This window comes from Mycolicibacterium canariasense, from assembly GCF_002101555.1.
In the GTDB taxonomy this organism is placed as follows: Bacteria; Actinomycetota; Actinomycetes; order Mycobacteriales; family Mycobacteriaceae; genus Mycobacterium; species Mycobacterium canariasense.
This window is the reverse complement of the sequence record NZ_LQOL01000045.1, coordinates 1-113,068: the sequence shown is the minus strand read 5'-3', so window position 1 is coordinate 113,068 and position 113,068 is coordinate 1. Positions and strand designations below refer to the sequence as shown.

Annotated in this window: 112 protein-coding genes and 1 pseudogene (1 of these 113 cut by a window edge); 43 read left to right on the top strand and 70 right to left on the bottom strand. The window is 65.7% G+C overall.

The genetic code is table 11. The features are described from left to right. The 3 genes from AWB94_RS11685 to AWB94_RS11675 form a co-directional block, all read right to left on the bottom strand. Positions 1-548, bottom strand: partial view of an MBL fold metallo-hydrolase gene (locus AWB94_RS11685; RefSeq protein WP_062659065.1) — the 5' portion only. It extends 361 nt beyond the left edge of the window; 548 of the gene's 909 nt are visible here — the first part of the coding sequence; its start codon is at positions 546-548; the stop codon falls past the left edge of the window. Positions 549-665: 117 nt separating this feature from the next. Further along, positions 666-1,271 (bottom strand): class I SAM-dependent DNA methyltransferase, encoded by a 606-nt coding sequence (locus AWB94_RS11680; protein ID WP_062659066.1) that lies wholly within the window; start codon positions 1,269-1,271, stop codon positions 666-668. Positions 1,272-1,366: 95 nt separating this feature from the next. Continuing rightward, on the bottom strand, positions 1,367-1,987 hold the full coding sequence (locus tag AWB94_RS11675) for a carbonic anhydrase (protein WP_062659160.1): 621 nt from the start codon (positions 1,985-1,987) through the stop codon (positions 1,367-1,369). A 250-nt stretch (positions 1,988-2,237) separates the two neighbouring features. Here AWB94_RS11675 and AWB94_RS36270 point away from each other — a divergent pair, with 250 nt between their 5' ends. The 5 genes from AWB94_RS36270 (at position 2,238) to AWB94_RS11650 (ending at position 5,651) form a co-directional block, all read left to right on the top strand. Beyond that, positions 2,238-2,708 carry a nitroreductase family deazaflavin-dependent oxidoreductase gene (locus tag AWB94_RS36270; RefSeq protein WP_084395429.1) on the top strand — a complete coding sequence of 157 codons (471 nt, stop codon included), beginning with the start codon at positions 2,238-2,240 and terminating at the stop codon, positions 2,706-2,708. A 63-nt stretch (positions 2,709-2,771) separates the two neighbouring features. After that, positions 2,772-3,731, top strand: a complete 960-nt coding sequence (gene pip, locus AWB94_RS11665) for a prolyl aminopeptidase (protein WP_062659067.1) — start codon at positions 2,772-2,774, stop codon at positions 3,729-3,731. A gap of 36 nt (positions 3,732-3,767) precedes the next feature. Further along, positions 3,768-3,968 (top strand): DUF1737 domain-containing protein, encoded by a 201-nt coding sequence (locus AWB94_RS11660; protein WP_084395438.1) that lies wholly within the window; start codon positions 3,768-3,770, stop codon positions 3,966-3,968. A 108-nt stretch (positions 3,969-4,076) separates the two neighbouring features. Next, complete coding sequence (gene mraY, locus AWB94_RS11655) at positions 4,077-5,156, top strand: phospho-N-acetylmuramoyl-pentapeptide-transferase (RefSeq protein WP_062659069.1); 1,080 nt, start codon at positions 4,077-4,079, stop codon at positions 5,154-5,156. Positions 5,157-5,264: 108 nt separating this feature from the next. Continuing rightward, positions 5,265-5,651 carry a hypothetical protein gene (locus AWB94_RS11650; RefSeq protein WP_062659070.1) on the top strand — a complete coding sequence of 129 codons (387 nt, stop codon included), beginning with the start codon at positions 5,265-5,267 and terminating at the stop codon, positions 5,649-5,651. Here the strand turns inward: AWB94_RS11650 and AWB94_RS11645 are convergent. Beyond that, entirely contained in the window at positions 5,620-5,886 is a 267-nt protein-coding gene (locus AWB94_RS11645; RefSeq protein ID WP_131805390.1) for a protein kinase family protein, read from the bottom strand. The genes AWB94_RS11650 and AWB94_RS11645 overlap by 32 nt on opposite strands. 235 nt (positions 5,887-6,121) lie before the next feature. On the opposite strand from AWB94_RS11645, the gene AWB94_RS11640 reads away from it, so the two are divergent. The 4 genes from AWB94_RS11640 to AWB94_RS11625 all read left to right on the top strand — a co-directional run bounded on the left by AWB94_RS11640 (position 6,122) and on the right by AWB94_RS11625 (position 10,627). After that, the gene (locus AWB94_RS11640; RefSeq protein WP_062659161.1) at positions 6,122-6,988 is read left to right on the top strand and encodes an alpha/beta fold hydrolase; all 867 of its coding nucleotides are present in this window, start codon (positions 6,122-6,124) and stop codon (positions 6,986-6,988) included. A gap of 42 nt (positions 6,989-7,030) precedes the next feature. Further along, positions 7,031-7,666, top strand: coding sequence for a pyridoxamine 5'-phosphate oxidase family protein (locus tag AWB94_RS11635; RefSeq protein ID WP_062659072.1), 636 nt, complete (start codon positions 7,031-7,033; stop codon positions 7,664-7,666). A 148-nt stretch (positions 7,667-7,814) separates the two neighbouring features. Then, positions 7,815-9,581 (top strand): MOSC domain-containing protein, encoded by a 1,767-nt coding sequence (locus AWB94_RS11630; protein WP_062659162.1) that lies wholly within the window; start codon positions 7,815-7,817, stop codon positions 9,579-9,581. A gap of 107 nt (positions 9,582-9,688) precedes the next feature. Further along, positions 9,689-10,627: a LysR family transcriptional regulator gene (locus AWB94_RS11625; protein WP_131805391.1), complete on the top strand. Its 939-nt coding sequence runs from the start codon at positions 9,689-9,691 to the stop codon at positions 10,625-10,627. Positions 10,628-10,636: 9 nt separating this feature from the next. Here the strand turns inward: AWB94_RS11625 and AWB94_RS11620 are convergent, their stop codons facing one another. From AWB94_RS11620 to AWB94_RS11610, 3 genes are all read right to left on the bottom strand, one after another. Next, a complete protein-coding gene (locus AWB94_RS11620) occupies positions 10,637-11,098 on the bottom strand; it encodes a nuclear transport factor 2 family protein (protein WP_062659074.1) in 462 nt (153 codons plus the stop codon). Between the two features lie 110 nt (positions 11,099-11,208). After that, positions 11,209-11,925, bottom strand: coding sequence for a type II toxin-antitoxin system VapC family toxin (locus AWB94_RS11615; RefSeq protein WP_062659075.1), 717 nt, complete (start codon positions 11,923-11,925; stop codon positions 11,209-11,211). A 58-nt stretch (positions 11,926-11,983) separates the two neighbouring features. Further along, positions 11,984-13,816: an acyl-CoA dehydrogenase gene (locus AWB94_RS11610; protein ID WP_062659163.1), complete on the bottom strand. Its 1,833-nt coding sequence runs from the start codon at positions 13,814-13,816 to the stop codon at positions 11,984-11,986. A 179-nt stretch (positions 13,817-13,995) separates the two neighbouring features. Here AWB94_RS11610 and AWB94_RS11605 point away from each other — a divergent pair. Further along, positions 13,996-14,277: pseudogene (locus AWB94_RS11605) on the top strand (dihydrofolate reductase family protein); the annotation flags it as partial. Positions 14,278-14,300: 23 nt separating this feature from the next. Here the strand turns inward: AWB94_RS11605 and AWB94_RS11600 are convergent. Together AWB94_RS11600 and AWB94_RS11595 are read right to left on the bottom strand one after the other, a co-directional pair. Beyond that, complete coding sequence (locus tag AWB94_RS11600; RefSeq protein WP_062659076.1) at positions 14,301-14,600, bottom strand: thiamine-binding protein; 300 nt, start codon at positions 14,598-14,600, stop codon at positions 14,301-14,303. A gap of 5 nt (positions 14,601-14,605) precedes the next feature. Next, positions 14,606-14,995 (bottom strand): PPOX class F420-dependent oxidoreductase, encoded by a 390-nt coding sequence (locus AWB94_RS11595; RefSeq protein WP_062659077.1) that lies wholly within the window; start codon positions 14,993-14,995, stop codon positions 14,606-14,608. Positions 14,996-15,220: 225 nt separating this feature from the next. Between AWB94_RS11595 and AWB94_RS11590 the strand changes: the two genes are divergently transcribed. From AWB94_RS11590 to AWB94_RS11580, 3 genes are all read left to right on the top strand, one after another. Continuing rightward, positions 15,221-16,054, top strand: coding sequence for a class I SAM-dependent methyltransferase (locus AWB94_RS11590; protein WP_062659078.1), 834 nt, complete (start codon positions 15,221-15,223; stop codon positions 16,052-16,054). 155 nt (positions 16,055-16,209) lie between these two features. Beyond that, positions 16,210-16,614 (top strand): nuclear transport factor 2 family protein, encoded by a 405-nt coding sequence (locus AWB94_RS11585; RefSeq protein WP_062659079.1) that lies wholly within the window; start codon positions 16,210-16,212, stop codon positions 16,612-16,614. Positions 16,615-16,636: 22 nt separating this feature from the next. Then, complete coding sequence (locus tag AWB94_RS11580) at positions 16,637-17,329, top strand: helix-turn-helix transcriptional regulator (protein ID WP_062659080.1); 693 nt, start codon at positions 16,637-16,639, stop codon at positions 17,327-17,329. A 176-nt stretch (positions 17,330-17,505) separates the two neighbouring features. On the opposite strand, the gene AWB94_RS11570 is transcribed toward AWB94_RS11580, so the two are convergent. The 4 genes from AWB94_RS11570 to AWB94_RS11555 all read right to left on the bottom strand — a co-directional run bounded on the left by AWB94_RS11570 (position 17,506) and on the right by AWB94_RS11555 (position 21,188). Beyond that, entirely contained in the window at positions 17,506-18,087 is a 582-nt protein-coding gene (locus AWB94_RS11570) for a sigma-70 family RNA polymerase sigma factor (protein ID WP_064961375.1), read from the bottom strand. Between the two features lie 361 nt (positions 18,088-18,448). Continuing rightward, positions 18,449-18,808: a hypothetical protein gene (locus tag AWB94_RS11565; RefSeq protein ID WP_131805392.1), complete on the bottom strand. Its 360-nt coding sequence runs from the start codon at positions 18,806-18,808 to the stop codon at positions 18,449-18,451. Positions 18,809-18,948: 140 nt separating this feature from the next. Further along, on the bottom strand, positions 18,949-20,496 hold the full coding sequence (locus AWB94_RS11560; protein WP_062659082.1) for an acyl--CoA ligase family protein: 1,548 nt from the start codon (positions 20,494-20,496) through the stop codon (positions 18,949-18,951). A 203-nt stretch (positions 20,497-20,699) separates the two neighbouring features. Beyond that, positions 20,700-21,188, bottom strand: coding sequence for an Lrp/AsnC family transcriptional regulator (locus AWB94_RS11555; RefSeq protein WP_062659165.1), 489 nt, complete (start codon positions 21,186-21,188; stop codon positions 20,700-20,702). Between the two features lie 252 nt (positions 21,189-21,440). Here AWB94_RS11555 and AWB94_RS11550 point away from each other — a divergent pair, with 252 nt between their 5' ends. After that, on the top strand, positions 21,441-23,780 hold the full coding sequence (locus AWB94_RS11550; protein WP_062659083.1) for a thiamine pyrophosphate-binding protein: 2,340 nt from the start codon (positions 21,441-21,443) through the stop codon (positions 23,778-23,780). 1 nt (position 23,781) lies between these two features. Further along, complete coding sequence (locus AWB94_RS11545) at positions 23,782-24,906, top strand: 2-oxo acid dehydrogenase subunit E2 (protein WP_062659084.1); 1,125 nt, start codon at positions 23,782-23,784, stop codon at positions 24,904-24,906. 7 nt (positions 24,907-24,913) lie between these two features. Here the strand turns inward: AWB94_RS11545 and AWB94_RS11540 are convergent, their stop codons facing one another. Next, a complete protein-coding gene (locus tag AWB94_RS11540; protein WP_062659166.1) occupies positions 24,914-25,507 on the bottom strand; it encodes a TetR/AcrR family transcriptional regulator in 594 nt (197 codons plus the stop codon). Positions 25,508-25,799: 292 nt separating this feature from the next. Here AWB94_RS11540 and AWB94_RS11535 point away from each other — a divergent pair, with 292 nt between their 5' ends. After that, positions 25,800-27,689, top strand: coding sequence for an AMP-dependent synthetase/ligase (locus AWB94_RS11535; RefSeq protein WP_062659085.1), 1,890 nt, complete (start codon positions 25,800-25,802; stop codon positions 27,687-27,689). 13 nt (positions 27,690-27,702) lie between these two features. Here AWB94_RS11535 and AWB94_RS11530 read toward each other — a convergent pair whose 3' ends face one another. The 7 genes from AWB94_RS11530 to AWB94_RS11500 are packed head-to-tail and all read right to left on the bottom strand — an operon-like array spanning position 27,703 to position 35,255. Beyond that, entirely contained in the window at positions 27,703-29,118 is a 1,416-nt protein-coding gene (locus AWB94_RS11530) for an MmgE/PrpD family protein (RefSeq protein ID WP_062659086.1), read from the bottom strand. Beyond that, positions 29,102-29,626, bottom strand: coding sequence for a flavin reductase family protein (locus tag AWB94_RS11525; RefSeq protein WP_062659087.1), 525 nt, complete (start codon positions 29,624-29,626; stop codon positions 29,102-29,104). The genes AWB94_RS11530 and AWB94_RS11525 overlap by 17 nt, the downstream gene beginning before the upstream one ends. Beyond that, entirely contained in the window at positions 29,623-30,417 is a 795-nt protein-coding gene (locus AWB94_RS11520) for a creatininase family protein (protein WP_234811712.1), read from the bottom strand. The genes AWB94_RS11525 and AWB94_RS11520 overlap by 4 nt, the downstream gene beginning before the upstream one ends. A 46-nt stretch (positions 30,418-30,463) precedes the next feature. Next, positions 30,464-32,374 carry an AMP-dependent synthetase/ligase gene (locus AWB94_RS11515; protein ID WP_062659088.1) on the bottom strand — a complete coding sequence of 637 codons (1,911 nt, stop codon included), beginning with the start codon at positions 32,372-32,374 and terminating at the stop codon, positions 30,464-30,466. Between the two features lie 33 nt (positions 32,375-32,407). Further along, positions 32,408-33,214, bottom strand: coding sequence for an enoyl-CoA hydratase/isomerase family protein (locus tag AWB94_RS11510; RefSeq protein WP_062659089.1), 807 nt, complete (start codon positions 33,212-33,214; stop codon positions 32,408-32,410). After that, entirely contained in the window at positions 33,211-34,068 is an 858-nt protein-coding gene (locus AWB94_RS11505) for an enoyl-CoA hydratase-related protein (RefSeq protein WP_062659090.1), read from the bottom strand. The genes AWB94_RS11510 and AWB94_RS11505 overlap by 4 nt, the downstream gene beginning before the upstream one ends. Next, positions 34,068-35,255 carry an LLM class flavin-dependent oxidoreductase gene (locus AWB94_RS11500; protein WP_234811711.1) on the bottom strand — a complete coding sequence of 396 codons (1,188 nt, stop codon included), beginning with the start codon at positions 35,253-35,255 and terminating at the stop codon, positions 34,068-34,070. The genes AWB94_RS11505 and AWB94_RS11500 overlap by 1 nt, the downstream gene beginning before the upstream one ends. A gap of 217 nt (positions 35,256-35,472) precedes the next feature. Here AWB94_RS11500 and AWB94_RS36190 point away from each other — a divergent pair, with 217 nt between their 5' ends. The 3 genes from AWB94_RS36190 to AWB94_RS11490 are packed head-to-tail and all read left to right on the top strand — an operon-like array spanning position 35,473 to position 36,993. Beyond that, entirely contained in the window at positions 35,473-35,964 is a 492-nt protein-coding gene (locus AWB94_RS36190; RefSeq protein ID WP_337349930.1) for a TetR/AcrR family transcriptional regulator, read from the top strand. Beyond that, complete coding sequence (locus tag AWB94_RS35785; protein ID WP_234811710.1) at positions 35,879-36,235, top strand: hypothetical protein; 357 nt, start codon at positions 35,879-35,881, stop codon at positions 36,233-36,235. The genes AWB94_RS36190 and AWB94_RS35785 overlap by 86 nt, the downstream gene beginning before the upstream one ends. Continuing rightward, positions 36,232-36,993, top strand: a complete 762-nt coding sequence (locus tag AWB94_RS11490; protein WP_062659091.1) for an SDR family NAD(P)-dependent oxidoreductase — start codon at positions 36,232-36,234, stop codon at positions 36,991-36,993. The genes AWB94_RS35785 and AWB94_RS11490 overlap by 4 nt, the downstream gene beginning before the upstream one ends. 59 nt (positions 36,994-37,052) lie before the next feature. Here the strand turns inward: AWB94_RS11490 and AWB94_RS11485 are convergent, their stop codons facing one another. After that, the gene (locus AWB94_RS11485) at positions 37,053-38,411 is read right to left on the bottom strand and encodes an MFS transporter (RefSeq protein WP_234811709.1); all 1,359 of its coding nucleotides are present in this window, start codon (positions 38,409-38,411) and stop codon (positions 37,053-37,055) included. 661 nt (positions 38,412-39,072) lie between these two features. On the opposite strand from AWB94_RS11485, the gene AWB94_RS11480 reads away from it, so the two are divergent. Continuing rightward, positions 39,073-39,468 carry a darcynin family protein gene (locus AWB94_RS11480; RefSeq protein WP_234811708.1) on the top strand — a complete coding sequence of 132 codons (396 nt, stop codon included), beginning with the start codon at positions 39,073-39,075 and terminating at the stop codon, positions 39,466-39,468. A gap of 74 nt (positions 39,469-39,542) precedes the next feature. Here the strand turns inward: AWB94_RS11480 and AWB94_RS11475 are convergent, their stop codons facing one another. The 4 genes from AWB94_RS11475 to AWB94_RS11460 all read right to left on the bottom strand — a co-directional run bounded on the left by AWB94_RS11475 (position 39,543) and on the right by AWB94_RS11460 (position 43,828). Continuing rightward, entirely contained in the window at positions 39,543-40,352 is an 810-nt protein-coding gene (locus AWB94_RS11475; RefSeq protein WP_062659093.1) for an LLM class F420-dependent oxidoreductase, read from the bottom strand. An 84-nt stretch (positions 40,353-40,436) separates the two neighbouring features. Then, positions 40,437-42,122, bottom strand: a complete 1,686-nt coding sequence (locus AWB94_RS11470) for a GMC family oxidoreductase (protein ID WP_062659094.1) — start codon at positions 42,120-42,122, stop codon at positions 40,437-40,439. Continuing rightward, positions 42,119-42,967 carry a bifunctional hydroxymethylpyrimidine kinase/phosphomethylpyrimidine kinase gene (gene thiD, locus AWB94_RS11465; protein WP_062659095.1) on the bottom strand — a complete coding sequence of 283 codons (849 nt, stop codon included), beginning with the start codon at positions 42,965-42,967 and terminating at the stop codon, positions 42,119-42,121. Before thiD ends, AWB94_RS11470 begins: the two co-directional genes overlap by 4 nt. Before the next feature lie 45 nt (positions 42,968-43,012). Continuing rightward, positions 43,013-43,828 (bottom strand): helix-turn-helix transcriptional regulator, encoded by an 816-nt coding sequence (locus AWB94_RS11460; protein WP_062659170.1) that lies wholly within the window; start codon positions 43,826-43,828, stop codon positions 43,013-43,015. Positions 43,829-44,004: 176 nt separating this feature from the next. On the opposite strand from AWB94_RS11460, the gene AWB94_RS11455 reads away from it, so the two are divergent. Continuing rightward, positions 44,005-45,123 (top strand): aldo/keto reductase, encoded by a 1,119-nt coding sequence (locus AWB94_RS11455; protein WP_064961372.1) that lies wholly within the window; start codon positions 44,005-44,007, stop codon positions 45,121-45,123. A gap of 36 nt (positions 45,124-45,159) precedes the next feature. Here the strand turns inward: AWB94_RS11455 and AWB94_RS11450 are convergent, their stop codons facing one another. Further along, positions 45,160-45,762, bottom strand: coding sequence for a TetR/AcrR family transcriptional regulator (locus AWB94_RS11450; RefSeq protein WP_062659171.1), 603 nt, complete (start codon positions 45,760-45,762; stop codon positions 45,160-45,162). 110 nt (positions 45,763-45,872) lie between these two features. Here AWB94_RS11450 and AWB94_RS11445 point away from each other — a divergent pair, with 110 nt between their 5' ends. The 4 genes from AWB94_RS11445 to AWB94_RS11430 all read left to right on the top strand — a co-directional run bounded on the left by AWB94_RS11445 (position 45,873) and on the right by AWB94_RS11430 (position 49,576). After that, positions 45,873-46,586 (top strand): SDR family NAD(P)-dependent oxidoreductase, encoded by a 714-nt coding sequence (locus AWB94_RS11445; RefSeq protein ID WP_062659096.1) that lies wholly within the window; start codon positions 45,873-45,875, stop codon positions 46,584-46,586. A gap of 137 nt (positions 46,587-46,723) precedes the next feature. Next, a complete protein-coding gene (locus tag AWB94_RS11440) occupies positions 46,724-47,326 on the top strand; it encodes a hypothetical protein (RefSeq protein WP_131805393.1) in 603 nt (200 codons plus the stop codon). A gap of 362 nt (positions 47,327-47,688) precedes the next feature. Next, complete coding sequence (locus AWB94_RS11435; protein ID WP_062659098.1) at positions 47,689-48,216, top strand: nuclear transport factor 2 family protein; 528 nt, start codon at positions 47,689-47,691, stop codon at positions 48,214-48,216. Between the two features lie 88 nt (positions 48,217-48,304). After that, positions 48,305-49,576: a threonine/serine exporter family protein gene (locus AWB94_RS11430; protein WP_234811705.1), complete on the top strand. Its 1,272-nt coding sequence runs from the start codon at positions 48,305-48,307 to the stop codon at positions 49,574-49,576. Positions 49,577-49,663: 87 nt separating this feature from the next. Here AWB94_RS11430 and AWB94_RS11425 read toward each other — a convergent pair whose 3' ends face one another. The 9 genes from AWB94_RS11425 to AWB94_RS11385 form a co-directional block, all read right to left on the bottom strand. Next, complete coding sequence (locus AWB94_RS11425) at positions 49,664-51,211, bottom strand: arylsulfotransferase family protein (protein ID WP_064961373.1); 1,548 nt, start codon at positions 51,209-51,211, stop codon at positions 49,664-49,666. Between the two features lie 182 nt (positions 51,212-51,393). Next, complete coding sequence (locus AWB94_RS11420; RefSeq protein WP_062659172.1) at positions 51,394-52,683, bottom strand: M20 family metallo-hydrolase; 1,290 nt, start codon at positions 52,681-52,683, stop codon at positions 51,394-51,396. 23 nt (positions 52,684-52,706) lie between these two features. Beyond that, positions 52,707-53,726 carry a TIGR03842 family LLM class F420-dependent oxidoreductase gene (locus tag AWB94_RS11415; RefSeq protein ID WP_062659101.1) on the bottom strand — a complete coding sequence of 340 codons (1,020 nt, stop codon included), beginning with the start codon at positions 53,724-53,726 and terminating at the stop codon, positions 52,707-52,709. Between the two features lie 11 nt (positions 53,727-53,737). Next, the gene (gene hydA, locus AWB94_RS11410) at positions 53,738-55,159 is read right to left on the bottom strand and encodes a dihydropyrimidinase (RefSeq protein WP_062659102.1); all 1,422 of its coding nucleotides are present in this window, start codon (positions 55,157-55,159) and stop codon (positions 53,738-53,740) included. 38 nt (positions 55,160-55,197) lie between these two features. After that, on the bottom strand, positions 55,198-56,496 hold the full coding sequence (locus AWB94_RS11405) for a uracil-xanthine permease family protein (protein ID WP_062659103.1): 1,299 nt from the start codon (positions 56,494-56,496) through the stop codon (positions 55,198-55,200). 55 nt (positions 56,497-56,551) lie between these two features. After that, positions 56,552-56,950, bottom strand: coding sequence for a VOC family protein (locus tag AWB94_RS11400; RefSeq protein ID WP_062659104.1), 399 nt, complete (start codon positions 56,948-56,950; stop codon positions 56,552-56,554). A 23-nt stretch (positions 56,951-56,973) separates the two neighbouring features. Further along, on the bottom strand, positions 56,974-57,246 hold the full coding sequence (locus AWB94_RS11395; RefSeq protein ID WP_062659105.1) for a 2Fe-2S iron-sulfur cluster-binding protein: 273 nt from the start codon (positions 57,244-57,246) through the stop codon (positions 56,974-56,976). Next, positions 57,246-58,241 carry an isopenicillin N synthase family dioxygenase gene (locus tag AWB94_RS11390; protein WP_062659106.1) on the bottom strand — a complete coding sequence of 332 codons (996 nt, stop codon included), beginning with the start codon at positions 58,239-58,241 and terminating at the stop codon, positions 57,246-57,248. The genes AWB94_RS11395 and AWB94_RS11390 overlap by 1 nt, the downstream gene beginning before the upstream one ends. A gap of 189 nt (positions 58,242-58,430) precedes the next feature. Then, entirely contained in the window at positions 58,431-59,423 is a 993-nt protein-coding gene (locus AWB94_RS11385) for an isopenicillin N synthase family dioxygenase (protein WP_062659107.1), read from the bottom strand. Positions 59,424-59,475: 52 nt separating this feature from the next. Here AWB94_RS11385 and AWB94_RS11380 point away from each other — a divergent pair, with 52 nt between their 5' ends. Beyond that, positions 59,476-60,915, top strand: coding sequence for a PucR family transcriptional regulator (locus tag AWB94_RS11380; RefSeq protein ID WP_062659108.1), 1,440 nt, complete (start codon positions 59,476-59,478; stop codon positions 60,913-60,915). 55 nt (positions 60,916-60,970) lie between these two features. On the opposite strand, the gene AWB94_RS11375 is transcribed toward AWB94_RS11380, so the two are convergent. After that, on the bottom strand, positions 60,971-61,678 hold the full coding sequence (locus AWB94_RS11375) for a TSUP family transporter (RefSeq protein WP_165605387.1): 708 nt from the start codon (positions 61,676-61,678) through the stop codon (positions 60,971-60,973). Positions 61,679-61,758: 80 nt separating this feature from the next. On the opposite strand from AWB94_RS11375, the gene pdxR reads away from it, so the two are divergent. Continuing rightward, positions 61,759-63,249 (top strand): MocR-like pyridoxine biosynthesis transcription factor PdxR, encoded by a 1,491-nt coding sequence (pdxR, locus tag AWB94_RS11370; RefSeq protein ID WP_062659110.1) that lies wholly within the window; start codon positions 61,759-61,761, stop codon positions 63,247-63,249. Here pdxR and AWB94_RS11365 read toward each other — a convergent pair whose 3' ends face one another. Beyond that, entirely contained in the window at positions 63,250-64,578 is a 1,329-nt protein-coding gene (locus AWB94_RS11365; RefSeq protein WP_084395432.1) for an aspartate aminotransferase family protein, read from the bottom strand. 244 nt (positions 64,579-64,822) lie between these two features. Between AWB94_RS11365 and AWB94_RS11360 the strand changes: the two genes are divergently transcribed. From AWB94_RS11360 to AWB94_RS11335, 6 genes are all read left to right on the top strand, one after another. Beyond that, positions 64,823-65,596 (top strand): SDR family NAD(P)-dependent oxidoreductase, encoded by a 774-nt coding sequence (locus AWB94_RS11360; protein ID WP_062659111.1) that lies wholly within the window; start codon positions 64,823-64,825, stop codon positions 65,594-65,596. After that, a complete protein-coding gene (locus tag AWB94_RS11355) occupies positions 65,593-66,498 on the top strand; it encodes an ABC transporter permease (RefSeq protein ID WP_062659112.1) in 906 nt (301 codons plus the stop codon). The genes AWB94_RS11360 and AWB94_RS11355 overlap by 4 nt, the downstream gene beginning before the upstream one ends. After that, positions 66,495-67,556 carry a taurine ABC transporter substrate-binding protein gene (locus AWB94_RS11350; protein ID WP_062659113.1) on the top strand — a complete coding sequence of 354 codons (1,062 nt, stop codon included), beginning with the start codon at positions 66,495-66,497 and terminating at the stop codon, positions 67,554-67,556. Before AWB94_RS11355 ends, AWB94_RS11350 begins: the two co-directional genes overlap by 4 nt. Next, positions 67,553-68,350 (top strand): ABC transporter ATP-binding protein, encoded by a 798-nt coding sequence (locus AWB94_RS11345; protein WP_062659114.1) that lies wholly within the window; start codon positions 67,553-67,555, stop codon positions 68,348-68,350. Before AWB94_RS11350 ends, AWB94_RS11345 begins: the two co-directional genes overlap by 4 nt. A gap of 287 nt (positions 68,351-68,637) precedes the next feature. After that, positions 68,638-69,546, top strand: a complete 909-nt coding sequence (locus tag AWB94_RS11340; protein ID WP_062659115.1) for an alpha/beta fold hydrolase — start codon at positions 68,638-68,640, stop codon at positions 69,544-69,546. Between the two features lie 191 nt (positions 69,547-69,737). Further along, the gene (locus tag AWB94_RS11335) at positions 69,738-70,646 is read left to right on the top strand and encodes an aldo/keto reductase (RefSeq protein ID WP_062659116.1); all 909 of its coding nucleotides are present in this window, start codon (positions 69,738-69,740) and stop codon (positions 70,644-70,646) included. Here AWB94_RS11335 and AWB94_RS11330 read toward each other — a convergent pair. The 14 genes from AWB94_RS11330 to AWB94_RS11265 form a co-directional block, all read right to left on the bottom strand. Beyond that, entirely contained in the window at positions 70,621-71,451 is an 831-nt protein-coding gene (locus AWB94_RS11330) for a helix-turn-helix domain-containing protein (RefSeq protein WP_062659117.1), read from the bottom strand. The two genes, AWB94_RS11335 and AWB94_RS11330, sit on opposite strands and share 26 nt — an antisense overlap. A 303-nt stretch (positions 71,452-71,754) precedes the next feature. Next, complete coding sequence (locus tag AWB94_RS11325; protein ID WP_062659118.1) at positions 71,755-72,345, bottom strand: ATPase; 591 nt, start codon at positions 72,343-72,345, stop codon at positions 71,755-71,757. A gap of 37 nt (positions 72,346-72,382) precedes the next feature. Continuing rightward, positions 72,383-72,769 carry a TA system antitoxin ParD family protein gene (locus AWB94_RS11320; protein ID WP_062659119.1) on the bottom strand — a complete coding sequence of 129 codons (387 nt, stop codon included), beginning with the start codon at positions 72,767-72,769 and terminating at the stop codon, positions 72,383-72,385. A gap of 89 nt (positions 72,770-72,858) precedes the next feature. After that, the gene (locus tag AWB94_RS11315; protein WP_201029608.1) at positions 72,859-73,875 is read right to left on the bottom strand and encodes a sugar phosphate isomerase/epimerase family protein; all 1,017 of its coding nucleotides are present in this window, start codon (positions 73,873-73,875) and stop codon (positions 72,859-72,861) included. 52 nt (positions 73,876-73,927) lie between these two features. Next, complete coding sequence (locus tag AWB94_RS11310) at positions 73,928-75,445, bottom strand: GMC oxidoreductase (protein WP_062659121.1); 1,518 nt, start codon at positions 75,443-75,445, stop codon at positions 73,928-73,930. A gap of 26 nt (positions 75,446-75,471) precedes the next feature. Further along, positions 75,472-76,341, bottom strand: a complete 870-nt coding sequence (locus tag AWB94_RS11305; protein ID WP_062659122.1) for a sugar phosphate isomerase/epimerase family protein — start codon at positions 76,339-76,341, stop codon at positions 75,472-75,474. A 32-nt stretch (positions 76,342-76,373) separates the two neighbouring features. Beyond that, complete coding sequence (locus AWB94_RS11300) at positions 76,374-78,362, bottom strand: GMC family oxidoreductase (protein ID WP_062659123.1); 1,989 nt, start codon at positions 78,360-78,362, stop codon at positions 76,374-76,376. Continuing rightward, positions 78,326-79,141: a sugar phosphate isomerase/epimerase family protein gene (locus tag AWB94_RS11295; RefSeq protein ID WP_062659124.1), complete on the bottom strand. Its 816-nt coding sequence runs from the start codon at positions 79,139-79,141 to the stop codon at positions 78,326-78,328. Before AWB94_RS11295 ends, AWB94_RS11300 begins: the two co-directional genes overlap by 37 nt. 3 nt (positions 79,142-79,144) lie before the next feature. Further along, positions 79,145-79,930, bottom strand: a complete 786-nt coding sequence (locus tag AWB94_RS11290; RefSeq protein WP_064961374.1) for a sugar phosphate isomerase/epimerase family protein — start codon at positions 79,928-79,930, stop codon at positions 79,145-79,147. Positions 79,931-79,939: 9 nt separating this feature from the next. Then, entirely contained in the window at positions 79,940-80,920 is a 981-nt protein-coding gene (locus AWB94_RS11285; protein WP_062659126.1) for an ABC transporter permease, read from the bottom strand. Next, entirely contained in the window at positions 80,910-81,947 is a 1,038-nt protein-coding gene (locus AWB94_RS11280) for an ABC transporter permease (protein WP_062659127.1), read from the bottom strand. The genes AWB94_RS11285 and AWB94_RS11280 overlap by 11 nt, the downstream gene beginning before the upstream one ends. After that, complete coding sequence (locus tag AWB94_RS11275) at positions 81,944-83,119, bottom strand: ABC transporter substrate-binding protein (protein WP_062659128.1); 1,176 nt, start codon at positions 83,117-83,119, stop codon at positions 81,944-81,946. The genes AWB94_RS11280 and AWB94_RS11275 overlap by 4 nt, the downstream gene beginning before the upstream one ends. Next, a complete protein-coding gene (locus AWB94_RS11270; protein WP_109762546.1) occupies positions 83,112-84,284 on the bottom strand; it encodes an ABC transporter ATP-binding protein in 1,173 nt (390 codons plus the stop codon). The genes AWB94_RS11275 and AWB94_RS11270 overlap by 8 nt, the downstream gene beginning before the upstream one ends. Continuing rightward, positions 84,281-85,438 (bottom strand): Gfo/Idh/MocA family protein, encoded by a 1,158-nt coding sequence (locus AWB94_RS11265; RefSeq protein ID WP_234811704.1) that lies wholly within the window; start codon positions 85,436-85,438, stop codon positions 84,281-84,283. The genes AWB94_RS11270 and AWB94_RS11265 overlap by 4 nt, the downstream gene beginning before the upstream one ends. A 221-nt stretch (positions 85,439-85,659) precedes the next feature. Here AWB94_RS11265 and AWB94_RS11260 point away from each other — a divergent pair, with 221 nt between their 5' ends. Further along, positions 85,660-86,844, top strand: a complete 1,185-nt coding sequence (locus tag AWB94_RS11260; protein WP_062659130.1) for an ROK family transcriptional regulator — start codon at positions 85,660-85,662, stop codon at positions 86,842-86,844. A gap of 188 nt (positions 86,845-87,032) precedes the next feature. Here the strand turns inward: AWB94_RS11260 and AWB94_RS11255 are convergent, their stop codons facing one another. The 5 genes from AWB94_RS11255 to AWB94_RS11235 are packed head-to-tail and all read right to left on the bottom strand — an operon-like array spanning position 87,033 to position 91,288. Then, positions 87,033-87,392: a chorismate mutase gene (locus tag AWB94_RS11255; RefSeq protein WP_234811703.1), complete on the bottom strand. Its 360-nt coding sequence runs from the start codon at positions 87,390-87,392 to the stop codon at positions 87,033-87,035. Then, positions 87,389-88,387, bottom strand: coding sequence for a class I SAM-dependent methyltransferase (locus AWB94_RS11250; RefSeq protein ID WP_062659131.1), 999 nt, complete (start codon positions 88,385-88,387; stop codon positions 87,389-87,391). Before AWB94_RS11250 ends, AWB94_RS11255 begins: the two co-directional genes overlap by 4 nt. 23 nt (positions 88,388-88,410) lie before the next feature. Beyond that, complete coding sequence (locus AWB94_RS11245) at positions 88,411-88,758, bottom strand: RidA family protein (protein ID WP_062659132.1); 348 nt, start codon at positions 88,756-88,758, stop codon at positions 88,411-88,413. Beyond that, positions 88,755-89,846 carry an alpha-hydroxy acid oxidase gene (locus AWB94_RS11240; RefSeq protein ID WP_062659133.1) on the bottom strand — a complete coding sequence of 364 codons (1,092 nt, stop codon included), beginning with the start codon at positions 89,844-89,846 and terminating at the stop codon, positions 88,755-88,757. Before AWB94_RS11240 ends, AWB94_RS11245 begins: the two co-directional genes overlap by 4 nt. After that, positions 89,843-91,288, bottom strand: a complete 1,446-nt coding sequence (locus tag AWB94_RS11235; protein WP_264021689.1) for an amino acid permease — start codon at positions 91,286-91,288, stop codon at positions 89,843-89,845. The genes AWB94_RS11240 and AWB94_RS11235 overlap by 4 nt, the downstream gene beginning before the upstream one ends. 160 nt (positions 91,289-91,448) lie before the next feature. Between AWB94_RS11235 and AWB94_RS11230 the strand changes: the two genes are divergently transcribed. Then, positions 91,449-92,021: a TetR/AcrR family transcriptional regulator gene (locus AWB94_RS11230; protein WP_201029609.1), complete on the top strand. Its 573-nt coding sequence runs from the start codon at positions 91,449-91,451 to the stop codon at positions 92,019-92,021. Here the strand turns inward: AWB94_RS11230 and AWB94_RS11225 are convergent. After that, the gene (locus AWB94_RS11225) at positions 91,989-93,191 is read right to left on the bottom strand and encodes an MFS transporter (RefSeq protein ID WP_062659135.1); all 1,203 of its coding nucleotides are present in this window, start codon (positions 93,189-93,191) and stop codon (positions 91,989-91,991) included. The genes AWB94_RS11230 and AWB94_RS11225 overlap by 33 nt on opposite strands. A gap of 374 nt (positions 93,192-93,565) precedes the next feature. Between AWB94_RS11225 and AWB94_RS11220 the strand changes: the two genes are divergently transcribed. Together AWB94_RS11220 and AWB94_RS11215 are read left to right on the top strand one after the other, a co-directional pair. Then, positions 93,566-94,609, top strand: a complete 1,044-nt coding sequence (locus AWB94_RS11220) for an S-methyl thiohydantoin desulfurase family protein (protein WP_062659136.1) — start codon at positions 93,566-93,568, stop codon at positions 94,607-94,609. Between the two features lie 10 nt (positions 94,610-94,619). Next, on the top strand, positions 94,620-96,044 hold the full coding sequence (locus AWB94_RS11215) for a helix-turn-helix domain-containing protein (protein WP_165605388.1): 1,425 nt from the start codon (positions 94,620-94,622) through the stop codon (positions 96,042-96,044). A 129-nt stretch (positions 96,045-96,173) separates the two neighbouring features. Here AWB94_RS11215 and AWB94_RS11210 read toward each other — a convergent pair whose 3' ends face one another. The 6 genes from AWB94_RS11210 to AWB94_RS11185 all read right to left on the bottom strand — a co-directional run bounded on the left by AWB94_RS11210 (position 96,174) and on the right by AWB94_RS11185 (position 101,382). Then, positions 96,174-97,079: an alpha/beta fold hydrolase gene (locus AWB94_RS11210; RefSeq protein ID WP_062659138.1), complete on the bottom strand. Its 906-nt coding sequence runs from the start codon at positions 97,077-97,079 to the stop codon at positions 96,174-96,176. A gap of 36 nt (positions 97,080-97,115) precedes the next feature. Beyond that, on the bottom strand, positions 97,116-98,516 hold the full coding sequence (locus AWB94_RS11205) for an amidohydrolase family protein (RefSeq protein ID WP_131805394.1): 1,401 nt from the start codon (positions 98,514-98,516) through the stop codon (positions 97,116-97,118). A gap of 83 nt (positions 98,517-98,599) precedes the next feature. After that, the gene (locus tag AWB94_RS11200; RefSeq protein ID WP_201029610.1) at positions 98,600-99,172 is read right to left on the bottom strand and encodes an NADPH-dependent FMN reductase; all 573 of its coding nucleotides are present in this window, start codon (positions 99,170-99,172) and stop codon (positions 98,600-98,602) included. A gap of 3 nt (positions 99,173-99,175) precedes the next feature. Next, positions 99,176-99,580 (bottom strand): cupin domain-containing protein, encoded by a 405-nt coding sequence (locus AWB94_RS11195; protein ID WP_062659140.1) that lies wholly within the window; start codon positions 99,578-99,580, stop codon positions 99,176-99,178. 18 nt (positions 99,581-99,598) lie between these two features. After that, complete coding sequence (locus AWB94_RS11190; protein ID WP_062659141.1) at positions 99,599-100,516, bottom strand: VOC family protein; 918 nt, start codon at positions 100,514-100,516, stop codon at positions 99,599-99,601. Beyond that, on the bottom strand, positions 100,513-101,382 hold the full coding sequence (locus tag AWB94_RS11185) for a fumarylacetoacetate hydrolase family protein (protein WP_062659142.1): 870 nt from the start codon (positions 101,380-101,382) through the stop codon (positions 100,513-100,515). The genes AWB94_RS11190 and AWB94_RS11185 overlap by 4 nt, the downstream gene beginning before the upstream one ends. 176 nt (positions 101,383-101,558) lie before the next feature. On the opposite strand from AWB94_RS11185, the gene AWB94_RS11180 reads away from it, so the two are divergent. Further along, entirely contained in the window at positions 101,559-102,260 is a 702-nt protein-coding gene (locus AWB94_RS11180; RefSeq protein ID WP_062659143.1) for a GntR family transcriptional regulator, read from the top strand. Positions 102,261-102,284: 24 nt separating this feature from the next. Here AWB94_RS11180 and AWB94_RS11175 read toward each other — a convergent pair whose 3' ends face one another. From AWB94_RS11175 to AWB94_RS11160, 4 genes are read right to left on the bottom strand one after another with little or no spacing between them, the layout of a single operon-like run. Beyond that, positions 102,285-103,679, bottom strand: coding sequence for an amidohydrolase family protein (locus tag AWB94_RS11175; RefSeq protein ID WP_062659144.1), 1,395 nt, complete (start codon positions 103,677-103,679; stop codon positions 102,285-102,287). A 16-nt stretch (positions 103,680-103,695) separates the two neighbouring features. Further along, a complete protein-coding gene (locus AWB94_RS11170) occupies positions 103,696-104,730 on the bottom strand; it encodes an ABC transporter permease (RefSeq protein WP_062659145.1) in 1,035 nt (344 codons plus the stop codon). Further along, the gene (locus AWB94_RS11165) at positions 104,727-106,289 is read right to left on the bottom strand and encodes a sugar ABC transporter ATP-binding protein (protein WP_201029611.1); all 1,563 of its coding nucleotides are present in this window, start codon (positions 106,287-106,289) and stop codon (positions 104,727-104,729) included. Before AWB94_RS11165 ends, AWB94_RS11170 begins: the two co-directional genes overlap by 4 nt. After that, entirely contained in the window at positions 106,286-106,750 is a 465-nt protein-coding gene (locus AWB94_RS11160; protein WP_084395435.1) for a cupin domain-containing protein, read from the bottom strand. Before AWB94_RS11160 ends, AWB94_RS11165 begins: the two co-directional genes overlap by 4 nt. A gap of 194 nt (positions 106,751-106,944) precedes the next feature. On the opposite strand from AWB94_RS11160, the gene AWB94_RS11155 reads away from it, so the two are divergent. The 3 genes from AWB94_RS11155 to AWB94_RS11145 all read left to right on the top strand — a co-directional run bounded on the left by AWB94_RS11155 (position 106,945) and on the right by AWB94_RS11145 (position 109,601). Then, positions 106,945-107,586 carry a substrate-binding domain-containing protein gene (locus AWB94_RS11155; protein WP_062659147.1) on the top strand — a complete coding sequence of 214 codons (642 nt, stop codon included), beginning with the start codon at positions 106,945-106,947 and terminating at the stop codon, positions 107,584-107,586. A 927-nt stretch (positions 107,587-108,513) separates the two neighbouring features. Then, positions 108,514-109,035, top strand: coding sequence for a helix-turn-helix domain-containing protein (locus AWB94_RS11150; RefSeq protein WP_234811701.1), 522 nt, complete (start codon positions 108,514-108,516; stop codon positions 109,033-109,035). Beyond that, on the top strand, positions 109,032-109,601 hold the full coding sequence (locus tag AWB94_RS11145) for a DUF6036 family nucleotidyltransferase (protein ID WP_062659149.1): 570 nt from the start codon (positions 109,032-109,034) through the stop codon (positions 109,599-109,601). The genes AWB94_RS11150 and AWB94_RS11145 overlap by 4 nt, the downstream gene beginning before the upstream one ends. A gap of 563 nt (positions 109,602-110,164) precedes the next feature. Here AWB94_RS11145 and AWB94_RS11135 read toward each other — a convergent pair. Next, complete coding sequence (locus AWB94_RS11135; protein WP_084395436.1) at positions 110,165-110,692, bottom strand: GNAT family N-acetyltransferase; 528 nt, start codon at positions 110,690-110,692, stop codon at positions 110,165-110,167. A gap of 411 nt (positions 110,693-111,103) precedes the next feature. Continuing rightward, on the bottom strand, positions 111,104-111,889 hold the full coding sequence (locus tag AWB94_RS11130) for an alpha/beta fold hydrolase (RefSeq protein ID WP_062659150.1): 786 nt from the start codon (positions 111,887-111,889) through the stop codon (positions 111,104-111,106). 163 nt (positions 111,890-112,052) lie between these two features. On the opposite strand from AWB94_RS11130, the gene AWB94_RS11125 reads away from it, so the two are divergent. Beyond that, complete coding sequence (locus AWB94_RS11125; protein WP_062659178.1) at positions 112,053-112,463, top strand: MarR family winged helix-turn-helix transcriptional regulator; 411 nt, start codon at positions 112,053-112,055, stop codon at positions 112,461-112,463. Between the two features lie 79 nt (positions 112,464-112,542). After that, positions 112,543-112,974, top strand: coding sequence for a hypothetical protein (locus AWB94_RS11120; protein ID WP_062659151.1), 432 nt, complete (start codon positions 112,543-112,545; stop codon positions 112,972-112,974). Positions 112,975-113,068 lie beyond the last annotated feature (94 nt).

Genomic DNA, 113,068 nt, shown 5'->3' with positions numbered 1-113,068 from the left:
AGGAATCGCGTGGCGATGGACCGCAGCGCAGCGGGTACCGGTGCCGGCATGGTGGTATGCGAGAAGTCGGGCGCGGCCCAGAACTCGGCTTCCCGCGCCGCGACGTGGATGCGCAGGTCAGGCCGGAGCCGGTCTTTCAACCCCTCGGTCAGCAGACCGCCCACGTGGTCCATGTGCAGGTGGGTGAGCACCACGTCGGTCACCGATCCGGGATCGATGCCGGCTGCCTCTAGACGCTGGACCGTGTGGCCGGCGCGCGGAAAGTCGGGGAACTCCACACCCAGGCCGGCATCGACCAGGATGGTCTTGCCGGCGGTGCGCACGACCACCACATTCAGCGGCCAATCGATGATCTCGGGCGGCAGGAAATTGTCGCCGAGCCAGCCCGCCAGCGCGGCCGGTGCGGCGTTGGTGGCCAGCGTCGAGGCGGTGATGGGTAGGACGCCGTCGCTGATCACCGTCACGTCGATTTCGCCCACCTTGACCGCGTACCGGGACGGGACGAGCTCGTCGAGCCCGTCGTGTCGGGTGATGTTGTCCAGGCTCATGTTCTCTTCTCCTGCGTGCGCTCTCGGGAAGACCGCGTCGAGTGACGTGTCCTCCGCTAGATCGCCCGCCGTCGCCGCGATTCATCCCGCGCCGGTCGCGCCACGCATCCGTGCACGCTAGGACCGGCGGTGCGCGAGCATGTGAACGCCTGGAAAGCGGTGAACGTCGTCGGGACGGTTGACGAGTCGCCAGTCCTCGTCGAAACCCGCAGCGGAAAGCGCCCGGCTCAACTCGTCGGCATGCCAGCGCCAGGCCGGTGCCACGGCATGGTCGAAAGGTGTTGCCGGGCCCGGTGTATCGGATGACTGCACGGCGATCAACACCGGCGTGTCCGGGAGCAGTCGGGACGCCCACGATCGGAAGACCGCGGCCACGCGTTCGGGCGGAAGGTGAATCAGGCTGAAGCGGGCGATGATTGCCGCGATGTCATCGTCGATGTGGGTGAGTGTGGCGTCGTCGTCGATGAACCGCAGATGAGGGTAAGCGTTGCGCGCCAAGGCCAGCATGGCGGCGCTGGGGTCGCATCCGATGACGTCGAGTCCCCGGCTGGCGAGGTCGTGGGTGACATGCCCCGGACCGCAACCCACATCCACAACGTGGCCGGGCATCCGGATGACCTCGACAAAGGCTTCGACCGCGTGCCGTTCGAAGGGGGTCTGGTAGGGCTCGGGAAACATGGCGGCGTACTGGTCGGCAAGCGCGTCGTATCCCGGTTGTGTCATGTGGTCACTATGGCATTTCGGCGGTTCGGCGACGCCTCGATACCCGGGCGTGCCGTGGCGGTGTGGGGCGACGTCGACGTCGGCGTGCAGGGCGGTCAGAATTCGCCGATGTCGCCCAAGTGGGCCCGCAACACCATTCGGCCGTCGGCCAGATGGTAGGTCGCGGCAGCGATGGCGACGGTTCCTGCCAGGATCCGCTGCGCCACCGCCACGGAGCGGATGCGCAACTGCGTGGCGGTTTCGACGGCATGCCGCGCACCGAGCGCGTCGGGCTGGGTCAACCCGGAGTGATACGCCGGCAGGATGGATGGCGTGACGCGGTCGACGATCTCGCGGACGTAGCCACTCGGCATCACGCCGCCCTCGATCGCCGAGAGTGCGGCTCTGACCGCGCCGCAGTTGTCATGCCCGAGAACCACGATCAGTGGCACGTCGAGCACGGTGAGGGCGTACTCGATGGAACCCAGTACCGCGGCATCGATGACATGTCCGGCGGTCCGTACCACGAACATGTCGCCGAGTCCCTGGTCGAAGATGATCTCGGCGGCCACCCGACTGTCGGCGCAACCGAACAGCACCACATGGGGCTTCTGCGTGTGGGTCAGCCGCGCGCGGTCCGCGCTGCTCTGTCCGGGATGTGCGGGCTTGCCCTGGACGAACCGCTCGTTGCCCGCCTTGAGAGCTCTCCACGTGGCTGCTGGACTGGGCGACGGCATGGTGCACATTGTGCCCGACGCGCGGGAATCCACCGTGGACGCCGTTCGGCCCGTGCCTGGACCCGCTGCGTTCGTCTCCAAAAATTCTGGTGCATAAGGGGATTAGATGGCGTCGGCTGGTGTCGGTCACAGTGCCGTCCTCGCGTCGAATACAGACATGCGACCGCCGAAACTCGTGGCCGCCATCTTGTCCGTGTTGGTTCGATCGACCTACATTGGCGGGTAGGTTCGAGGTGAACAGGAGCGTGCCATGTCCGTCTCGCCCGTCGAAGTGCTGATGCGAATCATCGATCGCTCCTGGCCAATCATCGGGCCATTGGCCCGCGGACACGCGGCGATTTATCGCATGACGGGCGGACGCCTCGGTGAGCGATTCCCCGGGGTTCCACCCATCCTGCTGCTCGACCACGTTGGAGCTCGAAGCGGACGACTACGCACCACTCCGCTCGTGTACATGCGAGATGGTGACCGCTACGTCTTGGTCGCAGCGAAAGGCGGCCACCCGACAAACCCCGCTTGGTTTTACAACCTCCGTGCACACCCGCACGCCACAATTCAGATCGGTGCACGGCGCGTGCAGGTGGCGGCCAGTGAAGTCATTGGTGAGGAACGCCAAGCTCTGTGGCCGCGAGCACTGGCGTATACCAGCCATTGGCGCCGCTACGCGAAACGCGTCCCGCCATCGAGGACGATTCCACTGGTCCTACTTCAGCCACGTTGACGGGAACTTTCGGGCAGGCCAGGACGATCGATCTACTGTTGCCCGTCGACTACCGTGTGACCCGTGGGGGATGACGAACGCCGCGACGGCTTACTCGACGTCGGCGATGGCAATCGGATGTTCTGGGAAGCCGCCGGGAATCCGGCCGGACGCACGGTGTTGATCGTGCACGGCGGCCCGGGTGGTGGCCGCTCACTGACCGCGCAGAAGGCGTTCGACCACAACATTTTCCAGGTCGTCTCATTCGACCAGCGCGGGTGCGGGGACAGTCTGCCCAGTGCCGCAGATCCGGCAACCGAGATGAGCGTCAACACCACCGAGCATCTGCTCTCCGATATGGAGAAACTACGACAGCACCTGGGCGTCGAGCGATGGCTGCTCTTCGGTGGATCGTGGGCCTGCACGCTGATCCTGGCCTACGCGCAGCGATATCCGCAGCGGGTGGCGGGCATCATCATCATCGGGGTCACCTTGACGAGGCCCGATGAGATCGACTGGCTGTATCACGGGCTGCGGCGGCTGCTGCCCGAGCAGTGGGAACGGTTCCGCGCCGCGGTGCCGGCACACCTCCGTCACGGCAGCCTTGTCGAGGCCTACCGCCAATTGATGGAGCATCCCGAGTCGGACGTGCGACTACACGCCGCCCGTGAGTGGTGCCGCTGGGAGGACGCCGCAATCGCCCACGAGGTGCACGGCAACCCGGGGCAGTACAGCGCCCGACCCGACGCTGCGAAGCTCGCCTTCGTGCGAATCTGTACGCATTACTTCGCCCATTCCGGATGGCTCGACGACGGACAGCTCTTACGCGACGCTGACAGGCTTGCCGGCATCCCCGGCGTACTCATCCACGGTCGGTTGGACCTGTCGGCACCGGTGCTGTCCGCGTGGGAGCTCGCCCGCGCGTGGCCGGATGCCGAGCTCACCGTGATCGACGACTCGGGGCACACGGGTACGCTGGCGATGGCAGTCGCTGTCCGGCAGGCGATCTCACGATTCACCGACGGTGACCTTGCGTTCCGGTGACTCGGCACCGCCTGGCGCTGTGCGAGGATGGCCGGCATGGGCGATCGGTTACCACGGTATCGGGTGCTGACAGGGCCGGATGATGCGGCGTTCTGTGTTCGGGTCAGCGAGGCGTTGGACCTGGGTTACGTGCTGCATGGCGGCCCCGCGGTGACATTCGGTGATGGTCGCGTGCTGGTGGCACAGGCGGTGGTGTGGCCCGGCCCGGACCAGCCTCCGATGGTTCCGGCCGCCTGACCGCGGCCGGGTGTCGCCGCGGTAGGTTGCGCCGGCGGTCGGTCATACTGGCCCCATGGGGGTCGGGGAGCCAGTACATGCCTGCGCTGTGAACTTCGGTACCGGTCGATGACGCAGATTCTCATGGCCGCCGGCGTCGCCCTGGCCGCAGCCATCCTGCTGACACCCGTGCTCATCCGGGTATTCGTCCGCTTGGGTCTCGGCCAGCAGATCCGCGACGACGCCCCGCGGACGCACCAACGCAAGCGTGGCACACCCACGATGGGTGGCCTGGCCATCCTGGCCGCGATCTGGGCAAGCTACCTGAGCACGAACCTGATCGGACTCGGTTTCGGCATGCGGGGCCCGTCAGCGTCCGGTCTGCTGGTCCTCGGGCTGGCCACCGCGCTCGGCGTGGTCGGATTCACCGACGATTACGTCAAACTGCGCCGCGGTCGCAATCTGGGTTTGAACAAGAGGGCCAAGTCCGCGGGTCAGATCGTGACGGGAGTCCTGTTCGGTGTGCTCGCGTTGCACTTCCACAACCCCGACGGCCTCACCCCGGGCAGCACCCAGTTGTCCCACGTCCGCGACATGGCCGTGTGGACGATGGTGCCCGTCGTCTTCGTGCTCTTCTGTGTATTCGTTGTCACGGCGTGGTCGAATGCCGTCAACCTCACCGACGGCCTGGATGGTCTGGCAGCCGGCGCCATGGCGATGGTGAGCGCGGCCTACGTGCTGATCACCTTCTGGCAGTTCCGGAATGCGTGCGCGGTCACCGCGGCGGCCGGTTGTTATCACGTCCGCGACCCGCGCGACCTGGCCGTCGTCGCCGCGGCGACCGCCGGCGCCTGTATCGGGTTCCTGTGGTGGAACGCCGCACCGGCCCGGATCATCATGGGGGACACGGGTTCGCTCGCGCTGGGCGGCATCATCGCCGGGCTGTCGGTGACCAGTCGCACCGAGATCCTGGCCGTCATCGTGGGCGCATTGTTCGTGGCCGAGGTGACCTCGGTCGTCATCCAGGTTGCGTCCTTCCGCACCACCGGCCGTCGGGTCTTTCGCATGACACCGCTGCACCACCACTTCGAGCTGATGGGCTGGCCGGAGACCACCCTGACCATCCGGCTCTGGCTGGCGACCGCTATTGCCTGCGGCCTGGGCATCGCGCTGTTCTACGGCGAGTGGTTGGCGGCCGTGGGCGCCTGACGGCCGCCAGTCCCTTTCGACACCAAGAATCTGCCAAGCCACCCGGCGCACGGTATCGGGCATCGGTCAATCAGCGCCGCCCCGCGCGGCGTCGTCGAAAGGGCGCCCATGAAGAGAGCGTTTGTCGCCGCGGCCGCGGCCGCGACCCTGCTGTCCGGTGGTCTCACCGCCGCGGCCGTCGGGCTGTCCGCGAGTCCGGCCTACGCCGTCCCGCAGTGTTCACCGTCGAACGCGAATGTCCCGCCGTGCATGCCGCCGGAGGGGCTGCCCGCCTGTAACGCCAACGGCGATTGCGGTCAGCTGTGGTGCCCCGGTTCGGGGATGAAAGCCATACCAGGCTGGGACATGAATGTCTGCCACACGTTCCATTTCGATCCGGCCGCCCCGTCGACCAAACCCGTCATGCTCAACGGCAACCCGCCGGGACCACCGGCGCCCCCGCCGCCGCCGTGCATCTTGTTCGTCAACTGCTTGCCGGGGCTGACACATCCCTGATCATCGGCCGGTGATCGCATCCCGCCCGAGCGGATCGTGACGCGGAGAGTAGCTCGCGTATCGGCGCTGATGGCCAATCCAGCACGGCGCCAACGGGAATGCCGGCGTCACCGAGCCAGGTGATGTGATCGCGCTCGTCGGCCAGATCGGTGGCGTGCTCGTGCGAGACCACCTTCGCGTAGCGCGACCTGTCGGCATCGCGGAGCACGAAAGCTGCGGATTCGCCGGTGGTCACCGGCGACCACCGCGCGCGATCGGCGGGTAGCAGCCCGGCCGTGATTCCGGGGTTCACCGACACGCGCCCAGTATGCAGGGCACGGTGGGCCGCGCACCGCGACGTGCTGACTCGGGGAGAGATCAGATCGATTCATCGCGATCGACGATCGCTGAGTTCGGAAATCACCCCTTTTTCCAGCCGCATCAGCCATGCAAGGTGGACCCGAGTCACTGTCATGCAACGAAAGGTCACGATGTCCGTCTTCGGCACGCGCTACCACACCGCAAAGATCGACGGACTGGACGTCTTCTACCGCGAAGCCGGCGACAGGTCCAACCCCACCCTGCTGCTGCTGCACGGCTTTCCGTCGAGCTCGCACATGTTCCGGAACTTGATCGATTCGCTTTCGGACAGCTTCTACCTCGTCGCACCCGACCACATCGGGTTCGGGCGGTCGTCGATGCCGTCGGTCAACCAATTCACCTACAGCTTCGACCGATTGACCGAGGTCACCGAGAAGCTCATCACGCACCTGGGCCTGGACAGGTTCGCGCTCTACATTCACGACTACGGTGCGCCGATCGGGCTGCGGATCGCCAGTACCCGCCCCGACCGGATCACCGCCATCATCACGCAAAGCGGCAACGCCTATATGGAGGGTTTCACCCCGTTCTGGGACGTCCTGTTCGCCCACGCCAAGGACCGGGCGGCCAACGAAGACGCCGTGCGCGAATACTTCACCGCCGAGAGGACCTACTGGCAGTACACCCACGGTGTGCCCGCCGACCGCTTGGACCGCATCGCCCCCGAAGCGTGGCTGCTCGATCAGGCCGGGCTGGACCGTAAGGGCAACGATGCCATCCAACTCCAGTTGTTCTGGGACTACCAGTTCAACCTGGACGGCTACCCCAAGTTCCAGGAGTACTTCCGCACCCATCAGCCGCCGCTGCTGGTGACATGGGGGAAGAACGACGAGATCTTCGGGGCCCCGGGCGCCGAGGCCTTCAAGCGCGACCTGCCCAACGGTGAGTTCCACCTGCTCGACGCGGGCCATTTCGCTTTGGAGACCCATGGCGATGAAATCAGCGGCTACATTCGCGACTTCATGGGCAGGTTGTAACCCGTAAGGTGAGTGACCTGCAGCCACGCCGAGGAGTGGGTCATGAGCAAACACTATCCGGCCATCGCCTTCACCGATGATGTCCAGCACGCTCAAAGCGAACACGGCAGCGACACCTTCTACCGGCGCAAGGCGGTCGCCGGCAGCGCGTCCGCCGGGCCGGACCCACTGACCGACGACGAGCAGGTCTTCCTGCGTGAGCGGGATGGTTTCTACCTGGCGACGGTCAGCCAGACCGGGTGGCCGTATGTGCAATTCCGCGGAGGTCCACCAGGATTCGTGCACACACTCGACGAGCACACGATCGCGTGGGCCGATTTCCGGGGCAACCTGCAGTACATCAGCACGGGCAACCTCAGCGGCGACGACAGGGTGGCCATCATCGCCATGGACTATGCGCGGCGCACGCGTCTGAAGATCTTCGGGCGTGCGCGCATCGTCTCCGCGGAGGCCGACGCCGAGTTGGCGCACTCCTTGGCCGATCCGGCCTATGAGGCGGTGGTCGAACGCTCCGTTGTGGTGTCCGTCGATGCGTTCGACTGGAACTGCCCGCAACACATCACCCCGCGCTTCAGCGTCGCCGAGCTGGAGCCCGGCCTCTCCCGCCTGCAGGGTCGGATCGAGACGTTGGAAGCCGAGAACGCCGAGCTGCGTCACCGCCTCACCGGTGCGAGCTGAACGGGGCCGGCCGTGACCACCGTGCAACCCACCTCCGACGCAAATGTGCAGTTTCATCCGCGACGCGCGCGACGAGGCGTATGAAACTGCACAGGTCATGGTGACGGACTCGACCCAGTCCGGTGATCCGGTGAGCAGGAGGGTGCAGATGGCCACACTGGTGTCGGTGAACGTCGGTATGCCCAAGGACGTTCCGTGGAAGGGACGCACAGTGCACACCGGAGCGTGGAAAGCGCCGGTTACCGGTCCACGCATGCTGCGCCGGCTCAACATCGACGGCGACGGGCAAGGCGACACGGCCGGCCACGGTGGCGAGAACCGTGCCGTTCTGGTGTACCAGGTGGCGTCATATCAGCACTGGGCCCGCGAGTTCGGGCGAGACGATCTGGTTCCCGGCGTGCTGGGGGAGAACCTCACCGTCGACGGATTGCCCGACGACGAGGTGTGTATCGGTGACCGGTACCGCATCGGCGATGCAGTCGTCGAAGTCACCCAACCGCGCGTGACGTGTTATCGCGCTGGACTGCGCATCGGTGAGCCGAGAATGGCCGCGTTACTCGTGGCGCACCGCCGCACCGGCTTCTATTGCCGGGTGCTCACCGAAGGCGAGATCGAAGCCGGCCAGGACATCGTCAAGATCGATGACGGACCCGAACGCGTCACCGTCGCCGAGATGGATGCGTTGTTGTATCTGCCGGGGCACTCCCGAGATGATCTGGAACGGGGTCTTCGGATCCCGGCCTTGAGCCCCGGTTGGCGACAATCCCTGCAAAGCCTGCTCGATCAGGCCGCCGGGACGACGGAGGCGCTGGGCAACAGTGGGCTGACCGGCGTGACGGTGCCGCCACCCGCTTGGCCCGGATTCCGGCCCATGCGCGTCGCCGCAACCCATGTCGAGAGTCAGCACGTGCGCTCGCTGCTCCTGGCGAATGCCGACGGCACACCGTCACCGGAATGGATCGCCGGCCAGTCCATCACGCTACGGCTGCCGGCCGGGCCGAACCGAATGCCTCTGGTGCGCAATTATTCGTTGTCCAACGCGCCCGGGACGAGCGGTTACCGCATCACCGTCAAGCAGGAACCGGTGGGTACCGTGAGCACCTACATCCACGAGCATCTCGACGTGGGTGATGTCGTCGACGTGGCCGCCCCGCGTGGCTCCTTCTGCGTGACGGCCGGCACCGAACCGATCCTGCTGGTGTCTGCCGGCGTCGGTGTGACACCGGTTCTTTCCATGCTGCATCACCTGCAAGCGACACAACCGACCCGACCCGTGTGGTGGCTGCACGGCGCACGCAACGGCGACGAACATCCCTTCGCAGCGGAGACCCGAGCACTGCTGGGCGCGCTGCCCAACGGTCGGGCACGGGTGTTCTACAGCCGGCCGTCGGCCACCGACCGGATCGGCGTCGATTACGACCAGCAGGGCCACCTGGACGCGGAGGCAGTGGCCACACTGAGCTTGCCTCGTGATGGGTCCGCGTATCTCTGCGGGCCGGCGTCGTTCATGGATCAACTGGGCGCTGCGCTGAAAAGCTACGGGCTGGACGCGGCCAATATTCACGCCGAGACGTTCGGCGCCCGCTCGGCGATCACGCCCGGCATTGCCGGAGAAGGGGAATCCGGGCCACCGCACCTGCCCGACGGTCCGGCCGGGCCGGGGCCGACCATCGCGTTCGCACGCAGCGCCCTGTCCGCGCCGTGGGGTGCCGCTTACGGCAGCATCCTGGAGTTCGCCGAAGCGTGCGGCGTACCGACGCGCTGGTCGTGCCGCACCGGGGTGTGTCACACCTGCGAGACGGGGTTGCTCGCCGGGCGGGTCAGCTACGACCTCGACCCCCTGGACCCGCCCGCACCAGGCAATGTGCTGCTGTGCATCGCGAAACCCGCTGAGCCGATTGTGCTGGACCTGTGACGACCGCTGGACGCAAAATGACTGTGGCAGAGGGGATCCCGGGAATCCACTGTGCCGCGGGATAAGGGATCGCCGATCGCGTGTTCGCCGAATCGTATGATCAGTCGGTGGAGTTACGTCAGTTGGAGGCGTTCGTCGCCGTCGGAACCGAACTGCACTTCGGCCGTGCCGCGGAGAAGTTGCACATCGGGCAACCGACGCTCAGCGACTTGGTCCGACGGCTGGAACGCGAGCTGGGCGCCGCGCTGCTGACCAGAACCACACGGCGGGTGGCGCTGACCCAAGCCGGGAGCGAACTGCTGGGCCGCGCCAAGCTCATCATCGACTCGGTGGAGGGAGCAACCGCTGCGGTACGCCGGATCGCCGAGGGCGGCGCGGGGCGAGTCCGGATCGGCGTCACACCGCCCGTCGCTCCCATCCTGGCGCCACATCTCGCCGCGGCGTTCAAAGAGCTCGCCCCCGATGTCGAACTGACGATTCGGCGGATGTGGCTACCCGACCTCGAGCGGACCGTCGCCGAAATCGACGGTGAACTGGACCTCGCCATCACCTGTGCAGAGGTTCCGGACCCGCCGGGGATCATCAGCGAAATATTCTGCGCGGAACCACTTTTCGTGTCGCTGCGGCCCGACCATCGGCTCGCCGGGCGACACGGGATCGATCTGGATGAGTTGGTCGGCGAAACCTTGGGTTTGCACAGCGAGGCGTTGTTCCCCGCCTGGACATTGGCGCAACGCCAGGTGCTGGAGGCCGCCGGCGTGTCCCCGCCGACGGTGGAGCTGACCGACACCGACCTGTCGGCCTGCCGCTGGGCGGCCCAAGCCGAAGTCGACTGGATCCTGACAACCAAATCCGTTGCCGGAAAACACATGTCGACTCCGCTCATCCCGCTCGCACCGGAACTGCATGTGCCGTACACCCTGCAGTGGTGTCCGATCCGGGCGGCGAGTGCGGCGGTGGGCCGGTTCGTCGACCTGGCTCTGTCGGTCGACGTGCCGTCGGGTTGGGTTACCCAACCCGACCATCTCCGCCATGACGAGGCCTGATCCGCTGCGTCAGTGCAGGGGAAAGTCCTGGCCATGCTGGTGGATCGGCCGTGGGCCGAAGTAGCGCCGCTGCGACTCTTCGATGCCGACATCGTTGATGCTGGCCTCGCGGCGGCGCATGAGTCCGTTCTCGTCGAACTCCCACAGCTCGTTGCCGTAGCTGCGCCACCACCGCCCCGAGGCGTCCCGGCATTCGTACTGGAAGCGCACCGCGATCCGGTTGTCGTGAAAATCCCACAGGCTCTTGCGCAGCGCGTAGTCCAGTTCACGCTCCCACTTGGCGGTGAGGAAGGCGACGATCTCGTCACGGCCGGTGAGGAACTGGTCACGATTGCGCCACACGCTGTCCGCGGTGTACGCCAGGCTGACGCGATGCGGGTCGTGGGTGTTCCAAACATCTTCGGCGGCCTGAACCTTCTGTGTGGCGCTCGCCAGATCGAAGGGTGGCGTAGGTGGGCGCGACTCGCTCATCGTTGTCTCCTCGTGATCGTCGCTAGACAGGATCACATCGTGGCGCGATCCGAAAAATAGGCAGAACCGGATGGCTGCGATCGGCAGATCCGAACAATGACGCCGCTGGACTACCCCCGCAGGATATCGGTGACGGATGCGGTTTTGACGAGGGAACCTGCGACTGCGGCCAGATCGTCGTCCGCCGTCACCAACGCGTCGGCTTGCAGTTGGGTCAGTGCGATGTAGTGGGCTTGATGTATGTCGGGCCAGTTCAATTCGGTGGCCAGGCGCCACGCGTGATCTTCCAGTGATCGATCGCCGAGAAACCGGATCCCGAGGCGACGGACACCGTCGAGTACCCGCCGGCCGTCCGTTTCGTCGATCTGCCCGCGGCGCACGGAGTCGTACACGAGGGCCAGCACCTGCGAGCGCAGCAGCGTGGGAGCGGTCAGGCTGCGCTCGGGCGGAATGGTGACTCCGTCCGCGGCAAGGGCGATCGCCACCGGTGCATCGATGACGAACGTGTTCATCCGCGTCGACTCGGGTTCACCGACGTCTTGCCGGCCGACCCCCAGCCGGACTCGCACGTGATCGCCGTCGTCGATGCCTTCCGGACGGCGGAGCGCGATCTTCAGCGGCACCAGATGCCCGCCGTCCTTCGGGATCAGCGATGTGGTCACCTCGGTCTCTCCGATGCGCACGTGCGCCGGCACCACGCCCCAGCCGTACGTCAGCTCGCCGTGATGGGCGCGCAAGAAGTCGTCGACGCGGGCTGGTGTGGCGACGAAGAAGTACGGTGCGGGGCCGCGCCACTGGAAGACCTCGGCCTCGAACTCCCACTCCACGGGTCCACCTTAAGGAAAGTGTGGTGCGCGCGGGAAACGTTTGGATGCGTTCGCTCGCTCAGAAAGCTCCCGGCTCGAGTTTCATGATGTCGGTGTTGACCGACTCGATCACCGAACGCACCGAGGTCAGCAACGGCAGCATGTTCTCGGCGAAGAACTTCGCCACCGCGACCTTGCCGGTGTAGAACGGCCGGTCCCGTTCGGCGGAGCCCTCGTCGAGCGCTTGCAGTGCTTTGTCCGCCGACACCAGCAACCGCCAGCCGATCAGTAGGTCCCCGACCGCCATCAGGAAGCGCACCGAGCTCAGGCCCACCTTGTACAGCTGCTCGGGCTTGTCCTGGGCCGCCATCAGGTAGCCGGTCAGTGCGGCGGCCATGGCCTGCACATCGGCCAATGCCGCTGCCAGACAACCGATCTGGGCCGCCAACCGAACGTCGGCGGCGTCGATCGTGGCCGAGATCTGGTTGGCGACGTGCGCCAGGGCCGACCCCTGGTCCTTGATGATCTTGCGGAAGAAGAAGTCCAGGGACTGGATGGCCGTCGTGCCCTCGTAGAGGGCGTCGATGCGGGCGTCCCGGACGTACTGCTCGATGGGGTAGTCCTGCAGAAATCCGGAGCCGCCGAGCGTTTGCAGGGACTCGGAGAGCATCTCGTAGGCCCGTTCGGAGCCCACCCCTTTGACGATGGGTAGCAGCAGGTCCTCGACGCGGTGCGCCATGACGGGGTCGGCACCCGAAACCAGCTGCGCCACATCGGGATCCTGATATGCGGCCGTGTAAAGGTACAGCGAGCGCAGCCCCTCGGCGTAGGCCTTCTGCGTCATCAGGCTGCGCCGGACGTCGGGGTGCTCGATGATGGCGACCCGCGGGGCGGTCTTGTCGGCCATCTGGGTGAGGTCGGGCCCCTGGATTCGCTCCTTGGCGTAGGCCAGCGCGTTGAGATATCCGGTCGACAGGGTTCCGGCGGCCTTCACCCCGACCGTCATGCGGGCGTTCTCGATCACCTTGAACATCTGGGCGATACCGTTGTGCACATCGCCGACCAGGTAACCGACCGCCGGGGTGCCGTGCACGCCGAAGCTGACCTCACAGGTGGGTGAGGACTTGATGCCCATCTTGTGTTCCACGCCTGTGACGAATACACCGTTGCGCTCGCCCAGCTCGAGGCTGTCGGAGTCGAACAGGTAATTGGGCACGAAGAACAGGCTCAGGCCCTTGGTGCCGGGTCCGGCGCCTTCGGGACGGGCCAAGACGAGATGGAAGACGTTCTCGGCGGTGTCGCCGACGTCGCCGCCGGAGATGAACCGTTTGACGCCTTCGATATGCCAGGTGCCGTCGTCTTGCGCGATCGCCTTGGTCCGGCCGGCCCCCACATCGGATCCGGCGTCGGCCTCGGTCAGCACCATCGTGGCCGACCAGCCCTTGTCCATCGCCGTGCGCGCCCAATGCCGTTGCTCGTCGGTTCCGACCTCGGCGAGCGTGTGCGCCATCGCCGGGCCCAGGCCGTAGAAGAACATGGCGGAGGGGTTGGCGCAGATGACCATCTCCTGGATCGCCCAGACCAGCGCCGCCGGTGCCGGCGTGCCCCCGGCCCGCTCGTCGAGCCCGACCCGCCACCATTGGGCGTCCTTCACGATCTGCACCGTCTTGGCCAGCGGGTCGGGAACGGTGATCCGGTGTTCGTCGGGCAGGAACACCGGGGGATTGCGATCGCCGTCGACGAAGGAATCGGCGATGACTTCTTCGGCCAGGCGTGCGACCTCGTCGAGCATGGCGCGGACGGTGTCGACATCGAGATCGCCGTACCCGCCGCCGGCGAGGACGTCGGCGATTGGCAGTAACTCGAACAGATTGAAGGTCACGTCGCGAACATTGGCGATGTAGTGGCTCACCCGCGACACGATCCGCCGCGTCCCAGAGGGTACGCAACCGTAGGTCGCCGAACCTACGGTTACGGAACCGGAGGATTCCAGGTCGTTTCGGTTGTGATTTTGGTCATGGCTACCGGTGGCATCGGGGCCGTCGGTAGCCATGGGCGCTGAGTTTTGGCTGCCGCCGCGGTCTGATCGTCATGGGCAAGCTCATCTATGGGTTCAACGTATCGGTGGACGGGTACATCGCCGACGCGCAGGGCAATATCGACTGGTCCGAGCCGAGCGACGAACTTCACCAGTACTGGAACGACTTCGCGCGGGAGACGGCACTGTCGTTCTACGGCAGGCGGCTCTACGACCTGATGTCGGCCTACTGGCCGACGGCCGAGCAGGCCCCGGACGCCACCCCGTTGATCGTCGACTTCGCCCGCATCTGGTGCGCGATGCCCAAAGTCGTGTTCTCGCGCTCCCTGGAGAGCGGTGCGGTGGGTCCCCGCGTCGCTCAGTCCCGCAGGGCGTCCTCGATGCGTTGCACCTTCGCCGTCAGTTGTCCGCGGTAGCCCGGTCGGATATCCGCCTTGAGCACCAGACTGACTCTCGGGGAAGCGGCCGCGACGGCCTCCACGGCCTGTTTGACCACCGCCATGACCTCATCCCACTCACCTTCGATGTTGGTGAACATCGCATTGGTCTCATTGGGCAGGCCCGAGGCTCGAACCACTCTGACCGCTTCGGCGACGGCCGCGCCGACGCTGCCATCCTGGTCTGCGCCCGATGGGCTGACGCTGAAAGCCACCAGCATGGCGTCTACTGCTTGCTGAAGGCGGTCGGACGTACCACCAGGATCACCCGGTCGGCCTTGTCTGCGGGTGGCTCGGTGAGCGGTCCGTCATACCGATCGTTGAGTTGCAGATAGAACGCCCCGGTGGGGTCGGGGACGATCTCCTCCACGACGCCGCGGACCTCCAAGAAGCGGTATGGGTTGTCGGGATCGATGACCGACATCGCCACCGCCGGGTTGGCGGTCACGTTGCGGTATTTCTGCCGCTTGGTGGTGTGCGTGAAGCGCAGCAACTCGCCGTCCCACAGGAACCACATCGCATTGACCTGGGGGGTGCCATCGGGACGCACGGTGGCGAGGTGGCCGTACAACGGGCGAACGAGCAGCGCTTCATAACCCTCGGGAACGGTGGCCATGCTGATCCTCTCGATGCGGTCGGTGATGTCTGCACGCAGTTCTACCGCGCTTCCGCCCTATCGCGCACTCGGCCGCCCACGGTATCGCGGACCCGCGTCGATCCGCTCAGGTATCCGACCGGGGAAACTCGCCACGTATCGTGCGCTGCTGAACGCGTAATCGCAAGGGCCTGAACGTTTTGGCTGAATCGTTCAATCCGAGATCGGGTGTAATGTTCGCGGTCGTTGGGGGTTGACACCGCCGAACTGAGTGCCGTCGAACAGACGGCCCTGCTCACCGTGTACGCCAGGGCGCTCGACAGTCGTTGGCAGCAGCCAATCCTGGGTGACACGCTCGCCGACGACGTGGTGGGCAAAATCGACTACGACTTCGCGGGCCTCGGGGTGCAGACGAGCGTGGTCTGCCAGGCTGCGCTGCGCGCGAAGATGCTCGACGACCGGATACGCGATTTCGTCGTACGCCACCCGGACGCCGTCGTGGTGGATCTCGGGGCGGGCCTCGACAGCGGTTTCTACCGGGTCAGTCCACCGACGTCGGTGGACTGGTACAACGTGGACCTGCCAGGGATCTTGGCCGTCCGCGAGGAAGTTCTACCGGTCGACCCACGGGTGCGCTCGGTGCCCGTTTCCTTGGCCGACAAACGTTGGGCCGACAGCATCCCGGGTGACCGGCCGACCATGCTGGTCGCCGACGGGCTCTTCGCGTTCTTGCCCGAACACACGATCGTCGAGGTCTTCCGCTGCATCACCGAGCACTTCCAGGCCGGTGAACTCGCCTTCAACGACTACGGTGGGATCGGTGTGGTCAGCCGCGTCGCGATCAAGCTGGCCCCGCAGAAGATGTTCAAGGATGTCGGAACCCAGTGGGGCTATGCGGGTTTCAAAGATGCGCGTCATCCACAGACCTGGAACCCGCGGATCACGTTGGTCGAGGAGGCCAGCCTGGCGCACCGGCCGGAGGTCGACCTCTTTCCCGGCTGGATACGCGTCGCGACGAAGCTGATGGGGCGGACCAGAACCGGAGCGCGCAAGGCCCGGATCCTCCGCTACGCGTTCTGACCGGGCTCCACGTTCACAGGCGTTGGTGGCGCCGTTCACCGATACCGGTACGAACACCGACATACCGTTGTCGCGCCCGTGTCGGATCCTGATGTCATGAACAAGAACACGAACACCGACATACCGTTGTCGCGCCCGTGTCGGATCCTGATGTCATGAACAAGAACACGAACACGGTTGAGACGGACCCGGCTGTCGCGGATGCGACGCTGGCGGTGTGGTTGGAGATGTGGAACGCGGATCCTGAGATCGCGCGTCGGATATGCAGCGATGATTTCCGGATTCATTTCCTGATCTCCGAGTCGGATGGGTCCAACCCGGGCGACGACGTGCTGGGTGCGGACAGCTTCGCTCGGTTCCTGCATCGGTATCGCGGGCAGCATCCGGATGTGGTGTTCACCGAGGTCTCGCGGGCCGTGGACGGCGCGCACGGGCGGATGCTGTGGAACATGCAGGCCGGGGCCGTCAGTGCGGGCGGGATCGACGTCTTCGACTTCACCGAGGATGGACTGATCCGCGAGGTGTGGTCGGTGAACGGGACACGCACGCACCCGGCTTGAGACCGGGGGAGACTCATAGTTCATGAGGAGAGCCGAGCGGTTGTACGCGCTGGTCGATCTGCTGCGGGGAGCACGCCGGCCGTTGTCGGCCGCTCGGCTGTCGGAGGAGTTCGACGTGTCCAAGCGCACGGTCGAGCGTGACATCCAGTCCCTGCAGCTCGCGGGGGTCCCGATCTATGCCGACCACGGGGTGTCAGGCGGGTATTCGATCCTGCGGGAACACTCCCTGCCGCCGCTGAATCTCACGGTGCCGGAGTCGCTCGCGGTGCTCGCGGGTCTCGGATTGCTGGAGAACTCGCCGTATGGGGCGGCAGCGCGTCGGGCACGGGCCAAGGTCCTGGCGATCAGCCGGGAAGATCATCTCGCACAGGTCGGTCAGGCGTTGGCGTCGATGTTCGTCATCGACGCGCCGTCGCCCTCCGCGGCGGCGATCTCACTGATTCCCGAGGCAATCGCCGCGCGCCGGGTCGTACGGTTGGACTACACCTCCGATGACGGTGAGACGCACACCAGCCGTGACGTCGAGCCGATGGGTCTGCTGCGCGGAGGTGATTCGTGGATGTTCGTGGGATGGTGTCGGCTGCGGGAAGGCATCCGGGGTTTTCACCTGGATCGCATCCGCAGTCTGGAGATCGCGGGCGAGGTTTTTCCTGAGCGAGATCCTGCGGTGCTGGAGGAGGATCTGTCGCGATGGCGCACTCGGCGGCTCGGGTGACGAGGTAGACCTCAAGGAGACGGCGGGTCCAGATGAAGGACCAAGGAAGCGCTGAGCATGGCCACCGTGGCCGTGGCCGCCATTCGGGGTCTGCTGCTACAAGAGGTCCTGACTCCAGGAAGCCACCCGCGGGACGGGGTCGACGTGATTCTGCGTGTGAGTCACGGCGGGTGCGCTCAGCCGGGGAGTCTCACGGGACAGTCGACTTCCCTGCCGTCGGCCGCGATGACGTCGGCCGAACGTAGGTAGCCGCGGCGGCGCGCGTAATCGTCGAGCAGGCCACGTAAAGCGCGGCGGCCGCGGTGGATTCGCGACATCACCGTGCCCAACGGCATCCCGGTCACCTGGGCAATGGCCTTGTAGGGCAAGCCCTCCACGTCGGCGAGGTAGACGACGGTGCGCTGTGCCTCGTCGATATGGCGCAGCGCAGCCGTGATCTGATCGTGCGGCAGATGCTCGAGCGCGGCAACCTCGGCCGACGCGCAGGCCGCCGAGCCGCACGGCCAATCGTGTGCCAGTTGATCATCGGTGATGCGGCCGGTCAGGCTTTCCGGTGGACGACAGAGGCGGGCACGGTGGGTGCTGATCCACGTGTTGGTCTGGATGCGGTAGAGCCAGGCGCGGATGTTGCTGTCGGGACGCAACCGCGCGAAGCCGGCATAGGCCCGCAGCAACGTTTCCTGTGTCAAGTCCTCGGCGTCGGCATCATTGCGTGTCAGCTGGCGTGCCTTTCGCAGCAAGGCATAGGCGTAGGGCATCACCTCCCGTGCGAAGCACTCCGATGTGCCTGCTGTGCAGGTGCTCTCGGTCGTATCGGAGGTCGCGGCTGTGATCGGGTTCGTGGGCATCTCATTCCTTGCTCAGCGGCGGGATCGAGACGCGGTCGACGCGGATCGATCGTTCGGACACGGGCGCCGGGGACGCGTGCTCACCGTCGGCGCACCACATGAGTGTCTCAAACATGGGATGAATTCGGTGGGGTCTGTCGTGTGGTCTTGCTTACCTTCATGCCACCATATGGACGCGGATTACGCTGTGCAGCATTGCCTTTGACGAGATTCGGCTATCGGGCCGCAGAGAGCTCGATATTCCCGCACTGCGGTGACGATGACCGAACGATCATCGGTGGTGATGGGACTGCACACCTGCGTCGGCGGGTGCCCTGCCGACCTGTGGGCGCCGGCTGGGAGCCAAGGGCGGTATGGTGCGCGCGGCTTCGCGCTGAATCACCATCTGCAACAGGGCTTGGAGGGAAGCGCGCTCGCCGTCATCGTGCAGAACGGCCATCCATGTGTGCAGGTCGTCGATCATTACGGCGGGCAGTCCTAAGCGGTGCTTGATCACGGCACGCAGCGACAGCGTGATGGCGGAACGGAAGTGTCGACACCCCAGGGCAACATAGATGGCGTGCCGGTCCATGTCAGGCAACACCGGCGGCAGCAGGTCGGCCAGACGCCAAGCCAGCTCATCGGCGGTCACGGTGTTGCCTCCGGTCGGGTTGTCGGGTACCGAGATCGAGCGGTGCCGGTCACGATGAAAGCGCATATGTGCCCCTGGGTCATCGGTGTCGCCCGAGGCCCTCCAGGGCCCGGCGTTGTCGTTGGCGTTATCGAACGCGACTATCCCCGGTCTTGCCGGGTGCGTTCGCGCAAGAGATACTTCTGCGTCTTGCCGGTGGATGTTTTCGGTAGGTCACCGAAAATGACGTGCTTGGGGGCTTTGAAACGCGCGATGGCGGACCGCACGTGATCGATGATGTCATCGGCCGTCGCCTCACAGCCGGGCTTGAGTGCGACGTGGGCGGCCGGCACCTCACCCCACTGAGCATCTGGTACGGCGATGACCGCAACGTCGAGGACGGCGGGGTGTTCCATGATCGCTTGCTCGACCTCTACCGAGGCGATGTTCTCTCCACCCGAGATGATCACGTCCTTGCTGCGATCGCGTAGTTCAATGTAACCGTCGGGATGGCGCACCCCCAGGTCGCCGGTTCTGAACCAGCCGTCTGGTGCCGCCGATTCGGTGGCTTCCGGGTCGTGCAAATACCCGAGCATCACGTTGTTTCCGCGCAGCGCGATCTCGCCGGTGCTGATGCCGTCCGGCGGCACGTCGGCGCCGTCGTCGTCGAGAACGCGAATCTCGCAGGAAATCATGTTCGCGACGCCCTGCCGGGCTTTCATTTTTGCGCGCGCGTCGAGACCGAGCTCATCCCACTCGGGGCGCCAGTCGCAGATGGCGGCAGGTCCATAGGTCTCCGTCAACCCGTAGAGATGGGTGACGTCGAATCCGAGTGCTGTCATGCGGCGTAGGATCGCCGGCGAGGGCGGTGCGCCGCCGGTGGCGACCCGGACCGGTGTGCCATCGATGCTGTCCGCCTCGTCCGCGTATGCCAGCATGGACAGCACCGTTGGAGCGCCGTTGAGGTGAGTGACACCCCGCTGGCGGATCAATCGCCAGACGTCGGAGGGGTCGACCTTGCGCAAGCACACATGGGTGCCGGCCGCGGCTGTCACGGCCCACGGGAAGCACCATCCGTTGCAGTGAAACATCGGGAGTGTCCAGAGATAGACGGAGGACGGGGACAGCCCGGTGTGACCGACCATGGCCAACGCTTGCAGATACGCGCCGCGATGAGAGTACATGACGCCCTTGGGTTTTCCCGTAGTACCCGATGTGTAGTTGACTGACAGCAGCTCCAGTTCGTTTGTCGGCGTGCGCCGTACCGGCGGGGCCGCCGCCAGCATCTGCTCGTAGTCGCCGTGCCGATCATCGTCGGCCCGCACCATGATCGGTGAGTTGCTCATCTGAGCCCGCACGCGGTCGACGACCTCGGCATGACCCGGGTCGTAGATGAGTACGGACGCCTCCGAATGGCTGAGCATGTAGGCGATCTCGATCGCCGAGAGCCGGGTGTTCAGTGCGATGAGCGGCGAACCGGACCACGGAACGCCGAAATGGGACTCCAGCAGAACATGTGAGTTGGGAGCCAACACGGCGACGGGCTTGCCCGATGACAACTGTGCCAGGGCGCCGGCGAGCTGAGCGGACCGAAGGTGGAGCTGTTCGTAGGTCCACCCGTTGTCGCCGTCGACCACGGCCAATCGGTCTCCATGACAGCTGGCCGCCCGATCGAGGTATGCGGTGGGTGTCAACGGTTCGTAGCTCATCGACGGAGGTTGCGCTGATTGCCTTCGGGTGTTCATCGCGGCGTCGCTCCTCGGGATCGATGATGTTGGCACCGACCGGCGCAGTACCGGCTGGGGTGCGACCGAGTGAACACGGTCCTACTCCGTCAGGCAACGGACATCGGCAGCATCGCGCAATCTGCCAATTTTCCCGATTGCCGGGCGTCCGTCCGTGCGCAGATCGATCAGCGGTCGTCGAGGTCGTCGAGCAGCGGGGTGATCCGGTAATCGACCAGCTTGCGCATCACCAGCGACGTGGTTGTCTGCTCCACACCGTCGATGTCCAGGATCTGCCCTGCTATCCGGTAGAGATCATCGGCTTCCCGCGCCACCACATGGACCATCAAGTCGGTGACGCCCGCCAACCCGTGCACTTCGATCACCTCGGGAACCTGCTCAAGGGACGCGGCGATCCGGGCCAGCTTGCGCTGTGTCACCCGGGTCAGGATGAAAGCGGTGAGCGGGTATCCGAGCGCGGCCGGATCGACGCGGCGTTCGAGCGATCGCAATACGCCCTGGCTTTCCAGCTTGCTGAGCCGGGCTTGGACGGTATTGCGGGACAGTCCGGTGGCGTCGGCGAGCGCGATCACGGTTGCCCGCGGATCGTCGTTGAGTGCCCTGATGATCCTGGCGTCGATCGCGTCGACACGCGTTTTGTTTGTCACAATGCCCATCCCGACGACACGCGAGTGCCGGTTGGTGGGCAGATTGCACATCGCAGGCGGCGGTTATTGCGCATACAAGGTGTAGATGGTCCACTCAAGATGACTTTTTGCACGAGCGAACCGTACCTCGGCAGACGATTCGTCACCACGATGTCGGGTCCCTTATCCAGGGGTTCCGGCACGAGCAGGTTCGCAGACTCACGACCTGAGTCCAGTGCAGCGACGCCGTTTCCACCCCTCGCTCACCGACAAGGATGCTCGATGCCCGGCCACGTCGCAGTGCACAACACCGCCCACCATGTCGACACGACCCCGACGCCGCTTCACGAGATCGAACAGCGGGTCCTCTGGTTGTCGACCGCGATCATTCACCACGCCAACAGGGTTCGACCCAACACCAGCGGCATGAAGGTCGGTGGGCACCAGGCGTCCAGCGCTTCCATGGTGTCGATCATGACGTCGCTGTGGTTCGAACAGTTGCAGCCCGGAGACCGGGTCTCGGTCAAACCGCACGCCTCGCCGGTTCTGCACGCGATCAACTACCTCATCGGTGAACTCGACGCATCCTATCTGCCCAGGCTGCGTGAATTCGGCGGTTTGCAGTCCTACCCCAGCCGCACCAAGGACCCCGATCCGGTCGATTACTCGACCGGATCGGTGGGAATCGGTGCCACCGCGCCGATCTGGGGTGCGATCGCGCGCCGATACGTCGACACACAGATCGGTACCGTCGGCAAGGGCAGGCAATACTCGCTGGTCGGCGACGCGGAGCTGGACGAAGGTGCGGTGTGGGAGGCGATCCTGGACCCGTCGGTGGCCGACTTGGGCGAGATCGTCTGGATCATCGACCTCAACAGGCAGTCGCTGGACCGAGTGGTGCCCAATATCGCCGCCGGACGCTTGGAAGCCATGTTCACCGCGGCGGGCTGGCAGGTCATCACCGTCAAGTTCGGCGCCCTGCTGGAATCGCTGTTCGCCCGCCCGGGCGGTGCCGCGCTTCGCAACAGGATTCTCGATATGCCCAATCCGGAGTATCAGCGTCTGCTGCGTTGCAGCGCAGACGAACTCCGCCAGCGACTACCGGGATCGGGTTCCGAGGCACCGGCCATCACCGCCCTGGTGGCGGAGTTGGAGGATGCCGACTTGCTCCAAGCGATCCGCAATCTCGGTGGTCACGATCTTTCCGCGCTGCGTGCGGCGTACGGGCAGATCGACGACACGCGTCCCACGGCGATCATCGCCTACACCATCAAGGGCCGAGGGCTGCCGACTCAGGGGCATCCGCAGAACCATTCGTCGTTGCTCACCACCGAGCAGTACGAACAGCTGGCCGCCGAACTCGGCGTGAACGTCGACCAGCCCTGGCCGCGATTCGATCCCGACAGCCCGGCGGGGCGACTCTGCGCGCAGACGGCACTGCGGCTCAAACGCGAGCCGGTGGAGATGATGACCCCTCCGCCGATACCCGGTGACTTCGGGCGCACCCCTTCGGGTACCGCGACCACGCAAGCCGCGTTGGGGCGTGCTCTGCTCGATTTGAGCCGGCAGGCGCCGGAGGCTGCCAAGCGCGTGGTGACCGTCAGCCCGGACGTGAGCTCGACGACGAACCTCGCCGGTTGGCTGAACAAGGTCGGCGTCTGGTCGCCGAGTGAGCGGCGCAACTGGTTCGACGATGATCCCGAAACCATCATGCACTGGCGCGAACGGCCGAGCGGTCAGCACATGGAACTTGGTATCGCCGAGACCAATCTGGTGGGGCTGATGGGGGAGCTCGGCGCCACCTGGAGCCGGTGGGGACAACCGCTGCTTCCCATCGGCGTGCTGTACGACCCGTTCGTCGAGCGCGCGTTGGAACCGTGGTCGTACGGCATCTATGCCGGCGGGCAGTCGATTCTGGTTGGCACCCCGTCGGGCGTGACGTTGGCCGCAGAAGGCGGCGCCCACCAGTCCATCAAGACGCCATCCATCGGCCTGGAACAGCCGGGCTGCGTCAGCTATGAGCCGGCTTTCGCCATCGACGTCGAATGGACGCTGCTGTCGTGCATCGGCCGTCTCGGCAGGCCCGACGGCACGTCGGCTTACATCCGATTGTCCACGCGACCGGTGGACCAGTCGCTGGCTGCGGTCCCGCAGGACGCAGCAGGACGGGAGCGGCGCCGCCGCCATGTGCTGGCCGGAGGCTACGTGCTGCGCCGCGCCGCACACCCGGCGCTGACTTTGGTCGGAATGGGAGCCCTGATGACCGAGACCCTGGCCGCGGCCGACCGCCTCGCCCAGCAGGGTGTCGATGCCGACGTTGTCTGTGTCACCAGCCCGGGTCTGCTGTTCGAGGCGTTGCAAGCCAGACAGGGATGCGGCGACGGACCGACGTGGATTCTGGATCAGCTCTTCCCTGCCGGTCGGGCGGCACCGATGCTGACCGTCCTCGACGGCCACCCGCACACCCTGGCCTTTCTGCCCGCGGTCAATGGTGTCCGGGGAATTCAGCTGGGCGTCAGCAGATTTGGTCAGGTCGGCTCGTTGGAGGACGTGTACCGGTATCACGGCATCGACACCGACAGCATCGTCGGTGCCGCGCTCGATCTCGTGGGGACGGTGTGACATGACCCCTGCCGAAAATGAGATCTCGGTGATCCTGCCCGGCCTTGGTGAAGGCGTCACCGAGGCGACCATCACCAGATGGCTCAAGACGGTCGGCGATACCGTCGAACTCGACGAACCGTTGCTCGAGGTCGCCACCGACAAGGTCGACACCGAGATTCCGGCTCCCGCGGCCGGCACCGTGGTGCAGATCGTCGAACCCGAGGATGCCCTCGTGGCGGTGGGCGCCGTCGTTGCGACGCTCGGCATCGCGGCTCCGACGCGCACGGCTACGCCGGTGTCGGCGCCGCCGGCGGACCCCATCCCGCAACCGATACCCGCGGACGCGGAAGAACCGCCGCCGGCCGCTCGGCTGGACGGCGGTGCCAGCGCCGACCGAGTAGAGAAGCTGCCACGTATTCGCCGGACGATTGCGCGCCGGATGGTCGAATCACTGCACACTGCAGCACAACTGACCACAGTCGTCGAAGCCGACCTCACGTCGGTGGCGATTCGGCGCGCGGAGATGAAACAGCAGTTTCACGAGCGAACCGGTTCCCGGCTGTCCTATTTGCCTTTCATAGCCGTGGCGGCAGTCGATGCGCTGGCCGAGCACCCCATCATCAACGCCACGGTGGACTCCGAATGTTCTGAGGTGACCTACCACGGCTCGGTGCATCTGGGAATGGCGGTGGACAGCACGAAGGGCCTCATGGTGCCGGTCATCCGTGACGCGCAGCACCAGGGTGTCGTCGAGATGGCGACGGCCATCGCATCGGCGGCCGCGGCCGTGCGCGACGGCTCGATAGCGCCGGACGATCTGAGCGGTGGCACCTTCACCATCACCAATACGGGGAGTCGAGGGGCATTGTTCGACACCCCGATCATCAACCAGCCCCAGTCCGCAATCCTGGGCGTGGGCGCTGTGACCGAACGGCTTGTGCCCGAACATGACACCGATGGCGCCTTGCTCATCCGCATCCGGCCCATGGCGTACCTGTCACTGACCTACGACCATCGACTGATCGACGGCGCAGACGCGGCGCGTTACCTGACCTCTGTCCGGGCACGATTGGAGTCGTGGTCGAGGGGCATATCGGGGGACGAACCAGTCCCAGCGGGTGGCGGCGCGCGCTCTCCTCGATGAGCCCGTATCAGCCTGGCGGGCGGGATGTTTCGGTCAAGGCGTGATAGGCGGCGGTGGACATGGTGGCGATGATCGTCTCGTGGTCGAGTCCCTTGTGTAGCGTCGCTGCTGCGTTGAGCATCGAGAAGACGGTCTGGGTCAGTAGCCGCACCGCAGGGTCCGACAAATCGGTGCGCAGGACCGACACGACCGAAATCCATTCTTCGGCATAGAGATTCATGGCACGACGGATTCGTCGTCGATCCGCCTCGGGAAGTGCGTACTCGTTCTTGAGGAAGATCAGTGGGGTCGGAGGCCCTTCCACGACACTGCGGATGTGGAAATCCACCATCGCCGTCAGCGCGGCGTGCGGATCGTCCTGTTCCTCGGCAACCTTGCGGGCGAACTCGTGCAGCGATCCGATGGGATTTTCCACGACGGCGATCAGCAGAGCCTGCTTGTTCTGGAAGTGACGATAGAGGCCTGGTGCCGAGATACCTGCCTTCGCGCATACCATCCCGACGGTGACCGAGTCATAGGGATGCTCCAGGAAAAGCTCGGCTGCGACCTTCAACAGGAGCTCTCGCCGAGAACCTCTGGCGGATGGTCGGTCTTCAGTCATGCTCGTCACGATATCCCGCTCGCCCGCGCCGCTCGATGGTGCGCGGGTCGGCACCACCCGAACGGGCGTAATCGAAGTACCCAGTTATCGAATATTAACATCAATGCGCGATGGTATCCGTTGACACCGACCAAGCGGCGCGATTATGTTAATCGATATTCACTTCGTGGCGGTGCTGACGGTTGTCGAACAGTCGACTGCCGACCATCGACGGAGCGCCTCGACCTGCGCTGACCAAAGCCGTCTGTCAATACCTCGCTGAGAAGCCGATCTGAAGGGTGAGAATTCCGCTATGACACCGTCGGGTACCGGTAGAAGTGGTGGTGGCCCGGTGCTTTCGGCCCTGGCGGACTTCGAGGCCGTCGATCGGACCTTTCCGCAGATGCTCTGCGACCGGGAACGTTTCGAGCCGGACACCGTCGCCTTCCAGAGCTGGGCCGCTGGCACGATGCGGCCGACCACCTGGCGAGCCTATCTCGACGAAGTCCGCGCGATTGCGCTCGGTCTGCACGGGTTGGGTGTGGTTGCCGGTGACCGCGTGGCGATCCTGGCCGGGCCCCGCCCCGAATGGGTGATCGCCGCGCTGGCCGTCCTGAGCGTCGGAGGCATCCCGGTCGGTGTCCACCAGACCAGTTCGGGCCCAGAGGTTCGGCACGTCCTGAAAAACAGCGGGGCCACCGCGATTTTCGTCGAAACCGCGGACGATGCGGACAACGTGGCGGTGCTGAGCGCCGACCTCGAGCAACTCCGGATCGCCGTCGGGCTGGCAACGAGCCCGACGGTCGCAGCCGACGGTGTCGACGTGCGCACCTGGCAGCAGCTGCGCACCGACGGCCGCCGGTTGGCTGCCGCAGACCCGACGCTCTTCGAGAGGCTGGTCGAGGCCGGTGATGTCGATCAACCGGCGGGGCTGTTCTACACCTCGGGGTCTACGGGTGCACCCAAAGGGGTCACGCACACCCACCGGACCATTCAGTACTCCGTGCTCGGGTTCGCCATGTCTTATCCCGAGCTCGGGCGCACTCGTCACGATCTCGTCGGCTTTCTCGGGTTGTCACACGTCGCGCCGGCGCTCATCGCGGTGTATACGCCGATCATGACCCGACTGGTCATCACCCACTGCAGCATCGAGGAACGGCTCACGGCACTCATCGGCGTACGGCCCACCGCGGTGCTGTGGCCCCCGCGCATGCACGAGAAGTTGGCCGCCGAGGCGCTGCAGGCACTGTCCACGTCGGGAAAGGCGTTCCGATGGAGTTACCGCCTGGCGATGTCGGTGGCCCGGCCGGTCAGTGCACGGCGCTGGCAGCAACGCCCGCTGCCCTGGTATCTCCGGACCGCCGACGCAGTGGCCCGCAGAACGGTGTTCGCCCCGCTGTTGGCCAAGGTGGGCATGGATCGCATGCAGGTGACCTGGACGGCATCGGGAAGCATGACCCCCGATGTCGCCGCGCTGTGGCACATGTGGGGCCTCGATCTCCGAGAGCTGTTCGGCACCACCGAAACCTGCGGATCGGTGGTGGCGCAATGGGACCGGTCCTTTCCTGCGCCCGGCACCATCGGAAAGTGCCTGCCGGATCCGCGGTGGGAGTTGCGGGTTTCCGGAGAGGGTGAGCTTCAGCTACGCAGTCCGTCGCTGTTCGTCGGCTATTGGGACAACCCCGAGGCGTCTGCGGCGGCCATGTCGGACGGTTGGTACCGCACCGGAGATCTGGTGCAGCTCGCAGCCGACGGTGAAGTGACGATCATCGGCCGGCTGAAGGATGTCCTGAAGACCAGCGGCGGCAAGATGGTGAATCCGCAACCGATCGAACTGCGTCTCAAGGCCAGTCCGTTCATCGACGAGGCAATCGTCGTGGGCGACGGGCGAAAGTACCTCTGCGTGTTGTTGGGGTTGAGCCACGCGGCGACGAGTCTGACGGCACGGGACCGTGACGACGCGCTGGGCGCGTGGCTGAGCGAGGTGAACGCCGAGTTGTCACGCCCCCATCAGCTCAAGAAATACCGGGTCCTTCCACGCGCGCTGTCGGCGGCGGCCGGCGAACTCACGGCCAAGGGCACCATCCGGCGGGCCGCCGTCCTGGCCGCGTTCGCCGATCTCGTCGACGATATGTATGACGCCGACGACCTCGACGCGATCGCGCGCGAGGCGCGCTACACGGGGCCGAACCGGAAGCGGTAGGTTATCGGTGGGATCAGGCGAAGATCCCGTGCGTGCTGGGCGCGTCATCCAGGATGTGCTGGCTGATCAAGGGATTCAGCATGCCCAGCGTTCCCCGCTTCAGGTCGACCAGGCAGGTGGCCACGTCCAGGAAGCGCTGCTGCTCGCGCCTGTCGATGATCCCATCGGCCAGTTCGGTGAACTTCGCGACGTAATCGTTGCGCCGGAAGGGGTGCGCGCCCCGCGGATGTGCGTAGGGTACGGCGAGTTCGTCGTCGATCACCGCACCGGACTTCATCGTGATCGTCGCTCGTGCACCCAGCGTTCGCTCGGCCGCATTCTCGGCGAAAGAGATCTGTCGGCGAAGGTCTACCGTGTCGGCTCGCTGCGCTCGCTCCGATGTGTAGGACTGTTCGTGATGTACTGCTCCGTCCTGTAGCGCGACGGCGAACAGGTAGGCCACCGAGTGAGCGAGTACATCCCGTGACTCCTGGTGATCGGACAGGCGTGAATCCCCGGGTACGGCCATCGGGTCGGTGTCCTGCCGGGTGTGCAGGACGATGGAGTCGATGGTCTCGACCCGGCCGATCCGGTCTCGCATTTTCAAGGCCAGATCGATCCAGGCTTGGACGGAGTAGGCGGCGGGATGTCTTCTGGGGCAACTGTTCAGGATGGCCGTTCTCGGTTCACCTGGTTCCGGTAGTCGGGTCCGGCAGTCACGGTCGGTCAGCGGCCAGTCGTGCCCGTGACCTTCGGGTGGGTCCGGGTAGCGTTCGCCGTGGACGGCGCGGTCCACAGCTTCGATGGCCACCTTCCCGGCGTAGGCGGCCGCATAGCCGTTGCGGCCACGGGCGGTCAGCTGCACCGTATGCGTAAGGGCGGTGTAGATCGTCGCGGGGGACAGCCGGAGCATGGCTCCCAGGCCCGCCGTCACCGCGGTGCTCAGAGGTCCGGGATGACCGACCACCTGTTGCCGGGAATGGGTCTGCTGAGCCAGCGCGAGGTGCACGTCGTAGGCGGTCGCGATCCCGTTGACCAGATCGGCGCCGCGTAGCCCGGCCTGCTGAGCGACCGCGGTGAGGGCGGGAATGGCGGCGCCGGGATGGGCGTCCTCGGCGGCTGGAAACACGTCGTGCAGTTCGAGATCCTGGACCGCGACACTGTTGGCGAGGGCGGCCCATTCGGCGGAGTAGGCGCCTTGGATACCGAAGATCGCGGCACCTGGCGTCCTCCGGTGTGGCCGGGCCTGGGCACGCGCGAGCGCAACAGAGTGCCGGCGCGCAGCGGCGGCGGCGACCGCGGCATTGTCGATGATGCGGTTGATCACCATGGCTCTGATCTCGTTCGACACCGCGGCAGGATCGGCGGCGGCTTCCGCTATCTTCCAGGCTGGTCCGTTCGCACGGGGCGGGTGCGCGGCGGGCAGTCGAAGCTCACTCGGACTTGTCATCGGTGAGCATCGTTCGGAAGCGGCTGTCGTGGAAGATCAGTGGCGATACGGTTTCATCGTCGGCGGCGCTGATGACCTCCATCAGCACGACGTCGTGATCGCCTGCCGTGATCGACGTGTTGATCCGGCAGTCGAGCCACGCGGCCGCGTCAGCGAGGAAGACCGCGGAGGAGTCGCTGGTGAACCAGGTCAGCCCGGCGAAGCGATCGGCGTTCTTGGCAGCCAGCTGACGAGACAGCTGCGCGTGCCCCTCGGCGAGCACCGAGATTCCGACACGATCCGCTCGCGACAGCTGGGGCCACGTGGTCGATGTGTGCTGTACGCAAATCGATACCAAGGCGGGCTCCATGGACACCGGGGTGAATGAGGTGGCCACGATTCCCACCGGTTGACCGTCGCGGAAAGCGCAGACTGCGGCCACGCCGGTCGGGTAGCGGCCGTACAGCCTGCGCAGCCGAGACATGTCGTGGACGGCATCTCCGGAACTGATTGCGGTGAACGTGTTCATGTTTGGTCTTCCTCACGGGATGCCTGGACATGCTCGGGCGGGGACTGCCTCAAGGGTCGAACCGACGCCGCCCGGCTGCGGACGTAGTCGGTGATCAGCCCGGTGACCGCATCCAGGCAGGCATGGCCGATCGAGGTGGTGGCTCCGACGGGATTACCGAGAATGCCGTTGGGGGAGAACGCCTTGAGGCCCTCGCTCAGCACGCGGGCGAGGAAGTCATCGTCGATTTCGACCTGGTATCCGGGGACCAGTCGATCGACGCGCACGCGTTCGGGGTGCAGCGCGAGCATGACCGACGTCTCGGCGATATCGGCATGACCGCCGACGCCGGCGCCATGTCCGGATTGCTCTGCCGCGGCACGCCACGCGTCGAGGATCGCCTGGCTGCCGGTGAAGACGATCACCGAGAGCGGTGCCAGTTCGGCGGCCAGACGAGCCTCGAATTCGCGCATCACCGGATAGTTCCCGATGTGCCCGGAGAAAAGCACCAGGGTGCTGAAACCCGAATCCGCCAAGCTCGCGCCGTAGTCCGCACAGATGGCTTCCAAGGTCGAGGCGCGTAGCGACAGGGTTCCGGGGAAGCCGAGGTGATGTGGTGAGTACCCGACCCGGACCGTCGGCAGTACCAGAGCATCACCGAGCTCGCGGGCCACCCGGATCGCCAGCTCGTCGGCGTGATCGGCGTCCATCGACAGCGGCAGATGTGGACCGTGCTGCTCCACCGCTGCCAAGGGCAGGATCGCAGTGCTTGCTCCCTGTTCGACCGCTGCCGCCACTTCACTGGTGGTCATCCGCTCGATCCGCACTTCGTGACGGGTGGAGGTCACCGACGCCGACTCACCCATTGCTTCGCCCCGACAGGCGCGCTTGACTCGAGATCTGGTCCTGTTCGCGCGCCGTGTACATCTCGTCGACGAGATCGGCGAACGAGGCGAGGACGACCCCGCGCCTGATGGTCGATTTCAACGTGAGCTCGCCGAGCTCGGCCGACAGGGCGCGCGGCAGCACGCGGAAGTCCTTGAGCTGCAACGGCCGGGCCAGTTCCGCGTTCACCTCTTGGACCCACGCGTTCAACGCCGCGCGCTGCTCCGGCGCCGGCAACGACCTGGCATCGTCGCTGATGCTGAGCAGAACCGTGAGGTACTTGCGGCCTTCACCCACCACGATCGCCTCATCGATCAACGGGCTGGCCTTCAGCCGCACCTCGATGGGCTGTGGACTGACTGATTTTCCGCCGCTGGTCTTCAGGACGTCCTTGATGCGGCCGATGATCGCAACCTCCCCGTCGGGACGGATCTCGACCAGATCCCCGGTGCCGTACCAAACATCCGCCGGAGGCGGCTCGGCGGCCATGGGATCTCGCCAGTAACCGGTGAACAGACAAGGGCCGTTGACCTGCAGCTCGCCGTCGTCACTGACCCGGACCGACCAGCGCGGATCGGGCAGCGATTTGCCGACGGTGCCCGGCGGGTAGAAGGATCTTTCCCATTGCACGAGGACGGGCCCGCAGGTCTCGGTCGTCCCGTACATCTCGCGGAGGTCGACACCCCACATCTGCCACAATGCGGCGAGTTCGGGTGTCATGGCTCCCGATGAGGTCCAACTGACGGCGATGCGGTCCATCCCGTATGTCGCCCGCAGCGGCGTGAAGACCGTTCGTATACAGCTGCGGTACAACATTTCGAGGGGACGGGACAGCGCCCGATTTTCCCAGCGGCGGGCACAGACGACGCGGGCGACCGTCATGGCCGCCGCGTAACGCGCTCGGAACAGCGGCCCGGACCGCCGGAGCTGTTCCAGCAATTCACCGGCGAGTTTCTCGTACATGCGTGGCGGCCAGACGATCGCGGTGGGCCGAACCGCGCTGAGCACCGCCAAGCGTTCGTCCATCGTGCAGTAGGTGACGACGAGCCTCGTCATGATCGGCACGAATACGTTGACCAGCGCCGGCGCCACGTGTGAGAGCCCCAGGAACGCAACGGCGTCGTGCTGTACCCGGCCGATGTCCGGATACGCCATTGCGAATGCCAGCACCGAGTACTGCAGCGAACGATGGGTGTGGATCACCGCTTTGGGGTCTCCGGTGGAACCCGACGTCCAGAACAGCACCGCCGGATGGTCGATGTCGCCGCCCGCGACGAGAACACCGAACAGACCCGGCTCGGCGGCCGAGCGTGCCCATCCCACTCGCTGCAACGCGTGCCAGTCCGTTGCTTGTACGGTGGCGGGAAGTCCGGCCGGGGTGGACTCGATTCCGATTGCGATGCGCAGGTGTGGTGAATCTCGTGCCGCCGCAGCAACTTTGCGCAGATCCGATTCGGTCTCGGCAAAGATCGCCGTCGCTTCGCTGATCTGGAGCACTCGGGCCAGTTCGGGGACCGAGCTGGTCGGGTAGACACCCACGAGCACCGCGTCGAGGCTGTGGATCGCCAGCGCGGCGATGACCCATTCGCGGCGGGTTGCGGAGATGACAGCGACTCGGTCCCCGGCCCGGACGCCGAGTTCGTATAGTCCGACCGCGATCTGCTGGACCTCGGTGAGGTACTCGCCCCACGTCGTCGGACGTGCGACGCCGTCCAGCCATGAAGCGAACGCGACGGTATCGGGTTCGTGCGCGGCCCGATCGACCAGCAGTTGGCCGAACGTTCGGGGGGACGCCTCGAAGTTGTGGATACTCTGCAGGACAGGGACTGTACCGGCGCTGTTGTCGTTCGGCGTGGTTGTCCGGAAAGTTCTCTCTGAGACCATTGTCTGCCTTCGTCCTCGGCGAACTCGTTGGTATTAGCGGTCTGTCGATTGGCGGCTCGTGGACACCCTGTCCCGACTCCACCCGACGCGTAGTCCTGCGGCGACCGGATCCTCGAAGTAGGCGTTCGCGGCGGCGATCGTGTTGGTCAACGACCGTTCATCGCGGGCGTCGTCGGGGTCGTTGACGCTGCGTTTGAGCGCGCCGAACAGAACCGGAGCCTTGGCGCCTGCGGTGCGCGCCACAGTGATGGCCGAAGCAAGCAAGGCGTCGGGCTCCTCGAGGCGTTCCACCAATCCGATCCTGACGGCCTCCGCTGCCGAGAACAGGTCCCCGGACAACACCATCGACCGGACGGCGCGGGCGCCGATGACGCGCTCGGCTCGCTGGATGCCCTTGTCGGCCGGCAGTAGACCGTGGTTGATCTCGGGGAAACCGAACCTGGCGTTCGGGACCGCCAGGACGGTGTCGGCGAACAGCGCAAGTTCCATGCCGCCCCCGACGCAATGCCCGTTGATGGCGGCGACCAGTGGCCGCGGGAAACGATCCAGCGCGACGAGCACTGCGTGAAAGTTGCGCATCCTTCCTTCGATCTCCGCCGGCCCCGTTCCTTCCAGTTCTTTGATGTCACCACCGGCGGTGAAGAAGCGGGTACCTGCACCGGTGAGTACCACCGGTGCAGGCACGTCTTGGGCAGCCAACTCGGTGAAGAACGTGCACAAGCTGGCCACGAGGCTGTGATTCAACGCGTTGGCGGGCGGTCGGTCCATGGTGGCGACCAGGACCCCGGAATGGTCGGCCCAGGTCAGTCCGGGGAGGGCGCCGGTGGCGGTCTCGGTCATGCCTTGCCGACTGTTTCCCGTGACGGTGCGGCATGATCGCCGTGTGCGGAGGGAAAGCGTGTCGGGCGCTTCTCTCGGAAGGCTTGCCGAGCCTCGAGATAGTCGGCGCCGGCGAAATTGAGGGTTTCCAGAGCGGCCGAGAGCTCCTGCTGCGGGAGCGCATTGGTCAGCCAGCCGGTGTTGAGCGATCGCTTGGTCCACTGGATGGCGCGTTGCGAGCCCAGTGCGAGATCGTCGGCGATCGCCAGCGCCCGTTCGAGTACCTTGTCTCGGGGCTCCACCAGACTGACCAGTCCGATGCGTTCGGCCTCGATTCCCGTCATGCGTGCCGAGGTCAACTGGTAGTACTTGGCCTTCGCCATACCGACCAGCAGCGGCCAGATGAGTGATGAGTGGTCTCCGGCGACCACGCCGACACGGGTATGGCCGTCCATGAGGACAGCGTCTTCGGCCGCGATGCTGATGTCGGCGAGCAATCCCAGTGACAGACCCCAACCGACGGCCGGTCCGTTGATCGCCGAGATGATCGGCTTGTCCATGGTCAGCGTCGTCATGATGCGTTTGCGTTCGGTCTCCATGAGCGCGATCGCTTCTTCCAACGATGGATCGGGTTGTGCGACATCCATGCCCGTACAGAAGCCGCGGCCGGCACCGGTGATGACCGCGACCCGGGTCTGCGGGTCGCGGTCGATGTCGGCCAGCAGGTCACCCATCATGTCGAACATCGGCATGGTCAGTGCGTTCAGGTGCTCCGGCCGGTTGAGGGTCACCAAGAGCACGCCGTTGGGCTTACGTTCGATGAGGAACTCTTCCGGGTAGCGCGCGAAGATGTCGTTGCCGTTGCGGTTGCTCATCACGACTCACCTGCGCTCGCGCCGACGCCACTGACTGCTGGCCGTTTGTGGTTCATGTTCTCCTCAAAGGCTTCTCGTTCGCCATAGTGCGCGGGACGGGCGGCGCGGATATCGGCCAGAATGGCTTCCGGAGTGCGTGCGACTCCACGTGGATTCTTGAACTTCGGGATGACGTACTTGCCGAAGAGTTCGATCGACTTCATGAGCTCCTTGTGCGGTAGGCCGTCGATCCGCATGACCAGGGAATCGGCTCCCAGATCGGCGAAGCGCTGGACCTGCGCGATGCAATCGTCGGGGTCGCCGACGATGAAACCGGACGAGTCTTCGAACATGTAACGTTCGTCGTCGAAGTCCAGATGTTTCACCGCACCCATGTACTGGTAGTCGCTGGACAGCTTCGACAGTCGCTCGTAGGCGTCGGTGGACAGCCCAACCGTCTCTTTGAGGCTCCGGGCCCAAGCACGGGCTTCGTCGCGGGTTTCCGCGCAGTGCATGCCACCGCCGATCGCCACCAGTCGCTCGGCTTGTACCGGATAGGTGTGCGTTGCCGTAGCCAGTGCATCGTCGTAGTGGCGGATCATGTTCTCCACGAAATCGAAGCCCAGGTAGAAGCCGCCCACGATCGCGCCGACGCCGAGTTCGGCTGCCGCTCGCACAGATTCGGGGCTCCCGGTCGCCATGTGGATGGGGGGATAGGGCGTTTGGATGCTTCTGGGGACGAGGCTGCGGGGTGGAATCTTGTAGTGCTCGCCGACGAACGAGAAGACGTCATTGTGCAGCGCCCGACGGATGACTTCGATTCCCTCGAGCTGCTGCGACTTGTTCTCCGCTGGGGACACCTCGAAAGCACGCAACGCGAGCGTGGTGTTGCCCCGCCCGACACCGAGTTCGACCCGACCGTGGGATAGCACGTCCTCGGTGGCCAACCGCTCGGCGACGCGGATGGCGTGGTTGATCCGGGTGGGAAGCAAGGTGACCAGGTGAACGAACCGAATCCTGCTCGTCAGGGCCATCAGGTACGGATACAGAACCTCGGGCGCGGACGTCGTGGCGGTACCGATGGCCAGATGCTGTTCCGAGGTACCGAACGCGTCGAACCCCACCTCCTCTGCCAGGAGCACTTCGTCGATGAGTTCGCGATAGCGGTGCTCGTACGAGGCGCCGGGGGCTGTCTCGCCCTCGCTCATGAATATGAATCTCACGGTTCTCTTCATCCTCCTTCGATGTGAATGATCATTAACGTAGGGCGATGGCGGGCAGCTGTCAAGGTATCCGAGGGGTTGTCAACGCCAATTGGCTTGTAGAAGCGACTATTTACCGTCCGTTGAAGTCCGGTCGCGGGTGCGTCGTGCATCCTGTATAGATGTTAATGATCTCCCTAGTGTCGTAACGACATGCGCGACGATGGGAGCCGACGCCGTGTCGACCGTTGCGGTATATGTCAATCGGACCGAGGTAGGGTGGGCACTCATGGCGGTGATGGCGGCAGAAGCTGCGGGTGCAGAGCCCGCGGTCGCGCGGGAGAGTGCACCGCAGCCCCGTGGTGCGCGACGGAAACTGCTCCTCGATGCCGCCGCCGATCTGTTCTTGCATCACCCGTACGACTCGGTGACGGTCGGCATGGTTGCCACCGCGGCGGGGATCTCCGGCCCGGGCCTGTACCGCCACTTTCAGAACAAGCAGGCGTTGCTCATCGCGGTGGTCGAAGAGGGTCTGCAGGCGCTTCATTCGGTTCGCCAGGGCCACCGTGGACGAAGAACCCGATCCCCGTGCCGCGCTGGCGACGATGGTCGAATTCCACCTGAGGTCCGTGATCGCCGATCCGCCGAGGACGCTCATATTCCTGAAGAACGAGCACGCGCTTCCCGATATCGATCGACGACGGATCCGCCGTGAGATGAATCAGTATGCGCAGGAGTGGGTTCTGGTTGTGCAACAGCTGCGATCCGAGCTGTCGGAACCGCAGGCTCGGATGTTGACGCAGGCGGTGTTCGCCATGCTCAACTCGGTGGCGACCCTCAACAAGGGACTGGACCGACAAGAGATCGTGGCGACGATGTCGACCGCGGCGATGCATGCCCTGACCGGCCCCATACCGACCGGTACCGGCGGCTGCCGGTCCGACAAAACGGGAGCCGGCCTCCACGAACCGCAGGAGATATCGTGAGTGTTCTCGATCTGTTCCGACTCGACGGCAAAGTTGTCATCGTGACCGGTGCCTCATCGGGCCTCGGGGTGGCCTTCGCGCAGGCATTCGCCGAAGCCGGGGCCGATGTCGCACTCGGTGCACGCCGGACCGAAAAGCTCACCCGCACAGCAGAGCTGGTGTCCGCAGCCGGCCGCCGGGCGTTGCCCGTGGGTACTGATGTCGCCGACCCTGCTTCCTGCCAGTATCTGGTGGACGCCACCGTTGCCGAGTTCGGCAAGGTTGACGTGTTGATCAACAACGCCGGTGTGGGCACCGCGGTGCCGGCCACCCGCGAGACTCCCGACGAGTTTCGTCAGGTGGTCGACATCAACCTGAACGGGTCCTACTGGATGGCACAGGCCTGCGGTCGGGTCATGCAGCCTGGTTCATCGGTGATCAACATCGCCAGCGTCCTCGGCATCACCACCGCCGGACTACCGCAGGCAGCGTATTCCGCATCGAAGGCCGCGGTGATCGGTTTGACCCGAGACCTCGCTCAGCAGTGGGGATCTCGCAAGGGTATCCGCGTCAACTCATTGGCACCCGGTTTCTTCGAATCGGAGATGACCGATGCCTACAAGCCCGGCTATCTCGACACCCAGCTGGCACGGGTCATCCTCGGCCGCACCGGCGACCCGGTCGAACTGGCGGCGACCGCCGTGTGGCTGGCGTCGGCCGCCGGTGGTTACGTCACCGGGCAGACACTCGTCGTCGACGGTGGGCTGACCATCACCTGACGGTGTGGGCGAAGATCGAACATCGGCAGATACGACCGCCCGTGATCCGGTGGACCGGATTACGGTGCCGACACTTTCGGGGTGCGGAGGGCCAGCACGAGGACCAGTGCGGCAATGGCGATCACACCGGATATTCCCCAGGAGATGGCGAATCCGCTCCACGGAGGCGGCGCGCCGGCCTCACCCCCGTCGACGGTGAGGGCGGCGCCGGACACCTGGGCGCCGATCGTTCCCGCTACCGCCTGGATCGCGAAGTTGAGACCGTTGAACTCGGTCACCTTGTTCGCCGGGACACCGGTGACCACAAGGTTCAGCGATTGGGTCATGGACACCGTGAGGCCGAAGATGACGAACGAGGTCGCCAGGAAGACGACTGCGAGACTGCCCCGGTGTCCGGCTGTCAACATCAGTACCGCGCCGCCCAGAATCGAGATCGGCCCGATCGACGAAGCGAACCGGGACCCGATCAACCTGTCCAGCACCGAAATCAACGGTGCGGTGAGCCCTATCAGGGTGGTGGTCACCAGGATGACGGAGGTGACGGTCGCTGATCCACCCAACCCGTAACCGGTGGAGACCGGCAGTTGCGTCTGAACGGGGATGTTGATGAGTGTGGCGTTGATGCAGTATCCGGCGAGAAACATCAGCCCTGACGACGCGACGACGGTGAAACTGCGCATGAGCCGCAGATCGATCAGCGGGTCGTCGACGGTGAGTTCGACGCGGACGAAGGCGATGATGGCCACCAGCCCGGCTGCGAACAGCAGCAGCAAGTGCCCCGACCGCCACCCCCATCCGGGCGCGAACGTCAGCGCCAGCAAAATGCATGCCAGGCCGATGGCCAGCAGGACGCTGCCGGCGACATCGATACTCGGTCGCTTGCCACTGGTGCGCGCGGTGCGGGGCACGAAGCACCACACCGCCGCCATGCAGCCGGCCAGTGCGATGAAGGGCACCCAGAACAACCATCGGTATGACAGGTGGTCTGCGATCGGTCCGGCGACCATTGTTCCGGCTGCGGTGCTGCCGTAGATCGCGCCGACCAGGATGCCGTTCGCTGATTTCGTCCGGGCCTCGCTCTGGGTGTCCCTGATGATGCCGATGGCCAGCGGGACGGTGCTCAAGCCCACACCTTGCAGCAGTTGCCCGATGATGAGCATCTCGATGGATACCGAAAGTGCCGACATCAGAGTTCCGGTCGCCACGATGGCAAGTACGCACAGCAGAGTGCGGCGTTTGTCCCATACCTCGCCCAGCCGGCTCGCGATGGGCGTCGCGATGGTGCCGGTGAGCAGCATGCCCGTGAGCACCCACGAGATCGTCGATCCGGGAACTTGGAATTCTTCCTGCAAGATCGGAAGCGCAGGGGGCGTCACCGACTCGTTCAGGCCCTTGAACGCGGCGACGCATGAAATCACCGCGGCGAGAATGGCACCTGCGCGTGTGCGTCGGTCGGCAGGCGCGCCACGCGAGACACGGGAATCGCGCAGGGACATGGAGTTTGTCCTTTCTCCAGGGCTTGCAGATCGGCTGGGTCGGGAGCTGCTGAGACCGACCCGGCTGGGTTTGTTTCCCCAGTCGTCGACCAGCGGTCGACTTCCGGCCTATCCGACGAGCCTGAAAATGCACCCCACAATGTCAGGAGCGTCGCGGCGCTGGGGCTGGCTCCGCGAGCCTGGGTGCTCTTCCCAGTGTGATTTGTCATTAACCTAGGACCGGTGTGTGATGTTGTCAACACGACGTCGACCGTGTGGGGTGCGGCCGACTTCTGGCGGTACTGAAAGTGCTTGTTTTATGGATGTTCCGCTGATTGATGCGTCCTGCTTGCGTTGAGTATCTGACCGCCGGTCGGAGTCGCGCGTGTTTCCCAAATGTGAATAATGATTTACATATCGACTGATGGTCGACACCCCGGTCATCCGAGCGTTCACCACGGCCGTTCATCGCCGCACCGATGGAGGGGTTGACCTCCGCCGAGCGTGCGGGTTACTTTGACCATGCACGCAGGAACGCGTGCGGTGGTGACAACCTCACAGGTCAGCGAAGAGATTCGTTGGCCTGTTTTCGTTTCTCTTCGGTATGGGAGCAGTCGATGAAGAGAGCGAGACCATGTCTGAGAAACTCACCGAGCCACGGTCGGTACTGACGGTGTTCATGCTGGTGAAAACCAACCCGGAATGGTTGGCGCTGCCGGTGGAGCAGCGTTACGCCGAGATGCTCAAGTATCTGCAACCGGCACTCGACCGGCACCCGTCTGTCCTTTTACGTTGGTATGACACCGAGTTCTACAGCGCCCGGGTGACGGATACGTGGATGTGGGAGGCGTCGGATGCCCACGAATACGAACTCGTGGTCGAGGAACTCCGTGAAACTCCTTTGTGGGAACGCTATTTCAGTATCCTGGAGATCCTCCCAGGTGTGCTGAACGCGTATGCCGACAACTACGGGAGGAATGCGATCGGCGCGCTCAACTGAGCTGCGCCAGCGGCGCTCTACCTAGATACGATCAGGCACAACCTGTACGCGGCCAAAGCTTGTGGGTACCAACCTCACCCGTTGTCTCTCCAGGCGATTATCTGCTTGAGAAGCCCGAGGTCGTAGCCATCGTCGGAGGTCAGCTCGGTCTGGAACAAAGTGACTCCTGCCGCTCGGAAAGCGTCGGCACTGTCGGCGTCCGCCCACAGCGTCGAGCGTTCGATGTCGGTGCCGTTGCGGCCGAACGCGGCCGCCAACTCGTCGACTCGGTCGCTGGACCTACGGAAGGCATCGAGTTCCTGGAACGCGTGCCAGATGTCGGCGTGCCGGGCGACGGCGGGCAGCGAGCGCTTTGGCCCGGTGCCGCCGATCAGGATCGGTATCCGGCGTACCGGTGGCGGAATCAGAGTCGCGAGCCGGTTCTCGATGCGGATCAAGCCCTCGTCGAACAGATCGAACCGCGAGCCGAAGGTACCGAAGTCGTAACCGTAGGTGGTGTAGTCCTTTTCGTACCATCCCGCGCCGAGGCCGAGGATCAGCCGGCCGCCGCTGATGTGATCGACGGTGCGCGCCATGTCGGCGAGCAGGTCGGGGTTGCGGTAGCCGATGCCGGTGACGAGCAGCCCGATCTCGGCGTGTGAGGTGATCTCGCCCCACGACGCGAGCGCGGTCCAACCCTCGAAGTTGGCGACGTCAGGCTGTTCGTCGGACATGATCGGCTTGCCGTCGACGAGGGCCTCCAGCGCCGGGCGGTGGAAGTGGTCGTAGCCGAAGATCACGTCGACACCGAGGTCGTCGGCGGCCAGGACGGCATCGCGCCACGTCTGGTAATCGGGCGCGCCGCCCGGCTGGATCTGCACGGCTACACGGAGGGGACGGGTCATGGAGGCTCCTGAGTCGGGGGAGGGCGACTCTTCAGGGAAGTTCACCGGGCGGGGGTTTATTCCAGCCGCTCGGTGTCGGCCGACCTATCCCAGGATTGCGCGCGCCGCCCGCTCGGCGACCAGCATGACCGGCGCGTTGGTGTTACCGGACGTGATGGTGGGCATCGCCGAGGCGTCGACCACGCGCAGACCGGCCACGCGGTACACGCGGCAGTCGGTGTCGAGGACCGTGGCGGGCGACCGCGGAACGCCCCGTGTGTCGAAGGCTCCCATGGCGCAGGTACCCACCGGGTGAAAGATTGTCGTACCGAGTTCGCCGGCCGCCCGCTGCAGGTCGTCGTCGGTCACCAGTTGCGGGCCGGGGAGCAGTTCTTCCGGGCAGTATCGGGCCAGGGGCGTAGCCGCCATGATCTGCCTGGTCATCCGCAGGCCCTGCACGGCTACGCGGCGATCGGTGTCGGTGGACAGGTAGTTGCAGGAGATCTTCGGGTAGGTCAGCGGGTCCGCGTCGGCCATGCGCACGTGGCCCCGTGAGGTGGGGCGCAGATTGCACACCGAGGGAGTGATCGCTGCAAAGGGGTGCAGCGGGTCGCCGAACTTGGGTAAGGACAACGGCTGCACATGCCATTCCAGATCGGGGCTGGCCAGTGCCGAATCGCTCTTGGCGAAAGCTCCCAAAGTGGACGGCGGCATGGTCAGCGGTCCCGAGCGCAGCATCGCGTATTGCAGGCCCATGCCACCACGGGTGATCCAGTTTCGGTACAGCGTGTTGACGGTCCGGGCACCCCGTATCCGGTAGACGGTGCGCAGTTGCAGATGGTCCTGCAGGTTCTCGCCCACGCCGGGCAGATCGACGGTCACCGGTACGTGATGCTCGGTGAGCAGCTTTGCCGGCCCCAGACCCGAGACCTGCATGAGGTGCGGCGATCCGATCGCTCCGGCGCTGAGGATTACCTCGCGGCCGGCACGGACGTCGAGCAACCGGCCGTCTTTGAGTAGCCGCACACCGGAGGCGCGGTCCGCGGCCGTGGTCCACGCACCCTGTCGCTGCTGCTCGGCGACCTGGTCGTCGAGCAGCAGCGACACGGCCTGGGCGCGGGTGTAGACGGTGAGGTTTGGTCGGTGGGCGATGGGATGCAGAAAGGCATCGGCCATCGACCAGCGACGGCCACGCCGCTGGTTGACGTGGAAGTACGCGCTGCCGGAGTTGTCGCCCCTGTTGAACTCGTCGATCGGGGAGATGCCCAGCTGAGCGGCGGCGGCCTGCCAGGCGTCCAGGATCTTCCAGCGCACGCGAGGCCGCTCGACACGGATCTCGCCGCCGACACCGTGCCAGTCGTCGGCTCCGCCGAAGTAGTCTTCCAGCTGCTTGTAGATGGTCAGCGTCTCCCCGGGCCCCTCCGAACCACCCCAGCGCCAACGGTCGTCGCCGGTAGCCTGCGCCCACAGGTCGTAATCGGAGGCCTGCCCGCGCATGTGGATCATCGCGTTGATCGAGGAGCAGCCGCCGATCACGCGGCCCCGCGCGTAGATGATGCTGCGGCCGGCCAGGCCTGGGTCGGGTTCGGTCGTGAAGCACCAGTCGGTGCGCGGATTGGCGATGGTGTACAGGTAGCCGACCGGCACCTTGATCCAGAACCAGTCGTCGTTGCCGCCGGCCTCCACCAGCAGCACTCGGTGATCGGGGTCGGCACTGAGCCGATTGGCGAGCAGGCAGCCCGCGCTGCCCGCGCCCACGATGACGTAGTCGAACTCGGTGGCCGGGTTCATGCGAGCGCCAGCCTGGCCATGCCATTGACCGGACCGTGGCCTCGGCCCAGGGGATAAGCGGCGCGGATGCAGTCGGTGACCCAGAGCTTCCCGAACCGGACCGCTTCGGGCACGGAGTAGCCGTGTGCCAGTGCGGCGGTGATCGCCGCGGCGAGGTTGTCCCCGGCGCCGTGATCGTGTGGGGTGTCGACTCGGGTGGCGGTGAACTCGTGGAACTGTGAGCCGTCGAAGAGAAGATCGGAACTGGTTCGCGAGGCGCGCAGGTGGCCACCCTTGACGAGAGCCCACCGCGGTCCCAACGCGTGCAGCGCCCGCGCCGCGTCGCGTTGGCTGTCGTCGTCGACGACGTCGATGCCGACCAATAGTCGTACTTCGTCGAGGTTGGGTGTCACCAATGTGGCGAGGGGGATCAGGTCGTCGCGGATGGCATCGAGCGCGCTGGGGTGCAGGAGTGGCTCACCGACATTGGATGCGCAGACCGGATCGACGACCAACGGCACGGTTTTGTCGAGCCCTTCGGACCTCCAGGTTGCCACGATGGTCCCGATGATCTCGCTGGACGGGAGCATCCCGGTCTTGGCTGCCTCGATACCGATATCATCTGCGACCGCGCTGATCTGTCCGGCGACAATATCGACGGGGATCTCGTGGAACTTCTTGACACCCAATGTGTTCTGCACCGTGACAGCGGTGACGGCCGCGCACCCATGAACACCCAGCATCGCGAAGGCGCGCAGGTCGGCCTGCAGGCCCGCGCTGCCGCCGGAATCCGACCCCGCGATCGTCATGACCCGATGGGGAGTCTGTCCCTGCGGGGGCAGCGGAAGGACGTGAGCGTCGGCCATGGCTCATTGTATCGAGGGTTGTTTCAAAGCTCGGTCAGGTGACTGTCATTCTGTTGCGGCCCACGAGCACAACAACGACAGCGCCTCGGCGCTCGGAGAGCCTGCGTCTGCGTGGTAAACGACCAATTCTTGACCAGGGCTTGAGCGTACGTCGAACGTCTGCATCGTCAATGTCAGGGTGCCGACAACCGGGTGGCGAAAGCTCTTTTGCTGCAGAGATTTCCGCCGCGCATCGTGGCGAGTCCACAATTGCGCAAAGGCCGGGCTGGCTTCGAGAAGTTCGTCGCGCACCGTTCGGAGTCGGACGTCGTTGGGCGCCAGTCCGAAACCGTGCCGGAAGCCGGCGACCGCATCCTCGGCGACAACCGACCAGTTGCAATAAAACGTCTGGGCGTCGGGTTCGGTGAAGATCACGTGCATCAAGTTCCTGGAGTGCGTCCACTGCAAGAACATGGCGTCGGCGATCCGATTGCTGGCCAGGACGTCGAAGGCTCGGTTGTAGACGAACGCGGGATTGAGCGGCCACATCTCGAGTAGGTCGAGCAGCGCTGGGTCGACGCGCGCACTGACGCTCCCACGTTCTCGAGGGCTCAGACCCGCAAGCCGAAAAAGGTGTTCGCGGCCGTCGTCGGGGAGCTGCAGGACCACGGACAACGCGTCGACGACCTGCGGGGACGGGTGACGTTCACGACCCTGCTCGAGGCGCACGTAGTAATCGACGCTCATTCCGGCCAGCAACGCCACCTCTTCTCGGCGCAGTCCACTGACACGGCGCACACCCCCGCTGGGTAGTCCCACATCGGCGGGGGACACCTCGGCGCGGCGTGCTCGCAAGAACTCCCCGAGACCATGGTTGCCCATCTCGGCAGTGTAAGTGTCCCGACACCCGGTGCTCACCGGGAGCGAGCCATTCGGCCCTCGTCGAGCGATTCCCTGCCGCGTTGTCGGCGATGGTGGGTGTACTGCGGCCACCCTCTCGGCGACGCAACTGGCTAGCGTTGGTCTACGAACGGTCAAGTGGGAGAGAGGAACACTCAATGGTCAGTTACCGGCTGGTGGGACGGTCGGGACTGCGCGTTCATCCCCTATCGCTGGGGACGATGACTTTCGGGACTCGATGGGGGTGGGGTGCAGATCGCGATACCGCCCGCCAGATATTCGAAGCCTACGTCGAGCGCGGCGGCAATCTGATCGACACCGCGGTCAACTACACCGACGGCGAATCCGAGTGCATGGTCGGTGAACTCATCGCCCCGCGTCGCGAGCAGCTGATCCTGTCGACCAAGTACACCCTGTCGCGCCGGCCCGATGACGCCAATTCCGGTGGAAACCACCGACTGAACATGATCCGGTCGGTCGAGACCAGTCTGCGCCAGTTGGCCACCGACCGCATCGATCTGCTGTACGTCCACGCCTGGGACTTCACCACCTCGCCCGAGGAGGTGATGCGCGGACTCGACGACCTCGTCCGCTCCGGCAAGGTGGTCTACGTGGGCATCTCCAACACGCCGGCCTGGCGCATCGCCCAAATGCAGACCCTCGCCGATCTCCGCGGGTGGACGCCGCTGATCGCGCTGCAGGTCGAATACAGCCTCGTGCAGCGTACCGCTGAGCATGAATTGATCCCGATGGCAGCCGAACTGGGCCTTGGCATCATGCCGTGGTCACCGCTGGGCGGCGGCGTGTTAACCGGTAAGTACACCGAGGAGCACCTCGATCACGAGGCCAGCGACTCGGCGACGGGTACCCGCCCCGGCGTGATCGCCTCCAGCGGCAACATGACCCAACGCGCACTGGGCATCGCCGATATCGTCAGATCGATCGCAACCGAGGTTGACGCAACCCCGGCGCAGGTCGCATTGGCGTGGGTGTTGCAGCAGCCGGCCACCACCTCACCGATCATCGGAGCGCGCACGCTCTCCCAAGCCGTGCAGAACCTCGAGGCGCTCGACATCACGCTTGGCGATGACCATGTGGCTCGCCTCAGTGCCGCCAGTGACCCCGGCGCCATCTTCCCCGCCAAGTTCCTGGCCAGACCCATGACGAGAAAGCTGATCTTCGGTGAGACCGAGATCGACTTCAACCGTCCCACTCAGCGGCAACCGCTCAGCGACATCGTCGTGGGCGGACGTTACGCCGAACACGGCGCGCGGTGAGAACTGCGCTGCTGTAAAGGCAGGAACACCGACAGCTCAAGACAATTCGGGCGCAGGCAGCGGCAAAGCGCTCGCGCCTTCCGGGCGCAACCCGTCGAAGATGATCGCCAGATAGCGCCGCCACAAATCGGGGGGCGGATCGGGGAGGCCTTCCATCACGTGCACCGGTGCGCACATCAACAGGAAGACATCGGTTCCGGTGACATCAGAGCGGATGGCGCCCGCGGCGCGGGCGTTGGCCACGAGCGTCTCGACGCCGGCATGCACCTCATCACGGATCGCTACCACCCTGGCATCGCCCGCGCTGTACGACTGCAGGTAGGTCAGATCATGCTGCCGTCGCTGATCGGCGGCGATGACCAGGAATTCCAGCAGCGCCTCACCGGGATCTGGGGCGTCGGCCAATCTGTGTGCGGCGTCGGTGAGGGTGACAAGGCGTTCGCAGACCAGGGCGGCGATCAGATCGTCTTTGCAGGCGAAGTGCCGGAACACCGTGCCCTTGGCCACCCCTGCACGACGGGCGATATCGGCAACCGAGGCCTCCACGCCGCGCTCGGCGAACACCTCCTCGGCGGCGGCCAGGAGCGATTCGCGGTTGCGCGCAGCATCGGCACGCAGGGTACGAGGGGAGGACGGCACCACCGCATGCTATCAAGTTGACCGCATGGTCATCTTCTGCCTACAGTGATGCCGCGCAAGATGACCGTACGGTCATCTTGCGTGTTGACGCGGAACACTGTGGAGGACAAATGGAATTGGCAGGCGCCACGGCTTTGGTCACCGGCTCCAATCGGGGTATCGGCATGCATTTTGCGACGGAACTCCTGCGGCGCGGGGCCAAGGTTTATGCCACGGCACGACGGCCCGAACTCATCGACATCCCGGGGGCCGAGGTGCTCCACCTGGACATCATGGTTCCGGACTCGGTCCGGGCCGCCGCCGAGATCGCCGGTGACGTCGACATCCTGATCAACAATGCGGCCGACACCGCGGGCGGCAGTTTGGTGACCGGCGATCTGGTGGCCATCCGGCACGTGATGGAGTCGAATTACTTCGGCACGCTGAACGTCATCCGGGCGTTCGCACCGGTTCTCGCGCGCAACGGCGGCGGTGCCATCGTCAACGTGCTGTCGGCTGCCGCGTGGGTCACGGTGGAGGGCAACACCGCCTACGCCGCGGCCAAATCGGCGGAATGGGGACTCACCAACGGTGTGCGCCTCGAATTGGCGCAGCAGGGAACCCATGTCGTCGGCCTCGTGCCCGGGCTCATCGGCACCGAGACGCTTTTCGAGTTCGCGAGCAAGGCCGGTATCGAGTTTCCCGAGGGTGCGGTCATCGAGCCGGCCGCACTCGTCGAGCTGGCCCTCGACGGGCTGGAGGCAGGCGAGATCGAGATCGCCGATGCGATCGGGCTTCGGGCCAAAGCCACACTGGCGGGGCCACCGCAAGTCTTTGCTCTGTGAAGCTGCCCCTCTGAAACCCGGTCGGCTCGCAACCAGCAGCGGACGCCGCCCGAACTGAACGGAGGGAGCGTTTGGTCCCTTGCTTCGAGGACCAGTGTCCCTAGCCCTGCGTGGAGCATCCCGCCGACGATCGCAGCATGACACCAGCCGGTAGCGATCTCATGATCATCGAGTCCGCCATGCCGGTGTTCGACGTCGCGATCGCAGAGCACGTGGTTGTCGCTGCCGACCCGTCGAGCACTTTCCACGCCGCGCGGGCGCTGGACCTGCTCAGCGTGCGCACGCCATTGTTGACGGCCTCGATGTGGTTGCGTGGTCTGCCCGCCCGCTTGTCGGGTGTGACGGCGCCGCGACCACCTCGGATTGTGATCGGTGAGGGAGTCGGGCTGCCTGGCTGGATGGCGCTCGGGGAGGTGGCGGACCGCGAGATCGCCTTCGGCGCCGTGGGAATATTCTGGCGGCCGGTCATCGAATGGCGGCACGTGGCACCGGAGAATTTCAGCGCGTTCGCCGAACCCGGTTGGGGAAAGATAGCCGCCGACTTCTCGGTCATGCGGTATGGGAAGCTCAGCACTCTGTTGAGCTACGAATGTCGCACCATGACAACCGATCCCGACTCCAGACGTGAATTCCTGCGCTACTGGTGGCTGGTCCGGCCGTTCGTCGCCCACATCATGCGCGCGACGGTGAACAAGATCAAGGCCGACGCCGAGGCGGCACCCGAGAACGGAGAGCGATGATGCGTGTTCTCGTTGCGTTCGGTTCCAAGCGGGGTGGCACGTCCGGGCTGGCCGACATGATCGGTGAGGCGTCGACCAAGGCCGGATGCGAAGCAGTGCCATGCCGCGCACGTTGCCTTCAAGCGCGGGATGGGCTTTGGGCGGAACACAGAACATTGCTCCCGGCGGCGAGTGGCAGCGGTGTGGACGCGAATTCAGCTCGCACACAAAGAGATATCCATGGGCTGAACCGGCGCGCTGACCGAAGTGCGTAGGACCCCAGCCCTGTGGTGGTGGTGCGGTGAACGGCAGCTGCGCTCGGACTCCCTCCTAGGAGCACTGCGCCCTGGTTGGCGCCCGATCGCGGCGCTACGGTCGTTGCTATGGCATCCAACGAGTGGCGACGGCGGTTGAAGACGACGATCGTGGTGGTCGCCACCTTGGTGGTGGCAGGGGTGACACTGGGTGTCAGCGCGACGAGTAACGCCGAAGATGTCGACCGAACCGTACGGGAGCAACGCAACGCCGAACTGGTGCGCGACGCCTTTGCGCGGGGTGTGGGGGACGAGACGAGTTTCTTTTCGATCTTGGCCGAGGACGTGCAGTGGACGGTCGCCAGGGCAGTCGATCCGACGACGTACACCAGCCGATCGGAGTTCCTGCGCGACGGCGTGGCACCCATCCAGTCGAGGCTCAACGCTCCGATCCAGGCGAACGTACAACAGCTGATCACCGATCACGATGTGGTGGTGGCGGTTTGGGACGGTACCGCGACTGCACGCGACGGTCTTCCTTACGTCAACAGCTACACGTGGGTGATGACCATGCGCGATGAACGAGTGGTACGTGTATCGGCATACCTCGACTTTGTCGCGCTGAACGGCCTGCTGGAACGAGTACCGCCGCAATGACCGCGCCTCTGGCAAGGGCCTCGCGACGGCCGGGTCGCGGACCCGCGTGAAGTATCCGATGCCCGCCTGACCTGGCAGAGTGACACCCGTGTCCGAACACGACGACACCGTCCGAGCGCTGTTGGCGTATTTGGGTGCTGCAATGGTCGCGACCGGGCAACCGGTGGGCGACGTGGAGGACGAGCTGGCCGAGGTGAGCCTCGCACTGGGATATCCCGACGTTCAGATTGCGGCCTCGCCGACCGGCGTCTTCATCGCCTTGACCAGTGGTGCTCCTGTCACGTTCGAGGCAGTCGCGGGCGGACTGCGCCTCGACCAGGCCGCCGAGGTCCGACTCATCCGGCACCGGTTGGTGCGGTCGGTCCTCACGGCGGCCGAGGCCACCGAGGAGCTGCGCGCCCTACGTGACCGCCCGCCGCGTTATCCGCAGTGGATGGCCAACCTCGGCTGGATCGCCATCGCGACCGGTATCGCGTTGATCCTGCAGCCCGGCGGCGCCAACGTCGTATTCGCCGCCGCGGGTGCGGTCGTGGTGGTGGCGCTCTTCCGCCTGGGACAGCGGTTCGGCCTGATCGCCACGCTGCTGCCCACGCTGGCAGCCTTCCTGCTTGCCTGCGGCGTCTTCGCCGCGGCCAACGCCGATCTGCTGGAGGGTCCGCTGCGCACCCTGTTGCCGCCGCTGGCGGTTCTGCTGCCCGGTGCGCTGATTGTGACGGCGATGTTCGAGCTCGCCGCCGGTGACATGGTGGCCGGTGCGTCGCGGCTGATCTTCGGGCTGGTCCAGCTGCTGCTGTTCACCCTGGGCATCGTCGCGGCCAGCCACCTGATCGCCGTGCCCGCAGCCGAGTTGACCAACCTGCGTGTCGACACCTTGGGCTGGTGGGCGGCGCCGCTGGGGCTGATCCTGATCAGCCTCGGAATCGGGGCGCTGGAGAGCCCGCCGCTCCGGTTGCTGCCGTGGATCATGCTGGTGCTGGTTCTCGCCTTCGCCGCCCAGAGCTTCGGACAACACGTCGGGGGAGCCGCGCTCGGCAGTTTCCTCGGTGCCGTCGCCGCCACCCTGGGTTCCTCACTCGTCGAGGCCGTGCGTCCAGATCTACCGCGGCTCGTGGTGTTCATGCCGGCCTTCTGGCTACTGGTTCCCGGCAGCCTCGGATTGCTGTCCACCACGACGCTGATCACCCATCCCGCCGGTGAGGCGGCAAATGCGTTCGACGTAGTGACGGTGGTCTGCGCGATCGCGGTGGGACTGTTGGTCGGTGCCGCGGTCGCCCGGTCCTTCGGCGGTGCCGTGGGCAGGTTGCGGCGTCGCGAACCGCGAGGTCGACGAGGACGGCTGGGCCGCAGCCTGCTGCGCTGACATCGCCCGAAGCCTCGGCGCCGGGGGCCCGGCACCGGGCTTTCCGGCGGCGCCGACGGGTGCGTCTCCCTTGAGGCGGATGCCAGATCAAACCGCTGGAACGCAAGCAGATGTGCCGATGACGGCTCCTGTCGTGTCAAGGGCTTGTACCTGGTACTGCAGTCCGGCCTTCGGGAGGGTGAAGGTGCTGTCGGCGCCGGTGGCGGGGATGGTCATGGTGCTGGTGAGGTGATGAGTATCGGTGCCGGAGAGCACCTTCCACCGTCTGACGGCGGTGGCCCCGTTCCACTGTGCGTGACCGGTGGTGCCGTCGATCTGCAGGTTCGGGGTGTCGTCGGGGGTGCCCTGCCAGCTGTCGAAGTAGGCCCGGTAGGTCGCACCGGGCAGCGAGACGTCGTAGAGCAGGTCGCCGTTGGCCCCGAACTCCGAGATGTGTCCGGCAGTACCCCATCCCGAGAACGTGTCGCCATTGCCGATCTGCTGCAGATTGCCCATCGCGCCGGCAACGAGGTTGCGTGGATGTGTTTGATTGCGGACGAGTGTCGCGACGTGGGTGGCGGGATCGAGGTGTATCCATTCCAGGCTCGACAGCCCGCCGCCGGCCGTCCCGGAATCGGAGTTGTTGTTGAACAAGGTGACCGTGTCAGGGCTCGGCATCTCCGCGTCATGCTGGAATGCGAATTCGGCGCCATCGGCCAATCGGTAGCTGGATTGTTTGCCCCCCAGCTGCCAATTGATGGTGCCCGTGCTGGGATTGACGTCCAGCACCGTTGACGCGTGTCGCAACGAGATCAGCAGGTTTCCTGACGGGTCAAGCGCAATCGAATTCATATGATACGGGTCCCACACCTGGTCTGGAACGTACTTCTGGTAGCTGTCGGTGATGGGTACGTGCTGCAGTGCGTCCCAGTGCGACAGGGGGTTTCCGGTAGCGACGTCGACCACGGTGGCAACGCAGTCATACATCTTGCCGTCTTTCGGGCCACCGACCGATGAGAGATCGGTGGTGATCTCCTTGTAGGACGTGATCAGGGCGTGGCCGTCGGGGGTGAGGCGGAACTCGTGGGCGTCAGAGCTCAGCCCGTCACCGGGAGTGAGTGTCTTGATGAGGTGGTAGTGAGAGTCCACGATGTAGTCTTCGCCCACGCCATGGCCGTTCAACCGACTGCCGACCCACCATGTCAGCACCGGTTCGCCGTTGAGACTCTGGGTCCGGAAATTGTTGGTGCCCTGCCCGTTCGGGGCGTCCCATCCCCAGACAAGGTGTCCGTCCTTGGTCATGATCCTCACACCGGACGGAGTTCCGTTCGGTGCATCGGCGCGGATGCCGGTTTGGTTCTCGGACGGAGTTTGTGCCGCGGTGCCGCTGGCTTTGTTCAGGTCGACGGCGGCACTGAAGCCGGTGGTGTAAAAGACGTCGCCGGTCAACCCGTCGGGCTTGTTCACGTTCACCGTGTACGAACCGCCCTGCAGGAGGTCGGCGACAGGAGTGGCGGCGAACGCGCCACCGTCGGTTTTCGCCAACACCGGGTGGCTCGGCGCCGAGGTGCCGCCTGATCCACAGGCAGCCACCACCATCGCCACGACACCGCATAGTCCGGTAAGCACCACCGGAGAACGCCACCGCGAAAACATCAATATCTCCTCGACGTCGGCCCCGAACGAGCACGGGGAACCTTGTCCCAAGCTATCGGCGCATCCCGGCCCATGACTGTGACGCACATGTGTAGGCGCTATGCCCTCACATCAACACAAACGCCGAGCGCACGATGTCGAAGAGGTCAGCGGTGCGGAACTGCCCCGTACGACAGGCCTGCTCAGCGCGGGCTCTCGACCATCCGCGCCACCACCTCGGTGAGCACGTCCACCCCGGCCGTCAGGTCGGCATCGTGGGTGTATTCGGCTTCCGCATGCGACACCCCGTCCACGCTGGGGATGAAGAGCATGACCGTGGGCACCAGGTCCTTCATGTTGGTCGAGTCGTGTCCGGCCCGGGTCAGCACCTGCATGTGGCTCAGGCCCAGGTCGTCGATGGCCGCTTCGGCCAGTGCCACCCCCTCGGGCTGATACGTGTGCCCCTTCCAGGTGTGGGCGAAGCGTCGTTCGATGCGCACGTCGGCGGCCACCTCGATTTCGGCGCAGGCCCGCCGCAGCTGTTCGTCGGCGGCCGCCAGCAATTCGTCGTCGGGCGATCGCAGGTCCAGGTGCATATGCACCTCGCGGGCCACCACCACCGGTGAGTTCGGGTACACCGTCAGCTGACCGCACGAGGTGTGCAACTGTTCGCCGTGTTGGTCGGCGATGTCCCGCAGCGCCACCACGATCTTGGCAGCACCCAGGAGCGCGTCCTGACGGTCGGCGATAGCCGTTGCGCCAGTGTGCGCTTGCGCACCGACCACGGCGATCTCGTATTTGTTGGCCGCCCAGGTGGCCGGTACGACGCCGAGTCGCACACCCGCCTTGTCGAGTTCACGGCCCTGCTCGATGTGGATCTCGGCATAACCGCACACGCTCAGCCCGCCAGGGGAGTGGTGGGAACCCGCTTCGAAAACATCGGTCTCGCCGCGCATTCCGAGGGCGTCCAAAGCCGCCCGGACCGTAACTCCGTCGGTGTCGGCGGTGGACAGCGCCGCGTCGAGGTCGATCTTCCCGGTGAACACCCCGCTGCCCTGCATCGACGGCTTGAATCGAGAGCCTTCCTCGTTGAACCAGTTCACCACCGCCAGGTTCACCCGCGCGCCGCCGGGCTGCGCGGCATAGTGGCGCAGCAACCGGCCCACAGCATGCGCGGCGGCCAGCACACCGTAGGCGCCGTCGAAGCGGCCACCCCGCGGCTGACTGTCCAGATGCGAGCCCACCAACACATACGGGGCGCCAGGCGTGAGTTCGCACAGACCGAACTGATTACCTATCCGGTCATAGGCAACCCGAAATCCTCTGGTGGACAACCACTGTGCCAGCCATTGCCGGGTCTGGCCATCGGCGGCGGTGCCGGCCTGGCGTTCGACACCGCCGGCTGGGGTGGCGCCGAAGCCCGACATGGTGGTGAAATCCGCGAGGAACTGTTGGTCGGCGACGGGATTCGGTGGGACTCGTACGGTGGTCATGGTGCTCCGATTCGACGTGGTGTTCACAGGCGCGCCGACAACTGAGGCTGCAGTGCCGGTATCACGTGGTCGCCGTAGGCGGTCAGTGTCGCATCGATGCCGTCGTGCTGCAGATAGGCGGCGAACTGGTCGACACCGAGATCGCTGAGTTCCTGCAGCCGGGACACGTGCTGGTCGGGTGTGCCCAGCAGGCAGAAGCGGTCGATGATCCCGTCGGGGACGAAGTCGGCGTGGGTGTTTCCCGCCTTGCCGTGCTGGTTGTAGTCGTACCCGCAGCGGTGTTCGATGTAGTCGGTCAGCGCGCGTGGTACTCCGGCTCCGTCGCCACCGTAACGGGCGACCAGGTCGGCGACGTGATTGCCCACCATGCCGCCGAACCACCGGCACTGATCCCGTTGGTGGGCAACATCGGTGCCGACGTAGGCGGGTGCGGCGACGACAACCTTCACCGCGGCCGGATCGCGACCGGCGGCTTCTGCCGCTCGCTTCACCCGTCCGACCATCCATTCGACAATCAGCGGATCCGCGATCTGGAGGATCACCCCGTCGGTCTGCCGGCCGATCAGGTCCAGCATCCGGGGGCCGTAACCGGCTCCGTAGACCTCGAGCTCGGACCGGCGAGCCCACGGGAACTGGACAGTGGCGCCGTTGATCTCGACGCTGCGGCCGTTGCCGAGCTCACGGATCACCTGCACGGCGGCTCCGAGCTCGGCGACCGAGCAGGGTTTGCCCGAGGTGACCCGCACCGCTGAGTCGCCGCGACCGATACCGCACACCGTACGGTTGCCGAACATCGAGTTCAGCGTCGCGTACGTGGAGGCGGTGACGGAGTTGTCCCGGGTCAATGGGTTGGTGACCATGGGGCCGACGGTCACCGTCCTGGTGGCCGACAGGATCTGGCTGTAGATCACGTAGGGTTCCTGCCACAGGACGTGCGAGTCGAAGGTCCAGACATGACTGAACCCACGGTTCTCCGCCGAGACCGCGAGCTCGACGACCCGTGATGCGGGCGGGTTGCACTGCAGGACGACACCGAAATCCATCTCCGGCCTTTCTAGATCAGGTTCTGGCTCACGCCGCGGCGGACGAACCGGCCGTCGGTGCGACTACCCAGGTACGTTCCGTCATCGACGATGCGCTTGCCGCGGGAGAACACCACGGCGATACCGCCGTCGATGCTGAATCCCTCCCACGCGGAATGGTCCATGTTCATGTGATGTGTGGCGCCCAGACCTATCTCGGTGCGCGCGTGGGGGTCGTAGATCACGACGTCGGCGTCGGCCCCCGGACTGATCACGCCTTTGCGTGGGTACATGCCGAACATTCGGGCCGGCTCGGTGCTGCATACCTGCACCCACCGTTCGAGGCTCATCCGGCCGTCGACCACGCCCTGGTACATCAGGTTCATCCGGTGTTCGACGCCCCCGATGCCGTTGGGAATCTTCGAGAAGTCGCCCAGGCCCATCTCCTTCTGGCCCTTCATGCAGAACGGACAGTGGTCGGTGGCGACACCGGTGACGTCACCGGTGCGGATGAAACGCCACAACTCGTCCTGATGCCCCTCGGCGCGGGACCGCAGGGGAGTCGAGCACACCCACTTGGCGCCCTCGAATCCCGGTGCACCCAAATGCTCCTCCAGAGACAGGTAGAGGTACTGCGGGCAGGTCTCGGCAAAGACGTTGGCGCCGTTGCCGCGGGCCGTCGCGATCTGTTCCAACGCCTGTTTGGCGGAGACGTGCACCACGTAGAGCGGCACTTTGGTGACATCGGCCAGCATGATGGCCCGGTGCGTGGCCTCCTCTTCGAGCTGCCAGGGCCGGGAGAGGCCGTGGTAATAGGGTGAGGTCTCGCCGCGCTCCAGATGCTGAGCCACCAATTCATCGATGGCGATCCCGTTTTCGGCGTGCATCATCATCAGGGCACCCACATCGGCGCAACGCTGCATGGCCCGCAGGATCTGGCCGTCGGTGGAGTAGTAGACCCCGGGGTAGGCCATGAACAACTTGACGCTGCTGACCCCTTCGGTGATCAGTTGCCCGATCGCGGATAGCGAGTCGGCGTTGACGTCCCCGATGATCTGATGAAAGCCGTAGTCGATGGCACAGTTGCCGGCCGCCTTCTCGTGCCACTGTCCCAGCGTGTCCAGGACGGCGGTCCCCGGGGTCTGGATGGCGAAGTCGACGATCGTGGTGGTGCCACCCATGGCCGCCGCGAAAGTACCGGTCTCGAAGGTGTCCGATGCCGTGGTCCCGCCGAATGGCATCTGCATGTGGGTGTGGGCGTCCACGCCACCCGGGATGACGTACTTGTCTGTCGCGTCGACGAGGTGGTCGACGTTCTCGGCCAGGCCTGGGCCGAACGGGGTGGAACCGGGCTGAATCAGCGCCGCGATGGTCTCGCCGTCGATCAGCACGTCCAATTCCTGGCGGCCGGTGGCCGAAATGACCGTTCCGCCGTGGATCAGCGTGGTCGTCATGTGTCTCCGTTCGAAGAGGTCTCGGGTACGTGCGGTGGTCAGCCGACGGGCGCGGTGTGTTCGCGTGTGGGGTCCGGCTCGGAACGGTCGGCCGGTTCCACGGTCTTGCGCCACGTGCCGATGGCACGCATGAGGTGATAGATCACCACCGCGGCGATGGCGCCCAGCGCTATGCCGCCGAAGCTCAAACCACCGATGCTCCAGGTGAAGTCGGCGATGCCGATCACCAGCGGCACAGCTGCGGTGATCTGGTTGATGGGTTGGGAGAAGTCCACCTTGTTCAGCACCCAGATGTGCACGCCGAGGATGCCGACCAGGCCGTACAGCACCACCGTCGCGCCACCCAATACCCCCGGCGGGATCGACGCGATGGCTGCGCCGACCTTCGGGCACAGCCCGAGGAGCAGGGCGGCCAGCCCGGCTACCCAATACGCGGCCGTGGAGTACACCTTGGTCGCGGCCATCACCCCGATGTTCTCCGCGTAGGTGGTGGTCGCCGATCCGCCGCCGCTGCCCGCCAACGTGGTGGCCAGTCCGTCGGCGAACAGGGCGCGTCCCATGTGCTTGTCGTTGTCGATGCCGGTCATCGCGCTGATGGACTTGACGTGGCCGATGTTCTCGACCACGAGGACCAGGACGACGGGAATGAACATCGGCAGCACCGACAGATGGAAGCTCGGTGCCGTGAAGTCCGGCAGGCCGATCCACGCGGCAGCACCGATGGCCGAGGTGTCCACCTCGCCGCGCAGCAACGCGACGAAGTAGCCCACGACCACGGCGGTGAACACGGCGAGGCGCCCCAGCAGGCCCCGAAAGAGCACCAGCGAGAGCACCATCATGGTCAGGACGATGAAGGCGGTGACCGGGGCGTGCTCGAAATTCGTCTTGGCCGTCGGAGCCAGATTGAATCCGACCAGGGCCACAATGGCTCCGGTGCTCACCGGGGGCATCAGGCGTTCGATCCAACCGATGCCGGCGAAGTGCACCACCGCGCCGACAAGCATGACCAGCACCCCGACCATGATGATGCCGCCGAGCGCACCGGCCGGTCCGTCGGAGGCCGATGCCGCCGTCACCGGTGCGATGATCGCGAAGCTCGAACCCAGATAGCTCGGCAACTGGTTGCGGGTGATGGTCAGGAACAGAATGGTTCCGATCCCGGAGAACAACAGTGTCGTCGCAGGGGGGAATCCGGTGAGGATGGGAACCAGGAAGGTGGCGCCGAACATGGCCACCACATGTTGTAGGCCGATGCCGATGGTGCCCGGCCACGACAGCCGTTGATGGGGCGCGACGACACCGCTGCCGTCGGTGGGTTGCCAACGGAACATCGACATGTGGTTTCTCCTTGCTGGGTCGGTCGGGTGTCGACGTCGCTGTCGAAGTTCGAGCTCAGGCGAGCTCGAGATGATTGAGCCGGAACACGTTTCCGGCGGGGTCTGCCAGCACCGATTGCCAGGCTCCGTAATAGGTCCGCGCCGGGTCCTTGATGCAGCGGGCACCCTCGGCTACCGCCGCCTGGGTCATGACGTCGACCCGCTTGTCACTGTCCAGTTCGAAGGTCAGGAACTGCGTTGTCCCGGAGGTTGATTCGGGGCGGTCCAGGTTCAGCAACTCATAGGCGTGGGTAGAGCTGAAGCCGAGGATGGTGGCACCGATGCGCAGCCCGCGGAAGTGATCGGAGCGCAATTCGACCACTTCGGGGAGGTCGAACACGGCTCGGTAGAAGTCGCTGAGCCCCACGATGTCGTCGGTGATGACGCTGGCAAATGACAGATGGATTTCGGGCATGGTCGTCCTTGTTCGGGGTGTGGTCACAGATCGAGTACCAGGCGACCGCCTGCGGCTCTGCTGACGCAGGGGATGAAGCGTCTGCCTGCCGCCTTCGCTCGCGCTGAGAGCACGGTGTCGAGGTGCAGGGGTTCACCGGCCAGCAGGGTTTGGACGCAGGCGCCGCACTCGCCGCGCAGGCAGTTCGAGTCGATACCCGGTATCCGCTCCTGCAGTACCTGTAGTGCGGTCCGGTCTGGAGTGACTGTGAGAACCTCACCGGTGGAACGCAACTCGATCTCGAATGCCTCGGGCATCAGCTGGCCGCGAATGCGATGGTCTTCTCGAATTTCTGCGTCAGATGGTCCCCGGACGTGATGGGTGCGTATTTCGGTTCGGTTCCCGGTGTCAGGCAGCTCGGCAGGCATTCGACCAGTGCGTCGTAGTTGGGCTGGTGGAAGAAGACCAGGCTCATCCGACGGGTGTTGCCGGTGGAGTCCGGGCGGGGCGGACGCACCCGATGTCGGGTCGAGATCCACAGATCGTTGGTCCACTGCGCCATCAGGTCACCGATGTTGACCACCAAGGCGCCGGGCACCACCGGCACCGGTTCCCAGTCGCCGTCCTGGGTGAACACCTCCAGCCCGCCCGGTGCCTCCTCCTGGCGCACGATGGTCAGGCTGCCGTAGTCGGTGTGCGCCCCGGCGCGCATCTGGCCCGGCAACGGGGGAGTGTCCATGTGCGGGTAGTTGATCGCCCGCAACATGCTGATGTCCTTGTCGATGGCCCCGTCGAAGAAGTCGGGATCCAAATCCAGGCCGCGTGCGAAACCGCTCATCAGGCGTCGGGCCAGGGCGTTCATCGCACGGAAATAGTCGGTCCAGATCTGCTCCATGTTGTCCGGGCGGGCGGGCCACTGGTTGGGCAGGAAGTGCGGACCGGCGTTCTCGGGGGCGAAGTAGGGATCGGCACTGTCCACGTCAACCGGACCGATGTCGAACTTCTCGTGCAGGTCACGTGGTTGTTCGACGTCTTCGCTGTAGGAGAATGCCTGCTCACCGATCGAGGAATAGCCGCGGACGGCGTCGGGGCTGGGCTGGCGCACCCGGCGCTTCTCGTCGGCGTCGAGGGCGAAGAACTCGTCCGACACTCGGTACATCTCCGAGATCAAGTCATCGGGAATGCCGTGGTTGACCACTTGGAAGAAGCCGATCTCGCGACCGGCATGGTCGAGGGCTTCTCCGACGCGCCGCTTGGCGTCGTCGTCACCGTCGGTCAGGGCGGAGATGTCGATGATCGGAACTACGGACACGGCAAGTCCTCACACTCGTTCGGGGATCGGTTCTGAATGAGTCTGTCCCCGAATGGATTCGAGATGAAGATGCCAAAGCCACCCGTTGTGGCGCGCAACGCTGTGCGCTGGTCACATCGGAAATGTTGCGGAAACAACACCTAACGCCCGGGAAACGTTGGGTGGTGTGTTCGTTACCGCGACGGCGGGTCAGTCGTGTGGCACGGCGCGACCGAACGTGGTCTGCCGCACGTACTTCTCGCGCAGGTGCACGCCCGCGATCAATTCCTGCCGAGGTCCGGTGTCGGGTCCGCGCAGCGTCGGCAACTCTTCGACGACGGCGTCGTAATTGGGATGCTGGTAGTACGCGAACGCCATCCGGGTTCCGCCGAATCCCACCGAGCGCGGTGGATTGGCGGTGCGATGAACGGTGGCCGACCAGTGATTGCCGGTCCATTCGGCGAGCAGATCACCGACGAGCACCACGAGAGTGCTCGGGGCCGTGCTCACGTCGAGCCACTCGCCGTCACGGTCGAACACCTGCAGGCCACCGGTCGTGGACTCGGCACACACGATGGTGAACGCCCCGTAGTCGGTGTGGGTGCCGGCCCGGTACTGGTACGGGAACGGGGTCTCCAACTGTGGTGGGTAGTGCAGGGCGCGCAGCATGCTCATCTCGCGATCGAACATCGGCTCGAAGTGGTTGCGGGCCATACCGAAACCCTCGGCGGTCAACGCCAACAGCCCGGCGCCGATCCGCTGCATCTGCCGGTAATGGTGCTCCCAATGGGCCCTGAATTCGGCAGGCTGCGTTGGCCACAGATTGGGGAATGCCATCTCGGCGGCACCGGGTTCGCCGAGGACCGGCGCCTGGATCGGGCCGATGTCCATCTTCTCCTTGAGATCGCCGTGCGACTCCTCGTCCAGCGAGTAGGCCATCCCCTCGGAACCAACCCCGGACCAGCCCCTGACCTGCTCCGGGCTGGGTTGTGCGACCTCGGCCTTCTCGTTGGCGGGCCGCTCGAAGAACGTCCTCGTGACGTCGAACAAGGCGGAGATGGCCGTCGGCGTCAGTCCGTGCGTGGTGAGGTGGGCGTAACCGACCGTGGACAGGGCGGTGTCCAGCAACTCGAACTGCCGAAACCGGTCGGCGGGCACTGGCCCGCACGCCTGTGCGAAATCGATCGGCGGCACGGTGATCATCCGACTACTGTGCATCATGTGCTGCCGGCCGTGACGTGCGAGGGATCAGCGTATGCCGCTGGCTGCGGTGATGCGCGGCACTGAGATTGTCACCGTCGCAGACGTCGCGGCGGTACTGGCGCTACCGGTGGTGACGAGCCAGGTGACCACCGACGCGGCGGTGAGCGGCGTCGTCGACAGTGCTGCCGGCCCATGGACGGTGACCGAACTGGTGCACGTTCGCTGGGAGTCCGCACGCGCCGGCGGCCCCTTCCCTGATCTCACGTTGCTGCTCGCCGACGTGCTCCGGACCAGGCCCGCGGCCGTGGTGGTGTCGCCAAGCCGGCCGGTCAACGCCCCGCCGGCCGCGGTCGAGCTGGCCGAACGGGCGAACGTCGCTGTCCTATGGGACCGCGACGGCTCGGCCGATGTCGCCGGGGCGGTGCGCCGGCTCTGCGCGCCGCAGCAACCAGACGTGGCCGTCCCGGATCTCGGCGAGTTCGCGGCGCGCGTCTTGGCGGTCGCCGATGACCTGGCGGCGATTCTGGAGTTGCTCGGTACGGCGCTCGGGGCCCGGTGCAGTGTTCGGGCGCTCCGGGGCGCCGCGTCCGACGATGTCATCCGGGTGGACTCGCGGACCGCGCTCGAGGTGGATCGAGCCACCCCGCTGGGGGACCAGGAACGGCGCCTGATCGACGTGGTGCGTCCGGTGCTGTCGATACACACCAAGAATGCCGACGCGGGCGGTGACGACCGAGTCGTCGAAGCCACGCGGTCGTTGAAGCTGATCCTCGGTGACGATCTGGCCGAGCGCGAGCAGGCGGTGCGGCGCAGCAGGCGGTTGTCCTTGTTCAGCGACAAATCCGTGGTCTTCTTGGCGGTGGAACCGTTCAACGTTCCCATGGACATGGGCGGCCTCGCCCAGCTCCGCGACGACATCGCCCCGGTGGCAACCCGATTCGACCCCAACGCGATAACCCTGGTCAAGAGCGGGCTGGCGGTTGTGGTGATCGGAGCCTCCGTTGACCTGGAGTCCTTCCAGCGCGCACTCAGCCGTGCGGTGAAAGCGCCCGTCGCCGTCGGCGTCGGGGCTGAAGTCGACGAACCGCGGGGTTATCCCAGTTCCTTCCGGCAGGCGCAGCGCGCCGTCGCGGTCGGCCGGTCGATCGGGGCGATCAACCGGCTCACCAGGTACCGGGACCTCGGAGTGCTGGCGCTGCTGTACCAGTTACCCGAACATGCGCGCCGAAGTTTCGTCGCCGAGACGCTCGGGTCCATCACCGGAGCCGACAGTGAGAGCCTGGAGCAACGCCGGGTGCTGCGCATGCTGCGTGCCACCGACTGTAATGTGACCGAGTCCGCACGTCGACTTTTCATCCATCCGAATACGCTGCGCAGCAAGATCTCTCGTATCGAATCCGTCACGGGCCCAATACTGAGCGACCCTGAGCGCAGGCTTACCGTCTTCGTCGCGCTGGCTGCGTTCTCTCTCGACAGCCGAACCGACAGCTGACAGATCATGTCCCGGCATCGCGAACCGACGCGTCATGACGATGACGGTTCGTTCCTCATGCGCGGACCAACAGCACCACTCCGGCCGCAGTGCTCAACGCCAATGCCATGCGGCTCACCGTCGTCGACGACAGCCGGGCGCCCAGTGGCCTGCTGGCCGCGGCACCGAGCAGCACGGCGCCGGCCAACTCCGCCGCCCACAGTGCAGCCGATGCGTCGGCTCGGCCCATTGCGTACCGCATCGCCAGCGTGACTGCCGACACGGCGAGGAAGACCGCGGACAGCGTGGCGCGAACGGTGGCTGCGTCGCCGGCCCGATAGACCAAGGTCACCGGCGGCCCCGGCAATGCGGCGACCCAATTCAGTGCTCCCGCGGTGAATCCCGCGATACCGGTGCTCATCGGGGTGATGGGCAACCGCAACCCGGCCAGTCCGGCGGCGCCGGCGACGATCACGGCGACCGCGATGGCGGCGCCGAGGAACCCGCCCGGCACGACCGCACTGACCACCAGACCCGCCGCGATACCGGGCACCGCGGCGCATGTACAGACCCTGGCGAAGCGCCAGTCGAGTGCCCGCCGATCGGCCCACGCGGAGTAGCCCGTGACGGCGAGTGTCAGCCACAGCAGCGTGTCGGGTACCAGTGCGGGTGCGGCGAGCAGCAGTGGTGGTGCGGCCGTCAGCCCGAAACCGGCCCCGGTCAGCGTCTGCACCGCAGCGGCAAGGCAGAGCGCCAGAGCGGCGACGACGAGGTGTCCGTGCATGCCCTCACCCTGCATCGCCATCTGTCCTGTGCGAAGGTCCAGAAGGTGCTGTATTCGGAGGGGCCAGTTAGCATCGGTCGATGGCAGCAGGCTCCACGCGACCGGAGGAGTTCGACAAGCTGGCGATCGATGCGACCTCGGCGGTGCCGCTGTACCGGCAGGTCCGCGCGGTGCTGGAGGATCAACTCGCCAGAGGGGTGTACGCGGCGAATCGACCGTTGCCGTCGACCCGCTACCTGTCCCAGACCCTCGGGGTTTCGCGCAACACGGTGGCATTGGCGTACCAGGAGCTGACCAGCCTCGGACTCGTCGAGAGCCAACCGCGTTCCGGGCTGTATCCGGTGGCGTTGACGCGCGGCGACGGTCCTCGGCGGATCCGCGCCACACCGCACGCCAGAGGCGTGGACTGGGCGGCACGGCTGGCGGCCCGGCCAGGCGAGTCGAACCAATTGCCGGTTACCCGTGCGCCTGCCTTCCCGGACTGGCGAGAATTCCGGTATCCGTTCATCAGTGCTCAGCCCGAGCTGAAGAGCTTTCCGGTGCGTGGCTGGCAGCGCGCCGCCGTGGAGGCGCTGCAAACACCGCATCTGGCCTACAGCGTGCGCGACGCAGGCGATCTGGATGACCCCCTGCTCGTGGAGGCGTTGTGCAACGAGATCCTGCCGCCGCGCGGGGTGCACGCCGCGCCCGATGAGGTATTGGTGACCTCGGGCGCCCAGCAGGGGTTGTCCTTGCTCGCCGACGTCCTGCTCTCGCCGAAGTCGACTGTCGCGGTGGAGAATCCGGGCTATGTCGATGCCTGGCACATATGCTCGCGCATCGGTGCGTCCGTGGTCCCCGTACCCGTCGACCAACGTGGTGCCGCAATCGAACAAGCCCCCGGCTTCGACGCGATCTACCTCACCCCCAGCCACCACCACCCGACGAACGTCACGCTGAGCCTGCCGCGCCGCCGCATACTTGTCGACGAGCTCGAGGAACGCGATGCCTTTGCAATCGAGGACGACTACGACAGCGAGTTCCGCTTCCGCGGCCAGCCCACCCCGTCGCTGAAGTCGATGGACACCACCGGTCGCGTGGTGTACATCGGATCGTTCTCCAAGTTCCTGTCGGCCGGACTGCGGTTGGGGTTCGTGGTCGCACACCGCGACGTCATCGCCGCGCTGCGCGCCGAGCGTCACCACCGCTCCAAGCATCTACCCGGGCACCTGCAACGTGCCATGGGCATATTCATCGCATCCGGTGAGTACCACCGAACGTTGCGGGGACAGCGCCGACGGTTGCGCGCCAGCTGGGAAGTGCTGACGGCGTCGGTCCGCCGGTATCTGCCGATGGCCGAGGACGCCTTCCCGCCCGGCGGGGTGAGCCTGTGGTATGCCGCTCCGGACGGCATCGACTGCAAGCGTTGGGCATTGCGCGCCCGCGAGCAAGGTGTGCTGGTCGCCGACGGATCCAGGTACTTCTTTCCGGGGACCTGGCGCAACAACTACCTGCGCATCGGATTCAGCTCGCTGCCCACCGACCTGATCGAACCGGGCGTGCGGGCCCTCGCCGGCGCACTGCCCCGGTGATCACACCGCGCACAACGCATCGTCGAGGATGGCCAGCGCTTGCTTGGTGTCCTGCGGGCTGACGTTGCACGGCGGCACCAGATGGAAACGGTTGTAATTGCTGAACATCAACAGGCCATTGGTGCGCGCGCGATCGGCGATCGCACGCATCGCGGGCGACGTCCCGCCGTAGGGAGCCAGCGGCTGCTTGGTGTCACGATCGGTGACCAGTTCCACCGCCCAGAAGACTCCGAGACCGCGGACCTCGCCGATGATCTGGTGACGCTCGGCGAGCTCGGCCAGGCCGGGGCCGAGGACCTCGGTGCCGATGCGTTCGGCGTTCTCGACGACGGCCTCGTCGCGCATCACGTTGATGGTGGCCACAGCGGCCGCGCAGGCCAGCGGGTGTCCCGAGTAGGTCAGGCCGCCGGGGTAGGGAGTGTCCGCGAACCGGGCCACGATCGGGTCGCTGACGATGACGCCGCCGAGCGGGACGTAACCGGAATTCACTCCCTTGGCGAAGGTGATCAGATCGGGCGTGACCCCGAAATGCTCGAGGGCCAACCACTTTCCCGTCCTGCCGAATCCGGCCATGACCTCGTCGAGGATCATCACGATGCCGTACTGGTCGCACAGCTCGCGAACTCCGACCAGGTATCCCGGCGGTGGCACCATGATCCCTGCCGTGCCGGGCACCGTTTCGAGGATGATGGCGGCGAACGACTCCGGACCCTCGAACTCGATCAGCGAACGCAGGTGCGCAAGGGCGTTGGCCGATTCCTCTTCCTCGGTGCGGGAGCCGAATTGGCTGCGATAGCGGAACGGGCCGAAGAAGTGCACCGCACCCGACGACCCGTAGTCGCTGGGCCAACGTCGCGGGTCCCCGGTGAGATTGATGGCCTGATGGGTGGCGCCGTGGTACCCCCGGTACGCCGACAGCGTCTTGTACCGGCCGGTGTACAGGCGTGCCATGCGGATGGCGTGTTCGACGGCGTCGGCACCTCCGTTGGTGAAGAAGACCCGGTTGAAGCCCGCGGGAGCGATCTGGGTGATGAGGTCCGCGGCGTGGGCGCGCGCCTCGTTGGCATGCTGGGGGGCGATGGTGCACAAGGTGGCCGCTTGCTTGGCGATGGCGTCGACGACCTTCGGGTGCTGGTGGCCGACGTTGGTGTAGACCAACTGCGAGCTGAAGTCGAGCAGCCGGTTGCCGTCGCCGTCGATCACGTGGCTGCCCTCGGCGCCGGTGATCACGAGCGGATCGAGCTGGTCCTGGGCCGACCACGAGTGAAAGACTCGGCTGCGGTCGAGGTCGTAGATACGGCGGGCAGCGGCGCTGGCGGGTGCTGGCAAGGCTGGCTCCTCTCGGGGACGGCGGAAGACGCGTCGGATGGGACCGTCTGATGCCACGGTGTCACCGTGTCGGCCACCGGCACAGGTGCAGACGGCGCCGAATCGACGGTGCCAGTTGCCGTCCCTGAGGTGGGCATCGGACCCGGTTTGGTTAACAGCGGGCGGCTGCGGTTACCACTGGCCTGGTCAACTACTCATGGAGTGGACCTGTCGAAGGGGCCAGATGTGCCGGAGTCTGGTCGCCATGACATCGGATACGACGAGCCGCAGGGTTGCCGTGGTCACCGGCGCCAGCAGCGGCATCGGTGCCGCGACGGCGGTGCACCTGGCAGCGGTGGGTTACGATCTCGTCCTCGCCGCCCGCCGGCATGACAGGTTGGTGGACCTCGCCGCGAAGATCACCGCCGATCATCCCGAACGCACGGTCTCCGCACACGAACTCGACGTGACCGACTCCGAGGCGGTGGACGCCTTCTGCAGTCGCGTCGACGCCGTCGAGGTTCTGGTCAACAACGCCGGCGGCGCGGTGGGCGTCGACTCGATCGCGTCCTCGTCCGACGCGGACTGGCAGGCGATGTTCGACGTCAACGTCCTCGGGGTGCTGCGGATCACCCGCGGACTGCTGCCCCGGTTGCGCGCATCGGGCGCGGGCACCATCGTGACCATTGGATCGATCGCCGCCGTCGAGCCGTACCTCGGTGGCGGCGGGTACAACGCCGCCAAGCACGCGGTCCGGGCGCTCACCCGGGTACTGCGACTCGAGCTGCTCGGCGAACCGGTGCGCGTATGTGAGATCGATCCGGGGATGGTCGAGACCGAATTCTCGATCCGCCGCTTCGGCGGCGACCGCGACCGTGCGGCCGCCGTCTACGCGGGCGCCGAACCGCTGACCGCCGATGACGTCGCCGAAGCGGTCACCTGGGTCGTCACACGGCCCGCCCGAGTCAACGTCGACTCCATGCTGTTGCTCGCGCGCGATCAGACCAGCGCACAACGTGTCCATCGGAGGACGTCATGACACAGGTAGTCGCGGGACAGGACATCGCGTCCCAGCACGACACACACGAGCCGCCCGAGCGCCGCGCACTCATCCGGCGGCTACCAGTAGGGTCGCCGTCGGCGCTGCGGCACTGGGGTATTCGGCTCGGGGCGCTGACGGTCTTCCTCGCCGGGTGGTGGATGGTGACGGCGGCACATATCGTCGAGCCGCTCTACCTGCCGGGCCCGGGCGACGTGTGGCGGGCATTCGTCAGAGCCAACTCCTGGCATCAGGTGGCGCCCGGGGTGCCGCGCGAAGTGCTCGGTGAGCAGAACTACTTCTTGTGGGAACACCTGGTCGCCAGTCTGCAACGAATATTCGTCGGTGTCGGCGTCGCCATCGTCGTGGGAATGCTGCTCGGATTCGCGATGGGTTCGTCGAAATCGGTTGCGACGATGGTCGAACCGTATCTCAACTTCCTGCGGGCACTTCCCCCGCTCGGGTACTTCAGCCTGCTGATCGTCTGGTTCGGGATCGGTGACACCTCGAAGGTGTGGTTGCTGTTCCTTGCGGCGTTCCCCGCGGTCACGGTGGCCACGCTCTCCGGTGTGCTCGGCGTCAAACGAGACTACGTGAATGCAGCAAGAGCGTTGGGAGCCAGCAGATCCCAGGTTGTGCTGCGCGTTGTCATGCCGGCCTCGGTGCCCGACATCGTCAACGGCGTGCGGTTGGCCGTCGGCTTCGCGTGGACGACGGTGGTGGCCGCGGAACTGAACAACGGCATTCCCGGAATCGGTGGACTCGCGTACGTGGCGGGGACACAACTGCGCACCCCGTTGGTGATCGCCTGCATCATCGTCATCGGTATCACGGCATTGCTGCTGGATTCGGTGATCAAGTGGATCGGACTGTTGGCCGCACCGTGGAAGGGCCGAGCATGAGAAACCCCCTTGCGCTGACGGGCGCACTGTTGGCGTGCGCACTGACGCTGACCGGCTGCATCGTGGAGTCGGGACGCGGTGAGATGAGCCGCTCCCTGATCCCCGAGGTGAACTGCCCGGTGGACCCCGACCCGTCGATCACCACCGACATCCGCATCGGATTCCAGCAGATCCCGAACGGCGACCTGATCGTCAAGGACGCCAATCTGCTCGCCAAGTGCATGCCGAAGGCCACCATCACGTGGACGCAGTTCTCGTCCGGCGCCGACGTGGTTCGCGCGTTCGGGTCGAACTCGCTGGACCTCGGACTGATGGGCTCGGCACCCGCCGCCAAGTCGCTTTCCGCACCGCTGAACCTCGACGTCCGCGTGGTGTGGGTGCAGGACGTGATCGGGGGAGCGGAGTCGCTCGCGGTCAAGGATCCGGGCATTTCGAACATCACCGGACTGCGCGGCAAGCGGATCGGAGTGCCGTTCGGCTCGACATCGCACCTGAGCTTGCAATCCGCTCTCGACCATGCGGGACTGGCCCAGTCGGTGACGGTGATCAACTTGGAGCCCAGCGCCATTGTGGGCGCCTGGCAGGGAAACCAGATCGACGCGGCGTGGATCTGGGAACCGACGCTATCCGAGCTGACGAAGGATGGCCATGTCGTCATGACGGCTGAGGACACCGCCAAGGCCGGCAGCCCGACCTACGATCTGGAGGGCGCGCGCGGCGAGTTCGTCACGTCCAACCCCGCGGCGATGCGGATGTGGACGATCGCCCAGAACTGGGCCGTCGGCCAGATTCGCAACGACCGGCAGGATGCGGTGGCCCGCCTGGCAGGCCAACTCGGGGTCGATCCCGCCCAAGTCAGCACCCAACTCGACGGCTACCTGTACCTGGACGCCGCGGAACAGGCCGCCCCGCAGTACCTCGGCGGTGGTCTCGGCACCGACATCCGCAACACCGCACTGTTCCTGCAGACGCAGAGTGGGGTCGACGCGGTCGGACCGCCCTCGGTGTACGCCGCAGCCCTCTACCCCGACGCAGCCCGAGAGGTGGCCGACAAGTGACCGAACCGGATGACCTGAGCGCACGCCTGACGCTGACCCAGGTGGGGCAGACCTACCAGTCGAACGGCGACGAGGTGGTGGCCGTGCAGCCGACCGACCTGACGATCGATCCGGGAGAGTTCATCTCCCTGGTGGGGCCGTCCGGGTGCGGTAAGACCACGCTGTTGCAGATGCTCGCCGGGTTCCTCGAGCCGACCTCGGGCACGATCATGATCGGCAATACGCACGTGCGCGGACCGTCGCCCGACCGCGGCGTGGTGTTCCAGGCACCGACGCTGTACCCGTGGCTGTCGGTGCTGGGCAACGTCGAGTTCGGCCTGCGGATGCGTGGGATGGACAAGGCCACCCGTCACGAGAAGGCCACGGCCATGCTGAACCTCGTCGGGTTGACCGGGTTCGGTGGGCGTCGACCCTACGAACTGTCCGGCGGCATGCAGCAGCGGGCCCAGATCGCGCGAGTGCTCGTCAACGACCCACGGATCATCCTGATGGACGAGCCCTACGGGGCGTTGGACCCGTTGACCCGCGAACGTCTTCAGGTCGAACTGCTGTCGCTGTGGCGGCGCGAACGCAAAACCGTGGTCTTCGTGACGCATTCGGTGGAGGAAGCGGTGTTCCTGTCGACCAGGGTGCTCGTCATGAGCGCCAGGCCGGGCCGGGTCATCATCGACCGCAGGATCGAATTGCCCAGCGACGGGCCGGATGTCGTGCGCGACCCCAGTGTCATCGCGACACCGGAGTTCCAGCAGCTCAAGATCGAGCTCGCCGAGGCGATCTACGCCGCTCACGCATGACCGCTACCGGTCGACAGTGGCGCCACCACGTGCATTGTGGCATTTGACCTGCATAGTCAACTCAGTGCGTTGCCGGCGAACGCGGCGTCCTCGCGAGAGTTTCGGACAAACGCAGGGCTGTCGCCGTCCACCACCCGCTCGCAGCATGTGATGGTGGCGCCGTCGGATGGATGGTTGGCTCTAGCGGTGATTCGGGTGTGCTGGGGGGCCGAGGTGTTCCCCCTGTTCGCGGGGGCGCCGGGGCGACACTGGCCGCCGACAGGCTGCACACAGAAAGACGGAAGAACATGACCACAGCGCGCGATGTCGATGTCCACCACGGTCGGGCCTGGGTCGACCCGGACAAGACGGTTCGTATCGGCTACACGATCGTCACTCCACCCGAACCCACCAGGACCGTCGTGCTGCTGCACGGCGCCCCCCAAACGCGATACGAATGGCGCAAGGTCATGATGCCGCTGGCCGCCGCCGGGTATCGGGTGATCATGCCCGACTATCGCGGCGCCGGCGCGTCCGACAAACCTCGTGACGGGTACGACAAGTGGACCATGGCCGGTGATATTCACAGCCTGGTGCGCGAGACCCTGAGCGTGGTGGAGCCCATCTCGCTTGTCGGCCATGATCTCGGGTCGACGCTGGCCTTGGGCTTCGCGCTGCGGTACCGCGATGATGTCGTGAGTGTCACCTTCATGGAAGCGCCGCTTCCGGGCACTGCCTATTACGACTGGCGGGTGGCTCAGAAGTCGGCGTGGCAGTTCAGCTTTCATGCCAACACCGATATCGCGGTGTACCTCACGCACGGGCGTGAACGTTGGTACATCAACCGATTCTTCGACGACTTGACCTACCAGCCGGATGCCATCTCCAATGACGACCTTGACGTGTATGCCCGCGCGTTCGAGGCCCCGGGAGCCATGCGCGCAATGTGCGAGGTCTATCGGGAACTCGACCGCGACGCCGACGACAATCGCGCAGCGCTACAACGACACGGCAAGCTCACCATCCCGGTGCTGGCGTCGGGAGGTGCTTCGGGTCCGCTCGCCAAGAACTTCCGGGCGATGTGTGAAGAGGTCGCTGATTCGGTGACAGATCAGCTTGTCCCGGACTGCGGTCACTGGGTGGCCGAGGAGCAGCCCGAGTACTTCACCAGGATGTTCTGCGAATTCGACGCGGCCGCGCGGGGCCTGACGAGGTAGCCGGCGCCGGGTGTCGTGGTGGCATGTCGGAACCCGGTTGCTCGCGGCACTCGGCTTATTCCCGACGTGAGGGGGTGTATCACCACCCCGAAAGCCCACCGGCCGGCACCTAACGTGGTCGCAGTGCCGCTGGTCGCCCGGCAGCACAAGGGCCCATAACCGATGGGAAAAGTGAAGTGGAGGTAGTCGCAATGGTGAACGTGAGTCCGCAGACGATCAGTATTGCTGGTAAGAAGGTGTCGCGCTTGGGTTTTGGTTCGATGAGGTTCACGGGTCGCGGAATCTGGGGTGAGCCCCAAGACCGGGACGAATGTATCGCCGTGGCCCGTCGGGCGGTCGACCTCGGCGTGCAGTTCATCGACACCGCCGACTCTTACGGCCCGCATGTCGCCGAACAGATCTTGTACGAGGCGCTGCATCCGTACCCCGATGATGTCGTCATCGCGACGAAGGCGGGCTTGACCCGAAACGGACCTGATGTCATCGACACCGACTCCGGGCCGAAACGCCTCGGCCCGGCAGCGTGGCCACCGGTCGGACGACCCGAATACCTTCGACAGCAGGTATTGATGAGCATGCGCCGGTTGGGGGTCGATCAGATCGATCTGTTGCAGCTGCACCGGGTGGATCCGAAAGTGCCGTTGGCAGACCAGATCGGTGAGCTCAAGGCGCTTCAGGATGAGGGCAAGATCCGCGAGATCGGGATGTCGCAATGCACGGTGGCGCAGCTCGACGAGGCGCGGCAGATCGCCGATATCGTCAGTGTCCAAAGCCGGTTCAATGTCATGGACCGCAGCGCCAACGACATGTTGGAGGTGTGCGAGCGCGATGGGCTCGCGTTCATTCCGTGGGCGCCGGTGGCGCAGGGCGGGCTCGATGCGGCACACCAGGCGCTCGCCGACGTGGCCCGGGCACACCAGTGCACTGTGGGTCAGGTGGCGATCGCCTGGTTGTTGCATCTCTCACCGGCGATGCTTCCCATCCCTGGCACATCGCGTCGCACGCATCTGGAAGAGAACATGGCTGCAGCGCAAGTGCAGTTGACACCGGAACAGATCGACGAGCTCAGCGGGGCTACGTCGACGCCGTCACCGGCATAAGCGATTCCAGTAGAGCGACGGCGTCGGGAGACGGTGCGTTCTCGAGCGGACAGTAAACGAACAGCCGCTGGTCGGGAGCATCCGCTACCTCGAGCGCCTCGAAGTGTAAGCGGAGCTCGCCGACTTGCGGATGATGGAACACCTTGTCCTCGCTGGTGCGCGGACGTACGTCGTGGGTCGCCCACAGTCCGGCGAACACCGAACTGTGAGCGGAGATCTCGTCGACCACCTCGGCGACGCGGTCGTCATTCGGGAATCGGGTCAGGCCTGAACGGAGGTTGCCGACGACCTGAGTGGCCACATGGTGCCAGTCGGTGTAGAAATCCTGGGCGGCAGGGTCGAGGAACACCATGCGGGCGAGATTGTCCGTGTCGCGGAAGCCGCTGTACATCGCACGGCCGGCCGCGTTGATCGTCAGGATGTTGAGGCCGAGATCGACGACGATCGCCGGTACACGCAAGCCGGAATCGAGGAGAAGCTGGATTCCCGCCGACACCGTGGTCGTATGAGCGGGCATTGTGAGAGGGACGGGATGGACAAGCGAGACGAGGTAGGCGGTCGCGTGCGTATCGAGCTGTAGGGCGCGTGCGAGCGCACGAAGCACCTGTAGCGACGGTCGGTGCTCACGCCCCTGTTCGAGCCGCCGGTAGTAGTCGGTGCTCAATCCGGCGAGGAGAGCCAGCTCTTCTCGACGAAGGCCGCGGACCCGCCGACCGTCGCCGGGTACCAGGCCGGCGTCCTGCGGCGTCACCGCTTCACGCCTCGCGCGTAAGAACGAACCGAGCGTCGCCGATTGATCTGCCATAGCCCTATCCTGAACGGGCTCCCTGCCGCTGGCAAGGCCGCACGCTGCGCGGCGACTTGTCGTCCGACCGAGGCGGCTTGCGGCGTGACGGAGCCCGCCCGCCTGGAAGTAGCGCCTGCGGTTCTGGCGATCATCGCGTCATGGGAGCCAAGTCGGTCGTTCTTTCAAGACATCGTGGCCCTGAATCGCGCGGCGGCAGGCCCGCACAGCCTCATCGACCCGTAGATGTTGCGGCAGGAACTCTGAACCGAAAGGCTGACACGGTCGCTGCATCGGGCGGCACAAGGCATTCGACCGTCTGGGCTAGCCGGGAGTCCCCGGGGGCCATTGCGTGGTGAGGACATCCGGTGTCCAGGATGGCCATACGGGGGAGCCGACCACGAATCCTGAGCTGATCTGTGTGACCACGCGAGGGCCGCGAGAAGCACTGTTGTCGTAGAACGTTGCGGTGTCGGCCCGCTGGGCGGCGAGGACGATGAGGCTCCAAAGCCGTTGGTAGCGTTCGCGGATCTTCCGCTCGGGCACGTCGTGACCTCCAGCGGCCACGCGGTGGCGCACACGCTGCACAGCCAGGTCTTCGGGGATCAACACCGCATGCATGATCACGGTGTAGCGGGCAGCCTGCGCAGCGTCGATCAGTTCGAGCTTGGAGGGATGCGAGAACACCGTCTCGGCGATGAAGGACTCGCCGAGCTCGATCAGTTGGGATCGAGTCTGCGCGGCGATACGCGCGGCCTCGTAGGAATGTTCGGCGGCCGCCTCCGGCCAGCGGCGCTTGGCGATGTCGTCGGCGTTGACGACGACGCTGCCAGGCAGCAACGGCGCCAAGGTCAGTTCGATGAACGTGGACTTGCCGGCCCCGTTGGATCCGACGACCAGGTCGAGTCGGTTCACGGCGACGATCGCTGAGTGGTTCCCGTGGGGCGGCCGGTCACCGGCGTGCCAACACCGCCGTACTGCCATCCGGGCGGTACTGCACCATGTCGCCGTTCTCATCGACGGCGACGGTGGTGATCCCGCGTGCCGCCAGTGTCGCGCCGTAGTCGGCCTTGGCGAGGTTTTCCTCGATGGCCGCCGCGATCTCGGCGTTGAACACCGCGCCTTCCTCGGCCGTGAGAACGCTCAGGGGAGTTTCGCCGGCCAACGCGGCCTCGACCTTGCGGCGTGCGGCGCTGTGCTGGCTGGATACCGCGCGCCCCACCCGGGCCCAGTGGTCGAGCTGCTGCTTGGCCGATCGGCTCTGGCGCGAACCCTCCACCGCGGCGCTGTCCATCAGGTCCGCAGCGACCCGCGTCACCCGGTCTGTGGTCTCTGCCATCTCCGACCTCCATGTAGCAGTCTGCTACGAGCGTAGCAGACTGCTACACCACTGGCGATTGGCGCGACCACGGGCATGATGGCGATGCGTCAGGAATCCGACTGACCGAAGGCGGCGTCGAACCGCGCGTCGGGTAGCTGCCAGAGCAGGCTGCGGACGTACGCGACGGCTTCGGCGGCTCCGTGGCGACGGTCCATGCCGGCGTCCTCCCACTCGACCGATATGGGCCCGAGGTAACCGATCGCCTCGAGCGCCCGAAAGGCATCCTCCCAATGGATGTCTCCGCGTCCCGTCGACACGAAGTCCCAGCGGCGCCGCGGGTCACCCCACGGCAGGTGTGAACCGAGCAGGCCCGAGCGGCCGTTCGCCGGTCGCACTCTGGTGTCCTTGCAGTCGACGTGATAGATCCGGTCGGCGAAGTCGATGATGAACGAGACGGGATCCAATCCCTGCCAGATCAGGTGGCTCGGGTCCCAATTGAGCCCGAATCCGGGGCGGTTCCCGATGGCGTCGAGGGTCCGACGGGTTGTCCAGTAGTCGTAGGCGATCTCCGACGGGTGCACCTCCAAGGCGAACCGAACTCCCTCGTCGTCGAAGACGTCGATGATGGGGTTCCACCGTGTGGCGAAGTCCTCGTACCCGGCGTCGATGACGGAGTCCGGAACCGGTGGGAACATCGCGACATACGGCCAGATCTTCGATCCGGTGAACCCGGTGACCACGTCCGCTCCGAGCCGACGGGCAACGCGGGCAGCGCGTTTCATGTCTTCGGCGGCGCGGGTGCGGACGCCCTCGGCGTCGCCGTCGCCCCACACGCTTGGGCGCAGGATGGCGCGGTGCCGGAAGTCGATGGGGTCGTCGCACACGGCTTGCCCACCGAGGTGGTGCGAGATCGCGCGCACCACGAGTCCGTGCCGAGCGAGGAGCTCGAGGCGGGTTTGCAGATAACCGGGGTCCTCCTCGGCTCGCTCCAAGTCGAGGTGGTCACCGGATGCGGCGATCTCGAGTCCGTCGTAACCCCACTTGCCGGCCATCTCGGCGACCGTCTCCAGGGGTAGATCAGCCCACTGTCCGGTGAACAGCGTCACTTCCCGCCGACTCTGCATCGCACGCTCCCTTCTCAACGACAGTCTGCTCCTCGTGCCAGGGCGGTCTACGTCAGCGTCGAACTGTGGCCGAGGCCGCGCGTGCCGCTCGTACCGCCGTCGTCATACCGGTGAGGGTGGAGTTGCATTTGAGTGCGGTCGGGATGACACCGCAGCCTGCGACGAACAGGTTCTCGAAACCCCACACCCGGCAGTCGGTATCGCACACGCTCGTCCCGTCGTCGGCCGCGCCCATCCGCACGGTGCCGGTGAAGTGCAGTGACGACCCGGCCGGGAGAACGGCCGACTCGGTCGCGGGGTCGAACGGGCCGAGCAGCTCAGCCGCCTGACGCTGCACCTGCTGGGCCTGCTGCAGGCTGGCTCGATCCGCATCGGTGTAGTCGAAGTCGATGGTGATCCGCGGCATCCCTGCGGCATCGGTGTCCGTGTCGGAGAATCGGAGCGCGTTCTCCTCGCGAATCTCGGTGGCGACGTAGAACTCGAGGCCGACGGCGTAGGCGAGCGGCGAGCGGTCGTCGTCGATCATCACCGCGTTCATGATGTGCACCTGGAAGGGCTGACCGCCGTCGCTGTGCGGTATCCAGATGCAGTCGGCGGCCCACTCGTGATCGGTGGGAGGGTCCAGGGTGGCGAGATCGAAGCCGAGTCGGCCGGGGTCGGCGAGCACCTGTCCTGAGAGGAAGATGTGCTCGTTGAGGAACCGGCCGAGTGCGCGTGGGCGAATGCTAGAGGCGAAGAGCAGCTGCGGGGTCCGGATCGCGTCAGCGCAGACGATCACCTGACTCGCGGTGAGTTCTCGGGTGTCACCGGTGTGGACGTCACGGACGGCCACACCGGTGGCGCGGCCGTTCCGGTGCACGATGGATGTCGCCAAAGTGTCGGTGTAGAGGGTGAATTGGTCGTCGCGGGCGGGATTGCCGATGGGTGGGAAGATCGTCGCGGGGCCCGTGCGCTCCTTCAGGCCGGACGGGGTGGGATTGACGGCCATCGGCATGGGCTGGATGCCTCGGCCCTCTGCGCTCACGGAGTCGAACAGCGTGCCCAGGGTTTTCGCCACCGCCTGCCCGGCCGCTGTCGGGGGATACGGACAGCGGTTGACGCGCAGGAGCTCGGTGGCTCGGTGAAGGTCTGCGCGCCAATCGTTCTCACCGATCTGTGGGAACACCTCGCTGCCCCATGGCGTTGGGGTGGCCGCGGTCCAATGGATGCCCATGCCGCCGACGTTCCACGCCACTGCGGCGGCCGGCATGGCGGTGGCGTCCTCGCCGATCGACTGCAGGTGATACATGCCCGGTGTCGCGGCGGCCAGGTTGCCGCCGACGTCGGCGCTCGGGGCGACACCCGTGTAGAACCCCTGGATGCCGGTGGACACCTTCTCGTTGTACTGACCCCAGATCTCCGGTTCGGGTACGTCGTGCAGATGCTGTCCGGGTGTCGAGCCGAGAGGCGGTCCGCCGTCGACCATTCCGATGCGCAGGTGCGTGTCGGCCTGTCGGAGCAGATGAGCGACGGCGGCGCCCATCAGTCCGCTGCCCACGATGAGCACGTCGAATGCCGGGGGCTCGATCATTGCGTTCGTCGGGTGCACAGTGCTCCTCACGTCCAGGTGATTCCGTGGTAGGCGTCGAATGCGGATCGGCTGCGCTCGATGGATTCCAGATCGGTGAACCGGGTGTAATCCTGTTCGAGCAGCATGTACTCCAGGTTGGGGAGAGTGAGCGCGGTGTCGATGATGTCCTGGATGGGCAGAATTCCGGTGCCGATCTCGGTGAAGCAGCGGCGGTCCTCGACGCTTTCGAACAGCGGCATGTCGATGTCGGCGTCGAGATCGACGACACCGGCGTACAGATTCATCGGTTGCGGCGCGTCTGCCGGGAAGTCTTTCTGGTGCAGGAGCACGATGCGCTCGGGGTATCGCCGCATCCACTCGATCGGATCATGGCCCGCACGCGTCACCCAGTAGGTGTCCATCTCGACGAAAACCAGCTCAGGATCGGTCTTTTCGAGAATCGTCTGGTAGATGAGCTCGCCGTCGATTCTTTGGAATTCCTGGTAGTGGTTGTGATAGTAGAACCGCATGCCGCGCTCGGCGCACAGTTGCCCTACGCGGTTGAAGAAGTCGATCCGCCTCAGCAGGTGGTCTCGGTCGCCCCTGGGATAGAACTCGATGTCGTTGCCGATCTGGCGGCAGCCGATCTCCAGTTGGTAGTCCAGGATCGCCGGGAGTCGGTCGAGCTGCAGTGGGCTGACGTGAGCACCCACGATGTGCAGCCCGAGGTCGGAGAACATGGTGCGGAGTTCCGGTGCCGACACGCCGAAGCCGATGCCGTCGTCGGTCGCGGCGGAGTGGTTGGCGGCCTCCAGATAGTGGTAGCCGAGTTCCGAGATGCGCTGAAGAGTCTTCGGCGTCGAGTCGGCCAGGGAGGTGCGCACGGAGTACAACTGGAGTCCGATACGGAGCGGCATGATGGGTTCCTCGGCGTGGATGGGTGGATGGTTCAGGTCAGGCTGTCGGCGAGACGTTCGGAGACCCGCCAGGCGTTGGCCATGATGGTCAGTACGGGGTTCACGCCGCCGTTGGTGGGATGCAGCGATCCGTCGGCGATGGTGAGGCCGCGGTGGTTCCACAGCGCACCGTTGGCGTCGGTGACCGACGTCGCCGGGTCGGTGCCCATCCGGCATGTGCCGGCCTGATGTTGATCCGCTGATGGACCGCGGCGCGGCATCCATTGAGTGGCCACGGTTTTGGCCGATCCGCTGGCGGACAGCCAGTTCTGGGCCTTCTCCGTCAGCAGAGCTGCCACCGCGAGATCGTTGGGATGCGGACCGGGGGAGTCGAGGTGAACAAGGGGGACGCCGACGCGATCACGGAGGTGGCCACTGACGGTCACCCTCGACTCGGCTTGCGGGGCCTCCTGAACGGGCCCGATGACGACCGCGGATCGCGGATAGGCGAACGCGAGCTCGTCGATCGCGGTCGATCCGTAGGCCGAGACGAACCCTGCTTCGACCAGGCCGCCCCACGCCTCGAACGGGGTGCGGGTGAAGTCGTTGGCCAGGATTCCCCCTCCGGCGACCCCGGTGTTGCCATGGCGGTAGAGCGTGGTCGCGATGCTGGGACCGGGGCCCACCATGTCGTCGACGGGGTCTGCGAAAAGTCCGGTGGCGCCGGCATACAGGTGCCCTTGGAGGTAGCGGCCGATCTGGTCGTGGGGATCGTCGACGGCGCTGGCCAGCAGGAGTCGCGCAGACTCGATGGCACCCGCGGCCAGCACGACGTGGCGCGCGCGTACCAGGCGCTGTCGACCGTCTGCGACGAACGCGACGCCCGTGACCGCGTTGCCCGCCACGATGAGGCTGGTGACGACTGCCGAGGTGGTGACTGTGCATCTGCCGGTCGCGACCGCCGACGGCAGCACGGTGTTGTGCGTGCCGTTCTTGGCGTTGGCCGGGCACGCATGCCCCACGCACAGAGCGCATTCGACGCACGCCGGCCGTCCGTTGTAGGCGCGCGTGTTGATCGCCAGCGGCGGCGTCACGGTAGGCAGGCCGAGTGTGTCCGCACCCGTGGCCAGCCGATGGCCGACGGAGTTCAGTCGCACGCCAGGCATCGGATACGCCCGACTGCGGGGACCGTCGTGCGGCGCGAGCCCAGTGGCACCGGCGACACCGATGACGCGCTCGACCCTGTCGTAGAAGGGCGCCAAGTCGTCGTAGCCGATCGGCCAATCCACGAACGGATCGCCGTAGACCGACCCCATGGCGAAGTCCTCCGGGCTGAACCGCCATGCCATCGCGCCGTAAACCCGAGTCCCGCCACCCAGCGTCATCGCGTTGCCGTTCCATTGCGACGTGCCCGGCACGGTGAGCTCGCCGTTGACCATCCGCGGAGCGTTCAGGGCGGGGAGATCCACCAGACGGTCGAACCCGGAAAACGTTCGGGCGCTTGCGCCGTGCGTGCTGGCCATCTGGCGCGTGGTCAGTGCGGGAGCACGCTCGATCACCAGGCAATGCAGTCCGGCGCGGCTCAGCACATGGGCCGCAACGCCTGCTCCGGCTCCGGATCCGACGATCACCACCTGATAGTCGGGTTCGAGCTGGTCGGCTGGTGTGGTCGCGAACAGCGAATCGTCGACGTCGGGCCAATCCCGTTCCGGCGCCAGCACACGGAATCCGACCCGGTCGAGGACGCCGGGTTGTTCGAGCACGACCGCGGCCACCCACCGGCCGAATCGTTCGACCGCCTCGCGGCGAGTCGCATCACCGCCGGACAGCATCCTCTGGAGCAGAGACAGGCGTTCCGCGCTGGGCCACCGCTCGAACGGTGCCGTGCCGGTGACGGTGTCCAAGGCTGCCCGAAGGGGCGTGCCGATGTGGTCGGGCACCGCGGGCAGTTCGAGAAGTTCGGGAAACAGCGCGGAGGCCGCGGCGACGAGCAGGGGATCGAGCATCAGGTGGAACCGGCCTTCTCCGCGGGCGCGTTCCACGCCTGCATCGCGAACGCGGCCGCCTTACGGAGGTCGTCGTCATCGGGAACGGTGTATTCGAGCGTTACCGAGCCGTCGAATCCAGCGGCGGTGAGCACCGAGATGACTTCGGCGATGCGCAGCGTCGCTGCGGTGACCTTGGTGCGGTCGGCCGCGGCGAAATGGACAAGAGAGATCTTCTCGGCGTGGGCGCCGACAATCTCGTCCAGGTGGCCGTCGAGATCGGCCAGGTGATAGAGGTCGGCCAACAGCGTGACGCGGTCGTCGTCGATCATCTCCCGCAGCTGATCGGCCTCGTCGAGCGTGTTGAGCAGGAAGCTTTCGTCGGTGCGCAGCGCTTCGAGCGCCAGTTGGACGCGTGCCGGCGCGTCACGGAGCACCTCACGGATCGCGGATGCGGCGCGCTCGATGCCGGTCTGTCGCGGCTCGTCCTGCCAGGGGATCTCGCGGCATGCGGGGACGACGACGAGCTGGGTCGCGCCGAGATGTTCGGCCTGCTCCAAGGCGGCGGCCAGGTACCGCTGGGCGCCACGTCGGCTGGCACCGTCGGGTGATCCGAGTTCGGCATCGGGGTTCCATTGCCAGCACAGCGACGGCGCGCTGAGACCGTGCTCGCTGAGCGCGAGGCGAACGGATTCCGTATCGAGATCCGGTCGTGCGTCGAGTTCGACAGCCGTCAGTCCGGCGGCTGCCGTGCGCAGCAATGCCTGGTCGCGATGGCCGAGAACCCATTCACTGGACGCGATCTCGATGGGGCGCGACGGTATCACCTCAACCACGTGTCAACTCGTCGCTTCCGTCGCCAGGGCACGCAGATACTGCCTGCTCACAGACAGCGCGTCGAAGATGTCGCCGTCGCAGGCGTCGAACTCGACGATCCACCAGGCCGCGTCCTCAGCGGCCGCGAGCGTCGGCTCGAGCCTGATCGTGCCCTGACCCAGGGCGACCATGGGTGCGTCGACGTCTTCGGCGGCGCCGTCTTTCACGTGGATCAGCTGCGCCCGTGACCCCAGTCGGGTGATGAGCGCGACGGGGTCGACACCGGCCACCGTGGCCCAGTAGACGTCGAGTTCGAAGAACACCGACGGGTCCAGCGCGGCATGGAGAAGCTCGAGCGACGGCGTTCCGTCGACGGGCTGCAGTTCCCACCAATGGTTGTGGATACCGAACTCGAGACCCTCCGCGCGGGCGACGTCGTTGGCGCGGCCGTACATATCGATCAGTTCGTCGACGCCGGCCTTGCTCCCGTAGCGTGGGTCTTCGGGCCAGCCGTGCCAGACGATGCGGCGGGTGCCGAGGATGTCGGCCTGACGCAGTACGGCGTCGAGGTCCTTGCCGAGCGGGATCTCCACATGGGCCGAGCAGACTTGAAGTCCGTATTTCGAGAAGATGCCGGAGGCCTGGACGATGTGCTCTTCGTCGAGGTCGCCCTCGACCCCGAACGCGGTTTCTACACCGGCGAACCCGATATCGGCCAGGGTTGCGACGGTGCCGTCGAAGTCCGCGGCAAGGTGGTCGCGAACGCTCCACAGCTGCACGGCGATGGGGGGCTGAGCCGTCGGGGACATCGAGGACCTCTACTCGTTCGGGGCGGCAGTGGACGCGGATGGGGTGGAAACGCGAGACAGCCTGCGGATCACCAGCGCCGTCAGTGCGGCGACGCCGAGGATGGCGACCAGCAACAGCGCGGACGCGGCGTTGACTTCAGGGCTCACCCCGAACTTCAACGCCGACAACAGGTAGAGCGGCCAGGTTGGCGTGCCGCCGGCGGTGAACTGTGAGGTCACCACGTTGTCGAAGGACAGGACGAAGGTGAGCAGGAATGCCCCGAGCAGTGCGGGAGTCAATCGCGGTAGGGTCACCTGCCACAGCGTCGCCCACGGGCCGGCGCCCAGGTCGGCGCTGGCGTGTTCGAGATCCAGGCCCGTCCCGGTGTAGCGCGCTCGCACGATCAGCAGCGCGACCGATGTCCCGAAGACGGCGTGGCCGACCATGGCGGTCAACGGGCCGAACGGGACACCGAATCGCATGTAGAACAGCAGAAGTCCGATCGCCAGGACGACTTCGGGCACCACGAGGGTCAGCAGCAGCACACCTTCGTAGGGCAGCCGCACGGCGTACTTGGCGCGCCCGATGACCAGGGCCGCCGCACAGGCGAACGAGACCGACAGCAGCGCCGAGCCGACGGCGATGGCAGCCGAATTGCCGATCGCCTCGACGATCTGCGGGTTGTTCAACGCCTGGGAGAACCACTTGGTGGAAAAGCCCGCCCACACGGTGATGATCTGTCCCGCGTTGAACGCGTAGCCCAACACCACGACGATGGGCACGAACAGGAATCCGTATGTCAGCAGCGCGAATCCGCCGAGGATATGCGGTACGGACAGGAGCCGGAACGTCAGCGCCAGCACCGCTGCGCCGACGACGAACAACACCGCGCGTGAGCCGCTCACGCCACCGGTGAGCGCGCCGAGGACGCTCGACACGACGGAGACACTGCCGACCAGCAGTCCGGCGGCCGCGGCGAGCGACCGGGGTGCTTTACGCTCAGACGGCACCGAGATTCCTCTCGGCTCGGTTGGTCATGAACAGGTACAGCGCAAGGCAACCCGACAGCGCGATCACCACCAGGAGGCCGAGTGCGGCGCCGAACGGGTAGTTCTGGCCCTCCAGGAACGCGCGGCTGATCAAGGTGCCGACGAAGTCGACGCGGCCGCCGCCCAGTACCGCCGGGATGACGTATTCACCGGTCATCGGGATGAACACCAGCAGCGAACCCGCGATGACGCCGGGAGCGACGACCGGCAGGCTCACCTGCCGGAACGCCGCGAATCGGCTGCTACCGAGGTCCTTGGCCGCGTCGACCAGGCGCCAGTCCATCCGCTCCAGCGCCGCGTAGGCGGGCAGGATGAACAGGGGAAGATAGCCGTACACGATGCCGATCTGCACGGCCGTTCCCGTGTTCAGCAGGTTGAGCGGCCCGTGCAGCAGTCCGAGCGTGTGCAGCAGATCGGCGAGAAGGAAGTCGTCGCTGAGCACCAGTCGCCACGCGTAGGCCCGGAGCAGGAATGCGGTGAGGAACGGCACCATCACCAGCGCCAGCAACAGGTTTCGCCGCCGGGCCGGGGAGTACCGGGCCAGCCAGTAGGCGAACGGGAACCCGATGAAGACGGTGGTGATGGTCCCGATGACGGCGAACCGGAGGCTGCGCACGAAGGCCTGCAGGTACAACCCGCCCAGCGCGTCGGCGAAGTTGTGGAAGGAGAAGCCGTACACCACTTCGCCGTAGCCCTGCCGGGTGGCCAGCGAGTAGACGATCACGACTACGAGGGGCAGCAGGAAGAACGCCGTGTACAGCGATGCCGACGGCCAGGCCAGCACCAGTGGGTACTCGTCATCGTGGCGGGATTGCCGCGCGCGCGACCACCCTGCCCGTGCGAGTACCGCCAGCGGAAGCGTGGCCAGAAGCATTACGACCGTGGTGATTTCACCGAGACCGGCGGCCGTGATCGTCACCAGGAGGCCGGCGCCCACGATGGTGGCCGCCACCGCGCGGATCACGTATCCGGCGGCTGCCACGTTCACGCGGCCTTGAATTCGTCGTAGGCGCGCGTCACCATGTCGAGGTAATCGGGTGTGGGCATCAGGATTTCGTACTTGTCGAGCTGGGCCTGCGGGATGTTGATGGTGGGATCGTTGATCAGAGTGGGTTTGACCAGGGAATCGATGCCATTGACCGGTACCAGGGTGCCGACCGCGTTCATCTCCTTGGCGGCCTCTGCGGGGGCGCAGACGTAATCGATGAACTTGTGCGCAGCCACCGGATCCTTGGCCGACGCCGCGATGGCCCAGTTGTCGATGAAGTACTCCGTGCTCCCCGTCTGCGGGAGCAGGAACTGCACCTTGGTGCCGCCGGCCTGCTCGTTGATGTTCTTGGCGATGTAGTTGTAGCCCATGCAGATGTCGATGGAGCCCGTGGTGCCGCCTTCGAGTTCGTCGGCGCCGAAGCTGGTGATCCGCGGTTTGACGGAGATCAACAGCTGTTTGGCGGCCTCGATGTCGTCGGGGTTGGTGGAGCCGATGGGTTTGCCGATCGCCGCCAGCGCGAGGGTGAACGTCTCTTTGGCGCCGGGAAAGAAGTTGACCTTCGCCGTCGGGTTCGCCTTGATCAGGTCGAAGACTTGCGCCAACGATGTGGCAGTTCCCTTGACCGTGGCGGTATTCCACCAAAACGATGCCACCCCGATCGCTTTCGGGACGGTGTAGAGGTTCTTCGGGTCGTACGCGAGGCCCATCACACCGGGGCGAACGTTCTTGAGGTTGGGGATCAGCGACTTGTCGAGTTCGCGCAATAGCTTGCGCTCGACGAGTTGGACGGTTTCGGACGGTCCGCCGACCACGATGTCGTAGTCGGCGTTCCCGGAGGCCAGGGCCGCGATCATCTCCGTGCCGGTGGAGTAGGTGACGAGGCGGACCTTGGGGCCGACGGCACCGGTGAAGGCGGAGACGTTGTCCTCTGCGATGTAGTCGGCGTAGTTGCCGATGACCAGCTGGCCTTCCACTTTGTCGCCGTTCAGCGCGGCTGGTGTCGACGACGCGCTGGACTGCTGGGGCCCGGAGGTTCCGCACGCGGCGAGCGCCAGCAGCGCCGCTCCGCCACCGAGGCCGAGCAGTGCCTGCCGGCGAGTCAGAGCGGCTCGGATGTGTGGGGCTTGGTTCTCGTCGGCCAGAATGGTGACCACACGGTTGTTACGCATCGGGTTTCTCCTTGAGATCGGAATCGGCCGCTCCGAGCAGCAGGACGCTGTTCGGGGCGAGGTCCAGGACGACGTGCTCGCCGGCACGCAGATGTGCTGTGTCGGTCGCTGCGCGGTAGCGATCCTGTTGGGCGACAACACGTTGACCGTCTCGCAGGGCGATGACGAGCTGCACCTTGTGACCGGTCAGCATCGCCGTCTCGATCCGGCCGTGCGCTTCGGCCTCGTCGATACCGCGCACGGAGACGTCGGCGGGCCGGACACCGATGAGCACGTCGCGCTGCCCGACGCCGGGAGTGTCGACCGTCGAGGCGATGGGTGCGTGCAGTGCTCCGTCGAGCAGGCTGGCCGTGCCACCGTGCAGATCCGCGCGTAATTGGTTCATGTCGCCGATGAACGACGCGACGAACCGTGACTTCGGCGCGTCGTACACCTGTTGCGGTGTCGCCAGTTGCTCGATGCGTCCGTCGTTCATCACCGCGATGCGGTCCGACATGCTCAGCGCCTCACCCTGGTCGTGGGTGACGAAAACAAACGTCAAGCCCACCTCGGCGTGAATCCGTTTCAACTCGATCTGCATGTGCTCGCGCAACTTGAGGTCCAGTGCCCCCAGCGGCTCGTCGAGTAGCAGCACGCGGGGGCGGAGGACGAGGGCGCGTGCCAATGCCACCCGCTGCTGTTGGCCGCCCGACAGATCGGCGGGCCGTCCGCGCGCTCGATCGCCGAGCCCGACGAGTTCGAGCGCTTCTGCGGCCTGGTGCCTGCGGGCGGCCTTCTTCACACCGCGCTGCTTCAGTCCGTAGGCCACGTTGTCGAGCACGGACAGATGCGGGAACAGCGCGTAATGCTGGAAGACGGTATTGACGTCGCGTTTGTGCGGTGGCAGTCCCTCGGCGGGCCGTCCACCGATCAGAATGCGTCCCTCGCTGGGGTGCTCGAATCCTGCGATCAACTTCAAGGTGGTCGTCTTGCCGCACCCGGATGGTCCCAGCAGGGACAGGAATTCACCGTGCTCGATGTCGAGATCGAGGTTGTCCACCGCGACGGCGGCACCGTATCGCTTGGTCACCCCGCTGAGGCGCACATCCACGCCGTCGGATTGCCCCGCAGCAGAACTGGACTGCCGCGTGGTCAGCACACTCGGGCTCGCTTGCGACGTCCTCATGTGAGTGCACCTTCCACGGTGGCGGCCGTCAGCGAGATTTTGGCGCCCCTTCCAGTGGCGGCGGAATGCTCGACCGCATCGCAGATCAACGCGGCGCGATAGCCGTCTTCGAAGTCGGCGCCGTGCGGGCGCACCGATCGGTGGGCCGCGACGGAGGTGAGGAAATGGTGCAGTTCGTGCACGAATGTGTGCTCCCACCCCAGCACGTGACCGGGTGGCCACCATGCGTCGAGGAGTGTGTCGTTGCGGTCGGTGACCAGCACTCGGCGGAATCCCCGGTGACCATCGGTACCGGATGTATCGACCTCGAGCTCGTTCAGGCGTTCCAGCGAGAAGCGGGCAGATCCCTTGGTGCCGTTCACTTCTATCGAAAGATCGTTGACGTGTCCGTGAGCGACGCGCGATGCCTCCAGTGTCCCGATCGCGCCGTTGTCGAACCGCACGGTTGCTACGAAGGCGTCATCGACGGTGACGGATCCGCCGGGGCGTTCGTCGAAGAACGTCGCCGTCGCACCGGTGACTTCGTCGACTTCGCCGATCAGATACCGGCCGAGGTCGGCGATATGGGAACCGAGATCGCCGAGCGCCCCAGAGCCGGCTTGGTCGGCATCGAGGCGCCACGTGGCAGGGGCGCTCGGGTCGGTCAGCCAATCTTGAAGGTAGCGCGCCCGGAAGTGCAGCGGCCTGCCCAGCGCACCGCCGGCGATGAGCTCCTTGAGCTTCCGGATTGCCGGTACAAAGCGGTAATTGAACGCACACATGTGGACGACGCCCGCATGTTCGGCCGCCTGCCAGATGCGGAGCGCCTCGGATCCGGTTCGCCCGAGCGGTTTCTCGCAGATGACGTGTTTGCCCATTGCGAGCGCGGCGATCGTCGGCGCTTCGTGCAGATCGTTGGGTGCGGAGTTGTCGAATACCTCCACCGACGGGTCGTCGACGAGGGTCCGCCAGTCGCCAGTGGTCCTCCTGACGCCGAAGGATCGCGCAAAGTCCTTGCGGCGCTGCTCGTCCCGGCCGGCGACCACCTCGAGTCGGGGCAGCAGCGGGGGAGGCGAGTACATCGAGGCAACGCCCTGGTATCCGCGGGCGTGGGCTCGGCCCATGAATGCCGTGCCCAGCAGACCGATACCGATCGAGGGCGTCGGGCGGGTCACGATTGCGCTACTCCAACGGCGTGCGCTGCGTTGATGACTCGGTGTTCCATCCCACTCCTCGTTCGGCCGATAGGCGACGCTAACCCACACTTACGCCGATTGTCAGACAGAACTTCAAAAGTTACGGTGTATTAACATGCAGAACTCAGGTCGCGACACTCGCGATCTGAAAGCACGAGTCCGTGCGTGGGGGACGTATTACCGAGTTAGGGTCTGCACATATGAACGCGAACGGCGTCGATCGGGTGGGTAGCGCAACCCCTGCTGATGTGCTCCGACTCATCCGCACAGGGCACGCACGCACCCGTGGGGATCTGCAACGGCTCACCGGAATGGCCCGTTCCACGGTGGCCCAGCGCATCGATGCCCTCACCGAGCACGGACTGGTGGTCACCGGTCAAGACAGCGTGTCCTCGGGCGGACGGCCGTCGAGCACGTTGCTGTTCAATCACCGGGCCGGTCTGGTGCTGACGGCGGATTGCGGAGCCACCCATACCCGAACGGCTGTCTTCGACCTGGGTCTGAATGTGGTGGCCGAGGAGGTCTCCGACTTGAACATCGCCGATGGTCCCGTGGCGGTATTGGATTGGCTCGCGGCACGTTTCACCGAATTGCTGATGACTGTTGGCGACGAGGGGCAGCGTGTGCTGGCGATCGGCATCGGCTTGCCGGGTCCGGTCGAACACGCCACCGGCAAACCGGTGGCTCCGCCGATCATGCCGGGGTGGGACGGTTTCGACGTCCCGCGCTACCTGCAGCAGACATTCCCAGTTCCGGTACTCGTGGACAACGACGTCAACCTGATGGCACTCGGTGAGGCGGCCATTGCCTATCCGCACGTCTCACCGCTGGCCTTCGTCAAGGTCGGGACCGGCATCGGATGCGGAATCATCACCGGCGGAAGGGTTTTCCATGGGGCGCACGGCGCCGCTGGTGATATCGGGCACATCCGCGTCACGGATCACCACGACGTCGTCTGCTGGTGCGGCAACGTCGGCTGCCTGGAGGCCGTCGCCGGCGGCAAGGCCTTGGTTGCGAATCTGCGTGAGTCCGGAGCCCGTACGAACGGCGATGTCGTCGACCGCGTGTTGGCCGGTGACGCGGCGGCCGTCCGCGCCGTCCGCAATGCGGGTCGAGAGATCGGGGGCGTACTGGCCGGACTGGTGAGCACGATCAATCCGGCCGTGATCGTCCTCGGCGGCCAGATCGCCGACGCAGGCCAATACCTGCTCGCCGGTGTCCGCGAAACCATCTACGCCCGCTCGCTGCCGCTCGGCACCCGCGACCTCGAGGTGACTCGATCTCGGTTGGCCGACCGAGCGGGCATCACGGGCGCGGCCATGATGACCACAGAGCATGTGCTCGCAGCCGACTCGATCGATGCGCTGTTGGGGGCGGTGCGGTGACGACGTCCTCCCACGGGGGAAGGAAGGCGACGCGAGCGCGATGCGAAAAGGCAGTGATGCATCTGATGTGTATGCAGTGGGTTTCTGCTAACCCGCCATAATCGATTCCGGCGCGCCGTGATCTTCCCGATCTGGAGGTGCCGGGGTCCGGCAGGGGAGAGGTGACCGAGCGAGTGGAACCGTGAGCCTCACGCCGTGCCGGCATCCCAATTTGGTTGTCCCAGTGGGCCCCTCCCAAGGCGTAGGAGGATTGCGGCAAGCGCGTTGCCTTCACGGCCTAATCGCGTTCGATACCGGGCGATGATCTCCAGTTCGCGCTGATAGACGATCCGGGGACCACCAGCGTCGCGGCGACTGCGCCCTACTCGACGAGACACCTCGACGCGGCGCTGGATCAGTCTCAGTATCTCCTCGTCCAGTGCGTCGATCTCCTGGCGCAGTACTGTCGGTTCGCGCCGCACCTGCTCGGACTCGATAACGTCCTGAACTGCCGCGCCGGTGCGACTCTGGCCCCCGCCCGGAAGCCGCCGGACCAGTTGCTCGATCACCGCTTGCGCTCCGCGATCCAGGTGACCATGACGTCGTGGTCCTTGTCGAAGCACTCCGCGATGTCGAAGCCCAGCGAGGCGAAAGCGTCTACGTACTCCTCCTCACGCCAGACGCGGACACCGGTGAGTTCGTGATAGATCTCGAAAGTAGGTGCGAACCAGGGTAATTCGTGCCAGTACTTGCCCTCCGAACGCACGACGTCCCCGATCACGAACCGGCGCAGGTCCGGGAACCACTCCAACCACGCGCCCAGCACCTTGTCGATACCGCCGCCGTCGGTGGCCAACTGGTGCATGAGATTGAACGACATCGCCGTGGTGACATCAGCCCGGACGCCGTCATCGAGCCACGAGGGCAGCTCGTCGCCGGGTTGGACGGAACCGGCGCGCAGGCGAACCCGGTCGGCGAAGCCGCCGCTCGCCAACCGCTGCCGAGCGGCGGCGATGACCCCGGCTTCGATGTCGACCCCGACCAGCTGCTCGGTGAGCCCGAACTCACCGATGATCTGCAAACGGCCGCCGTCGGCGCATCCCAGGTCGATCGTGCTACCCGGAGCGGAGTCCTGCGCAATCCGCGCGGCAATCGCCTGCAGGGTCTCCGGGTGGCGCCGCGCGATGTCGCTGCAGCCGCGGGCCACGGCGTCAGGATCGGTCTGCGCGGGAACGGTGTCGGCAGTGGCGGCGAGGCAGCCGACTTGCCGGAAAGTGGGTTCCCAGCCACGGGTCGCGATACGGACGAATCCGCGGTTGAACGCGACCTCGTGTCCCTCTTCGGTCAGTCGGTACCCGGCCCCGGCGGGCTGCAGCCATCCGATGCGCTGCAGGGCCCGCGCAAGCGCGCGTTGGAGACCGGTGGCTACGAGGATGGTCGCGTCGGGGTCGAGCAGTTGTTCCCACCAGCCCAAGTCGTCAGCGGCGACGACAAGGTGCGCGGCGGTCTGGCCTTCCAGCAGGTCGGCGAGCGTGATGCGCTCGCGTGGGGCGAAGCTCGTCATTTCAGCAGTCCCTCCGTCATTGCTCAGGTGATACTGGCGATCACTTGCACTTCGATGAGCAAGCCGTCCACTGGGAGCCCGCAGACGACGGTGGTGCGGGCGGGTGGGGTCGTTCCGAAATGCTCGGCGTAATGGGCGTTCCACGCGCCGAACCACTGGCGATCGGCGAGGAAGCACTCCACGCGCAGCAGGTCCTCACGCGCAGCGCCGGCTTCACCGAGCACCATGTCGAGCCGGGCAAGCACCCAACGCGCCTGGGCGTCGAAGTCATCGAACAGCGGCGTGAGCGTGGCCGGGTCGAGCGCAGCGATCCCCGCGCTGACCACGACACCGCCCCCGACTCCGAACGGCGCGAACGCGGGGGCGCTCACCGTGTCCCGACCATCGTCGCGTCGAGGTCAGCCAGGCTCGAAGCGCCTGCCAGGATCATCAACGTCCGCAACTCGTCGGCGAGCAGCTCGATGGTCCGGCGCACCCCCGCCTCGCCGCGGGCCGCCAGGCCGTACACGGCGAGTCGGCCGAGCACGACGACGTCGGCGCCAAGAGCCAGCGCGAGGAACAGATCGCTGCCGTTACGCACCCCGCTGTCGAACGCTATCGGTACCTGCCCGGCCACCGCGGCGACCACTTCGGGCAGTGCGTCCAGGCTGGCCGGGGCCGGGTCGATCTGTCGTCCACCGTGGTTGGACACGACGATGGCGTCTGCGCCCGCTTCGAGCGCTTTGACCGCCGCTTCGGCAGTCAGCACTCCCTTGGCGATCCACGGCATCCCGCACCGATTCGTGGCCTCGGCCAGCCGGTCCCAGTCCCATGTCGGGGCGCCGTGGTTCACCAGCCGCCCGAACATCTCGGCCACATCCGGCGCCCCTTCACCGACGGTGTTCCCGGCGAAGTAGGACAGGTCCGGATCGAATCGGTTCATCCTGTTGCGTACGCGGAAACCGGCTGTGGGACAGTCCACGGTGACGCACAACGCGCGATACCCGGCCGTCTGTGCGCGTTGGGCAGCGACTTCGAAATGTTCAAAGGGATGCAGTTGCGCAATCACGGCCGACGTTGGCGCTGCCTGTGCAACCTGTTCGTAGGAATACGTGCCCGCCTCTGGCACGATCGATGCGGTTCCACACGTGGCGTTGGCGCGCGCCACAGCCAGTTGCCCCTGCGGGTGAAACAGCGCGTCGCCGCCGAACGGTGCGGTCAGGATGGGCACTGCCAGTGGGATTCCCAAGAACGTCGTGTCGGTGCGCGGGTTGTTCACCCCGCTCATCGGTCTGGGCCGGATCACCCGTCGTTCGAAGGCGGACCGGTTGGCCCGCAACGTCGCCTCACCGCCGGCGCCGCCCTCGAGGAAATCCCTCACATCGGCGGCCAGTGTCTGCAATGCCGAATCCCGAATCTCCTCCAGCGCCGCGAAATCGACATCCTGCGGGTACATCGAGCTGATCGCCGAGGTAGTCATCGAACCTCTTCCGTGACGCTAACCGATGCGCTTGGGTCAGACGCCGCCGCGATCAAGGAGCGCTTGCGGCCGTAGGCGAGGTAGCACACGGTCCCGACGACGAGCCATACGCCGAAACGCACCCAAGTCAGGGGCTCAAGCGAGATGACCAGCAGGACGCAACCGGCCAGCGCGAGCAACGGCACTGCCGGCATCAACGGCGTCCGAAACGGACGCTGCCGATCAGGTTCCGTCGTGCGCAGCACCAACACGCCGAGGGACACAAGCGCGAACGCGAACAGCGCGCCGATGTTGACCATTTCGGCGACGATGCCGATCGGCACGAACCCGGCGATCACCGCGCCCACCGCACCCAGCAGAACAGCCAAACGAACTGGTGTGCCCCTGCGCCCCGTGGTCGCGAGGGCCGAGGGCAGCATGCGGTCGCGACACATGGCGAACACGAGCCTGGTCTGCCCGTAGACGATCATCAGTAGACCCTTGGTGAGCGCGACCACCGAGGCGGCCAGGATCAGCCCACCGATCCAGCCCATCCGCAGCCCGCTGAACACCGTGGCGATCGGCGCCTCGTTGTTCAAGGTCGAGTACGGCGCCACCCCAGTCAGCACCGCACTCACGGCGATGTAAAGCACGGTCGCGACGAGCACGGAGCCGACGATCGCGAACGGCAGGTCGCGTCGCGGGTTTCGACTTTCTTCCGCGGAGGTCGCGACGACGTCGAAGCCGAGGAACGCGAAGAACGCGATGGCCGCGCCGCTTATCACACCACTTGCGCCGAAAGGCGCGAACGGTGCCCAATTGGCGGTCTGAATATGCGGGGCGCCGACCGCCACGATGATCAACAGCACCCCGATGGTCAACGCCACCAGGAACTTGGTCACGCGCGCGGTGAGCCGCACCTCGCCCGCCAACACCGCGACGACCGCCGCGATAACGAGGATCGCGGGCATGTTGACGATCCCGCCGTCGGCCGGTGCCGCGGTGAGTGCCGCAGGCAGCCTGACTCCGAACAGCGATTCCATTGCCGCGCCGAACATTCCGGACCAGCCGATGGCGATCGCCGAACCTGCGACGACGAATTCGAGAATGAGGTTCCACCCGACCAGGAAAGCGGCCGCCTCACCGAGCGTGGCGTAGGTGTAGGTGTAGGCGCTACCGGACACCGGCGCCATCGCCGCCAGCTCGCTGTAACAAAGCGCGACGAGCGTGCACACCACACCCGCCAGGACGAAGGACAACACGATCGCCGGACCGGCCTTGGTGGCCGCGGCGACGCCGGTGGTGACGAAGATGCCTGCACCGACGATCGTCCCGATCCCCATTGCGGTGAGATCACTTCGGCTGAGTCGGCGGTTCAGCCGGGCATGACCCTCGGCACTCGCGGCGACGGCGAGCTCGGGCGCCCTGCGGCGCCATCGGTGTGGCGGTGGCAACAAGAGCACGCTGCGGTCCTTTCACGGAGAGGCAAACATGGGAAGAAGTTCCCGTCTCGACAAAGACGAGATTGGCGGAGGTGCCCGGTCGGGTCAACTCGAACATGAGAAGTTATTCTCGTATTAACATGGCGGGGTAGTATGGCGCCGATCTGACATGGTGAATCGCATGCGGCTGCGCCGCGATACCGCTCGAACCCGGGACCGGTTGCTCGACGCCGCGGGTGAGCTGCTCGCCGAACGAGGCGTCGATTTCAGCCTGCCGGATCTCGCCCGCGCCAGCGGAGTCGCCACCGCGACCGTCTACCGGCATTTCGACGACGTCGGCGACGTTCACCGCGAGTTCTACTATCGGCTGGTCGACGAACTGGTCGCCGAACTGAACGCGGTTCCCGATCACGGCATACAACGTTTCGAGAAGCTTGGACAACGCTGGGTAGACCTGGCCATCCAGTGGGGCCGCGCCGCGACCCGCATTCGCAGTTCCGATGGATTTCTCGAGCGCGTCCGCAAGCAAGATCCTCCGACATCGGCGCTTTATGCGGCTCTTGCTCCCGTCGTCGAGGAACTCGTCGAAGAGGGCGCGATCCCCGAGCAGGACGTCGACTACGCAACCCTGCTGTGGATCACCGTCTTCGACGAGCGTGTGATCGTCGACTTGGCTGAGCTGAATTGGCCGCCCCGGCGCATCGCCCGCACGCTGTCGGCGTCACTGAACGCCGCCTGGCAGGCTCACGACTGATGGCGCAGAGACGGACTCACCGGCCGGCTGCCTGAACAGGCGACTGGCAAGAATGCCGAGCACCAAGGCTGCGGCTCCGAATAGCATTGACGCCCAACGGAAAGAGATGTCCAGCCCAAGCCACCCGGTCGCCAGGCCCATGCCCAACGTTGTCGCCGCAGCGCCGAAGTACGCGACGGCGCTGAACGTCGACGTAGCCACCCCCTGGCGCGCAGCGTCCGACACGGTCAGCGCGGCGAAGAGCCCGCCCCGGAACGCAAGGCCCTGACCGATTCCGGTGATCACGGCGCCGAGCGCCAACACCACGGTCGAGTGCGTTGGCCCCGACAATGCCGTGAGCGCCAGCCCGATCGCCATGAACAGGGGGCCAGCCACCAAGTCGGTCCGCGGCGAGCGGCGGCCGGCCACCATCGAGCCCAGGCAGGCAGCCCCGAGGTACAGCACCACCGGGCTTGCCGCGACCACCAAACTGGTAGCGCCCAGGAGGTCGACCGCGTAAGTCGGTACGAGCGCGACCATCAGACCGGCTGTCACCCAGGCGCCCATGCCGATCGCCGACGCCACCGCGAACCGTCCCCTTTCGTCGGGGCGCACCATGGCTGTGTCGCCGCGGGCGCCACGCGCGTCCGCTCGAGCCGGCTCGGCGAATTCACGAATCACCCACAACGACACCACGCACACCACGCTGACGGCCGCATGCACGAGATAGCACAGCTCTCGCGGCAGAGGCAGGAACTCGGCCAGCAACGCCGTGAGCGCCGTACCTGCCGCCGATCCAAGGAGCGCGCACAGCGCCGTGGCCGACGCAGAGCGCCCTCCGCCGTGGTGGCGCAACAGAACGGCGGCCGCCCCAGTCGAGATACCCACGGCCACGCCGGACAGCACGCGGCCGGACAGCACTCCGGCGAGTGTCACAGGCTGCCAAACGAAACAGAGGTCGGACGCGACACCCAGCAGCAGCCCCGTGACGAGGAGGGCCCGGGGCGTGCTGCGGCGAGCCACCCACCCCGCAGAACCCAGTACGACCACCAGGGCGACGAGATAGACACTGAACAACACGGTCAGTCCGAACGCATCCAACCCCAGGCTCGCTCGGTAACCGGGCAACAACGGCGTCGGCAGGTTGGGGCCGGCCATCACAATCGTGAACGCCGCGATGAGTAACACCACTCGCACGCCGATGCCCCCTAATTCGAGAATATATTCTCATATTTACGGTGCTGGGGTGTCACCGTCAACCTGTTGCATGAGCCTGATCGTGACCCCACTCGATGCACCGTCGTCACCGCGTGCGAGATTGCCGGTCGCCTCAATCCCGTGCGCTCCCAACTCGTGCGATACCCGCTCCTCGTCGCGAGGGGGCTCCGTAGATGCATCGGGATCCACGGTGACGGCCAGACTAAGCTCGAACCGGCTCACACCGGAGGGGCCCCGGCCGCGTTCTGCAGGACGGCGCCGTCAAGGTCGCCTACGGTTGGGCATCGACGACGGCGACATCGTCACACTGCGGCTGACCGTCGCGGAGGACCGATCGGGCGGAAACTATGTGGCACCTGCGGCGGGACGATCTGGACACCCTCGCCACCGGCGCCGCGCTGCTGGGTTCGGGCGGCGGCGGCCAGCCGTACTGGTTCCGGGCATTGGCGGCCCATGCCTTCGGCGAACGCGACGAGCTGCCGGTGCACGACATCGACGACCTGCCGGCCGACGCGCTCGCCATCGCCACCGGCCTGGTCGGATCACTGCTGGCGTTCCACGAGCGCTCACCTGAGGGCACCGAGTTCACCCGGGCCGTCGACCGGGTCCGTCGCGAATTCCCGGATATGCCAGCGTGTGTCACCAACTACGAGAGCGCGGGCGCCAACATCTTCGCCGCTCTGGTGGTCGCGGCGGCCGGTGAGCTGCCGCTGGTCGACTGCGACGGCATGGGCCGGGCGCTGTCCTGGCTGGACCAGACCACCTATGACGTCGACGGGGTGTCCATCGCGCCGTTCGTGTGCACCGACAGCTACGGGCGAACCGTGCTCTACGAAGACGTTCGGGGGCGCACCGCCGAGGAATTCATCCGCGCCGCAGCGGTATCCATGGGCGGCTGGTGCGCGTTCGCCGGCTATCCGGCGACGCTCGAGCGGCTGCGCACCGCCGGCATCCCGGGCACCTTGCGCCGGGCACTGGCACTGGGCCGCACGGTCACCGACGCCGAGCCGCGCGTTGTCGTCGACGCCCTGATCGACCGGCACGACGCCCGCCGCGTCGCCACCGGTCGCGTTGCCGACGCCCGCTGGCGCCGGATCAGCGACGGCGGTATCGGCTCGGTGGTGATCAGGGGCTCCGGCGATGCCGCGGTGGTACGGGTGGAGGCGCGCAACGAGTTCCTGATCGTCGTGGTCGACGGCGAAATCGTCGCCAGCACACCGGAGATCATCTGTCTGATGCGCACCAGGGACGGACGTGCGCTGCAGGCCGAGACGGTGCTGGCCACCGGGACCGAGGTCGACGTCGTGGCGCTGCCCGCCCCGCCGCGCTGGCGGGAGCCGCGGTTCCACCACAAGGTGACACCGGCGGCATTCGGGGTCGTCGGTGTCTGACATCGCGTCCGTGCGAGACGTGCTCGCCCTACCTGACCTCGCCGGTGCCGAGATATTGGGCGGCGCAATCGGATTGGACCGGCCCGCACACGACGCCCACATCATCGCTCCACGCGCCGAGCGCACGGTGGCCGAGCGCAGCGTCGTGTTCCTCACCTCCGGCGACAGCCTCGCCACCGAGCTGTCGCTGCCCGGCCTCGCCGAACGCCAGACGGCTGCCGTCATCGTCGACCACGACGTGCTGGTCTCCACCCGCTGGCTGGCCGACCGGTTCGGCTTACCGCTGGTGCGACTACCGGCCGACCGCTGGGAAACCGCGCTCGCCGTCCGCGTCCACCTGCGCCGGCCGTTGGCCGAGCGGGGCGTCAAATGCGCGGAGGCGGCGGCGCGGTTGGCACTGGCCGACACCCCGTCGAGCGTGGCGACGACACTGGCCGGCGTGCTCGGTCACCCGGTCAGCGTGCTGGGCCCGTCGGGCGTCGTCCTCGCCGGACCGGGCGGTGCACCGAACGGCACCATCACCGCGTCCACACCGCCGGGTCGAGAAGCCGGTTCACGGCTCACCTGCGCGGTACATGCACCGAGTGGCCTGTCCGACGGCCACGTCGAGACCATCCGGGCGGTGGCCGGTCTCGGTCTGCTGCGGTTGTCGGCCTGGGCGGCCCGGTCGTCGTTGTCGGCGGCGTGGGACCAGGCGAGCCAGGGCGCGCTGCTCACCCACCTGCTCACCACCGGGGCCCTCGATGGCCCCCGCGCTGAGCAGGCGGTCGCGCTGGGTTGGCAGCTCGAAGGGTTCCACACCGCGGTCATGGTGCGGCCCGAGGACGCCAGGATCGACCGCTCCCTGGTCCTGACCGCGCTGCAGAACGCGCTCGTCGCCGCCGGTCTGACGGTGCCCGCGGTGCCGATGGCCGAGGGCTGGGTCTGGTGGACCACCACCCCGGCTCGGCCCACTGACGCGCAGCAGGCGTTGCGGGCCAACGAGGTTCGCCAGATCGTCGCCGACCTCGCCGAGTACGACATCGCGGCGGGTGTGGCCGGCGCGGACTACGGCATCGCCGGGCTGGTGCGCGCCATCGACGATGCGGCACGTCTGTGCCGGATCGCCGGGCATGCTCCGGGCAGGCGTCCGGTCGAGACGGCCAGCGATGCGAACCCGCGCCAGTACCTGCTGACCGCGGTCACCGATGAGCAGGCCCGGCAGCGCGCGCGGTTGCTATTGGAACCGCTGCGGTCGGCGGCCGACGATGCCCTGCTCGACACGCTCAACGTGTACCTGTTGTCGGAATGCTCCACGGCGGCGGCGGCGCGACGGCTGGGTGTGCACCGCAACTCGGTGCTCAAGCGGCTCGACCGCATCCGGTCGCTGCTCGGCGTCGACCTCGACGACGACGACACCCGGCTGGCCCTGCGCATCGCCTGCCGGGCGCTGTGATTCGTCGCGGTCGACCATTCCCGCCTCGGTTATCGGCGGCTCGCGGGTCTGGACGTGCCCACCGTACAAGCTCGATTCGTCAGGTCGTTACCGAGTGAGTTCCTCGATCACTGCGATACGCCGCTCGGGCTAGACCGGCTCGGCGTTTCGTCGCAGGAATTGCACGATTGCGGCCGTCGTCTCGGTGGGACTCTCCTCTGCGTTGAAGTGCCCGCCGGGAACCTCGACGCCCATGATGTTCGGCGCGAATGTACGTCGCCAGATCTCGGTCGGCGTCTCCGGCGCTCGACCCAGAAAGGCCTCACCCCAGATCACCAGCGCGGGATTGTGGATCACGGCGCCGCGGGCCAGGTCAGCTCGGTCCAGTTCCGGGTCGATGCGGGCGCCCGCACGGTAGTCCTCGCAGTAGGCGTGAATGTGCGCAGGGTCCGCCCAATCACGCCGGTACGCTGCCAGCACCTCGCTGTCGAATGCGTCCAGAGTCCCGGACATGGTGTGCTCCGCCGTCAACCGATCCAGTGCCGCTCTCGTCATCGACTTCTCCGCTGCGGCGCCGTCCTGCGCGAAGGTGCGCCAGTGCGGTGTGAATTCGGGATCGACCGCCATGCGGTCCCAGATGAGTGACGCCGGATAGTTGTCCATCAGCACCAGGCTCTCCACCGCATCGCCGGCGTCGAGCGCCATGCGATAGCCGACCAGCGCACCGCGATCGTGCCCGACCACCGAGAAGCGTGGGTATCCGAGCCCGGACATGAACGCCACCACCTCAGCGGCCATCCTGCGTTTGGAGTAGTCGTGGTGCGACTGGTCACCACGGGGCGCATCGGACTGGCCGTAGCCCTTGAGGTCGAGACACACCACCCGATGAGTCGAGGCGAGTGCAGGTGCCACTCGATGCCAGCACAGGTGGGACTGCGGAAAGCCGTGCAGCAGTACCACCGCTGGACCGCTCGCAGGCCCGCCCACGCGAGCGAAGAGTTTCACGCCGTCGGCGTCTGCGAAGACGGAATCGAATCCGGTGAAATGGTCAGGCACGTGAATTGCTCTCTCTCTCTCTCTCTTGTAGCGCAGTCAGAAGTTCGGGACCGCCAACGATGCCAAGCGGCCGGCTTCCTGTGTTCCGTCGACGTGGGCCCGTAGTGCCTGCTCGGATGCTGCGGAGAACGACGGAGGCGCCAGCGGATCCAGTCGCCATCCGACCGCGGCGGCGATCCGGTTTCTCGATTTCTCGATTTCCGCCGTCAAAGACGTCAGATCGATGCCGATCATCTCCCCGGCCCACTTGCGGGGGCGGCCGGCGACGAAAACCGAATCGACAGTGGCGGTATCGGTTCCCTGCACGACGGTGCCCACCGCGTTGTTGAAGGGCAGGTTGGACAGTGCGTTCGCCCGAAGAAGCAGCACATCGGCCTGAAAGCCCACCGCGATGCAACCGACGACACCGCCGAGCCCCACATGCAGGGCTCCGTTAGCGGTGGCCATCTCCAGGACATCGCGACTTGTCATGATCGGCGGCAAGTTCTCCTCGCCGTGAAAGCGTCTGCTGGCCAGCAGCATTCGCTGGGTAGCCATCGTGGCGCGCATCTGGGTGAACATGTCCCCGGCCAGTGTCACCTCGACGTCGGTGCTGAGGCTGGGGGCCAAGCCCAAGTCGCGGCACCGCTGAACGGGCGGTACACCGGTCGCGATGCCGATGTGCTGATCCGAGGTGGTGGCCAGGGTGACGCTGATGCCCTGATCGACGATCGCCTGCCACACGTAGTCGCTGAGGTCGGTGCAGTGGATGAGTGTCACGTCTGGACCCAAAGCGCCGGTCTGAGCAAGGTCGTACAGCTCGTCGGAGGCGCGGGGACCGAGTACCCCGTCGAAGGTGATGGCCAGACCCGCCTCGCGCGCATGCGCGAGTAGGCGGTCGGTAGGCCAGACGCGTTTGATGTCCAGGCCCATCCGCAGCGTGACCAGACCGCGATCGCCGAGGCAGTAGGCGTCTCGCAGCCGTGCCAGGTCTTCGGGCCAGTGTTCCTCCCACTCGCCGGCATTCGGGGCTGCGGACGCATGCACCACCCGGGCGCCCGCCTGTGCGTACGCCTCGAACACAGCGTCGCAGTGCGCGCGGCTGCGCGAATTGTGGGAGAAGTCGAGCACGGTGGTGATGCCGCTGTTGAGTGCGCTAAGCACGCTCACCTGGGTGCCGATCCGCATGTCGTCCGGGGTGTAGTGCAGTGCCATCCCGCCATGGATGCTGGCGACGTAGGAGTCGAGGTCGGCGTCGGCGATCAGTCGTCGGAACGCCGTCTGCCAGGCGTGTCGATGGGCGTCGACCAACCCTGGGCACAGGATGAACCCGGTGCAGTCGATGGTCACGGCGCCTGCCGTTCGCGGGTCCGAGGCGAGGTCTTCACCGACGGCGACAATGGTGCCGTCCTGCACCATGACGTCGCCGTGCAACAGGTCAGGCACACCGGGGTTCATCGTGAGCACGGTGGCGTGCCGGAACCACAGTGTTCTCGCCCCCCTGAGCTGCTTGAGGTCGTTTACCCGCCCCGCCGCGACGGTCACGTCGATACCCGCAGACTCGAGAGCGCTTGACTGACCCTGGCCAGTTCATCGAGCATCTGGCCTGCGGCTGTCGCCATCCCTTCCGTGGCCTGGAACTGGGCGTTGTCGATGAGTGTCTGGACGAAGGGGATGTACACCCCTTCGAAGACCGGCGTCATCTTCAGCGTTGTCACCACCTGCTTGAGCATCTGCACGGCGCGGGCTGCACCGGCCGCGCCACCGTAGCCGACGAAACCCACTGCCTTGTCGTTCCATTCGCGGTACAGGTGGTCCAGCGCGTTCTTCACCGGTGCGGTGTAGCCGTAGTTGTACTCCGGGGTGACGATCACGAAGGCGTCAGCCGTGTTGATCGTGGCACTGAACCTACGGGTCAGCTCTCGGGTGTACTGGCCGAGCCGCGGATGGTGGGGCTCGCTGAGCATCGGCAGGTCCCATTCGAGCAGGTCGACCATCGTGACGTCGAAAGCACCGTGGGCGGTCGCGATGTCACTGAACCAGGCCGCGACGGGTGCTCCGGCGCGGCCCGGTCGGGTGCTGCCGACGATGATGTGCAGACGGATCGCGCTCACGGCTCACACCTCGGTCAGCGCCACGGGAGCCAGGTCCACATCGACGTGCTGTGATCCCTGCCCGTCGTAGCTCTGCGCGAAGCAGAACGCACGGAACACCTTGTCTCCGTCGTTGAACAACATGTGCGGGGTGTTGGGCGGGGTGTAGATGAGTTCACCCACCTCGATGCGTCTGGCTTCGTCAGCCACCTGCATGACCCCGGAACCGTCGAGCACGAACCAGTATTCGTGGGTTGGGTGATGGTGTGCCTTGAGCGCCGCGCCGGGCTGCACCTCGAACACCGACACCAGCCCCAGATACGTGCCGTCGGTCAGATGCTGGAACTCCTCCTTCTCGATCAGGTAGGTTGACGCGGCAGTGCCCTGATGCTCGGCGACGGCCTGCTTGGTGATCGACCAGGTGTGCATTGATGGTGATCCTTTCGGTTACGAGTGGGTCCCGACCATGAGATCGGCGAGGTCTTCGGGCGCCAGGAACGATGGGGGAGGGGGCGGGCCCCAGCTGAACAGTCCCTTGGCGCCATCCAGAACTTCGGGAGTCCAGATCTCGTCGTCGGGTATGCAATCCATATCGGAGTAGTACTCGGAGAAATTGCCGGCCGGATCCTTGAGATACCAGAAGAAATTCGAGCCGGCGTGGTGGCGTCCCAGGCCCCATACATGGCGTTCGGGGTTACCGTCGAGCATGGCTTTGGCGCCGCGGCCGATCTCGTCGACGTCATCGACCTGCCACGACGTGTGGTGCAGAAAGTTGACCGGCATCTGCAGCAGCATGATGTTGTGATGGTCCACCGAGCAGCGCAGGAACACCCCCTGCTGTCCCACGGCGTCGCTGACCTTGAAGCCCAGACCGTCGGTGAAGAATCTCCGGGTGGCGGCCATGTCGGTGCACCCGACGACGGCGTGGCCCAGTTTCTTCGGTTGCACCGGCCCCTCGCGAAGAATGCCGGGTGCGCGCTTGCCGACGCGGTCGTAGCGGCCGGGGCCGTTGTAGCTGGGCGCGAGGACCGGCGTCTGCACCAGACGCGGCATCACCTCGACGCTCACCTGGGTATCGGTCACCGGTTCAACGGAGACCACCCCGGCACCTGTGGAGGCGGTGAGGAACCCTTCGGTGGTGAGGCTTCGGGTGATGGCTGCGACGTCGTCGAGGTCGTCGCAGCCGACGACCATGGCCACCAGGCGACGCCGCGCGCTTGCCACGATACGGAGCTGTTCTCCACCCACGACGGTGGAGAACAGCCCGTCTCCTTCGTGGTGTAGCCCGAAATCACGGTAGTACGAGATGGTTTCGGCAACGTTGGGAACACCCATGGTGATCTGGGCAAGCCGGTGCAGACTCATGCGGCGTTCTCCCCGCGTGCTGCTGCGGAGACGAACCTCTGTCGGATCTCGCCGATTCCCTCCACCCACGAGACCAATTCGTCTCCTTCCTGCAGGTACACCTGAGGGTTCCGGCCCAGGCCGACGCCGGCCGGGGTGCCGGTGAAGATGAGGTCACCGGGGTAGAGCGTCACGATTCGCGACAGCTTCGAGACAAGCGCCGGCACGCTGAACACCAGATCCTTGGTGCGGCCGCGCTGCATCTCGGTTCCATTGATGGAGCAGCCCAACTCGAGGTCGTCAGGGTCGGAGAACTCTGCAACGGGGACCACCCACGGACCGATCGGGCCGAATCCGGGGAAAGACTTACCGAGGCTGAATTGTGGTGCGGGACCGGCGGACTGGGTTAGGCGCTCGGAGATGTCTTGCCCTACGGTAAGTCCGGCGATGTGGGACCAGGCGTCGGATTCGTCGATGTCGGTGCCTTTGCGGCCGATCACCGCGACGAGTTCGACCTCCCAGTCGGTGTTGCCGTCGCCGGGGAGCGTGACATCGCAATGGGGACTTGCCAGGCAGGAGACGAACTTCGTGAACACCGTGGGCTGATCGGGCACGGCGAACCCGGATTCCGAGGCGTGATCGCTGTAGTTCAAGCCAATGGCGAAGATTTGGCGAGGTGTTGGGACCGGTGGGCTGAGTTGTCCGGTGTCGACCCTGTTTTCGGGGGAGAAGTCGACTGTTGCCGCCCACTCCAGGAATTCGTCCCATCGGTCGTACACCGCGGTGGGGTCGTGGCCGAAACGTCCAGCGGAACCCTCGGCGACGTCCACGTAGGCGCCATCGTCTCCGATGAGAATGAGCCGCCCGTCGAGATTGCCGACCTTCATGTATTGCACTCCTCACTGTGACGGCGGTTACGGTGTCCATCAGACTCCGTTTAATTCGACATGTCAATCTATTTTCGAATATTTGTTGCCCGTTCGAAGTGGGGTCGGGTATCCGCTCGGGTTGGCACAGTCCGGTAGCATTCGATATCTCTCCGAATATTCGAATCGAGGGTGTGATGGCGGGTAAATCGACGGGCCAGGAGCGGGTGCACGCGCAGCTGCGCGCCGATATCCTTGGCGGCCGCTTCCATCCGGGACAACGACTGCGGTTCGCCTCGCTGTGCGAGGACTATGGCGCAAGTGTGGGTGTGATCCGGGAGGCGATGTCGCGGCTAGCCGAACAGGGACTGGTGACCGGGGCCGCTCAGCTGGGTTTCAAAGTGGCCTCCATCTCCCGCGAGGACCTCATCCAGCTGACCCAGGCGCGAGTCTGCGTCGAGGTGTACGCACTGCGAATGGCCATCGCCGAGGGCGATTTGGCTTGGGAGTCCGAGCTTCTGGCCTCGCATCACTCTCTGGAACGCACGCCCATGCTGGCCGCGGGAGAACCGCCGCACCTCAACGACGCCTGGTGCGCGGCTCACGCGGATTTCCACGCCAATCTGCTCAGCGGCTGCGGCAACGCCCGGCTGTGCTCCATCGCGGCCAACCTGCGTGACTCGGCCGAGATCTACCGGCGTTGGTCGGTCAGCGAGGTACGCGGACCCGCCCGCGACATCGCCGCCGAACACCGTGCGATTCTCGAGGCGACGCTCGAGCGGGACGCCGACCGGGCAGCGGTGCTCCTGCAGGAGCACTTCGACCTCACCACACGCCTGCTGCTTGAGTCCGACCTCGTCGAGAATCCCGGCGAGAGTCCGTTGCCGACGGGGACGTAGAACTCGCGCCCATCGCCTCCCGCTTCACCAGCCGTGTCCGGCGGGCAGCTCCGGCGCCGGTGTCGGGATGAACGTGCCGTCCGGCTGCCGGGTCTGCTTGGCGAGGCGACGCTTCGTTCGGTTCAACGCCTCCAGTTGACGTGGCCAGGCGTCGGCGAGCAGCGCCCTTCCGCGCTTCACGAGGGTGCCCGCCACCATCACGGTGTCGATATCGGCGGCCGACGACTGGGTGATGACCGCCGCCTCGGGGCAGTCTTCGATCCATCCGGCCATGTCCGGGCTGGTGGCGCGGAACAGCACCAGATCGGCATCCTTGCCGACCTCGATGCTGCCGATACGATCCTGCAGGCCAAGAGCTTTCGCGCCGTTGATGGTGGCCCATTCGAGAGCCTCCCGCGATGTCACCGACAGCGACGCGGGATTCTCGCCGCGAGAGAGTTCCTCGGCGGCATCGGCCAGGCGCGCTGTCTGCATGCCGAGGCGTGCCTGCCCGATGATCCCGCCGCCGCAACAGCCCACCGAATCAACACCGAGTGTCGGGGCCAGCCCGAACTTCCGCTGTTTGCGCAGGGTCGGCTCGCCCAGCGCCATGCCGATTTCCACCTCCACGCCGGCACAGATGGCCGCGCCGCGATCACGCACCAGCTGATACTCGCGGTCGGTGCTGGTGTTGCCGTGGACGAACACCGTGTCGGCACCCAGCAGGCCGGCGTCCTCGAGCATCTGGATCTCACCCACGCCGTTGCGCACGGCATTGCTGTGCAATGTCAGCTGCGCCCCGTACTCACGTGCGAGCCGGAACTGCTGAATTACCACGTCTATCGGAGCCATGAACAGTTCAACCGGGGCGACGCCGAGCCGAACAAGTGACTTGCCGCGCGCCAGGATCCCGTCGTTGAGCTGGGTGAGAAGCGCCCGGTACTGCTCGGTCTCGGAGAACACCCGGGGAGCCAGCGGCGCCTGACCCAATCCCAGCCCGTAGACACCACGAACACCGGCATCGACCATCGCCTGGGCGCCTGCGAAGGCGTGGTCGGGGGTGTTGACGTTGTGCTCGTAGCCCAACACCGTCGTCACGCCGTTGTTGAGGCATTCCAGGCTCCCCGCGTAGGTGGCTGCGTAGGTGTCTTCGGCCGTCACGAAAGGAGCGATGTGCAGCCGGATGCCGACCATGTACTGGAGCGTCGACCAGTCGGCGAAGATGCCGCGCACTGCGGTTTGCCAAAGATGGCGGTGGGTGTCGACAAACCCGGGTGTGAGAATGCAACCGCGCGCATCGATTTCGGTGGCATCACCGGCATCGAGCCCCCTGCCGACAGCGGTGATGCGATCTTCCTCGACCAGGACATCGGTATCTGCGAGGTTGCCGAACACGGGGTTCATGGTGACGACACAACCGTGGCGGAAGACGGTCTTCATCGATGTACCTTTCTGTTCAGGAGCCCATGACGGCGACGCCGGTGCGGCGGCGGCGGAAGACGGCCGACAGGCCGACGGCGACGATGACGGCCAACCCGTTGAACACGTCGGTGATCCAGGGCTGCACACCCATCAAAGACAGCCCGCTGATCGTGGTACCGACGAAGAAGAGTCCGACGAGGGCGCCGACCAGGTTGTAGGTTCCGGGCCGAATGGTGGTGGCGCCCAGGAACACTGCAGCCAGCGCAGGAAGCATGAACCCGATGCCGCCGACCTGGGGGTTGCCGTTGCCCTGGCTTGCGATCTGCAGGATTCCCGCGATACCGGCCAGGAAGCCGGCTCCCACGAAACTCGTCAGCACCACCCGCTGAGTCGGAAGGCCGGTGAGACTCGCGGCCTTCTCGTTGGAGCCAACGGCGGCGAAGTAGCGGCCCAGCGTGGAGTGCTCCAGAACAACCAGGACTACGGCGCCGATCAGCACCATGATCACGAACAGCACGGGGATGCCGAGGAACAGCTGATTGCTCAGCCCGGTCAGAGACGGGGCCAGTCCCGTGCTGATCGGGATGCCGCCGGTGTAGGCCTGCACGATGCCGGCGATCACGGTGGAAGTGCCCAGTGTGGTGATGATCGAATTGATGCCCAGATAGGACACCAGCATGCCGTTGATGAGTCCGATGGCGCTGCCGAGGATCACCGAAATCATCATCGCCACGAACACGTTCACGCCGAAGTGCGACATCGCTCCTGCGACAGCGATGGAGCAGAGGCCGACGTTGGCTCCCACTGAGATGTCGAAGCGGCCGGTGACCAGGGGGAGGATGAGTGCCATGGCGACCACTGCAAGCACCGATCCCGAGATGGCGATGCTTCGGAAGTTGGCGGCGGTCGGGAAGATGTCCGGCCGCAACGCGGTGAACAACACGATGGCGCCGATGAACAGCGCGACGAGGCCGAACCGCTCTATCAGATCGGCCGTGCCGGATCTCTCCTTGGCGTTCTCGAGGCTGGGAGCCGAGCGGGACGTGGTGGGGGTGTCGAGCGCGCTCATGACTGGAGTTCCTTTGCTGAGAAAACCTTTTCGGCGAGAAAGCCGCTGTCGATCTCGGCGCCGCCGACCTCTCCGGTGATCCGTCCGCCGCTGAGAATGAGGACACGGTCGGACATGTCCGCCAGTTCCTCGAAGTCGGAGCTGACCAGGATTGCCGCGGCGCCGTCGGCTACGGCGTCGGTGATGAGTCGATAGGCATCGGCGCGCGCGCCGACGTCGACGCCCTGGGTGGGTTCATCGAGCAGCAGGACGGTGGGGTGGCGTCGCATCCATCGCGCCAGCACCACTTTCTGCTGGTTGCCACCCGACAGGGAGGACATCAGAGCGGAGTCGCCGGCGGTTTTGACGCCATATGCCTCGATGGACTCCGCGGCGGCCCGTCGCTCCCTGTTGCGGCGCAGGATTCCGGCGCTACTGAACCTGGTCACGTCGGCGGCTGACAGGTTCTCGCGCACCGACAGGTCGAGGAAGGCGGCGTCGGTCTCCCGATGTTCGGGGACGTAGGCGATGCCCGACTCCATCGCGGTGCGCACCGATCCGATGCTGACGCGGCGCTCGCCCACGGTGATGCTTCCACTGGTGGCCGGATTCATCCCGAATAGGCATTGCAGCAGTTCGCTGCGACCGGCGCCGAGCAGTCCGGCGATACCCACGATCTCACCTGCGCGCAAAGTGAACGAGACATCGTGCACTGCAGGCGCATTCACGTGTTCGAGACGAAGCGCCACCGGCGCGCTCGAGGTGACCCCAGGGGTGTCGGGGTACATCGCGTCGAGTGGTCGGCCGACGATGAGAGACACCAGTTCCGATTCGGTGAGTCCGTCGGTCGACCGGGTGACGACATGCTCGCCGTCGCGCAGCACCGTGATGGCGTTGCAGACGTCGAGAACCTCGTCGAGGCGGTGGCTGATGTAGATGACGGCCACCCCGGACGCGGTGATGGTGCGCATGGCATCGAGCAGGGTGGCGACCTCGTGCCGGGGGAGAGCCGCTGTGGGTTCGTCCAGGACGACGGCAGCGATCCGGCTGCGGCCGTCCATGTGGTCCTGCAGGGCGCGGGCGATGGCCACCATGGTCTGGTCGGCCAGACGCAGTTGCTCCATCTTTGTGTCTGGAGTGGCGTCGATCTCGAAGCGATCAAGCAGGCGCTGGGCCCGTTCGCGTAGCGCCCCCCTGCGCACGATCCCCAGCCGGGCCGGGAACTCGTCACCCAGCGCGATGTTGTCGGCCACACTGAGCTCGGGGAAGATCCCGGGGTTCTGGTGCACGAATCGCAGGCCTGCGGTACGGGCCCAGGCAGCGCCGAGCTGGTCGGTCGGGATCCGCATCCCGTTGACCTCGACGGTGCCCCCTGGGTCGGCGGACTGCACCCCGGCGATGCTTTTGACCAGCGTGCTCTTGCCGCACCCGTTGCCGCCGACCAGGCCGTGCACGGTCCCGCGCTGAACATCGAAACTCACGCCCGTGAGCGCGTTTCCGCCGGGGTAGGTCTTCTGCAGGTTGCGAATGCGGATGGCCGGTGTCTCAGGGTGGGGGACCTGCACGGCGGTCGTGCTCACAGGGCAACGCCGAACTGTTCGGCCAACCGAGCGGCGATCTCGGGGGACTGGCTGATCCTCCACTCGGCGGCCAGTTGCGGGGCCTGGGCCAGGGCGTCACGGGCGGTGAGATCACCCATCGAGACGAAGTAGTGCTCGAAGCCCCCTGGCGAGGTGATTTCCAGGATCTCGACGTCCTCGCTGGTGGCGTTCCACACCGAGTGGACCAGGCCGCGGGGGCGCACGGCGATCTCGCCGGGCCCGACGGTCCATTCCCGCGCGCCGACCAGGACCCCGAGGTGGCCCCGCAACACGATCGCGACCTGGTCCTCGTTCTCGTGGGTATGCGGGAGCATCAGTACCGCGGGCGGAATGATCTGCCGCACAACGCTGTAGGCGTCAGCCACTTGATCGGCGAGTACTTCGAAGGTGGTGGGCAGCTTGCCGACCATGACGTGCTGACCGAGCGATGGCGCCGACATGCGGAGTTCCTCTCTGGCGGCTGATGAGTTCGCGAATTGATCGTGACGTGGACCACATGATGCTATACGGTGTCGAACACGTGCGGAAGATTCGAAAAAAAATAATCTAGTCGAAAATCGGAGTCGGATCGGACGGCGAGCCGCGTGGTCACGACGCGCGGTGGAATCCACCCACAACGCAAGGAGATGAGCACATGGTGGGCAACGGCATGATCCCGATGCACCGGGCAAGCACAGCTGGCGTCGTCGCCCTGGCGGGTGTGGCGATGTTGCTGGGTGCCTGCACGACGATCTCCGACGGACCGCGGATCGCCACCGACCTCACGGCACAGCAGCGCGAGATCCTGCAGGCGGGGTACGACGGCGATTCGTTGCAGCGGCCAACCGCTGTGGGTCCGGCGGCGCAACGTGGGAAGCGGGTGTGGGCAGTGTCCTGCGGGGAGGCTTACCAGGCCTGCTCGCAACTGTCGGCGGGCTTCGTCGAGGCGGGCGCCCAGCTGGGCTGGGAGGTCAATCTGGTCGACGGGAAAGCCGATCCGTCAACGGCAACCGGCCTGATCCGGCAGGCGGTAGCCGCCGACGTCGACGGGATCGCGGTGTTCAGTTACGACTGTCCGGGGGTCAAGAGCGGGTTGGAAGCCGCCCGTGCCGCTCGCATCCCCGTCGTGCAGTTCACCTCGATCGACTGCGATGACGAGGCCTTCGGCGCCGGTGAGGCGCTCTACACGGCCGGGCTGAATGTCATGGGTTCCACGAAGATCAAGGACTACTACCTGAAATGCGACACAGATGAAAACGACGGCAGGAGTGGTGGCCGGCAAGCGGCCAGACGCTGATTCATCTGATGCAATATGCAGTGCTTTAGTTGACATAATGTGGCTTATCGGCACAAAATCAATGCGAGTTGCATCAGGTGCAAGGACTCGCAGCTCTGCGTGATGGCAACGTCGGCGCAGCTGACACGCTTGACCCTCCCGTTCCATCCAACGGCACCCCGTGTCATCTGGTGACCATTGCGCCAGCTCGACGTAGATTTCAGTCACTTAATGAATGATTTCATTGTTAGGTGACGAGATGTCGATGCCCCTTCACTCAAGCCCGCCTGGCAAGTCCGCGCCGGGCCGCCCCTCGTCCGCCGACAACCCACCAAAACGTCACAGTGACGAATTGCTATCGCCCGCTGGGACATTGCGCACGCTCGGTTCGACTCCCAGGCCGACGTCTCGGGCGGCATCCACGTCGTCGAGCCGACTGTCAGGTGGAGTCGGCGATGGCCGCTGAGGAGCTTCCTGGCTTCGTCCCTCGGATTCTGCCGAACTTGGCGTGGATGTCCTACAAGCCACGCCAGCCGTATTCATCGACTATTGCTCACGGCGGTTGAGAGGCGGGCCCCTAGCGACGGGAGCGGGCTGCTTAGGATTCAACCGGATTCTCGTGCACCCCAGCATCAGCGCAGGCTTGCTACACCATCCTGCTGGGACTGGGCGCCTCCCGTGCGCTCTTCGAGCCCGGCGAGGTCACCGCCAATTCGCTTCCGGCCGGAGAGCTAGCCCGGGAGGTCGGCGCGATGATCCTGGCCAGGGTCGCTGTGGTCTAGATGAGCCGCGCGGCAGTTCCCGCATCGGGTCCGGTACGCGACTTCCCGTGATGGCGGCTGCAGCCGCGAGGGTGCTTTTTCCTGCTAGATGCCAGCGCTTCGGCAGATAGGCGCACCAAGAGGCTGCTTCAGCGCTTTCTATAGTAGTTATTGCTATAATTAGTACATGACTGGTCGAGTCGAAATTCTGCGATCTGTGATGACGGATACGCGAACAGGCCAGTCGGAACTGGCCAGCCTTAGTGGCGTCCGACAACCTTCGATCAGCCAGTTCCTGTCCGGCCGCATGTCGCTCAGCGACGAACAACTGGACCGCCTGCTTTCATGCATGGGGTACCGGCTCCAGGTCACTCGCCAGCCTGTCCTGCCGGAGCTGACCCGCTCAGAACGACGATCGTGGCTGCTGCACCGCGCGCTCGCGCGCAAGCTCACGCGCGAGGCACTGCACTCCTGGCGGCCAACGATCGCGAAAAACTTGCGGCATCTGCGCGCCGGCGTAACGGGTGAGCCGCACACCACCAACATTGGGCGCTGGGAGACGCTCGTCACCGACGAGGACCTCCCGGGACTGCACCGAGCATTGACCGGCCTCAACCGCGACAGCATCGAAATGCGCGAAGTGTCGCCTATGAGCGGACTGCTGACTGACGCGGAACGTCGATCCACGCTCGCGGCGGTGCGTTCGTGAAGCGCAGCCAACTGGAACACGCAATCCGGACCGCCTGCCAGATCGCGGGTGTCACCGAGGTGATCATCGTCGGCTCTCAGGCCATCCTGGGCACATACTCCGAGGACGAACTGCCCTTCCAAGCCACCTCATCTCTAGAAATCGACGTCCTCCCGATTGCAGATAACAACGATGAGATCGCACGCCTTGCCGACGAGATAGAAGGCGTAGCCGGTGAGCTATCGACCTTCGCCGAAACACACGGTTTCAGCATCGACGGCGTGGACCTCGACACCGCAGCACTACCGCATGACTGGCGTTCCCGGCTTGTCAAGGTGCAGAACGCGAACACCGCCGCGCCAGCCGGTCACCCTCAGTTCGTAGGCTGGTGCCTGGACAAGGAAGACCTTTGTGTTGCGAAACTGTGCGCACTGCGACCGAAGGATGAGAACTTTGTTGACGCACTGATCCGTGCCGAGCTGGTCGACCCGGCGGTGATCGCGCGGCGCCTGGCCACTGTGCCGGACAAATACCGCGACGCTGTCGCCCGAGCCGTTGCGTGGACCGATCACCGGAAGTCGAAGTAGCCGCGAATCACGCTGTGCCCCTAAAGTTGAAACGAGCGCGTGGAGTCGAAGCGGCATTAGCGTGGGACACGAAGACCTTCCCTGTCACACACGCTCACCGAAACAAGACGGGACAACGTCCACGGACGCCACGGCTAGTTGTCAAAAGGCGTGTTTACCTCGCGGTTTCGTGTCGGCGAATGCCAGTGCCCAGTCCAGGGCGTGGTCTGCGACGGCCTCCCAACCTGGGGCAGTACACGTCCAATGGTCGCGGCCGGCGAACTCGTAGTATTCGGTGACCGCCGATGACTTGCGGGAGTGCTTGGCATTCGACTTGTTCACCGCCGGCGGCATGATGTGGTCTTCTCGCCGCCAACTAACAATAACGGTGCTCGATCCGCCTTGTGTCCTCCCATGTCTCCTGGTGGCCGGGCTGGGAGTTCGCGATCAGCCTGTAGTGCCAGGCCCAACTTTGCGGCGCTGCAATGACATAACGCTCCACGCTGCGTCCGAGTTGCCCCACCTCAGGGGATCCCGATCGATTCGTTAGTGGTTTCAGGCGGGCGCCGCTAATGCAACCGCTACTACACCGCGGGTCGCCGTGGCGACGGGCCAGGTTCGCCAGTCCGTTCCAGCACGTATCGTTTGATTGGAACGACGCATTCTCCGACGACGTAGTCGTCATCTGCGCCATCGGCAGCGAAACCATGCCGTTCGTAAAATGATTGTGCTTGTGAATTTCCTGCAGCACACCATAATTGGACAATCGGCTGCGGGAGGTGTTGCAGCGCGGCATTGAGTAGCGCGGACCCTACTCCGCCTCTTTGCTCGCCCGGGGTGACATAGAGGGCATAGATTTCACCTGCGTAGGCCCTATGACGGTCCGGGCCGAATCGGACCATGCCGATGACGCGCTGATCCCGCTCGGCCAGCAGCATAGTGGAGGCGTCGTCGGATCGTGCCTCGTAGCGATGTGCCCACAGCTCGGGATCAATACTTTCGAGAAACGCGTCTGCGACGAGGCCGCGGTATGCCTGCTGCCAGCTCGCAACATGCACCTGCGCCACCGCCTGGTAGTCGCCCGTATCGGCGATTCGCACCGTGTACGTCACGTCCCAATCCTATTCCGACGCGACGTGCCTTGGCCGCGCCGAGTCCGGCCGACCGCGATGATGACGCCAAGAATGTGTTGGCCTGAGAACTTCCGCGCCTAGGTCTCCAGGGCCGCCGAACGCCGAGGCAGCCAGGCCGTCCTGACCGTGGGTGGGCATGACCGCGACGCTGGATGCAGCCAGTAGGCACATCGTCACCACCGGAATGGTCTTGCGGCCGAGACGATCGAAGAGCCTTGGCAGAGCGTTCTTGCTGCCGCCGCCGCTGCACCCGCTCTCGCGGGCTCGGGCGGGAGGGGAATGAGCGACGGCGCAGTGAACCCCGATGGCGGCCGTCCACAGCACGACGGCGACCTGGGGGTCAGTATCTGAGGAGCCGTCGGCTTCGTGGTGCCACTGATCGCGGCGCGATCAGGCTTCCACACAGATGGCGTCCAGTAAGTCCTCTGGGGTTTCGATTTGCGGGAGGTGACCCGAGCAGGGCAGCACAGTGAACCTCGACGTGGGGAAGGCCGCGGCGTAGGCCCTGCCATAGTCGGGGTCGACGATGCCGTCGCTGTCGCCCCAGATGACGTGTACCGGCAGTTCGACGTCTCTGAGGCGCCGAGCCAACGTCGGGTCGCCCATGGCCGGGCCGGCGTAGGTGGTCAGAGTTTGGACGTCTGGACTGAGACCGGCGGTGGGGCCGCCCGGCGGCTGAGATGCCATGGCCGGGTCGTGAAAGGACAGCTTGGCAAGATCGGCTGGGGCGAGACCGGCGACGCTGGCCACCGGGTGGTCCTCGACGACGATGCCGATGCCATCGACGATGACCAGATGACTGACCCGAGGACTGTTGTGCAGCGCCATCTCGGCGGCGATCCAGCCGCCGAACGAATTCCCGATGACGGTCACGTCGTTGAGGTCGAGGTCGTCGAGCAGCGCGACGTAGAGCGCAGCTAAGCCCTTCGTGGTAGTCAGCGACGCGGGACGAGTGGTTCCGCCGAAGCCGGGATGCGTCGGAAGTAGGACGCGGGAGCGGGTGCGTTCGGCGAGCAGGTCGGCGAAGCCGGCCATCGTGGCCATCCCGCCGCCGCCGTGGAGCAGGAGGAAGGGCCGCGTTTGGTCGCGGTCGGCCATGGCGATATCCACGCCATCGACCGTGACCGTGGTCGATCTGGTGGGCTTCGGGCTGGCGGTTGAATCGGTGCCGCTCATGAGTCTCCTCCTGCTGAAATGGTTTCGGTTGGTCCGGGGCCAGGGGTCGACGGCCAAGCTCGAAGCTTCTGGTCACCTCATCGGCTTTCATCGACCCTACACTAGTAAGGGTGCTTATATAAGGACCCTTGCTATATGCGCGGTTCTCCCCTACGCTTTAGGCATGCCTTCGACACAAGACGTCGGTCACGCCATCAAGCGGCTTCAGTGGCGGCATCACCGCGAGGCCAACCGGCGCCTATCGGAGTTCGCCAACCTGTCTCTCGCGCAGTGGGATGTCCTGCGCCACCTGTCCCACAAACCTGATTCGTCGCTGCATGCGTTGGCCGAGGCGACGTTTCAGACGGATCAATCGATGGGTGAGCTCGCTCGACGCATGATCGCTTGCGGGCTGATCGAGCGGTGTGACGGGTCTGGTCGTGCAGTACGTCACCGGCTGACGGATCAGGGACGTGCAGCCTATGACGCTGGCACGGGCGTAGTTGAACAAGTGTTGGACGAAACTGTGGGTCGGCTCAGCGCGAAGGATCGCACGGCGTTGCTCGAATTGCTCGAAAGGTCGATGGCCGACTGACGAAGACATTCCAAATTTCGAAACGTAAGACAGCCTTTTGAGACTCCGAATCCCTAGCACCGAGAGTAGGACCACGCCCGTGAATGCGACCCAAGAACACGCGACGACGACTCCCGTACCCGTAGCACTCATCGTCGGTCTTGATCCCGCCGGCGCACCCGATTGGTACTTTCCCGGCGCCGACACCTCCGAAGCCGTCGAACGTGGGATCAGGGAACTGCCTGGGGCAACAGGTGAATTGAGACTCGCCCTCGACACCTTCCTCATCGATTACACCGACGACATCGGCGCACGGTTCCAGCAGAAACTGTCCGGCGCCAATATCGCAATCATCGTCATCGGCGGAGGCATCAGGTTGGAGCCATCACTGACGCACCTGCTGGAAACTCTAGTCAATTGTGCGCACACCAACGCTCCACACGCCGCGATCTGCTTCAACACCGGCCCCGAGACGACGATCGACGCGATTCGTCGCTGGTGGCCGTCGTCGACGCCGGTACCCGCGCTGTAACCCCTTGCGCCCTCCCCCGCGCCGTTTCTGAGATAACTAACCAGTTCGGGGTTCTAAATGTCCTCATCTGAGCTGGTGGGCTTGGGGTGAGTGT

Bases quoted from the DNA above. Each gene is read 5' to 3' on its own strand.
- AWB94_RS11550 (WP_062659083.1), top strand. From the start codon at position 21,441: ATGCCCGGCCACGTCGCAGTGCACAACACCGCCCACCATGTCGACACG.
- AWB94_RS11395 (WP_062659105.1), bottom strand. From the start codon at position 57,246: ATGCCCGAGGCATTCGAGATCGAGTTGCGTTCCACCGGTGAGGTTCTC.
- AWB94_RS11455 (WP_064961372.1), top strand. From the start codon at position 44,005: ATGGTCAGTTACCGGCTGGTGGGACGGTCGGGACTGCGCGTTCATCCC.
- AWB94_RS11340 (WP_062659115.1), top strand. From the start codon at position 68,638: ATGACCACAGCGCGCGATGTCGATGTCCACCACGGTCGGGCCTGGGTC.
- AWB94_RS11470 (WP_062659094.1), bottom strand. From the start codon at position 42,122: ATGAACCCGGCCACCGAGTTCGACTACGTCATCGTGGGCGCGGGCAGC.
- AWB94_RS11500 (WP_234811711.1), bottom strand. From the start codon at position 35,255: ATGAGCGAGGGCGAGACAGCCCCCGGCGCCTCGTACGAGCACCGCTAT.
- AWB94_RS11555 (WP_062659165.1), bottom strand. From the start codon at position 21,188: ATGGGCATTGTGACAAACAAAACGCGTGTCGACGCGATCGACGCCAGG.
- AWB94_RS11205 (WP_131805394.1), bottom strand. From the start codon at position 98,516: ATGAACCCCGGTGTGCCTGACCTGTTGCACGGCGACGTCATGGTGCAG.
- AWB94_RS11680 (WP_062659066.1), bottom strand. From the start codon at position 1,271: ATGACACAACCGGGATACGACGCGCTTGCCGACCAGTACGCCGCCATG.
- AWB94_RS11315 (WP_201029608.1), bottom strand. From the start codon at position 73,875: ATGCAGAGTCGGCGGGAAGTGACGCTGTTCACCGGACAGTGGGCTGAT.
- AWB94_RS11400 (WP_062659104.1), bottom strand. From the start codon at position 56,950: ATGCCCGAAATCCATCTGTCATTTGCCAGCGTCATCACCGACGACATC.
- AWB94_RS11580 (WP_062659080.1), top strand. From the start codon at position 16,637: ATGAGGAGAGCCGAGCGGTTGTACGCGCTGGTCGATCTGCTGCGGGGA.
- AWB94_RS11635 (WP_062659072.1), top strand. From the start codon at position 7,031: ATGAGCAAACACTATCCGGCCATCGCCTTCACCGATGATGTCCAGCAC.
- AWB94_RS11660 (WP_084395438.1), top strand. From the start codon at position 3,768: ATGGGCGATCGGTTACCACGGTATCGGGTGCTGACAGGGCCGGATGAT.
- AWB94_RS11585 (WP_062659079.1), top strand. From the start codon at position 16,210: ATGAACAAGAACACGAACACGGTTGAGACGGACCCGGCTGTCGCGGAT.
- AWB94_RS36190 (WP_337349930.1), top strand. From the start codon at position 35,473: ATGGGAGCCGACGCCGTGTCGACCGTTGCGGTATATGTCAATCGGACC.
- AWB94_RS11385 (WP_062659107.1), bottom strand. From the start codon at position 59,423: ATGATCACCGTGCCGCCGATCGATTTCGCACAGGCGTGCGGGCCAGTG.
- AWB94_RS11380 (WP_062659108.1), top strand. From the start codon at position 59,476: ATGCCGCTGGCTGCGGTGATGCGCGGCACTGAGATTGTCACCGTCGCA.
- AWB94_RS11250 (WP_062659131.1), bottom strand. From the start codon at position 88,387: ATGACGAGCTTCGCCCCACGCGAGCGCATCACGCTCGCCGACCTGCTG.
- AWB94_RS11275 (WP_062659128.1), bottom strand. From the start codon at position 83,119: ATGCGTAACAACCGTGTGGTCACCATTCTGGCCGACGAGAACCAAGCC.
- AWB94_RS11330 (WP_062659117.1), bottom strand. From the start codon at position 71,451: ATGGCAGATCAATCGGCGACGCTCGGTTCGTTCTTACGCGCGAGGCGT.
- AWB94_RS11475 (WP_062659093.1), bottom strand. From the start codon at position 40,352: ATGACCCGTCCCCTCCGTGTAGCCGTGCAGATCCAGCCGGGCGGCGCG.
- AWB94_RS11530 (WP_062659086.1), bottom strand. From the start codon at position 29,118: ATGACAAGTCCGAGTGAGCTTCGACTGCCCGCCGCGCACCCGCCCCGT.
- AWB94_RS11310 (WP_062659121.1), bottom strand. From the start codon at position 75,445: ATGATCGAGCCCCCGGCATTCGACGTGCTCATCGTGGGCAGCGGACTG.
- AWB94_RS11195 (WP_062659140.1), bottom strand. From the start codon at position 99,580: ATGCACACCTGGTCGATCACCAAGCAGGCCGTCGCCGAGCATCAGGGC.
- AWB94_RS11460 (WP_062659170.1), bottom strand. From the start codon at position 43,828: ATGGGCAACCATGGTCTCGGGGAGTTCTTGCGAGCACGCCGCGCCGAG.
- AWB94_RS11515 (WP_062659088.1), bottom strand. From the start codon at position 32,374: ATGGTCTCAGAGAGAACTTTCCGGACAACCACGCCGAACGACAACAGC.
- AWB94_RS11620 (WP_062659074.1), bottom strand. From the start codon at position 11,098: ATGAGCGAGTCGCGCCCACCTACGCCACCCTTCGATCTGGCGAGCGCC.
- AWB94_RS11230 (WP_201029609.1), top strand. From the start codon at position 91,449: ATGCGGCTGCGCCGCGATACCGCTCGAACCCGGGACCGGTTGCTCGAC.
- AWB94_RS11305 (WP_062659122.1), bottom strand. From the start codon at position 76,341: ATGCCGCTCCGTATCGGACTCCAGTTGTACTCCGTGCGCACCTCCCTG.
- AWB94_RS11260 (WP_062659130.1), top strand. From the start codon at position 85,660: ATGAACGCGAACGGCGTCGATCGGGTGGGTAGCGCAACCCCTGCTGAT.
- AWB94_RS11270 (WP_109762546.1), bottom strand. From the start codon at position 84,284: ATGAGGACGTCGCAAGCGAGCCCGAGTGTGCTGACCACGCGGCAGTCC.
- AWB94_RS11190 (WP_062659141.1), bottom strand. From the start codon at position 100,516: ATGAGTCTGCACCGGCTTGCCCAGATCACCATGGGTGTTCCCAACGTT.
- AWB94_RS11445 (WP_062659096.1), top strand. From the start codon at position 45,873: ATGGAATTGGCAGGCGCCACGGCTTTGGTCACCGGCTCCAATCGGGGT.
- AWB94_RS11375 (WP_165605387.1), bottom strand. From the start codon at position 61,678: ATGCACGGACACCTCGTCGTCGCCGCTCTGGCGCTCTGCCTTGCCGCT.
- AWB94_RS11290 (WP_064961374.1), bottom strand. From the start codon at position 79,930: ATGTCCCCGACGGCTCAGCCCCCCATCGCCGTGCAGCTGTGGAGCGTT.
- AWB94_RS11405 (WP_062659103.1), bottom strand. From the start codon at position 56,496: ATGTCGATGTTCCGTTGGCAACCCACCGACGGCAGCGGTGTCGTCGCG.
- AWB94_RS11435 (WP_062659098.1), top strand. From the start codon at position 47,689: ATGGCATCCAACGAGTGGCGACGGCGGTTGAAGACGACGATCGTGGTG.
- thiD (WP_062659095.1), bottom strand. From the start codon at position 42,967: ATGGCCGACGCTCACGTCCTTCCGCTGCCCCCGCAGGGACAGACTCCC.
- AWB94_RS11180 (WP_062659143.1), top strand. From the start codon at position 101,559: ATGGCGGGTAAATCGACGGGCCAGGAGCGGGTGCACGCGCAGCTGCGC.
- AWB94_RS11675 (WP_062659160.1), bottom strand. From the start codon at position 1,987: ATGCCGTCGCCCAGTCCAGCAGCCACGTGGAGAGCTCTCAAGGCGGGC.
- AWB94_RS11520 (WP_234811712.1), bottom strand. From the start codon at position 30,417: ATGACCACCAGTGAAGTGGCGGCAGCGGTCGAACAGGGAGCAAGCACT.
- AWB94_RS11240 (WP_062659133.1), bottom strand. From the start codon at position 89,846: ATGACTACCTCGGCGATCAGCTCGATGTACCCGCAGGATGTCGATTTC.
- AWB94_RS11425 (WP_064961373.1), bottom strand. From the start codon at position 51,211: ATGTTTTCGCGGTGGCGTTCTCCGGTGGTGCTTACCGGACTATGCGGT.
- AWB94_RS11150 (WP_234811701.1), top strand. From the start codon at position 108,514: ATGACTGGTCGAGTCGAAATTCTGCGATCTGTGATGACGGATACGCGA.
- AWB94_RS11600 (WP_062659076.1), bottom strand. From the start codon at position 14,600: ATGCTGGTGGCTTTCAGCGTCAGCCCATCGGGCGCAGACCAGGATGGC.
- AWB94_RS11125 (WP_062659178.1), top strand. From the start codon at position 112,053: ATGCCTTCGACACAAGACGTCGGTCACGCCATCAAGCGGCTTCAGTGG.
- pdxR (WP_062659110.1), top strand. From the start codon at position 61,759: ATGGCAGCAGGCTCCACGCGACCGGAGGAGTTCGACAAGCTGGCGATC.
- mraY (WP_062659069.1), top strand. From the start codon at position 4,077: ATGACGCAGATTCTCATGGCCGCCGGCGTCGCCCTGGCCGCAGCCATC.
- AWB94_RS11595 (WP_062659077.1), bottom strand. From the start codon at position 14,995: ATGGCCACCGTTCCCGAGGGTTATGAAGCGCTGCTCGTTCGCCCGTTG.
- AWB94_RS11480 (WP_234811708.1), top strand. From the start codon at position 39,073: ATGGGAGCAGTCGATGAAGAGAGCGAGACCATGTCTGAGAAACTCACC.
- AWB94_RS11440 (WP_131805393.1), top strand. From the start codon at position 46,724: ATGACACCAGCCGGTAGCGATCTCATGATCATCGAGTCCGCCATGCCG.
- AWB94_RS11350 (WP_062659113.1), top strand. From the start codon at position 66,495: ATGAGAAACCCCCTTGCGCTGACGGGCGCACTGTTGGCGTGCGCACTG.
- hydA (WP_062659102.1), bottom strand. From the start codon at position 55,159: ATGACGACCACGCTGATCCACGGCGGAACGGTCATTTCGGCCACCGGC.
- AWB94_RS11640 (WP_062659161.1), top strand. From the start codon at position 6,122: ATGTCCGTCTTCGGCACGCGCTACCACACCGCAAAGATCGACGGACTG.
- AWB94_RS11160 (WP_084395435.1), bottom strand. From the start codon at position 106,750: ATGTCGGCGCCATCGCTCGGTCAGCACGTCATGGTCGGCAAGCTGCCC.
- AWB94_RS36270 (WP_084395429.1), top strand. From the start codon at position 2,238: ATGTCCGTCTCGCCCGTCGAAGTGCTGATGCGAATCATCGATCGCTCC.
- AWB94_RS11170 (WP_062659145.1), bottom strand. From the start codon at position 104,730: ATGAGCGCGCTCGACACCCCCACCACGTCCCGCTCGGCTCCCAGCCTC.
- AWB94_RS11360 (WP_062659111.1), top strand. From the start codon at position 64,823: ATGACATCGGATACGACGAGCCGCAGGGTTGCCGTGGTCACCGGCGCC.
- AWB94_RS11650 (WP_062659070.1), top strand. From the start codon at position 5,265: ATGAAGAGAGCGTTTGTCGCCGCGGCCGCGGCCGCGACCCTGCTGTCC.
- AWB94_RS11560 (WP_062659082.1), bottom strand. From the start codon at position 20,496: ATGAGCTACGAACCGTTGACACCCACCGCATACCTCGATCGGGCGGCC.
- AWB94_RS11525 (WP_062659087.1), bottom strand. From the start codon at position 29,626: ATGAACACGTTCACCGCAATCAGTTCCGGAGATGCCGTCCACGACATG.
- AWB94_RS11175 (WP_062659144.1), bottom strand. From the start codon at position 103,679: ATGAAGACCGTCTTCCGCCACGGTTGTGTCGTCACCATGAACCCCGTG.
- AWB94_RS11220 (WP_062659136.1), top strand. From the start codon at position 93,566: ATGTGGCACCTGCGGCGGGACGATCTGGACACCCTCGCCACCGGCGCC.
- AWB94_RS11355 (WP_062659112.1), top strand. From the start codon at position 65,593: ATGACACAGGTAGTCGCGGGACAGGACATCGCGTCCCAGCACGACACA.
- AWB94_RS11630 (WP_062659162.1), top strand. From the start codon at position 7,815: ATGGCCACACTGGTGTCGGTGAACGTCGGTATGCCCAAGGACGTTCCG.
- AWB94_RS11320 (WP_062659119.1), bottom strand. From the start codon at position 72,769: ATGGCAGAGACCACAGACCGGGTGACGCGGGTCGCTGCGGACCTGATG.
- AWB94_RS11420 (WP_062659172.1), bottom strand. From the start codon at position 52,683: ATGACCACCGTACGAGTCCCACCGAATCCCGTCGCCGACCAACAGTTC.
- AWB94_RS11510 (WP_062659089.1), bottom strand. From the start codon at position 33,214: ATGACCGAGACCGCCACCGGCGCCCTCCCCGGACTGACCTGGGCCGAC.
- AWB94_RS11535 (WP_062659085.1), top strand. From the start codon at position 25,800: ATGACACCGTCGGGTACCGGTAGAAGTGGTGGTGGCCCGGTGCTTTCG.
- AWB94_RS11130 (WP_062659150.1), bottom strand. From the start codon at position 111,889: ATGAGCGGCACCGATTCAACCGCCAGCCCGAAGCCCACCAGATCGACC.
- AWB94_RS11335 (WP_062659116.1), top strand. From the start codon at position 69,738: ATGGTGAACGTGAGTCCGCAGACGATCAGTATTGCTGGTAAGAAGGTG.
- AWB94_RS11570 (WP_064961375.1), bottom strand. From the start codon at position 18,087: ATGCCCTACGCCTATGCCTTGCTGCGAAAGGCACGCCAGCTGACACGC.
- AWB94_RS11540 (WP_062659166.1), bottom strand. From the start codon at position 25,507: ATGACTGAAGACCGACCATCCGCCAGAGGTTCTCGGCGAGAGCTCCTG.
- AWB94_RS11505 (WP_062659090.1), bottom strand. From the start codon at position 34,068: ATGAGCAACCGCAACGGCAACGACATCTTCGCGCGCTACCCGGAAGAG.
- AWB94_RS11545 (WP_062659084.1), top strand. From the start codon at position 23,782: ATGACCCCTGCCGAAAATGAGATCTCGGTGATCCTGCCCGGCCTTGGT.
- AWB94_RS11185 (WP_062659142.1), bottom strand. From the start codon at position 101,382: ATGAAGGTCGGCAATCTCGACGGGCGGCTCATTCTCATCGGAGACGAT.
- AWB94_RS11155 (WP_062659147.1), top strand. From the start codon at position 106,945: ATGGTGGGCAACGGCATGATCCCGATGCACCGGGCAAGCACAGCTGGC.
- AWB94_RS11415 (WP_062659101.1), bottom strand. From the start codon at position 53,726: ATGGATTTCGGTGTCGTCCTGCAGTGCAACCCGCCCGCATCACGGGTC.